Origin of the sequence: Geodermatophilus sp. CPCC 205506 (assembly GCF_051383635.1) — a bacterium.
Taxonomy (GTDB): Bacteria; Actinomycetota; Actinomycetes; order Mycobacteriales; family Geodermatophilaceae; genus Geodermatophilus.
The window spans coordinates 57,672-141,558 of the sequence record NZ_JALPKP010000008.1 but is presented as its reverse complement, the minus strand read 5'-3'; the positions used below and the strand labels follow the sequence as shown (position 1 = coordinate 141,558).

84 protein-coding genes and 1 pseudogene are annotated in these 83,887 nt (G+C 73.8%); 37 read left to right on the top strand and 48 right to left on the bottom strand.

The features are described 5' to 3' along the window. The first annotated feature begins 224 nt into the window (after positions 1-224). Positions 225-725 (top strand): hypothetical protein, encoded by a 501-nt coding sequence (locus MY520_RS06990; protein WP_436691359.1) that lies wholly within the window; start codon positions 225-227, stop codon positions 723-725. A 33-nt stretch (positions 726-758) separates the two neighbouring features. On the opposite strand, the gene MY520_RS06985 is transcribed toward MY520_RS06990, so the two are convergent. After that, positions 759-1,289, bottom strand: a complete 531-nt coding sequence (locus tag MY520_RS06985) for a helix-turn-helix domain-containing protein (RefSeq protein WP_436691358.1) — start codon at positions 1,287-1,289, stop codon at positions 759-761. Between the two features lie 53 nt (positions 1,290-1,342). Here MY520_RS06985 and MY520_RS06980 point away from each other — a divergent pair, with 53 nt between their 5' ends. From MY520_RS06980 to MY520_RS06970, 3 genes are all read left to right on the top strand, one after another. Then, on the top strand, positions 1,343-1,690 hold the full coding sequence (locus MY520_RS06980) for a hypothetical protein (protein WP_436691357.1): 348 nt from the start codon (positions 1,343-1,345) through the stop codon (positions 1,688-1,690). A 17-nt stretch (positions 1,691-1,707) separates the two neighbouring features. Continuing rightward, positions 1,708-2,646: an alpha/beta hydrolase family protein gene (locus MY520_RS06975; RefSeq protein ID WP_436691356.1), complete on the top strand. Its 939-nt coding sequence runs from the start codon at positions 1,708-1,710 to the stop codon at positions 2,644-2,646. 98 nt (positions 2,647-2,744) lie between these two features. Further along, positions 2,745-3,218 carry a cupredoxin domain-containing protein gene (locus MY520_RS06970; protein WP_436691355.1) on the top strand — a complete coding sequence of 158 codons (474 nt, stop codon included), beginning with the start codon at positions 2,745-2,747 and terminating at the stop codon, positions 3,216-3,218. Positions 3,219-3,405: 187 nt separating this feature from the next. On the opposite strand, the gene MY520_RS06965 is transcribed toward MY520_RS06970, so the two are convergent. From MY520_RS06965 to MY520_RS06935, 7 genes are all read right to left on the bottom strand, one after another. Continuing rightward, a complete protein-coding gene (locus MY520_RS06965; protein ID WP_436691354.1) occupies positions 3,406-4,413 on the bottom strand; it encodes a sugar phosphate isomerase/epimerase family protein in 1,008 nt (335 codons plus the stop codon). A 92-nt stretch (positions 4,414-4,505) separates the two neighbouring features. Next, positions 4,506-5,663 carry a xylose isomerase gene (gene xylA, locus MY520_RS06960; RefSeq protein WP_436691353.1) on the bottom strand — a complete coding sequence of 386 codons (1,158 nt, stop codon included), beginning with the start codon at positions 5,661-5,663 and terminating at the stop codon, positions 4,506-4,508. Next, the gene (locus MY520_RS06955; RefSeq protein WP_436691352.1) at positions 5,660-6,829 is read right to left on the bottom strand and encodes a Gfo/Idh/MocA family protein; all 1,170 of its coding nucleotides are present in this window, start codon (positions 6,827-6,829) and stop codon (positions 5,660-5,662) included. The genes xylA and MY520_RS06955 overlap by 4 nt, the downstream gene beginning before the upstream one ends. A gap of 68 nt (positions 6,830-6,897) precedes the next feature. Further along, positions 6,898-7,953: a substrate-binding domain-containing protein gene (locus MY520_RS06950; protein ID WP_436691351.1), complete on the bottom strand. Its 1,056-nt coding sequence runs from the start codon at positions 7,951-7,953 to the stop codon at positions 6,898-6,900. A 130-nt stretch (positions 7,954-8,083) separates the two neighbouring features. Then, positions 8,084-9,250, bottom strand: coding sequence for an ABC transporter permease (locus MY520_RS06945; protein ID WP_436691350.1), 1,167 nt, complete (start codon positions 9,248-9,250; stop codon positions 8,084-8,086). Then, entirely contained in the window at positions 9,247-10,797 is a 1,551-nt protein-coding gene (locus tag MY520_RS06940) for a sugar ABC transporter ATP-binding protein (protein WP_436691349.1), read from the bottom strand. The genes MY520_RS06945 and MY520_RS06940 overlap by 4 nt, the downstream gene beginning before the upstream one ends. A gap of 214 nt (positions 10,798-11,011) precedes the next feature. Next, positions 11,012-12,187 (bottom strand): ROK family protein, encoded by a 1,176-nt coding sequence (locus MY520_RS06935; RefSeq protein WP_436691348.1) that lies wholly within the window; start codon positions 12,185-12,187, stop codon positions 11,012-11,014. A 194-nt stretch (positions 12,188-12,381) separates the two neighbouring features. On the opposite strand from MY520_RS06935, the gene MY520_RS06930 reads away from it, so the two are divergent. Further along, positions 12,382-13,806 (top strand): NAD(P)/FAD-dependent oxidoreductase, encoded by a 1,425-nt coding sequence (locus MY520_RS06930; protein ID WP_436691347.1) that lies wholly within the window; start codon positions 12,382-12,384, stop codon positions 13,804-13,806. Positions 13,807-13,828: 22 nt separating this feature from the next. Here the strand turns inward: MY520_RS06930 and MY520_RS06925 are convergent, their stop codons facing one another. The 4 genes from MY520_RS06925 to MY520_RS06910 all read right to left on the bottom strand — a co-directional run bounded on the left by MY520_RS06925 (position 13,829) and on the right by MY520_RS06910 (position 19,055). After that, positions 13,829-15,115, bottom strand: a complete 1,287-nt coding sequence (locus tag MY520_RS06925; RefSeq protein ID WP_436691346.1) for an erythromycin esterase family protein — start codon at positions 15,113-15,115, stop codon at positions 13,829-13,831. Positions 15,116-15,119: 4 nt separating this feature from the next. Then, a complete protein-coding gene (locus MY520_RS06920) occupies positions 15,120-15,884 on the bottom strand; it encodes an SDR family NAD(P)-dependent oxidoreductase (protein ID WP_436691345.1) in 765 nt (254 codons plus the stop codon). Positions 15,885-15,954: 70 nt separating this feature from the next. Then, entirely contained in the window at positions 15,955-17,085 is a 1,131-nt protein-coding gene (locus tag MY520_RS06915; protein WP_436691344.1) for a carboxylate-amine ligase, read from the bottom strand. Further along, positions 17,082-19,055 (bottom strand): alpha-amylase family protein, encoded by a 1,974-nt coding sequence (locus MY520_RS06910; RefSeq protein WP_436691343.1) that lies wholly within the window; start codon positions 19,053-19,055, stop codon positions 17,082-17,084. Before MY520_RS06910 ends, MY520_RS06915 begins: the two co-directional genes overlap by 4 nt. A 102-nt stretch (positions 19,056-19,157) precedes the next feature. Between MY520_RS06910 and MY520_RS06905 the strand changes: the two genes are divergently transcribed. From MY520_RS06905 to MY520_RS06895, 3 genes are all read left to right on the top strand, one after another. Beyond that, a complete protein-coding gene (locus tag MY520_RS06905) occupies positions 19,158-20,111 on the top strand; it encodes a S1C family serine protease (protein WP_436691342.1) in 954 nt (317 codons plus the stop codon). A gap of 115 nt (positions 20,112-20,226) precedes the next feature. After that, positions 20,227-21,159: a GGDEF domain-containing protein gene (locus MY520_RS06900; protein WP_436691341.1), complete on the top strand. Its 933-nt coding sequence runs from the start codon at positions 20,227-20,229 to the stop codon at positions 21,157-21,159. Between the two features lie 82 nt (positions 21,160-21,241). After that, entirely contained in the window at positions 21,242-22,642 is a 1,401-nt protein-coding gene (locus MY520_RS06895) for an FAD-dependent oxidoreductase (RefSeq protein WP_436691340.1), read from the top strand. Positions 22,643-22,645: 3 nt separating this feature from the next. On the opposite strand, the gene MY520_RS06890 is transcribed toward MY520_RS06895, so the two are convergent. The 7 genes from MY520_RS06890 to MY520_RS06860 all read right to left on the bottom strand — a co-directional run bounded on the left by MY520_RS06890 (position 22,646) and on the right by MY520_RS06860 (position 29,612). Then, on the bottom strand, positions 22,646-23,458 hold the full coding sequence (locus MY520_RS06890) for an SDR family oxidoreductase (RefSeq protein ID WP_436691339.1): 813 nt from the start codon (positions 23,456-23,458) through the stop codon (positions 22,646-22,648). A gap of 73 nt (positions 23,459-23,531) precedes the next feature. Further along, positions 23,532-23,714, bottom strand: coding sequence for a hypothetical protein (locus tag MY520_RS06885; protein WP_436691338.1), 183 nt, complete (start codon positions 23,712-23,714; stop codon positions 23,532-23,534). Between the two features lie 179 nt (positions 23,715-23,893). Beyond that, positions 23,894-24,823, bottom strand: coding sequence for an ABC transporter permease (locus MY520_RS06880; protein ID WP_436691337.1), 930 nt, complete (start codon positions 24,821-24,823; stop codon positions 23,894-23,896). Then, positions 24,820-25,908, bottom strand: a complete 1,089-nt coding sequence (locus MY520_RS06875; protein WP_436691336.1) for an ABC transporter permease — start codon at positions 25,906-25,908, stop codon at positions 24,820-24,822. The genes MY520_RS06880 and MY520_RS06875 overlap by 4 nt, the downstream gene beginning before the upstream one ends. Further along, positions 25,905-27,440, bottom strand: a complete 1,536-nt coding sequence (locus MY520_RS06870) for an ABC transporter ATP-binding protein (protein WP_436691335.1) — start codon at positions 27,438-27,440, stop codon at positions 25,905-25,907. The genes MY520_RS06875 and MY520_RS06870 overlap by 4 nt, the downstream gene beginning before the upstream one ends. Before the next feature lie 74 nt (positions 27,441-27,514). Then, positions 27,515-28,552 (bottom strand): BMP family protein, encoded by a 1,038-nt coding sequence (locus MY520_RS06865; protein WP_436691334.1) that lies wholly within the window; start codon positions 28,550-28,552, stop codon positions 27,515-27,517. Positions 28,553-28,598: 46 nt separating this feature from the next. Next, positions 28,599-29,612 carry a helix-turn-helix transcriptional regulator gene (locus MY520_RS06860; RefSeq protein WP_436691333.1) on the bottom strand — a complete coding sequence of 338 codons (1,014 nt, stop codon included), beginning with the start codon at positions 29,610-29,612 and terminating at the stop codon, positions 28,599-28,601. A 95-nt stretch (positions 29,613-29,707) separates the two neighbouring features. On the opposite strand from MY520_RS06860, the gene MY520_RS06855 reads away from it, so the two are divergent. Then, positions 29,708-30,232 carry a DinB family protein gene (locus tag MY520_RS06855; RefSeq protein WP_436691332.1) on the top strand — a complete coding sequence of 175 codons (525 nt, stop codon included), beginning with the start codon at positions 29,708-29,710 and terminating at the stop codon, positions 30,230-30,232. A 56-nt stretch (positions 30,233-30,288) separates the two neighbouring features. Here the strand turns inward: MY520_RS06855 and MY520_RS06850 are convergent, their stop codons facing one another. From MY520_RS06850 to MY520_RS06825, 6 genes are all read right to left on the bottom strand, one after another. Next, a complete protein-coding gene (locus tag MY520_RS06850; protein ID WP_436691331.1) occupies positions 30,289-31,470 on the bottom strand; it encodes a vWA domain-containing protein in 1,182 nt (393 codons plus the stop codon). Next, the gene (locus MY520_RS06845; RefSeq protein ID WP_436691330.1) at positions 31,463-32,329 is read right to left on the bottom strand and encodes an AAA family ATPase; all 867 of its coding nucleotides are present in this window, start codon (positions 32,327-32,329) and stop codon (positions 31,463-31,465) included. The genes MY520_RS06850 and MY520_RS06845 overlap by 8 nt, the downstream gene beginning before the upstream one ends. Positions 32,330-32,399: 70 nt before the next feature. After that, complete coding sequence (locus MY520_RS06840) at positions 32,400-33,293, bottom strand: XdhC family protein (protein ID WP_436691329.1); 894 nt, start codon at positions 33,291-33,293, stop codon at positions 32,400-32,402. A gap of 77 nt (positions 33,294-33,370) precedes the next feature. Further along, positions 33,371-35,773, bottom strand: a complete 2,403-nt coding sequence (locus tag MY520_RS06835) for an aerobic carbon-monoxide dehydrogenase large subunit (RefSeq protein WP_436691328.1) — start codon at positions 35,771-35,773, stop codon at positions 33,371-33,373. Then, positions 35,770-36,270 (bottom strand): (2Fe-2S)-binding protein, encoded by a 501-nt coding sequence (locus tag MY520_RS06830; RefSeq protein WP_436691327.1) that lies wholly within the window; start codon positions 36,268-36,270, stop codon positions 35,770-35,772. Before MY520_RS06830 ends, MY520_RS06835 begins: the two co-directional genes overlap by 4 nt. Positions 36,271-36,273: 3 nt before the next feature. Beyond that, positions 36,274-37,167 (bottom strand): FAD binding domain-containing protein, encoded by an 894-nt coding sequence (locus MY520_RS06825; RefSeq protein WP_436691326.1) that lies wholly within the window; start codon positions 37,165-37,167, stop codon positions 36,274-36,276. A gap of 117 nt (positions 37,168-37,284) precedes the next feature. Between MY520_RS06825 and MY520_RS06820 the strand changes: the two are divergent. Continuing rightward, positions 37,285-37,455 (top strand): annotated as a pseudogene (locus MY520_RS06820) (LysR family transcriptional regulator); the annotation flags it as partial. Positions 37,456-37,491: 36 nt separating this feature from the next. On the opposite strand, the gene MY520_RS06815 reads toward MY520_RS06820, so the two are convergent. Both MY520_RS06815 and MY520_RS06810 read right to left on the bottom strand, forming a co-directional pair. Further along, positions 37,492-37,824 carry a hypothetical protein gene (locus MY520_RS06815; RefSeq protein ID WP_436691325.1) on the bottom strand — a complete coding sequence of 111 codons (333 nt, stop codon included), beginning with the start codon at positions 37,822-37,824 and terminating at the stop codon, positions 37,492-37,494. Positions 37,825-37,898: 74 nt separating this feature from the next. Continuing rightward, entirely contained in the window at positions 37,899-38,858 is a 960-nt protein-coding gene (locus MY520_RS06810; protein ID WP_436691324.1) for a hypothetical protein, read from the bottom strand. 92 nt (positions 38,859-38,950) lie between these two features. Between MY520_RS06810 and MY520_RS06805 the strand changes: the two genes are divergently transcribed. Both MY520_RS06805 and MY520_RS06800 read left to right on the top strand, forming a co-directional pair. After that, positions 38,951-39,442: an SRPBCC family protein gene (locus MY520_RS06805; protein WP_436691323.1), complete on the top strand. Its 492-nt coding sequence runs from the start codon at positions 38,951-38,953 to the stop codon at positions 39,440-39,442. Between the two features lie 32 nt (positions 39,443-39,474). After that, positions 39,475-40,293: an SRPBCC family protein gene (locus MY520_RS06800; RefSeq protein WP_436691322.1), complete on the top strand. Its 819-nt coding sequence runs from the start codon at positions 39,475-39,477 to the stop codon at positions 40,291-40,293. Positions 40,294-40,297: 4 nt separating this feature from the next. Here the strand turns inward: MY520_RS06800 and MY520_RS06795 are convergent, their stop codons facing one another. Further along, complete coding sequence (locus tag MY520_RS06795) at positions 40,298-40,669, bottom strand: hypothetical protein (RefSeq protein WP_436691321.1); 372 nt, start codon at positions 40,667-40,669, stop codon at positions 40,298-40,300. Positions 40,670-40,719: 50 nt separating this feature from the next. Here MY520_RS06795 and MY520_RS06790 point away from each other — a divergent pair, with 50 nt between their 5' ends. Together MY520_RS06790 and MY520_RS06785 are read left to right on the top strand one after the other, a co-directional pair. Then, the gene (locus MY520_RS06790; protein ID WP_436691320.1) at positions 40,720-40,881 is read left to right on the top strand and encodes a hypothetical protein; all 162 of its coding nucleotides are present in this window, start codon (positions 40,720-40,722) and stop codon (positions 40,879-40,881) included. A gap of 108 nt (positions 40,882-40,989) precedes the next feature. Further along, positions 40,990-41,445: a hypothetical protein gene (locus MY520_RS06785; protein ID WP_436691319.1), complete on the top strand. Its 456-nt coding sequence runs from the start codon at positions 40,990-40,992 to the stop codon at positions 41,443-41,445. Here MY520_RS06785 and MY520_RS06780 read toward each other — a convergent pair. Then, positions 41,381-42,100 (bottom strand): response regulator transcription factor, encoded by a 720-nt coding sequence (locus MY520_RS06780; protein WP_436691318.1) that lies wholly within the window; start codon positions 42,098-42,100, stop codon positions 41,381-41,383. The two genes, MY520_RS06785 and MY520_RS06780, sit on opposite strands and share 65 nt — an antisense overlap. A 138-nt stretch (positions 42,101-42,238) precedes the next feature. Between MY520_RS06780 and MY520_RS06775 the strand changes: the two genes are divergently transcribed. Together MY520_RS06775 and MY520_RS06770 are read left to right on the top strand one after the other, a co-directional pair. Continuing rightward, complete coding sequence (locus MY520_RS06775; protein WP_436691317.1) at positions 42,239-43,591, top strand: histidine kinase dimerization/phospho-acceptor domain-containing protein; 1,353 nt, start codon at positions 42,239-42,241, stop codon at positions 43,589-43,591. 65 nt (positions 43,592-43,656) lie between these two features. Continuing rightward, positions 43,657-44,262, top strand: coding sequence for a class I SAM-dependent methyltransferase (locus MY520_RS06770; RefSeq protein WP_436691316.1), 606 nt, complete (start codon positions 43,657-43,659; stop codon positions 44,260-44,262). 346 nt (positions 44,263-44,608) lie between these two features. Here MY520_RS06770 and MY520_RS06765 read toward each other — a convergent pair whose 3' ends face one another. Then, positions 44,609-45,385, bottom strand: coding sequence for an IclR family transcriptional regulator (locus MY520_RS06765; protein WP_436691315.1), 777 nt, complete (start codon positions 45,383-45,385; stop codon positions 44,609-44,611). On the opposite strand from MY520_RS06765, the gene MY520_RS06760 reads away from it, so the two are divergent. Continuing rightward, positions 45,372-45,761 carry a hypothetical protein gene (locus MY520_RS06760; RefSeq protein ID WP_436691314.1) on the top strand — a complete coding sequence of 130 codons (390 nt, stop codon included), beginning with the start codon at positions 45,372-45,374 and terminating at the stop codon, positions 45,759-45,761. The genes MY520_RS06765 and MY520_RS06760 overlap by 14 nt on opposite strands. A 25-nt stretch (positions 45,762-45,786) precedes the next feature. Beyond that, a complete protein-coding gene (locus MY520_RS06755) occupies positions 45,787-46,779 on the top strand; it encodes a hypothetical protein (RefSeq protein WP_436691313.1) in 993 nt (330 codons plus the stop codon). 615 nt (positions 46,780-47,394) lie between these two features. Here the strand turns inward: MY520_RS06755 and MY520_RS06750 are convergent. Together MY520_RS06750 and MY520_RS06745 are read right to left on the bottom strand one after the other, a co-directional pair. Continuing rightward, positions 47,395-48,318: a hypothetical protein gene (locus tag MY520_RS06750; protein ID WP_436691312.1), complete on the bottom strand. Its 924-nt coding sequence runs from the start codon at positions 48,316-48,318 to the stop codon at positions 47,395-47,397. Positions 48,319-48,617: 299 nt separating this feature from the next. Beyond that, positions 48,618-49,112 (bottom strand): MarR family winged helix-turn-helix transcriptional regulator, encoded by a 495-nt coding sequence (locus MY520_RS06745; RefSeq protein ID WP_436691311.1) that lies wholly within the window; start codon positions 49,110-49,112, stop codon positions 48,618-48,620. Between the two features lie 92 nt (positions 49,113-49,204). On the opposite strand from MY520_RS06745, the gene MY520_RS06740 reads away from it, so the two are divergent. From MY520_RS06740 to MY520_RS06715, 6 genes are all read left to right on the top strand, one after another. After that, the gene (locus MY520_RS06740) at positions 49,205-49,765 is read left to right on the top strand and encodes a YceI family protein (protein WP_436691310.1); all 561 of its coding nucleotides are present in this window, start codon (positions 49,205-49,207) and stop codon (positions 49,763-49,765) included. Positions 49,766-49,849: 84 nt separating this feature from the next. Then, positions 49,850-50,617 (top strand): pirin family protein, encoded by a 768-nt coding sequence (locus tag MY520_RS06735; RefSeq protein ID WP_436691309.1) that lies wholly within the window; start codon positions 49,850-49,852, stop codon positions 50,615-50,617. Between the two features lie 34 nt (positions 50,618-50,651). Continuing rightward, complete coding sequence (locus tag MY520_RS06730; RefSeq protein ID WP_436691308.1) at positions 50,652-50,996, top strand: GNAT family N-acetyltransferase; 345 nt, start codon at positions 50,652-50,654, stop codon at positions 50,994-50,996. An 82-nt stretch (positions 50,997-51,078) separates the two neighbouring features. Then, positions 51,079-51,582: a VOC family protein gene (locus tag MY520_RS06725; protein ID WP_436691307.1), complete on the top strand. Its 504-nt coding sequence runs from the start codon at positions 51,079-51,081 to the stop codon at positions 51,580-51,582. A 16-nt stretch (positions 51,583-51,598) separates the two neighbouring features. Then, on the top strand, positions 51,599-52,636 hold the full coding sequence (locus MY520_RS06720) for a DapH/DapD/GlmU-related protein (RefSeq protein WP_436691306.1): 1,038 nt from the start codon (positions 51,599-51,601) through the stop codon (positions 52,634-52,636). Between the two features lie 23 nt (positions 52,637-52,659). Further along, positions 52,660-53,136, top strand: coding sequence for a carboxymuconolactone decarboxylase family protein (locus MY520_RS06715; RefSeq protein WP_436691305.1), 477 nt, complete (start codon positions 52,660-52,662; stop codon positions 53,134-53,136). A 22-nt stretch (positions 53,137-53,158) separates the two neighbouring features. On the opposite strand, the gene MY520_RS06710 is transcribed toward MY520_RS06715, so the two are convergent. Continuing rightward, entirely contained in the window at positions 53,159-53,740 is a 582-nt protein-coding gene (locus MY520_RS06710) for an NADPH-dependent FMN reductase (protein ID WP_436691304.1), read from the bottom strand. Positions 53,741-53,949: 209 nt separating this feature from the next. Between MY520_RS06710 and MY520_RS06705 the strand changes: the two genes are divergently transcribed. Beyond that, the gene (locus MY520_RS06705) at positions 53,950-54,333 is read left to right on the top strand and encodes a winged helix-turn-helix transcriptional regulator (RefSeq protein ID WP_436691303.1); all 384 of its coding nucleotides are present in this window, start codon (positions 53,950-53,952) and stop codon (positions 54,331-54,333) included. A gap of 16 nt (positions 54,334-54,349) precedes the next feature. Here the strand turns inward: MY520_RS06705 and MY520_RS06700 are convergent, their stop codons facing one another. The 11 genes from MY520_RS06700 to MY520_RS06650 form a co-directional block, all read right to left on the bottom strand. Continuing rightward, positions 54,350-54,949, bottom strand: coding sequence for a nitroreductase family protein (locus MY520_RS06700; RefSeq protein WP_436691302.1), 600 nt, complete (start codon positions 54,947-54,949; stop codon positions 54,350-54,352). A gap of 18 nt (positions 54,950-54,967) precedes the next feature. After that, positions 54,968-56,740, bottom strand: a complete 1,773-nt coding sequence (locus MY520_RS06695; RefSeq protein WP_436691301.1) for a CE1758 family FMN-dependent luciferase-like monooxygenase — start codon at positions 56,738-56,740, stop codon at positions 54,968-54,970. Between the two features lie 95 nt (positions 56,741-56,835). Then, positions 56,836-57,801 carry a pirin family protein gene (locus MY520_RS06690; RefSeq protein ID WP_436691300.1) on the bottom strand — a complete coding sequence of 322 codons (966 nt, stop codon included), beginning with the start codon at positions 57,799-57,801 and terminating at the stop codon, positions 56,836-56,838. A gap of 136 nt (positions 57,802-57,937) precedes the next feature. Further along, complete coding sequence (locus MY520_RS06685; RefSeq protein WP_436691299.1) at positions 57,938-58,402, bottom strand: nuclear transport factor 2 family protein; 465 nt, start codon at positions 58,400-58,402, stop codon at positions 57,938-57,940. A gap of 34 nt (positions 58,403-58,436) precedes the next feature. Beyond that, on the bottom strand, positions 58,437-60,059 hold the full coding sequence (locus tag MY520_RS06680; RefSeq protein WP_436691298.1) for an FAD-dependent oxidoreductase: 1,623 nt from the start codon (positions 60,057-60,059) through the stop codon (positions 58,437-58,439). A 316-nt stretch (positions 60,060-60,375) separates the two neighbouring features. Further along, positions 60,376-61,221 (bottom strand): mycofactocin-coupled SDR family oxidoreductase, encoded by an 846-nt coding sequence (locus MY520_RS06675; RefSeq protein ID WP_436691297.1) that lies wholly within the window; start codon positions 61,219-61,221, stop codon positions 60,376-60,378. Between the two features lie 105 nt (positions 61,222-61,326). Next, the gene (locus tag MY520_RS06670; protein ID WP_436691296.1) at positions 61,327-62,400 is read right to left on the bottom strand and encodes a maleylacetate reductase; all 1,074 of its coding nucleotides are present in this window, start codon (positions 62,398-62,400) and stop codon (positions 61,327-61,329) included. Next, the gene (locus MY520_RS06665; protein ID WP_436691295.1) at positions 62,397-63,335 is read right to left on the bottom strand and encodes an intradiol ring-cleavage dioxygenase; all 939 of its coding nucleotides are present in this window, start codon (positions 63,333-63,335) and stop codon (positions 62,397-62,399) included. The genes MY520_RS06670 and MY520_RS06665 overlap by 4 nt, the downstream gene beginning before the upstream one ends. Continuing rightward, positions 63,332-65,104 carry an FAD-dependent oxidoreductase gene (locus tag MY520_RS06660; RefSeq protein ID WP_436691294.1) on the bottom strand — a complete coding sequence of 591 codons (1,773 nt, stop codon included), beginning with the start codon at positions 65,102-65,104 and terminating at the stop codon, positions 63,332-63,334. Before MY520_RS06660 ends, MY520_RS06665 begins: the two co-directional genes overlap by 4 nt. A gap of 128 nt (positions 65,105-65,232) precedes the next feature. Continuing rightward, entirely contained in the window at positions 65,233-66,111 is an 879-nt protein-coding gene (locus MY520_RS06655; protein WP_436691293.1) for a helix-turn-helix domain-containing protein, read from the bottom strand. A gap of 152 nt (positions 66,112-66,263) precedes the next feature. Further along, positions 66,264-66,587: a hypothetical protein gene (locus MY520_RS06650; protein WP_436691292.1), complete on the bottom strand. Its 324-nt coding sequence runs from the start codon at positions 66,585-66,587 to the stop codon at positions 66,264-66,266. A 190-nt stretch (positions 66,588-66,777) separates the two neighbouring features. On the opposite strand from MY520_RS06650, the gene MY520_RS06645 reads away from it, so the two are divergent. From MY520_RS06645 to MY520_RS06610, 8 genes are all read left to right on the top strand, one after another. After that, positions 66,778-67,143 carry a hypothetical protein gene (locus tag MY520_RS06645; protein ID WP_436691291.1) on the top strand — a complete coding sequence of 122 codons (366 nt, stop codon included), beginning with the start codon at positions 66,778-66,780 and terminating at the stop codon, positions 67,141-67,143. Next, the gene (locus tag MY520_RS06640) at positions 67,143-69,050 is read left to right on the top strand and encodes a ThiF family adenylyltransferase (protein ID WP_436691290.1); all 1,908 of its coding nucleotides are present in this window, start codon (positions 67,143-67,145) and stop codon (positions 69,048-69,050) included. Before MY520_RS06645 ends, MY520_RS06640 begins: the two co-directional genes overlap by 1 nt. Before the next feature lie 111 nt (positions 69,051-69,161). Then, on the top strand, positions 69,162-69,689 hold the full coding sequence (locus MY520_RS06635; RefSeq protein ID WP_436691289.1) for a PD-(D/E)XK nuclease family protein: 528 nt from the start codon (positions 69,162-69,164) through the stop codon (positions 69,687-69,689). Between the two features lie 5 nt (positions 69,690-69,694). Next, on the top strand, positions 69,695-71,173 hold the full coding sequence (locus MY520_RS06630) for a Mu transposase C-terminal domain-containing protein (protein WP_436691288.1): 1,479 nt from the start codon (positions 69,695-69,697) through the stop codon (positions 71,171-71,173). Between the two features lie 484 nt (positions 71,174-71,657). After that, positions 71,658-71,930, top strand: a complete 273-nt coding sequence (locus tag MY520_RS06625) for a hypothetical protein (protein WP_436691287.1) — start codon at positions 71,658-71,660, stop codon at positions 71,928-71,930. Beyond that, entirely contained in the window at positions 71,927-73,099 is a 1,173-nt protein-coding gene (locus MY520_RS06620) for a hypothetical protein (RefSeq protein ID WP_436691286.1), read from the top strand. Before MY520_RS06625 ends, MY520_RS06620 begins: the two co-directional genes overlap by 4 nt. Further along, positions 73,096-73,722, top strand: a complete 627-nt coding sequence (locus MY520_RS06615; protein ID WP_436691285.1) for a helix-turn-helix domain-containing protein — start codon at positions 73,096-73,098, stop codon at positions 73,720-73,722. The genes MY520_RS06620 and MY520_RS06615 overlap by 4 nt, the downstream gene beginning before the upstream one ends. A gap of 119 nt (positions 73,723-73,841) precedes the next feature. After that, positions 73,842-76,052 (top strand): zinc-ribbon domain-containing protein, encoded by a 2,211-nt coding sequence (locus MY520_RS06610; protein ID WP_436691284.1) that lies wholly within the window; start codon positions 73,842-73,844, stop codon positions 76,050-76,052. A 243-nt stretch (positions 76,053-76,295) separates the two neighbouring features. On the opposite strand, the gene MY520_RS06605 is transcribed toward MY520_RS06610, so the two are convergent. Genes MY520_RS06605 through MY520_RS06595 form a run of 3 tightly spaced genes read right to left on the bottom strand, consistent with a single transcriptional unit; the run spans position 76,296 to position 79,149 of the window. Beyond that, positions 76,296-77,108 carry a PhzF family phenazine biosynthesis protein gene (locus MY520_RS06605; protein WP_436691283.1) on the bottom strand — a complete coding sequence of 271 codons (813 nt, stop codon included), beginning with the start codon at positions 77,106-77,108 and terminating at the stop codon, positions 76,296-76,298. Positions 77,109-77,125: 17 nt separating this feature from the next. Continuing rightward, positions 77,126-78,004 carry an MOSC domain-containing protein gene (locus MY520_RS06600; protein WP_436691282.1) on the bottom strand — a complete coding sequence of 293 codons (879 nt, stop codon included), beginning with the start codon at positions 78,002-78,004 and terminating at the stop codon, positions 77,126-77,128. Beyond that, a complete protein-coding gene (locus tag MY520_RS06595) occupies positions 78,001-79,149 on the bottom strand; it encodes a trans-sulfuration enzyme family protein (RefSeq protein WP_436691281.1) in 1,149 nt (382 codons plus the stop codon). Before MY520_RS06595 ends, MY520_RS06600 begins: the two co-directional genes overlap by 4 nt. A gap of 143 nt (positions 79,150-79,292) precedes the next feature. Between MY520_RS06595 and MY520_RS06590 the strand changes: the two genes are divergently transcribed. From MY520_RS06590 to MY520_RS06575, 4 genes are all read left to right on the top strand, one after another. Continuing rightward, positions 79,293-79,886, top strand: coding sequence for a helix-turn-helix domain-containing protein (locus MY520_RS06590; protein ID WP_436691280.1), 594 nt, complete (start codon positions 79,293-79,295; stop codon positions 79,884-79,886). Then, positions 79,883-80,608 (top strand): B3/B4 domain-containing protein, encoded by a 726-nt coding sequence (locus tag MY520_RS06585; protein WP_436691279.1) that lies wholly within the window; start codon positions 79,883-79,885, stop codon positions 80,606-80,608. Before MY520_RS06590 ends, MY520_RS06585 begins: the two co-directional genes overlap by 4 nt. Before the next feature lie 5 nt (positions 80,609-80,613). Beyond that, on the top strand, positions 80,614-81,540 hold the full coding sequence (locus MY520_RS06580; protein WP_436691278.1) for a DMT family transporter: 927 nt from the start codon (positions 80,614-80,616) through the stop codon (positions 81,538-81,540). A 151-nt stretch (positions 81,541-81,691) separates the two neighbouring features. Further along, positions 81,692-82,585, top strand: coding sequence for a hypothetical protein (locus tag MY520_RS06575; protein WP_436691277.1), 894 nt, complete (start codon positions 81,692-81,694; stop codon positions 82,583-82,585). Here the strand turns inward: MY520_RS06575 and MY520_RS06570 are convergent. Further along, entirely contained in the window at positions 82,582-83,817 is a 1,236-nt protein-coding gene (locus tag MY520_RS06570; protein WP_436691276.1) for an AlbA family DNA-binding domain-containing protein, read from the bottom strand. The two genes, MY520_RS06575 and MY520_RS06570, sit on opposite strands and share 4 nt — an antisense overlap. Between the last annotated feature and the right edge of the window lie 70 nt (positions 83,818-83,887).

Genomic DNA, 83,887 nt, shown 5'->3' with positions numbered 1-83,887 from the left:
CCCGCGGCGGCTCCGGGCGCCCGGCCGGCCCGGCGCGCACCCGCGCCGAGCTCGCCGCCCGCGCCGGGACGCACTCCGCCAGCACCTTCAGCGGCCGCTCCCGCCGCGGCGGCCGCTGAGCCCGACCACCCCGGGCGGTTGACGCCCGGGGTGGTGGGCACAGCCGGAGTCGGCCAGAGTTCCGTCGAGCCCTGGACCACCGACTCCGACCAGCGAGGTGCACGATGCGTCTGCCCATCACCCTGTCCGAGATCGGTCCCCGGATCTCGGCCGGCGCTTTCATCCTCAACAGCGGCCTCGGCAAGCGCGGCGCCGACGAGGGCACCGCGGCCGGGCTGCACGGCTTCGCCGCCGGGACCTACCCGTTCCTCAAGAACGTCCCGCCCCAGCAGTTCGCCAAGGGCCTGGCCTACGGCGAGATGGCGATCGGCGGCCTCCTGCTGGCACCGTTCGTGCCCACCGCGGTCGCCGGCGCGGCGCTCACCGCCTTCTCCGGCGGGCTGCTCGGGCTCTACCTGAACACCCCGGGCATGCGGAAGCCGGGCAGCCTGGCCCCCACGCAGGACGGGTTGGCCGTGGCCAAGGACGTGTGGCTGCTCGGCATCGGCGTCGGCCTGCTGACCCGCGGCACGATCGACCGCGAGCCGCGACGGGTCCGCAAGGCCGCCAAGACCCTGGCCAGGGCCAACCGGAAGGCCACCCGCGCCGCGCGCCGGGCCGAGTGACCCCCCGCCGGGGCGCCGTCCCGGCCCGGAGGATCACCCCGGCAGGAACACCTGGCTGACGATCCGCCGCCGGCGGGCGCCGTCGGGTGGCAGCTCGGTGCGCGCGGAGAGGACCGTCCGCAGGTCGGCGACCAGCTCGCCGAACTCCTCGTCGGTGAGCCACAGCGCCACCTGGCGGTAGCCCACGCCGTCGCGGGCGGGGTCGAGCCCCCTGCTGCCAGCCGACGCGGTGTAGCGGTCGAAGTCGGCCAGGAGCGCGGCGACGAAGGTCCCGAACGCCCGGCGGTGCTCCTCGGCGGTCATCGCCGCCGCCTCGTCCTCGCCCACGGACGCCGCCTCGGTCACCAGCCGGTAGCTGCGCTCGGCCGCGCCGCGCACCTTCCGCTCCCCCACCACCGCCAGCACGCCGGCGTCGGCGAGGGTCCCGACGTGCCGGTACAGCGTGGCCGCCGGGACGTCGGACAGCTCGCCGCGCAGGTCGGTGGTGGTCAGCGTCCGGTTCCCGAGGAACGCCTGGACGATGCGCAGCCGCACCGGGTGGAGCAGCAGGTCCGCGGACGCCATGGCTCACCGTTCTCATGATTGACATTGGTATCGCGATTGAGAATGATAGGCGCATGGCGACGATGACCACCACCCCGCAGACCCTCTCCGTCACCCTCACCCGGAGCGAGAAGCTGCTCGGCCTGCTGCGCGACCTGGAGGTGCCCCGCTCCGCCGTGGCGTCGGTCGAGGTCCTCCCCGACGGCCTCGCCGCCACCCGCGGGCTGCGCGCTCCCGGCCTCGGCCTCCCCGGCATCCGGCACATCGGGACGTGGCGCCGGCGAGGCGGGAAGTCGCTGGTGTCGGTCCGCCGCGGGCAGCCGGCCGTGCTGGTGCGGCTCACCGGCCAGCGGTTCGACACCCTGCTCGTCGGTACCGACGACGCCGCCGCGGTCGCCGGCGACCTGACCGGGGCGCGCTGACCGTGCGGGAGCTCCAGGTGCAGATCCCCGGCCGACCGCCCCTGGCGGGCACGCTCACCCTCCCGGCGACGCCCGGCCCGGCACCGGCGGTGGTGCTGGCGAGCGGGTCGGGTCCGCTCGACCGGGACTCCAACCACCGGCGGGCCCGCTTCGACGTCGCCCGACAGCTGGCGCACGCCCTCGCCGCGGGCGGTCTCGCCTCGCTCCGCTACGACAAGCGGGGCGTCGGCGTCAGCCCGGGCGACTGGCGGACCGCCGGCGTCACCGAGAACGTCGACGACCTCGGCCGCGCGCTCGACGCGCTGGCCGCCCGACCAGAGGTCGACCCGGCACGGCTGCTGCTGGCCGGGCACAGCGAGGGCGCCCTGCTCTGCGCCGCGCTGGCCGCTCGCGGCGCCCGGCGGGCGCGGAGCGACATCGCCGGCGTCGTCCTGCTGTCCGCCAGCGCCACCCGGGGCGACGAGCTGCTGCTCTGGCAGGCGCGGCAGATCACCCCGACGCTGCCGGCCCCCGTGCGCGCGCTGCTCCGCCTGCTGCGCACCGACCTGGAGGCCAAGGTGGCGGCCAACCACGCCCGGATCAGGGCGACGACGACCGACACGGCGTGGGTCGGTGGCGCCCGGCTCAACGCCCGCTGGCTGCGGGAGTTCCTCGCGCTCGACCCGCGCACGGACCTCGAGCGGCTGACCGTCCCGGTGCTCGCGCTGACGGGGGCCAAGGACCTCCAGGTGCCCGCCGGCGACCTCGCGGTGATCGCGGCGACCGTGCCGGGCCCGGTGGAGACCCATCTCGTGCCCGACCTGACCCACACGCTGCGGCGCCAGCCCGGCCCGCCGTCGCTGCGCGCCTACCGCGCCGAGCTGCTCCAGCCGGTCGACCGCGAGGTGCTCGAGACGGTGGTCGGCTGGTGCCGCCGGGTGTGCTCCGTCGGCTCCTCGGCTGGAAACCCCCTGTGAAGGGGGCTTCCCCGATCTCCTACAAAGTTGCAGTATCTCCGGCGAAGCGGTTCCCGCCGGCCCGGTGGGTCTGACCGCAGACCTCCCGAGGAGGACCCGTGTCCCATCGCACGCGCTCGACCGCGCCGGTCCGACGGCGCACCGCCGCCCTCGCGCTCGTCGCGGTGGCCGGCCTGCTGGGCGCCTGCGGTGGGGACGACGGCGGGGACACCGGGGCCACGGAGAGCACGACGTCGTCGAGCGCGGCCGAGACCTCGTCGAGCGCGGCGGCGACGTCGGCGCCGGCGGAGTCCGAGGCGGTGACGGTGAACGCGGTCGACTTCTCCTTCGAGCTGTCGGAGGACTCCTACGCCGCCGGCACGTACACCTTCGACGTGACCAACAGCGGCCAGATGCCGCACAACTTCGCCGTGGAGCGGGACGGCGAGACCGTCGCCGCCACCGAGGTCCTCCAGCCCGGCGGCACCGCGACCCTCGAGGCGACCCTCGAGGCGGGCGACTACTTCTTCTACTGCGCCGTCGGCCAGCACCGGGCCAACGGCATGGAGGTCCCCGTCACCGTGACCGCCTGACCGCGGTCCACACCGCCCGGCCCAGCGCCGGCCCCCGACCCCGGGGGGTGGGCGGCGGGACCCCCCGCTCGCCGCCCACCCCCCGGTCGCCCCCCAAGGGTCCTGTCCCGTCACAACCCGTCCCGGGGAGGCCCCGTCCAGAGGCTCGCCGCGAGCCTGCGAGCGGTGAGGAGGACGGGGTCCTTCGTCAGTTCCCGCTGGCGAAGGCGGCGTCGAACGCCGCGGCCGGCGGGTCGAACGCCAGCCGCCGGACGAACTCCAGCGCCTCGGGGGCGCCGAGCAGGCGGTCCATGCCGGCGTCCTCCCACTCCACCGAGATCGGCCCGTCGTAGCCGATGGTGTTGAGCATCCGGAAGCAGGCCTCCCACGGGACGTCGCCGTGGCCGGTGGAGACGAAGTCCCAGCCGCGCCGCGGGTCGGCCCAGGGCAGGTGCGAGCCCATCCGGCCGTTGCGGCCGTTGCCGACCTGCTTCTTCGCGTCCTTGCAGTCGACGTGGTAGATCCGGTCCTTGAAGTCCCAGAGGAAGCCGACCGGGTCGAGGTCCTGCCAGACGAAGTGGCTGGGGTCCCAGTTCAGCCCGAAGGCCTCGCGATGCCCGACCGCCTCGAGGGTGCGGACCGTCGTCCAGTAGTCGTAGGCGATCTCCGAGGGGTGCACCTCGTGCGCGAACCGCACCCCGACCTCGTCGAAGACGTCCAGGATCGGGTTCCAGCGGGCGGCAAAGTCGGCGTAGCCGTCCTCGATCATCGACTCGGGCACCGGCGGGAACATCGCCACGGTCTTCCAGATCTTGCTGCCGGTGAACCCGACGACCGTCTGCACACCCAGCTTCGCCGCGGCGCGGGCGGTCGTCTTCATCTCCTCGGCGGCCCGCTGCCGGACGCCCTCGGGGTCGCCGTCGCCCCACACGCGCGGGTGCACGATGCCGCGGTGCCGCTCGTCGATCGGGTCGTCGCAGACGGCCTGGCCGTTGAGGTGGTTGGAGATGGCGAACACCTGCAGGTCGTGCCGCTTGAGCAGCTCGAGCCGCTCCTGCACGTAGGAGTCGTCGTTCGCGGCCCGCTCGACGTCGAGGTGGTCACCCCAGCAGGCGATCTCCAGGCCGTCGTAGCCCCACTGCGAGGCCAGCCGACACATCTCCTCGAACGGCAGGTCGGCCCACTGGCCGGTGAACAGGGTGACGGGACGGGGCATGCGGGGTCCTCCTCGGTCAGGAGCGGACTCTCCGCGCGGAGAGTCCGGAACGGGTGGGCGGACGTTCGGCGCGGAAGGTCCGGAAACGGGGGTCAGCGGACGCCGAGCAGGTGCTCCATGGCCAGCTGGTCCAGGTGCTCGAAGTGCATGCCACGGCGGGCCATCGCCTCGGGGTCGTGCGCCTCGGCGCGCAGGTCGGCCAGGGACTCCCCCTCCCCGACGGTCGGGACGGCGAGCTGGTCGACCCGGGACGCCGCCAGCGCCTCGGCCACCTCCGGGTCGGCGCGGAAGGCCCGCACCTTGTCCCGCAGGATCAGGTAGTTGCGCATGCAGGCGGCCGCGGTCCCCCAGACGCCGTCGATGTCCTCGGTGCGCGGCGGCTTGTAGTCGAAGTGCAGGTAGCCGTCGTAGGCCCGGCCGGTGCCGGCGCCCTCGAGCACGTCGACGGTCCAGAACGCGCCGCGCAGGTTGCCGGCGCCGAAGCGCAGGTCCTGGTCGAAGCGGGGGCCGTGCTGGCCGTTGAGGTCGACGTGGAACAGCTTGCCGTGCCACAGCGCCTGGCCGATGCCCTGGGCGAAGTTCAGCCCGGCCATCTCCTCGTGCCCGACCTCGGGGTTCAGGCCGACCCGGTCGGGCTCGTCCAGCGCGCCGATGAACGCCAGCGCGTGTCCGACGGTGGGCAGCAGGATGTCCCCGCGCGGCTCGTTCGGCTTGGGCTCGAGGGCGAACCGGATGTCGTAGCCCCGCTCGCGGACGTAGCCGCAGAGGGCGTCCAGCGCCTCCTTGTACCGGTCCAGCGCGGCGGCGACGTCCTTCGACCCACCGGACTCCGCGCCCTCGCGCCCGCCCCACAGCACGTAGGTCTTCGCGCCGAGCTCGGCGGCCAGGTCGAGGTTGCGCAGCACCTTGGCCAGGGCGTACCGGCGGACGTCGCGGTCGTTGGCGGTCAGCCCGCCGTCCTTGAACACCGCGTGGGAGAACAGGTTCGTGGTCGCCATCTCCACGCCCAGCCCGGTCTCGCCCAGCGCGTCGCGGAACCGGGCCAGCTCCTTCTCGCGGGTCGACTCGTCGGGGACCAGGTCGTCGTCGTGGAAGGTGATCGCGGCCGCGCCGAGCTCGGCCAGCCGGTGCACCGCCTCCACCGGGTCCAGCCGCGGCCGGACCGCGCCGCCGAAGACGTCGACGCCCTGCCAGCCGACCGTCCACAGCCCGAAGCTGAAGCGGTCGGCCTTCGTCGGGGTGGGTGTCATGGGGAGATCTCCGTCCAGGTGGAGTTCGCGGCAGCGCTGCGCTCGACGGCGTCGAGCACCCGCTGCACCTGCAGTCCGTCGGCGAAGGACGGCGTGGGGTCCTCGCCCTTGGCGATCGCGGTGACCAGGTCGACCACCTGGTGGGTGAAGCCGTGCTCGTAGCCCAGCCCGTGCCCGGCCGGCCACCAGGCGCCGACGTAGGGGTGCTCGGGCTCGGTCACGATGACCCGGCGGAAACCGGCGGTCTCGGCCGGCTCGTCGCCGTCGAAGAACTCGAGCACGTTCATGTCCTCGAAGTCGAAGGCCAGGCTGCCGGCCGAGCCGTTGACCTCGATCCGGATGGCGTTCTTGCGGCCCAGGGCGAACCGGGTGGCCTCGAAGGTGGCCAGCGCGCCACCGCTGAACCGGCCGAGGAACAGCGCCGCGTCGTCCACGGTCACCGTACCCATCTCCGAGCCGCCCACGCCCGACAGCTTGCCTGTCTCGGCCGGCAGCGGCCGCTCGGTCACGAAGGTCTCCAGCACCGCGCTGACCCCGGTGACCAGCTGCCCGGTGATGTGCTGCGTGAGGTCGACGATGTGCGCGCCGATGTCGCCCAGCGCGCCCGACCCGGCCTTGTCCTTCTCCAGCCGCCAGGACATCGGCGCGGCCGGGTCGGCGATCCAGTCCTGCAGGTACTGCGCGCGGACGTGCCGGATCTGCCCGAGCCGGCCCTCGGCCACCAGCTGCCGGGCCAGCCCGATCGCCGGCACCCGCCGGTAGGTGAAGCCGACCATCGACCGCACGCCGCGCGCGGCGGCCCGCTCGGCGGCCTCGGCCATCGCCTCGGCCTCGGCGACGGTGTTGGCCAGGGGCTTCTCGCACAGCACGTGCTTGCCCGCCTCGAGCGCGGCGATGGCGATCTCGGCGTGCGTGTCGCCGGGGGTGCACACGTCGACCAGGTCGACGTCGTCGCGCTCGAGCACCCGGCGCCAGTCGGTCTCGGTGCCGGCCCAGCCCAGCCGCTCGGCGGCCGCGGCGACGCGGGCGGGGTCACGGCCCGCGAGCACCGCGAGCTCGGGCCGGAGCGGGAGGTCGAAGAAGTGGGGGGCGGTGCGCCAGGCCTGCGAGTGCGCGGCGCCCATGAAGGCGTAGCCGATCAGGCCGACGCCGAGGGTGGGGGTCATCCGGAGGGCTCCTCAGGAAGGCGGAGTCGCCGGGTGACGCGAACCGTCACCCGGCGACTCCACGCCGGTCAGGACTCGAAGGCGCGGTCGATGTACTGGTCGACGTTGTCCGCCGTGACGACGGGGGCGTTCAGCACGATCTCGCGCGGGACCTCCGGGGAGACCAGGTCGGAGAGCGACTTGTCCTGCGCGATCAGGCGGGCGAGGCGGATGCCGTCGGCGGCCTGGGTGTGCGGGTAGATGACGGTCGCCTTCAGGACCGAGTCGCCGGACTCGATCTCGCGCATCGCGTTGGCCGAGCCAGCACCGCCGACCATGATGAACTCGCTGCGGCCGGCGTTGTTGATGGCGGCCAGGACGCCGACGCCCTGGTCGTCGTCGTGGTTCCAGAGGGCGTCGATCTGCGGTGCGGCCTGGAGCAGGTTGGCCGCCGCCTCCTCGCCGCCCTCGACGGTGAAGTCGGCCGCGACGCGGTTGGCGACCGTCAGCCCGCACTCGCTGAGCGCGTCGGCGAAGCCCTGGCTGCGGTCCTGGGTCAGCGGCAGCGAGTCGATGCCGGCGATCTCGGCGACGATCGCGTTGGGGTTGTCGCCCACCTGCTCGCAGACATAGGTGCCGGCCGAGACGCCCATGCCGTAGTTGTCGCCGAGGATGGTGGCGCGCGCGGCGAAGGGGCTGTTGAACTCGCGGTCGACGTTGATGACCGTGATGCCGGCCTCCATCGCCTGCAGCGCGACCGGGGTGAGCGCGGCGCCGTCGAAGGGCAGCAGCACGATGGCGTCGACGCCGTCGTTGATGAACGTCTCGACCTGGCTGATCTGCGTGCCCACGTCGTTGGTGCCCTCGGCGACGGTGAGCTCGACGTCCCCGAACTCCTCGGCCGCGGCGCGCGCGGCCTCGGTGATGCCGGCCATCCAGCCGTGGTCGGCGGCCGGGGCCGAGAAGCCGATGCGGACGGTCTCGCCCTCTTCGTCGTTCGAGCTGGCGACGTTGGTGCCGCCGCCACCGCCGCCCGACTCCTCGGGCGTGTTGCTCGTGCAGCCGGCGATCAGGGCGCCGGCACCCACGAGGGCCACCGCGGTGGACGTCAGACGGCGGTAGGGGCGCTGCCTCGCTGCAGACATGATCTCTCCTCGGGTATCGCCTCCCTGGCGGCTCGGCCAGGTGGTGGTGCGTCGGTGGTGCTCCTCGCGGACCCGCGGCCCGGAGGGGTGGTGCTGATCCGACGGGGACGGCCGGCCGCCCCCGTCCGGGTCAGGTCGGGGGCCGGTCGGTGCTGCCGGGCGGGGTGCCACCGGGCCCACCGGGGATCGAGCCCCCGGAGACGGTGCCGGCGGGCGAGCCCGCGGTGGCCGGCGGTGCGCCGGAGCCACCGCCCCGGCCGAGACGGCCGAGGCTGAAGCTGCCGGTGGCGATCCGCATCTGCAGCAGGACGGCGACGACGATGATGACGCCGCGGGCGACCGCCTGCGCGGAGCTGGACAGGTTGTTCAGCGTGAAGACGTTGCCGAGCGTGGTGAAGATCAGCACGCCCAGGACGGTGCCGACGATCGTGCCGCGGCCGCCGATGAGCAGGGTGCCGCCGATGACCACCGCGGCGATCGCGTCGAGCTCGTAGAGGGTGCCGTGGGTGGAGCTGCCGGTCGTCGTCCGGGCCATGAGCATGACCGCGGCGATGCCGCAGGTGAGGCCGGACAGGACGTAGAGCCACATGGTGTGCCGCTGCACCCGGATGCCGGCCAGCCGGGCGGCCTCGGCGTTGCCGCCGACGGCGAAGGTGCGCCGGCCGAACGTCGTCCGGTTGAGCAGGACCCACCCGGCGATCGCGACCAGCGCGAAGATGATCACCAGCGTCGGGATGCCGAGGACGTCGCTGGAGAAGAACGCGAGGAAGTCGCGGTCCTGGACGATCTGGGTGCGCCGGTTGGCGATGATCTCCGCCAGACCGCGGGCCGCGGCCAGCATGGCCAGCGTCGCGATGAAGGCGACGAGCTTGCCGTAGGCGATGACGATGCCGTTGACCAGGCCCGCACCGGCGCCCACGGCCAGCGCCGTGAAGACCATGACGATCCAGTGGAAGTCCTCAGCCATCGCCTGGGTGGCCAGCGTCGTGGCCCAGACCGAGGAGAGGGCGACCAGCGCGCCGACCGACAGGTCGATGCCCCCACCGATGATCACGAACGTCATCCCGATGCTGACCACGCCGATGACGGATGCCTGCCGCAGGATCGTCAGGACGTTGTCGACGTCGAGGAACTGCTCGGGGGCGGTGATCGCGCCGACGATGCAGAGGATCGCGAGGGCGATGACCAGGCCGAGGTTGCGGCCGACGGGGCCGGAGAGGAAGCTGCCCTTCCCGCTGCCCGACGAGTTCCGCGCAGCGACGGCGCTCCCCTCCGTCTCGGTCGCGCTGGTGCTCATGCCACGTCCCCTTCGTGCTGCGTCGCGATCGGTGCACCCGCGTGCGGAGTGCCTTCCATGATCAGGTCGAGCACCCGGTGCTCGTCGAGGTCGTCGGCTGGGGCCTCGGCGACGACCCGGCCGTCGGCGACCACGAGGACGCGGTCGGCCAGCCCGAGCACCTCCGGGATCTCGCTGGAGACCATCAGCACGGCCACCCCCCGGTCGGCGAGGTCGCGGACCAGCGCGTAGATCTCCGAGCGGGCGCCGACGTCGACGCCGCGGGTCGGCTCGTCGAGGAGGAGGACCCGGCAGTCGCGCAGCAGCCAGCGGGCCAGCACGACTTTCTGCTGGTTCCCGCCGGACAGCGTCCGCACGATCCGCGTGACGTCGGCCGGGCGGACGTCCAGCGACTCGGTCTGCGCCCGGGCGGCGGCCTTCTCGGCGCCGCCCGACAGGAAGCCGCCCCGGGCGAAGCGGCCGAGGGAGGAGACGGTGATGTTGCGGTAGACCGAGTCGTCCAGCAGCAGCGCCTGGCTCTTGCGCTCCTCCGGGGCGAGGCCCACACCGGCGGCGACCGCGGCTCCGACGTCGCCTGGGCGCAGCCGCTTGCCGGCCAGGCGGACGGTGCCGTCGGTGGGACGACGAGCGCCGTAGATCGTCTCCAGGATCTCCGAGCGACCCGAGCCCACGAGCCCCGCCAGCCCGACGATCTCGCCGGGGCGCATCGTGAGGCTGACTCCCTCGAAGTGGCCGCCCAGACCGAGGCCCTCGACCTCGAGCAGCGGCGCCTCGGTGCCGTGCGGTGCGGCACGGCGCTCCGGGAAGACGTACTCGATCGTCCGTCCGGTCATCAGCGTGATGACCTCACGGGTCGAGGTCTCCCGGGCCGGCAGCCCGGTGGCGACGGTGCGCCCGTCCTTCAGGACGGTGATCCGGTCGCCGATCTCGCGGATCTCCTCGAGCCGGTGGGAGATGTAGACGACGGCGACGTCGTGGGCGCTGAGATCGCGGATGACGCCGAAGAGCCGTTCGACCTCCTCGTTGTCGAGCACGGCCGACGGCTCGTCCATGATGATCAGCTGCGCGTCCTGGGACAGCGCCCGCGCCATGCTGACCATCTGCTGCTGCGCCGCCGACAGCGCGCCGACCTCGGCGGTGGGCCGGATCTCCGGATGGCCGAGGCGGGTCAGCAGTTGCGCGGCGGACCGGCTCGCCGCAGCGGGCCGGGTGATGCCGAACCGGGAGCTCTCCCGGCCCAGGAAGATGTTGTCGGCGACGGTCAGCCCGTTCACCAGGTCCAGCTCCTGGTAGATCGTCGCGATGCCCAGCGACATCGCCGCCTGGGGGTCGGTCAGGCGGACCGGCTCGCCGCGCCAGGTGATCTGGCCGACGTCGGGCTGGTGGGCGCCGGCGAGGACCTTGATGAGCGTCGACTTGCCGGCACCGTTCTGGCCGAGCAGGCAGTGCACCTCGCCGGGACGGACGTCGAGGTCCACCCCGTCCAGCGCGCGGACGCCGGGGAAGGTCTTCACGATGCCGTGCATCTCGAGCAGCGGGGTGGTCACCTCGGGCCTCCGACGGCGGTGGGAGCTGCGCCAACGGCTGCGGCCAGCAGCAGACGCCCAACCGGCACGCCGCCACCTCCGGACTTTTGCTCACCGTTGACCATTAGTCGGTTCAGGCGAGAACCTATGAGCCAGGTCACCCCGGGTCAAGGCCGCACGAGGGAGTTACCGAACCGCAACCTCCAGCGGCCGCGGTCGGACGTCGTCGCGCCGGCTACTGGGCCAGCGCCTGGTGCACCGCGTCCTCGTCGAGGAAGCCCTCGATCGCCATGAGCGCCGCACCCAGCCGGCCCGAGAGGTCGGGGGCGTCGCTGACGGTGATCTCCAGCGTCCGGGCGGCCAGCGGCATCGCGCGGCGGTAGACCGCCTCGCGGATGCCGGCGAGCAGCGGCGCGCCGGCCTGGGCCACGCCGCCGGTCATGACGATGCGGTGCGGGTTGAAGAAGTTGACCAGCGCGGCGAGCACCGTGCCGATGGTCCGGCCGGCGTCGCGCACCAGCTCCAGGGCCGGACCCTCGCCCTGCGCCGCCCGCTCGACGACCTCGCGCGTCGTGCTGACCGGCAGCCCGGCGGCGACGGCGTCACGGAGCAGCGCGCCGCCGCCGGCGATCGCCTCGAGGCAGTTCTCGTTGCCGCACCGGCAGACCACCGTCCGCCCGTCGGGCTGGGCGACGTAGATGTGCCCGATGTCCCCGGCGCTGCCCTGCGCCCCCCGGTACACCCGGCCGTCGACGATGACGCCGCAGCCGATCCCGGTGCCGACCTTGACGACGAGCACGTCCTGGACCGACCCGCCGACGCCCATCTCCCCCAGGGCCATGACGTTGACGTCGTTGTCGACGAAGACGGGGCAGTCGTACCGGGCGAAGGCGTCCGGGATCGGGTAGTCGTGCCAGCCCGGCATGATCGGCGGGTGGGACGGCCGGCCACTGGAGAACTCGACCGGCCCGGGCACGCCCACGCCGACGGCGCACACGTCGGCCGGGGCGAGACCGGCCTCGGCGAGCACCTTCTGGGCCAGCCGGTCGACCTCGGCCAGGACCGCCTGCGGCCCCTCCGCGATGTCGATCGGGTGCCCGGCGGTGGCCAGGATCCGCGCCGAGAGATCGGTGACCGCGACGTCGACACTGGTCACGCCCAGGTCGACGGCGAGCACGCAGCCCGCGCGGCTGTTGAAGTGCAGCAGCGTGGGCGGGCGCCCGCCGGTGCTCCACCCCGGACCGCCCTCCTCCAGGAAACCGGCGGCGATCAGCTGGTCCACCCGCGCGCTCACCGTGTTGCGGGACGCGCCGGTGAGCGCCACGAGGTCCGCCCGGCTGCGCGCACGTCCGGTGCGCACGTGGCGCAGCAGCGCGCCGGCCGAGGCAGTTGTGTTCGCCACGTCGCCCATCGTGACACGCTCAGCTGCCCACGCCCCCGAGAACGACGGCGACCTCCTCGAGGAGCGTCCGCACGGTCATGGGCGCACGGTCTCCCCGGCCTCGGCGTGGAGCGCCGTCCGGCGGGTAGTGCGCCAGACTGTGGCCTGCATCGCCCGGGGCCGTGCACGGCCAGGAGACGCCGGAGTGGGAGACTGGAATCATCATGACGACATCACCTGAGACCGCACCCGTCGGCACCACCCGATCCGGCCGGCCTCGTGTCGTCATCGTCGGCTCGGGCTTCGGTGGACTGTTCACCGCCCAGGCGCTGCGGAAGGCCCCCGTCGACGTCACGATCGTGGCCAAGACCAGCCACCACCTGTTCCAGCCGCTGCTCTACCAGGTGGCCACGGGCATCCTGTCCGAGGGCGAGATCGCCCCGGCCACCCGCGAGATCCTGCGCTGGCAGAAGAACGTCCGGGTGGTGCTCGGAGAGGTCACCGACATCGACCTGGCCGCGAGGACGGTCACGTCCTCGATCCTGGGCCGGACCACGGTGCACCCCTACGACGAGCTGATCGTCGCCGCCGGTGCCGGCCAGTCCTACTTCGGCAACGACCGGTTCGCCGAGTTCGCCCCCGGCATGAAGAGCATCGACGACGCCCTGGAGCTGCGCGGGCGCATCTTCGGCGCGTTCGAGCTGGCCGAGCTGGCCACCGACCCGGTCGAGATCGACCGGCTGCTCACCTTCGTCGTCGTCGGCGCCGGCCCCACCGGGGTGGAGATGGCCGGCCAGATCGCCGAGCTGGCCCACCGCACGCTGCGCCGCGACTTCCGCACCATCGACCCCACCCAGGCGCGGGTGATCCTGCTCGACGCCGCGCCGGCCGTGCTGCCCTCCTTCGGGGAGAAGCTCGGCGACGCCGCCCGCCGGCAGCTCAACCGGATCGGCGTGGAGGTCCAGCTGGGCGCGATGGTCACCGAGGTCGACGCCGACGGCCTGGTGGTCAAGGACTCCGACGGGCAGACCCGGCGCATCGCGGCGGCCACCAAGATCTGGGCCGCGGGCGTGCAGGCGTCGCCGCTGGGCCGGATCCTCGGCGAGCAGTCCGGCGCCGAGGTCGACCGCGCCGGCCGGGTCTCCGTGCAGCCCGACCTCACCCTGCCCGGGCACCCCGAGGTGCACGTGGTCGGCGACATGATGAGCCTGGACCGGTTGCCCGGCGTCGCGCAGGTGGCCATCCAGGGCGGCAAGTACGCCGCCGACGCCATCAAGCGCCGGCTGGACGGCCGCCCCCCGGCCGAGCCCTTCAGGTACTTCGACAAGGGCTCGATGGCGACGATCTCCCGGTTCTCCGCGGTCGCCGACATCGGCAAGCTCAAGTTCGAGGGCTTCATCGCCTGGGTGCTGTGGCTGGTCGTGCACCTGATGTACATCGTCGGGTTCAAGAGCCGCATCACCACCGTGCTGCACTGGATGGTCAGCTTCCTCGGCCGCGGCCGCTCCCAGCGGGTCGCCACCCAGCAGCAGGTCTACGGCCGCCTGGCGCTCGAACACCTCGGCCCGGGGTTCTCCGTCTCCAAGAGCGGCGGCCCCAAGGACGACGCGGCGCCGGCGGAGGACGCGACGGAGCGCCGCTCCGCGTGAGCCCGCCCGCCGCGGCCGGGACTCAGACCGGGTGCCCGAGCGGCGGCACGTGCTCGTCGGGCCGCTCGAGGTGCAGGGGCCGCAGCGGGCGGGTCTCCTCGAAGGAGAGGAAGGCGTCGTAGCGCTCGCCGAGCACGGTGGGGACGTAGTTGCCCCACCGCTCGCGCTCGGGCCGGTAGACGACGCCGATCGCCCGGTGGTCGAGTCGCCGGTCGAGGAACGCCGGGCGCTGCCCGCCCGGTGACCAGACGAGCAGGCAGTCGTGGCCCACCTGCTCGTGCAGCAGCGCCTCCAGGCCGCCGGCCCGGGCCGCGGGCACCGGCATCCGCTCCATCTGCGCGCCCCACGCCGCGCCGGCGATCACCCCGCCGCGGTGGCCGCCGAGCCCGACCAGGACGACGTCCGCGGCGCCGTGCCGCTCGCGCAGCAGCTGGCCGACGTTCACCATCCCCGCGCCGGCCATGTCGGTGGCGCGGGCGTCGCCGACGTGGGTGTTGTGCTCCCACACCACGGCGCCGGCGCCGGTGTGCTCCAGGAGCCGGTCGAGGGTGTCGGCCATGTGTACGTCGCGGACGTTCCACGACTGCGCCGAGCCGGCCACCATCGCCCGGTAGTAGCGCTCCGCGTCGGCGACCACCCCGGCGTTGATCTCCGCGGCGAAGTGCGCCTCGGGGTCGTCGGCGGGCGCCCGCCGGCCGCGCTCCGCGCAGAGGTGCTGCAGCAGCTCGACGACGGTCTGCTCGCAGGTGGTGGGCGCCAAGCGGGTGGCGAAGGCGTACTCGGCGCCGTCCTCACCGAAGGGCTCGAAGCACTGCAGCGCCGCGACCGCCTTGTCCACGTGCTCGGGCTCGTGCTCGCGCAGCCAGCCGACCAGCTCGTGCATGGAGTCCCAGAGGCTGTAGACGTCGAGTCCGTAGAACCCCACCCGCCGGTCCTCCGGCCGGTCGGCGTTCCACCCCCGCAGCCAGCGGCAGAAGTCGACGACCTCGTCGTTGGCCCACATCCACGTCGGCCACCGCTCGTAGGCGTCGAGCGCGGCCCGAGGGTCCTCGTCGGCGCCGGCCCGGAGCTTCACGCTGCGGTTGACCCGGTAGCAGTCGGGCCAGTCGCCCTCGACGGCGACGAACCCGAAGCCGCGCTCCTCCACCAGCCGGCGGGTCAGCGCCGCCCGCCAGGCGTAGTACTCGTGCGTGCCGTGGCTGGCCTCGCCGATGGCCACGATGCGCGCGTCCCCGACCCGCTCGAGCAGCGGGTCGAGGTCGGCGGGGTCGCGCAGCGGGCGGGCGAGCTCGCGGGCGCCGTCGTCCATGGCCCTACTCCGCGCTCCCCGGCTCGGCCATCTGCCGGTGCGCCTTCGACTTCAGCCGGTCCGGGAGCACCGCGTTGGCCGCCCCCTGCACCTTGGTCATCAGCGATCCGGCGACCACCTTGTCCTCGCCCGCCATCAGCGCCTCGAAGCCCTGCTCGGCGACCTGCGCGGGGTCGTCCTTCTTCCCGGCCCCCACCCTGGTGTCCTGCATCTCGGCGCGGTCGAAGAACTCGGTCCCGGTGGGCCCGGGCATCAGCGAGGTGACCGTCACCGCGCTGTCCCGGAGCTCCTCGACCAGCGCCTCGGCGAAGGACTGGAGGAAGGACTTGGAGGCGTTGTAGACGGCCTGGAACGAGCCGGGCATGGTCGAGGCGATCGACGAGGTGATGAGCAGCCGGCCCTCGTTGCGGGCCACCATGTCCCGCAGCACCAGCTTGGCCAGCCGCACCGTCGAGGTGACGTTCAGGTCGATGATCTCGAGCTCCCTCTCGAGCTCGTTCTCGACGAACGGGCCGCCCTGGCCCACCCCGGCGTTGAGCGCGGCCGCCGCGAGGGGGCGGCCGGTCGCCTGCACCGCGGCCCACACCGACTCGACGCCCGCGGGCGTGCGCAGGTCGGCCTGGACCGGCTGCACCGTCGTCCCGCCCAGGCGCAGCTGTTCGGCGGCGGCGGCCAGCTCGGCGTCCTCGGCGTTGACGACGAGGTCGAAGCCGGCGCCGGCGAACTGGCGGGCCAGCTCCAGGCCGATCCCGCTGGAGGCTCCGGTCACGAGGGCGAGGGGACGCGGTTCCGTCATGGGGGCCCCACTACCCGGGCGGCGGCGGGCCGACGCGCGCCGGTCAGGACGCCGGCACGCCCTCGCGCAGCAGCTCCGCGGCCACCGCGCGGGGGTCGCCGGTGCGCGCCCACGTGTCCCGCTGGCGGCTGGCGGAGGTGCCCCGGGCCCAGAGCCGGTCGAGCAGCGTGGCGACGGCGTCCTCCTCGCCGGCGGTCCGCAGGTCGTCGGCGAGCTCGGCCACCAGCCGGTCGACGGCGGCCCGCGAGGGCACCGGCTCGCCGGCCACGGGGTCGAAGAGCTCGCCGCCGAGGCCGTCCTTCGCCGCCCGCCAGCGCGCGGCCCGGAGCAGCTCGGGGCGCGGGTCCGGAACGGGCTCGCCCTGCTCGGCCCGAGCGGCGAGCACCCGCACCAGCGAGCGGACGAGCGCGGCGTGCAGGACGGCGGCGTCGAGGTCGGTGCAGACGTCGGCGAGGCGGAACTCCAGCGTCGGCCAGCGCGACGAGGGCCGCACGTCCCAGTACAGGTGCGAGCCGTCGGCGATCACCCCGCAGCGGACCAGCCCGTCGACGACGGCACGGAAGCCCTCGGCACCCCCGAGGAGCTCCGGTGACCCGGCCGTTGGCCAGCGCGACCACCACGGGGTGCGGAAGGAGTCGTAGCCGGTGTCCACGCCGTCGTGGAACGGCGAGCTGCCGGTCATCGCCAGCAGCACCGGCAGGTAGGGCCGGGCGCGGTCCATCACCGCGACCGCCGTCTCCAGGTCGGGGACGCCGACGTGCACGTGGCAGCCGCAGATGTCCTGCTGCTCGGCCAGTGCCGCCCAGCGGTCCACCATCGCCCGGTACCGCGGCGCCGGGGTGAGCCGCTGCTGGCGCCACGACGCGAACGGGTGGGTGGAGGCGGCGAGGACGGCCAGCCCGGCCGCGGACGCCGCCGCCGCGGCCTCGGCCCGGGTGGCGACCAGCTCCGCCCGCAGCTCCCCCAGCGTCGTGCAGACCCCTGTCGACGTCTCCAGCTGGGTCGTGACGATCTCGGCGTGCACGTGCTCCCCGGCGGTGCCCTGCAGGGCGGCGGTGCTGACGACGGCGCTGGGGGTGAGCTCGAGGGTGACAGGGTCGACGAGGTGGAACTCCTCCTCCACACCGACCGTGGCGCCGGCGGGCGGGAGCCGGGGAGCGGCCGGCCCGCTCACGGCTCGGCGAACCAGGCGAAGCCGAGGCCGGGCACCACCAGCCGGCCCTCGACGACCTCCAGCGGACCGTCGCTGCCGTGCACCTGCTCGTAGCTGCCGAAGCCGGTGACGGTGTCCGCGTCCACGGTCCGCGCGTCCGGGGCGAAGTTGGCCAGGCCGACGAAGGTGCCGCTGCGCGGGTGCCGGCGCGACCACGCCAGCACCGCGTCGTCCCCGACGTCCAGCACGACCGGCTCGACGCCGCCGCGCAGCGCCAGCAGCGACCGGCGCGCCGCCCCCAGCTGCCGGATCCGCGCGAAGACGCGGCCCTCCAGCGTGCCCGCGTCGTTGCGGCGGGCGGCGGCGGCCCAGTCCATGGGCGGGCGGTGCATCCAGCGGTTGTCGGGGGCCCGGGCGGGGTCGTCGAGGTAGCCGGTGTCGTTGCGCAGGGCCAGCTCGTCGCCCATGTAGAGCAGCGGGATGCCGCCGTGGGCGTAGGCCACCGAGTAGAGCAGCACCAGCCGCCGGATCCCCCGCTCCAGCGCCTCCTCGTCCCCGTCGGCCAGCGCCGCCTCGATGCCGCACAGCGACGCCGCGGAGCCGGAGACGCGGGCGTCGCCGGTGGCCGGGTTCTCCTGGAACAGCGCGCCGCGGGCGAACGAGCCCGGGAAGCGGCCGGCGTAGAAGTCGTTGAGGAACCGCCGGTGGCCGAACCCGTCGGCGCCGACGGCCGCGGCGTCCTCGTCGGTGATCGCCCAGCCGATGTCGTCGTGCCCGCGCACGTAGGTGACCCAGGTGGCGGTCGGCGGGATGGGCTGCATCCGGCGCAGCGCGGTGCGGGCCAGGCGGGCGTCCTGGGTGGCCAGGCTGCTCCACAGCAGCACCATGAGCTGGTTGTGGTAGGCCAGCTCGCACTCGGGGCGGAACCGGTCGTGCCCGCCGAGGTAGGGCACCAGGTCGTCGGGCGACACGATCGCCTCGGCCTTGAACACCACGCCCGGCGCGGCCAGCCGGGTCAGCGCGTGCAGCAGCTGCAGGAGGCTGTGCCCCTCCGGCTGGTTCTGGCAGCTGGTGCCCAGCCGCTTCCACATGAACGGCACGGCGTCCATGCGGAAGACGTCGACCCCGCGGTTGGCCAGCCAGAGGATCTCGCCGAGCATCGCCAGGGTGACCTCGGGGTTCGAGTAGTCGAGGTCCCACTGGTAGGGCCAGAACGTCGTCCACACCCACCCGCCGGCCCCGCCGCAGGCCTCGGGCACCCAGCTGAACGATCCGGGTGCCCGGTCGGGGAAGACCTCGGGGATCGTCGCGTCGTACGCGTCGGGCATCGTGCGGTCGGGGAAGGCGGTGTAGAAGCCGGCGTACGCGGGGTCGCCGGCCAGCCAGCCGCGGGCCCACTCGTGCTCGCGGGCGGTGTGGTTGAGGACGAGGTCGATGCACAGGCTCATGTCCCGCCCGTGCAGGGCCGCCGCCACCGCCTCGAGGTCGGCCATCGTGCCCAGCCGCGGGTCGACCGCGCGGTAGTCGGCCACCGCATAGCCGCCGTCGTTCTCGCCCTCCCGCGGCTCGAGCAGCGGCATGAGGTGCAGGTACGTGGTGCCGAGCTCGGCGAGGTGGTCCAGGTGCTCGGGCAGCCGGTCGAGCGTGCCGCAGAAGCGGTCGACGTAGCAGACGTAGCCCTGCATCCCGGCCCGCTGGAACCACGCCGGGTCGATCTCGCGGCGCCGGTCCAGCCGGCGCAGCGGCTCCGGCCGCTCCGCCGCGGCGGCGAGGACGAGGCGCAGCGCGCGCTCGAACAGCTCGTCGGCCGCCGCTCCGTACAGGATCGCCAGGGGCTCGTGGACGTCGAACCGCGCCAGGTGGACGCGGGCCAGGAACGCGTCGGCCTCCGCCTCCCCCCGGCTCGCGACCGCCTCCTTCTCGATCCGGGGCCGCAGCCCCGCCCACGCCTGTTCCGCCGCCTCCCGGCGCGCGGCCGCCGAGACCGTCACCGGCCCAGTATCGGGGCGCTGTTCGCCCACGGCATGACCGCCGCCACACCGGCCGCCGGAGGAGTTCACTGGACGTGTAATCGCGTAATCAGGAGGCATGCCATGAGCCTGCTGCCGGACCCGGACACCGAGTCGGTGCTGGACGCCTACTCCCGCATCGTCACCGCCGTCGCCGCCGAGCTCACCCCGCACGTCGCCGCGCTGCAGGTCAGCGCGCCCGGCGGCCGCGGAGGCGCGGGGTCGGCCGTCGTCGTCCGGGACGACGGGCTGCTGCTGACCAACGCCCACGTGGTGGGTCCGGCCCGGTACGGGCGGGCGGTCTTCAGCGACGGCAGCGAGAGCGACGTCGACGTCGTGGGCGCCGACCCGCTGTCGGACCTCGCGGTGGTGCGCGCCCGCACGGAGACCCCGCCGCCGGCGGTGCTCGGCGACGCCGCGGAGCTGCGCGTGGGCCAGCTCGTGGTCGCCGTCGGCAACCCGCTGGGGCTGGCCGGCTCGGTGACCGCCGGGGTGGTCAGCGGGCTGGGCCGGTCGCTGCCGACGCACGACGGCCGGACGGCGCGGGTGGTCGAGGACGTCATCCAGACCGACGCCGCTCTCAACCCCGGCAACTCCGGCGGCGCGCTCGCCGACTCCACCGGCCGGGTGGTCGGGATCAACACCGCCGTCGCCGGCTGGGGCCTGGGGCTGGCCGTTCCGGTCAACGACACGACCCGGCGGATCGTCGCCGCGCTCGTGCGGGACGGGCGGGTGCGGCGGGCCTTCCTCGGACTGGTCAGCACGCCCGCGCCGCTGCCCGCTCCACTCGCCGAGCGCAGCGGCCGCCGGCGGGGGCTGCGGGTGGTCGACGTGGTCGCGGGGTCCCCCGCCGACCGAGCCGGGCTCAAGGCCGGCGACCTCGTGCTCGAGGCCGGCCGGCAGCCGGTGGCCGAGGCGCAGAGCCTGCAGCGGCTGCTGTTCGAGGACGCCATCGGGCGACCGCTGCCGGTGACCGTCTCCCGGCGCGGCGCGATGGTCGACGTCATCACGGTGCCCACCGAGCTCACCGGCGGGTGACCGGCCGGCCGGCGGGTCACCCGGTGGGGATCCCCCGTTGGGGGCAAGGCGTCCGGGCGCGCTGCAGAACGTCACCGTCCCGACCGATGCTGGCCGGGACGAACGGGGGACTCTCATGCACGCGGACCGGCCGGCCGGCACGGCGCTGCTGTCGCTGCTGTACGGCGTCAGCGGCGCGCTGTGCCTCGTCGGTGCCCTGCGACCGCTGACGCCCGAGACGCCGGTCGGGCTGCTGTGGGTGCTCGCCGCCGTCGGCTGCGGGGGCGCGGTCGCGCTCCGGCTGGGCCGGCGCCGCATCACCCCGCGTGCGGTGCACCTCGCGGTGGCGACGATGGCGACGCTCATCGCCGTGCTGGCCTGGCGGTCGGTGACCGCGGTCGGCGTCGTGGGCCTGGGCCCGTCGATGGTGGCGCTGGCGGTCTACGCCGCGCACTACCTGCCGGGCAACGCCGCCCGGGCGCACGGGGTCTACCTGCTGGCGGTCACCACCACGGGCGCGGTCGCCGCCGCGCCGTCCGGGATCGCCCTGCCCTGGCTGACCACCGTGATCACCGTCGCCGCCCTCGTCGAGGCCCAGACCCGGATCTCGGCGACCCTGCACCGGGCCGCGGGCACCGACCCGCTGACCGGGCTGGCCAACCGGCGGGCCTGGGAGGCCGGCGCGGAGCGGAGCCTGGCGCACGCCGCGCGCAGCGAGGAGCCGCTGACCGTGGCGGTCATCGACCTCGACGGCTTCAAGACCATCAACGACGAGGAGGGGCACAGCGCCGGCGACGCGCTGCTGCAGTCGCTGGCCCGGGCGTGGAGCAGCCAGCTGCGCACCGCCGACCTGCTCGGCCGCTACGGCGGCGACGAGTTCGTGCTGTGCCTCCCGTCGGCCGACGCCCGCTCGGCCGCCGAGCTGCTGGTCCGACTGCGGGAGAGCCATCCGGCGTCGTGGTCGGCCGGCACCGCCACGGCCGGCCCTGGGGACACCCTGGCCGACCTCGTCCTGCGCGCGGACACCGACCTCTACCGGCACAAGCGGCGCGCCGGGCGCCTCACCTGAGCCCACCCACCGGGGCCGTCCGACCCTGTCCCCGCCGTTGCGGCGGGAGCACGGTGGCCGGGTCCGTCCGGGGGAGGTCGGGATGGCAGCGATCGTGGTCTGCGGCGGCGGGGTCATCGGCCTGTGCGCGGGGATGATGCTGGCCGAGGACGGGCACGAGGTGACCGTGCTGGAGGCCGATCCGGACGGCGCCCCGCCGACGACGGCCGCCGCCTGGGACTCCTGGAACCGGCACGGCGTGGCGCAGTTCCGCCAGCCGCACAACCTGTTCGCCAGGTTCCGTGCCGTCGCGGACGCCGAGCTGCCGGGCCTGACCGACCGGATGCTCGCCGCCGGCTGCACCTGGGTGGACTACCTGGACCCGCTGCCGCCGTCGATCGAGGACCGCGAACCCCGGCCGGACGACGACCGGATCCGGTTCGTGACCGGCCGGCGCCCGGTCCTCGAGGCGGTCGTCGCGGCGGCCGCCGAGGAGCACCCTCGGCTGACCCTGCGCCGGGGCGTGCGCGTCACCGGCCTCGTCGCCGGGGCCGCGGCTCTGCCCGGCGTCCCCCACGTGGTGGGCGTGCGGACCGCCGGCGGGGAGGAGATCCGCGCCGACCTGGTCGTCGACGCGATGGGACGCCGCACGCCGAACGCCGACTGGCTCGCCGAGCTCGGTGCCCGCCCCGCGCACGTGGAGAGCGAGGACAGCGGTTTCGTCTACTACACCCGGTACTTCACCGGGCCGGAGCTGCCGCGGCGGATCGGCCGGTCGCTGGCCCCCCTCGGCAGCATCTCGCTCCTCACCCTGCCCGGGGACAACGACACCTGGTCGGTGACCGTGTTCGGCCCGACGCGGGACGCCCCGCTCAAGGCGCTGCGCGACCCGGACGTCTTCACCCGCCTGGTGACGGCCTGTCCCCTGCAGGCGCACTGGCTGGACGGGAAGCCGATCACCGACGTGCTGGCGATGGCCGGCATCCTCGACCGCTACCGGCGGATCGTCGTCGACGGCGAGCCGGTCGTCACCGGCTTCGTCCCGATCGGCGACGCGTGGGCGTGCACCAACCCCTCGGCCGGGCGCGGCATCTCGGTCGGGATGGCCCACGCCCAGCAGCTGCGCCTCGCCGCGCGGGACCACCTCCACCGTCCGGGGGAGCTGGTGGGCGCCTTCGACGAGGCCACCGAGCGGGAGGTGACGCCGTTCTTCCGCAACCAGATCGCCGCGGACCGGGCCCGGATCGCCGAGATGGACGCGCTCCGCGCCGGCGAGCCACCACCGCCACCCGACCCCCGGCAGGTCGGCCTGCTGACTGCGGCCATGCACGACGCCGACGTGTTCCGGGGGCTGCTGGAGATCATCACCTGCCTCGCCCAGCCGCAGCAGGTGATGGCCCGCCCCGGCATGGCCGAGCGGGTCGCGCGGTTCGCCGACGCCCCTCCGCCGCCGCCCACGCCCGGCCCGGACCGCGCCGGGCTGCTGGCGCTCCTGGCCGGCTGAGGGTCAGGGGCGGCGCCAGTCGTCGCTGGTCAGGTGCGAGCCGGCCATCGGGCCCATCTGCAGCATCCCGCCGTCCACCGGCCACGAGGCGCCGGTGACGTAGGCGGCCGCCGGCGAGGCGAGGAAGGCGACCACCGCGGCGACCTCCCGGGCGTCGCCGGGGCGGCGCAGCGGGACGCCGGGTCGTTCGTGCCCGGGCGCGGTCGGGTCCTCGTCCTCCTGGCCGGTCATCGGGGTGGCGATCTCGCCGGGCGCGACCGCGTTGACGGTGATCCCGTGCTCGGCGAGCTCGATGGCCGCGACCCGGGTGAGCAGGCCGAGGCCGCCCTTGGCCGCGCAGTACGCCGCGGCGCCGACCCGCGGCTGGTGCTCGTGGACGCTGGTGATGTTGACGATCCGCCCGCCGCGGCCCGCGGCGACCATGCGCCGGGCGGCCCGTTGCAGGCACAGGAACGCGCTGTCGAGGTCGGTGGCGAGCACCTCCCGCCAGGTGGCGTAGTCGGTGGCGAGGACGCTGCTCATGTGCCCGGTGCCGGCGTCGTTGACCAGGACGTCGATCCCGCCGAGGGCCGCGGCGAGGTCGTCGACCACGTCGGCGGCCTCCGGCAGCCGGGTGAGGTCCACGTAGCGGACCTCGGCGCGGCGACCGAGCGCCCGCACCTCCCCGGCCGTCGCCTCGGCGGCCTCCTTCTCCCGGTACCAGGTGATGCCGATGTCGCAGCCGCCCTCGGCCAGCGCGACGGCGGTCGCCCGGCCGATGCCCGACTCGGAGCCGGTGATGATCGCGACCCGGGACCCGCCCTCGCTGTCGGTCATGAGCCGAGGCTAGACAAACGGCCTCCTGCCGCCCACCGCTCGCCCGCTCGCGGCCGGGCCGTGAAGGGCGCCCTCAGGCGGCGGTGTCGAGGCGCTCGTCGAGGAGCGCGTCGACCGACGCCTGGGCCTCCTCGACCAGCCGGGTGTTCTCCCCCGACGGACAGTGCGCCCACGTGCTGCGGGCGACGCCGAGGGCGATGTAGGCGACGGCGATCTCCAGGTCGAGGTCGTCGAGGCTGGTGACGGTGCGGGTCATGATGACCTCCCCGGAACTCGGAACGCCGGTGCGGTGTCACGGTCCCGCGGCGCCGGCCGCCGGAGCAGCCGTGACCTGGGGTGACACCCGCCCCCACCTCTGGGGACACCCCGGACGCTAGGCCGGGGGTACGACAGTTCCGGGCTCCCGGACCGGCGTCCCGAGCCGGTCCGGTGGACTCACGCCGTGCGGCTCTCCCGGTCGTAGTTGCGGCCGAGGAACGCCGGCACCCGCGCCCAGCGGAAGGCGAAGATCATCACCAGCAGGGTGGCGACGTAGGGGACGACGAGCAGCACCTGGCTGGGGATGCCGACGTCCCCGACCTCGGCGCGCAGGGCGATCACGTCCATGGCCGCGAAGAACAGGGCCCCGGCCGCGATGAACTGCGGCCGCCAACCACCGAAGAAGGTCAGCGCGATCGCCAGCCAGCCGCGGCCGCCGACGATCCCCTCGGTGAACGTGCCGGTGTAGACCATCGGCAGGTACGCGCCGGCCACCCCCATCAGGGCACCGCCGGCGGTCGCCGTCCAGATGCGCGTCCGGGCCACCGCGATGCCCAGGCTGTCGGCCGCCTTCGGGTTCTCCCCCACCGCACGCAGGTCCAGGCCCGCGCGGGTGCGGTACAGGAAGACGTACAGCCCCACGGCGACCAGCGCGGCCAGGTACACCAGCACGTTGTGCGAGAACAGCACCGTGCCCAGCACCGGGATCTCGCTGAGCAGCGGGATCTCCACCCGGGGCAGCGTCTCGATCAGCGGCTGCGACCCCGTCTCCCCGACGACCACCCGGAACAGCAGCCCGGCCAGGCCCGTCGCGGCGAAGAACAGCGCCAGGCCGATGACGAACTGGTCCAGCCGCAGGGACGTCGTCGACCAGCCGAGGACCAGCCCGACCAGGGCCCCCACCGCGGCCGCGGTGAGGATGCCGACCGTGTTGCTGCCGACGCCGAAGCTGACGAGGAAGCCGACCGAGGCGCCGAGGACCATGACGCCCTCCTGCGAGACGCTGAAGACGCCGGCGAGGCCGCCCAGCATCGTGCCCAGCGAGGCGAGCAGGTACGGCACCGTCGCGACGACGGTGAGCTGGGCCAGGGTCTCGAACTCCGTCATGCCGCCGCCCTCCGCGCGAGACGCCCGGCGATCACGTCGGACAGGAGCAGGAAGATGAGGATGAGGGCCTCGATGATCAGGACCATCTCGGCCGGCACCCCGACCGTGCGCTGCATCGAGCTCGCCCCGACCTCCAGGATCGAGATGCCGAAGGCCACCACGGGCACCCACAGGGCGTTCCCGCGGGCGATCAGTCCGACGATGATGCCGAGCAGCAGGTAGTTGGACTGCATGCCCTCGATCGCGCGGCCGTGGACCCCGGCCACCTCGATCGCCCCCGCGAGCCCGGCCAGCGCCCCGCCGACGACCAGCGCGACGACGGCGACCCGGCCGACCCGGATGCCGTTGATCGCCGCGGCGCGCGGGTTGGTGCCCGCGGCGCGCAGCTCGAAGCCGGCCGCCGTCCGACGGGTGATGACGATGCTGGCCAGGCTGACCAGGACCGCCAGCAGGATGCCGGCGTGCACGCCCGGCGGGCCGCCGAGGACCGGCAGCTCGGCCGACTCCCCGATGGGCCGGGTGGCCGCTACACCGGCCGCCGGGTCCGACCACACCTCGGTGGCGGCGTAGTCCAGCACCTGGAACGACACGAAGTTCAGCAGCACCGTGCTCAGGATCTCGTTCACCCCGAACCGGCCCATGAGCAGCGCCGCGATGCCCGCCCAGACCGCGCCGGCCAGGACGCCGGCCAGCAGCACGAGGGGCAGGAGCAGGACGGCCGGCAGGTCGGCGTGGACGATCCCGACGCCGGCCGCCGCGGTCCCGCCGACCAGCAACTGGCCCTCACCGCCGATGTTGAACCGGCCCACCGCCAGCGGGACGGTGAAGGCGAGCGCCAGCAGCACGATGGTGACCCACTTGCTGAGGGTCTCGGTGAGCCCGAACGTCGTCTCGAACGACGTGGACAGGATGGTGGTGAAGGCACCGACGGCGTCGTAGCCGAGCACCGCCATGACCACGCCCGAGACGAGGAACGCCAGCACCAGGGCGAGCACGTAGGGCAGGAGGTCCCGGAGCAGCCGCAGGCCGCCGTGCAGCGGCACCTCCGGCGCCTCGGTCTGCGTCGGCGCGGTCGGGGCACTCATGCGTCCTCCCGCACGCCGGCCATCAGCCGTCCCAGGACGTAGGCGTCGAAGTCCCCCTGGGCGCGCTCCCCGACCACCTGGCCGGAGTAGAGCACCACCATCCGGTCGGCCAGCAGGCTGAGCTCGTCGAGGTCCTCGGAGATGAGCACGACGGCGCAGCCGCGGTCCCGGGCCTCCTCGACGCGGTCGTAGACGAAGCGGGTGGAGCGGATGTCCAGCCCCCGGGTGGGGTTCTGCACCACGAGCACCGTCGGCTCCCGCTCGAAGGCCCGGGCCAGCACGAGCCGCTGGATGTTGCCCCCGGAGAGGTTGCCGGCCGGGGCGTCCGGGCCCGGCGTCCGGATGGAGTAGCGCTCGATCGTGCGGCGGCTGTGCTCCCGCACCCGGCGCCAGTCGATCAGCCCGGCCCGGCGGAAGGCGGCGCTGCGCTGAGCCCCCAGCAGCAGGTTGTCCGTCACCGACGCCGCGCCGAGGATGCCGTCGCGGTGCCGGTCCTCCGGCACGTAGGCGATGCCGGCCTCCAGCCAGCGCAGCGTCGGCCGGCCGGCGAGCTCGGTGTCGTCCACCCGCACGCTGCCGCTGCGCACCGGCCGCACCCCCGCCAGCGCCTCGGCGAGCTCCACCTGCCCGTTGCCGGCGACCCCCGCGACCCCGAGGACCTCGCCGGCCCGGACGGTGAGGTCCAGACCGGTCAGCGCCGGCACGCCCTGGTCGTTGTCGACGCCGAGGTCCGCGACGGCCAGCCGGACGGCCGCGCCGGCGGCCGGGTGCTCGGGGGCGGCGGCTGCGGCCGCACCCACCGGCGCCAGGCCGAGCGCGGCGGCGACCTCGGACGACGGCTCGGCGGCCAGCTCGCCGACCATGAGACCGGCGACGCCCGCCGCGTCGGTCTCCGCGCGGCCGACGGTGGTCAGCCGGCGGCCGTCGCGCATGACCGAGATCCGGTCGCAGATGGCCAGCACCTCGCGCACCTTGTGCGAGATGAAGACGACGCTGGTCCCCTCCGCCACGATCTCCCGCAGCGAGGCGAACAGCGCGTCGACCTCCTGCGGGGTCAGGTTGGTCGTCGGCTCGTCGAGGACGAGGATCCGCGCGCCGCGGTAGAGCACCTTGAGGATCTCCACGCGCTGCCGCGCGCCCACCGACAGCCGGTCGGTGCGCGCCCGCGGGTCGACGGCGAGGCCGAAGCGGTCGGAGAGCTCGGCGATCCGCCGGCCGGCCCGCCGCAGCCCCCCGGACCGTCCGCTCGTGCCGACGACGACGTTCTCCACGACCGAGTACGCCGGCACCTGGAGGAGGTGCTGGTGGACCATGCCGATGCCCAGCCCGATGGCGTCCCGCGGCGACCGGATCGTCACCTCCCGCCCGTCGACGACGATCGTCCCGGCGTCGGGCCGGTAGAGCCCGTACAGGACGTTCATCAGCGTGGTCTTGCCCGCGCCGTTGCCGCCGACGAGGCCGTGGACCTCACCGGCCGCCAGCTCGAAGTCGGCGTCGACCAGGGCCTTGACCGGACCGAAGGACTTCGTCACGCCGCTCATCCGCAGCGGCACCCGGTCCGCGGGCGGAGGTGGCGCCTCCCCCGCCGGCGGCTGCCCCGGCGCGGTCACTCGACCGGGGTGACGTCGCGCTCGACCTCGATCTCGCCATTGGTCAGGCCGTCGATCACCTCGTCGACCTGGTCCACGACCGTCTGGTCGACGCCGGTCGGCGGCTGCATCGAGATCCCCTGCTCGAAGCTCATCCCGAGGTAGCCACCGGTCTCGCCGTCCTGCACCTGGCCGATGATCTCCTCGAGCATGACCGCGAAGTCGTACAGGACCGAGGTCAGGTAGTGGTCGGGGGCGAGCTCGGACTTGTCGGTGTACTTCGCGGTGATCCGGACGGCGCCGGCCGGCTCGGCCTTGACCGCCTCGAAGGCGCCCACCATGCCGAGGTTCAGCGAGCCCAGGACGACGTCCGCGCCACCGGCGATGAGCTGGCTGGTGAACTGCTGCCCGCGCGTCGGGTCGTTGAGGTCGCCGGTCCAGACGGGGGTCAGGGTGGCGCTCGAGCCGACGTCCGCCAGCGCCTGCTCGACGGCGTGCACCTCGGAGTAGCTGAACGGCAGCGTGGCCCCGCCCAGGTAGGCGATCTGCTGGCTCTGCGTGGTGGCCGCGGCCAGGATGCCCAGCGGGTAGAAGGCGAGGTGGAAGTTGCGGTCGAGCACCCACACGTTGTCCGGGACGCCCTCGGGCTGGGTGTCCTGCTCGGCGATGAAGACGACGTCCGGCGCCTCCTCGGCGACCGCCACCGTCGCGTCGTAGAACTGGCTGCCGTGCGTCCAGATGACGGTGTACCCGTCCGCGACGTACTCGCGCAGGACGCGCTGGGCGTCGGGCACGGCGACGCTCTCGGAGAAGGTGGTCTCCGCGTCGTACGCCTCCTCGGCCGCCTGGAGCGCCTCCAGGCCGAGGAAGGTGTAGTCCGCGTCGGTGGTCGTGCCCGAGAAGACCGCGGCGATGCGGGGCGCGTCGCCGCCCCCGCCCGCGGTACCGCCGCCTCCTCCACCGCCCCCGCTGTCGTCCCCACCGCAGGCCGTGGCCGTCAGCAGCAGCACGGAGGACAGGGCGACGGAGCGGAGGAACACTCGGGCGGAGCGCATGGAGGGCACCATCCTCGTTCGCGGGGGTCGAGAGGCAGCGAGCCTGTCAGCCCGGGGTTGCGGGGTCCCCCGCCGCGGGAGCAGCCGAGACCGAATCGATATCGATCGTGGGACCCCCGGCCCTGGCGAACCGGCCGGCCCACTCGGCCAGCAGGTCCCGCAGCTCCGGCGGGGCGACGACGGTGAACTCCGCACCGAGCGACCCGAGGGCGAACGCCGGCCAGTCCAGGTCGTCGGTCTCCATGTGGGCGCGGCTGCGGCCGTCCCCGGCGTCCTCGACCCGCGCCCACCGGCCGATCCGCGCCCGCACCCGGTCGGCCGGCGCCTCCACCAGCACCTCCACCACCCACGGGGTCGGCCCGGTCCCGGCCCGTACGAAGGCGACGGCGTCGTCCCCGGGCAGCCGCCGCGGGGCGAAGTGGGCGCCGGTCGGCCGCGGCCGCGCCAGCCGGTCCAGCCGGAAGCTGCGCCAGTCCCCCCGGAGCAGGTCGTAGGCCACCAGGTACCACCGCCGGCCCAGCGCCACGAGCCGCGCGGGCTCCACCTCCCGCTCGGTGGCGGCGCCGTCGGCCGCGGTGTAGGCGAACACCAGGCGCTCGGTGTCCCGGCAGGCCTGGGCCACCGTGGTGAGCACCTCGGGGTCGATGACCGCCGGTCCGTCCCGCCACCCGGCCGGCTCGGTCACCGCGCGCAGGGCGTCGGCGCGGCGGCGCAGCCGGGGCGGCAGCACCTGCACCACCTTCGTCAGCGCCCGCACCGACGACTCCGCCGTCCCGGCGATGGCGCTCTGCGCGGCCGCCTGCAGGCCGACGACGAGGGCGACCGCCTCCTCGTCGTCGAGCACGAGCGGCGGCAGCGCCGCCCCGGGTGCCAGCCGGTACCCGCCGTCCACGCCGGGCTGGGCCTCCACCGGGTAGCCGAGGTCGCGCAGCCGCTCGACGTCGCGCCGGAGGGTGCGGACGGAGACGCCGAGCCGTTCGGCGAGGTCGGCACCGCCCCAGTGCCGCCGGGTCTGCATGAGCGACAGCAGGCGGAGCGTGCGGTTCCCGGTGTCGGCCACGGGGAGAAGACTGCCGCACATCGCGGACAGGATCTGACACCAATGGTCCGTAGCGTCGTCCCCGACGGATCCACCGGAGACGGAAGGCGACCACGATGACCAGCGCGACGACCACCCTGACCGGCGAGCGGGCCGACCTGCTGGAGGCCCTCACGGCCCACCGGGCCTTCCTGCGCTACACCGTCCAGGGGCTCACCGACGAGCAGGCCCGGCAGCGGACGACGGCCAGCGAGCTGACCCTCGGCGGTCTGGTCAAGCACGTCGCCGGCACCGAGCGGTCGTGGGCCGACTTCATCGTGGAGGGCCCGGACGTCATGGCCGGCCCGGACGACCCCGAGCAGATGGCGAAGTGGGCCGAGGAGTTCCGGATGGGCCCGGACGAGACCCTCGCCGACGTGCTCGCGCGGTACGAGGAGGTCGCCCGGCGCACCGACGAGCTGGTGCGCACGCTGCCCGACCTCGACGCCGCCCACCCGCTGCCGCCGGCGCCGTGGTTCCAGCCGGGCGCGGTCCGGTCGGCCCGCCGGGTGTTCCTGCACATCATCGCCGAGACCGCCCAGCACGCCGGCCACGCCGACATCCTGCGGGAGTCCCTCGACGGCCAGAAGACCATGGGCTGACCGCGGTATTGGAAGCTATTCCCACGTACCGGGGCCGCCGACGTGGGAATAGCTTCCTATGCCTCCCGCACGGCGGCGACCACCTGCTCCAGCGCCGCCAGGCTGTGCCCGCTGACGAAGGCGTCGCACAGCGGCAGGGCCGCGGCCATCCCGCCCACCAGCGGCGCGTAGCCCGGCGCGGCCTTGCGCGGGTTCACCCAGACGATCCGGTGGGCCAGCCGGCGCAGCCTCCGCATCGCCTCGGCGACGTCCTCCGGGTCGTCCTGGGCCCACCCGTCCGACAGCACCACGACGACCGCCCCGCGGGCGAGGCCGCGGCGGCCGTGCGTGGCGACGAACCCGCCGATCCCCGCGGCCAGCCGGGTGCCGCCGGCCCAGTCCGAGGACGCGGCCCCGGCCCGGGCGAGCGCCTGGTCGGGGTCCCGGACGGCGAGCTGGCGGGTGAGCCGGGTCAGCCGGGTGGAGAAGACGAACGCCTCGGCCCGCGCCCCGGCCACCGCACCCTGCAGCAGGGAGAGGTAGACGCGGGTGTAGGGCTCCATCGACGCGGAGACGTCGCACAGCAGCACCAGCCGCCGCGGCTGCGTCCGCCGGGTGGCGTGCACCAGCCGGACCGGGTCCCCACCGGACCGCTGCGCGGAGCGCACCGTGCGGCGCAGGTCGATCCGGTCCCGCCCGTGGCGGGTGGGCCGGGTCCGCCGGCTGCGCCGCGACGGGGTGACCAGCACCAGCCGGCGCACCAGCTCCCGCACCCCGGTCAGCTCGTCGGCGGTGAGGTCGGCGAACGAGGTGTGCCGCAGCCGCTCCTCGGCCGACGCCGCAGCCAGGACGACGTCCCGCTCCGCCCCGCCGTCGTCGTCGTCCCCGCCACCGGCGTGCCCCACCCCGCCCTCGGGCGCCCCCGGACCCTGCGCACGGCGGTCCGGCGGAGCGGGCCGGGTGCGGGGCTCGCTGCCCACCGCCGGGGGCGCCGTCGGGTCGCCGCGGCTGTCGGCCGGGTCGAGCCGGCCGTCGAACACCGCGGAGAAGACCGCGTCGAACAGCGGCAGCTGCGCACGGTCGCTGACCAGCGTGACGCGGCAGACCCAGTAGAGCGCCTCGCGGTCCCGCGGCGGCACCAGCTGCAGCGCCCGGGCCAGCCCGGCGGCGCGCTCCGGCGTGGTGGGCAGCCCGGCCCGCCGCAGCGCGGTGGTCAGCCCCACCGCCAGCGGGCCCGGCGCGACGGGCGGGTCAGGCACCGGCCAGCCAGGCCGCGCCGCGGCCGCGGACGAGCACCTGGTCGTCGCGGTTCTTGAGGACCGAGCCCCACGTCGCCTCGACCGCCGCCGGTTCCAGCCGGGGCACGCCCAGCACGGCGAGGGCGGCCACCCAGTCGATGACCTCGGCGATCCCGGGCGGCTTCACCAGGTCCAGCGAGCGCAGCCGGCCCACCGCCGCCGCCGCGTCGACCGCCAGCGGCTCGCTGCTGCCGGGAACCCGGCGGCGGACGATCTCGGCGACCCGCTCCGGAGCCGGGAAGTCGATCCAGTGGTACAGGCACCGGCGGGTGAGCGCGTCGTGCAGGTCGCGCGTCCGGTTGGAGGTGAGGACGACGACCGGCGGGTGGGCCGCCCGGATGGTGCCCAGCTCCGGCACGGTCACCGCGGCCTCGGCGAGCACCTCGAAGGTGAACGCCTCGAACTCCGCGTCGGCCCGGTCGATCTCGTCGAGCAGCAGCACCGCCGGCCGCGGCCCGGCGTGCTCGATCGCCTGCAGCAGCGGCCGGCGCAGCAGATACCCCGGACCGAAGAGGTCGTCCTCGGCCAGCGGCGCGCCGGCCGCCTCGGCCAGCCGGATGCCCAGCAGCTGGCGCGGGTGGTTCCACTCGTAGAGCGCCTCGGCGGCGTCGATCCCCTCGAAGCACTGCAGCCGGTACAGCGGGGTGTCCAGCACCCGGGCCAGCGCCTTCGCCGCCTCGGTCTTGCCGACGCCCGGCTCGCCCTCCAGCAGCAGCGGCTGGGGCAGCCGGACGGCCAGGAACAGCGCGGTGGCCAGCCCGGGGTCGGCCAGGTAGTCGGCGTCGTCGAGCGCGGCGGCCAGCGCGCCGACGTCCGGCACCCGGTCCCGGACGTGCTCGTCCGCCCCGACTCGCGCCGCCGTGGAGAGGCTGGGATGGCCGTCTCGGCCCTCAGGAGGCGGTGGCATACCGGTCCGGGTCGGCGAGGAAGGCGGCGCGGCAGCCCTCGCAGCAGAACCAGGTGCGGACGCCGCCGACCGTCGCGTGCGGGCTGGCGTCGACCGCCGCGACGGTCATCCCGCACACGGGGTCCACGGCCCGGGACGGAGCCGCCGGGGTCAGGGGCGGTACCGCGGCGCGCTCGGCGGCCCGCCGCTCGGCCACCACCTGCGCCCAGATGGAGAGCGCGATCTCCGCGGCGGTACGGCCGCCGATGTCCAGCCCCGCCGGACTGCGCACCCGGGAGCGCTGCTCGTCGGTCACGTCGAGCGCGGCCAGCACCGCCGCGCCGCGGATCCGGCTGGCGACCAGCCCGACGTAGGGGACGCCGAGCCGTAGCGCCGCGGTCAGCGCCGGCTGCTCGCCGCGGCCGTGCGAGGCGACCACCAGCGCGGCGTCGTCCGCCGCCGGGACGGCGTCCTCTCCGGCCACCCGTTCGACGGCGAAGCCCAGCGGGGCGCCGAGGGCCGCGAGCGCCTCGGCGACCGGGCTGTCGCCGACGACGAGCGCCCGCGGCGCCGGCACCCGCGGCTCGAGGAAGATCTCCACCGACCCGCCCGACAGGCACGGGTTGGCCACGGTGACCGCGCCGTCCTCGGCGTCGGCCGGCGGCTGCCCCGGCACGATCCGCAGCAGCAGCGGCTCGTTGGTCGACAGGGTCATCAGCCCGTACTCCCGCACCGAGGACTCCGCGCAGGTGCCGCCCACGAAGCCGTCGATGACGCCGTCGGCGCTGATCAGCGCGGTGTCGCCGGCGTGCGCGCTGGCCGGCCGCTGCGCCCGCACCACGGTGGCGTGCACGAACGGCACCCGGCTGCGGACCAGCTCGGCGGCCCGCTCGGGCACGCTCCCCCGTCGGTTTCCGCGGAAACCGACGGAGGCCCCGGCGTCGGATTCCACGGACACGGTCGGGTCCCCGCTCATCAGATCGGCGGGGTCGGCCGGCCCTGCATCGCCTCCCACACGCGGGCCGGGGTGCACGGCATGTCCATGTGCCGGACGCCGAACGGCGCGAGCGCGTCGACGACGGCGTTGACCACCGCCGGCGGCGAGCCGACCGTGGCCGACTCCCCGATCCCCTTGGCGCCGATCGGGTGGTGCGGCGAGGGGGTGACGGTGTGCCCGGTCTCCCAGTCGGGCACCTCCATGGCGGTGGGGATGAGGTAGTCCATGAACGACCCGCCGAGGCAGTTGCCCTGTTCGTCGAAGCCGATGAACTCCATGAGCGCCATCCCGACGCCGTCGGCCAGCCCGCCGTGCACCTGCCCCTCGATGATCATGGGGTTGATGCGGGTGCCGCAGTCGTCCACGGCGACGAACCGGCGCACGTGCACCTTGCCGGTCCCGCGGTCGACGTCCACGACGCAGATGTAGGCGCCGAACGGGAAGGTGAGGTTGGGCGGGTCGTAGGTGACCTCGGCGTCGAGGTTGCCGTCGATCCCCTCGGGCAGCGCGACGGTGCCGTGCGCGCCGAGCGCGATCTCGGTCATCGTCCGGCCGACCTCGCGGTCGCCCCGCACGTACCAGCGGCCCTTCTCCCACTCGAGGTCCTCGGGCCGGGTCTCCAGCATCGCCGCGGCGATCGCCCGCGCCTTGTCCCGCACCTTGCGGGCGGCCAGCGCCACCGCTCCCCCGCTGACCGGCGTCGAGCGGCTGCCGTAGGTGCCCAGCCCGAACGGCGTCTGGTCGGTGTCGCCGTGGACGACGTCGATGTCCTCGGGCGGGATGCCCAGCTCCTCGGCGACGATCTGGGCGAACGTCGTCTCGTGGCCCTGGCCCTGGCTCTGCACCGACAGCCGGACGACGGCCTTGCCGGTCGGGTGCACCCGAACCTCGGCGCCGTCGGCCATGCCCAGGCCGAGGATGTCCATGTGCTTGCGCGGCCCGGCGCCGACGGTCTCGGTGAAGAAGGAGACGCCGATGCCCATGAGCTCGCCGCGGGCCCGCTTCTCGGCCTGCTCGCGCCGCAGCTCGTCGTAGCCGGCCATCGTCATGGCCTTGCGCATGGTCGGCTCGTAGTCGCCGGAGTCGTACTCCCAGCCGGTCTTGTTCTTGTACGGGAACTGCTCGGGGCGGATGAAGTTGCGCAGCCGCAGCTCGGCCGGGTCCATCTCCAGGTCGGCGGCGAGGACGTCGACCATCCGCTCCACCAGGTACACCGCCTCGGTGACCCGGAAGGAGCAGGCGTAGGCCACCCCGCCCGGCGCCTTGTTGGTGTAGACGCCGGTGACCGTGCAGTGCGCGGCCCGCAGGTCGTAGCTGCCGGTGAAGATGGAGAAGAAGCCGGCCGGGTACTTGGTCGGCTGGGCGGTGGCGTTGAACGCGCCGTGGTCGGCGAGCACGTGCGTCCGGACGGCGAGGATCTTCCCGTCCCGCGTCGCCGCGACCTCCCCGCGCATGATGTAGTCGCGGGCGAACGAGGTGGACATGAGGTTCTCGGAGCGGTCCTCCATCCACTTCACCGGCCGGCCGGTCACGATCGAGCCGACGACGGCCAGGATGTAGCCCGGGTAGATCCCGACCTTGTTGCCGAACCCGCCGCCGATGTCCGGGGACACCACGCGGATCTTGTGCTCCGGGATGCCGGCGACCATCGCGAAGAGGGTCCGGTGGGCGTGGGGGGCCTGGGTGGTCTCGTAGAGGGTGAGCCGGCCGTCGACCGCGTCGTAGTCGGCCACCGCCCCGCAGGTCTCCATCGGCGCCGGGTGCACCCGCGGGTAGACGACCTCCTGGCTGACGACGACCTCCGCACCGGCGAAGACGGCGTCGGTCTCCGCCTCGTCGCCGGCCTCCCAGTCGAAGATGTGGTTGTCGGTCTGCCCCTCCTTGTCGTCGCGGATGACCGCGGCGTCCGGGTCCAGCGCCCGGCGGGCGTCCACGACCGGTGGCAGCTCCTCGTACTCGACGTCGATCAGCTCGAGGGCGTCGCGGGCGGTGTACCGGTCCTCGGCGACGACGAAGGCGACCTCCTGGCCCTGGAAGCGGACCTTGTCCGTGGCGAGCACGGCCTGGACGTCGGCGGAGAGGGTCGGCGCCCAGGCCAGGTTGAGCCCCTCGAGGTCCCGGCCGGTGACGACCGCGTGCACCTTCGGGTGGGCCAGGGCCTCGGTGGTGTCGATGGAGACGATCCGGGCGTGCGCGAGCGGCGAGCGCAGGATCGCGCCGTGCAGCATCCCGGGCAGCACGATGTCGTCGACGTAGCGGCCGCGGCCCCGGATGAAGCGCGGGTCCTCCTTGCGCTGGATCCGGCCGAAGCCGATCGGCCGGTCGGCGTCGTTCGCGGCCGGGTTGGCCGGGTGGACCTGCCGGTCCTCGACGGCGGTCATGCCGACACCTCCGTGGGCGTCTCGGGGGCGGCCTCGCCGGCGGGGTGCGTGGCGGCCCAGCGGACCGAGCGGACGATCGTCGCGTAGCCGGTGCACCGGCAGATCTGCCCGGAGATGGCCTCGCGGATGGTGCCCTCGTCCGGGTCGGGGTCGCGGTCGAGCAGCGCGCGGGCGGTCAGCATCATCCCGGGCGTGCAGAACCCGCACTGCAGGCCGTGCTCCTCCATGAAGCCCTGCTGCACCGGGTCGAGCGTGGCCCCGTCCGCCAGCCCCTCGACCGTGCGCACCTCGTGCCCGGCGGTCATCGCGGCCAGCGTGGTGCACGACTTCACCGGGACGCCGTCGACGAGCACCACGCAGGTGCCGCAGTTGCTGGTGTCGCAGCCCCAGTGCGTACCGGTGAGGCCGAGGGTGTCGCGCAGGAAGTGCACCAGCAGCAACCGCGGTTCGACGTCCCGGGTCACCTCGGCCCCGTTGACGGTCATCGTGACCTGCATCGGTCAGCCTCCCTGGACGGCGGTGGTGGCGCCGGCCCCGGCGCGGGACGCGGCGGTGCGGAGGACCCGGCGGGTCAGCTCCTCGGCGAGGTGGCGCTTGTAGTCGACCGGGCCGCGCTGGTCCTCGACCGGCGCGCTGGCCGCGGCGGCCAGCCGGCCGGCCTCGGCGACGACGTCCTCGCTCGGCGTCGTCCCCAGCAGGACGGCGGCGGCGTCGACCGCGCAGCCCTCCAGCCCCAGCGCGGTCAGCCCGATCGTGGCGTCGGCGACGGTGCCGTCCTCGGCCATCACCAGCGCGGCGCCGGCGGCGGCGACCGCCCAGTCGCCGACCCGGCGCTCGACCTTCTCGTAGGCGCTGCCCGAGCGCGGCCGGATCGGGAAGCGGATCTCGGTGATCAGCTCGGACTGCTCGCAGGCGGTCTCGTAGGGGCCGCGGTGGAACTCGTCCATGCCGACGACCCGCTCCCCGCCCCGGCCGGCGACGACCACCTGGGCGCGGAGCACGTCGCAGACGGTGGTGAGGTCCTCGGCCGGGTCGGCCTGACCCAGCGAGCCGCCGATGGTCCCCCGGTTGCGGACGACGGGGTCGGCGATGACCCGCTCGGCGTCGTGCACGATCGGGAACAGCTCCCCCACCAGCTCGGACGCCAGCAGGGTGGCGTGCCGGGTGAGCGCACCGACGTGCAGCCACTCGCCGTCGCGGGTGAGGTGGTCGAGCTCGGCGACGTCGTTGATGTCGATGAGCCACTCGGGCCGGGCCAGCCGGAGCTTCATCATCGGCAGCAGGCTGTGCCCGCCGGCGATGACGCGGGCCTCGGGGCCGTGGCGCTCGAGCAGCTCGAGCGCCTCGGCGACGCTGGTCGCCCGGGTGTAGTCGAACGGGGCCGGTACCTGCACGGGGGCTCCTTCCCCTGCGGGGCCTGCACGCGGGACCCCTGGTGGCGCAGCAGCTTGTGACCTGCGCCACAGCCCTGTCAAGATCGGGACAACCGATCCCTCACGAGGCTCCCGGCCATGACGTTCACCCAGCTCCGGGCCTTCGCACTGGCGGCGGAACCGGGCTCGCTGCGCGCGAACGCGACCGCACTCGGCGTGAGTGAGCCGGCGGTCTCCGCGGCGGTCGCGGCCCGGCGCGACGATCTCGGCGGCCCGCTGTTCCGGCGAACCGGCACCGGCATCGAGCTCACCCCCGCGGGCGGGCGCCGGCGGAGTGCTGAGCGGTCAGCCGTCGGAGGGCTGCGCGGCAGCCCGGTCCGACGCACGGGCGCCCTGCTGCGACTGGGCGCCGCCCGAGACGCCCTCCGGGGCCGCCGGGCCGGCGCCGGTGCTCCCGCCGGCGGCACCGTCCCCGAGCACGACCTGGCCCTCGGTCATCTCCGGGTCGCCCGCGCTGCGCTCCACCGGCGCCTCCCCCGAGCGCGTCTCCCCGGGGCGGTCGTGCACCTCCTGCACCGAGCTGCCCCGCTCGGCGACCTCGATCGCCTCGGCGATGTCGGCGCCGCTGCGCGACTCGTCGGGCGAGGTGTCCTCGGTCGCGGGTCCCTCGATGTCCACGGCGGCCTCCGCACGTCGTCGAGCAGGTGCGAGGAGTGTGGTGCCGGGGGTCGCGCCGGGCAAGAGGTCGCAGGTCAGGCCTCCTCCAGCGCGGCGAGGGCGGCCACCGCCCGGTCGCGGGCGGCCGCGGCGTCGGTGGCCTGCCGCTCGGCGGTCCGGCGGTGCCGCTCGGCGCGCTTGAGCTCCTCGGCGGTCTCCGCGGCCTCCCGCTCGGCCCGGCCCAGCTCGTCGGCGAGCTCGGCGACCCGCGCCTGCAGGTCCGCCCGCCTGGCGTCGAGGTCGTCGACCCGTCGGCTCTCCTCCTCGGCGGCGGCCCGCGCCTCGTCGGCGACGGTCGTCGCCTCCTCGGCCGCGCGGCGCGCCTCCTCCAGCTCCCGCCGGCGCCGCTCCTCCTCGGCCCGGCGTGCCTCCTCCTCGCGCCGGCGGGCCTCCTCCTCACGCCGGCGCCGAAGCTCGGCGGCGTCCGCGCCGCGCGGGCGGGCCCCTCTCTCCGGCTTCGCGGCCGGGGACGTCCGGTCCGCCCGGGGCGGGGCCACGAGCCGCAACGCCGGCCGGGTGCCGGTCGTGCCCAGTCCGCTGTAGGACATCGACGAGACCAGGCGCCCGGTCAGCAGCGCCTCGCCCGCCTCCGGGTCGGCCATCGCCGCGCGCAGCGTGTCCTCGACCTGCGCCTCCACCGGGCTGCTGACGCGGTGACCCTGCTCTCGGGCGAGGGCGGCCGCCTGACGGCTCAGCGCGGTCAGCAGCTGGGAGCGCTGCCGGTTGAGCGCCTTGAGGGAGTCCCCGGCGAGGTTCTCCTGCGCCTCGCGGAGCAGGCTCCCCAGCTCGACCAGGCCCTCGATCTCCGCGCGGTGCCCCCGCACCAGCAGGTTGCACACCCAGGCCGCGGTCGACGGCTTGGGCAGCGTGCCGATCTCCTTGGCCAGGGCGCGGTCGCCCGCGGCACGGGCGTCGCCCTGGCGCTGGGTGCGCAGCGCGGTGAACTCGTCGGGCGGCACCTCGTAGAGCTCGTCGGCGACCTCGTCGAGATCCATCGGCGCCCCTCGCTGTCGTCGAGTCCTGCGAACCCGGGGTGATCGGCTCCCGATCACCCCGAGTTCGTAGCACTCGGGGGCAGGATGACGCCGTGGCCACGACCCGGATCACCCGCCACCTGCGTGCTCCGCGCGCGAGCGTCTACGCCGCGCTCCTCGACCCGGAGGCGGTCGCCCGGTGGCGGGTGCCCGAGGGGATGACCTCCCGGGTCCACGAGTGGAACGCCGAGGAGGGCGGCACCCTCCGCGTCTCCCTCACGTACGACGCGCCCGACCGGGCCGGCAAGACCACCGCGCACACCGACACCTACCGCGGCCGGTTCGTCAGCCTGGTGGCCGACGAGCGGGTGGTCGAGGTCGACCGGTTCGAGGCCGACGACCCCGCCCTCGGCGGCCCGATGACGATCACCATCACCCTGGCCGACGCCGACGGCGGCACCGACCTGACGGCCGTCCACGAGGGGGTGCCCGACGTCGTCCCGCCCGCGGACAACGAGACCGGCTGGCGGCAGTCGCTGGCCCGGCTGGCCGCCCTGGTGGAGACCGGTCCGAGCCAGGGGCGTCAGCCGTCGCGGACGGGGTAGTGGCCGCCTGGTCCCGAGACGAGGAGGTCCCCATGACGACGAAGGTCGAGCGCGCCATCCAGGTCGACGTCCCACTCCGCACGGCGTACGGCCAGTGGACGCAGTTCGAGGACTTCCCGCACTTCATGGGCGGGGTGCGCGAGGTGCGGCAGCTCGACGACCGACGGCTGCACTGGGTGGCGGAGCTCGCCGGCGTCCGCCGGGAGTGGGAGGCCGCCATCCTCGAGCAGGTGCCCGACACGCGGATCGCGTGGGCGGCCACGAGCGGGGCGACCAACGCCGGCGCCGTGCGGTTCGAGGCGGCCGGGCCGAACTCGACGGTCGTCCACCTCACGCTGGAGTACGAGCCCGAGGGCGTCGTCGAGCGGGTCGGGGACGCCCTGGGCATCGTCGAGCGGCAGGTCCGCTCCGACCTCGAACGGTTCAAGGCACTGGTCGAGGACGAGGGCTACCCCACCGGCGTCTGGCGGGGCTCGATCAACGCGGGCGCCGGCGTCGGCACCCCCGGCGTCGAGGACGCCCGGGCCACGCGCGGGGACAGCGGCAAGGCGGGCGTGTCGGGCACGGCGGTGGCGGCGGGAGCGGCGGCGGTAGTCGCCGGGGCCGCGGCCGTGGGTGCCGCGGTGGCCGCCGGGCGCACCGGCCAGGACGAGGACAAGCCCGGGCCGGTCGCCGTTCCGGCCTCGGAGCGGGCGGAGGCCAGGGCGCCGGAGCCGGCCCCGGTCCCGTCCCCGGAGTCGACGGCGGGGGCGGGTGTGCCCTCCGAGGTGCTGGACGACGGCCCGGAGCCGGTGGCACAGCGGACCCTCGACCCCACGGTCGGCCGCGACGAGGAGAGCACCGCGCGCTGACCGGTCACCCGAGCGCGCGCAGCCGCTCGGCCCGCGCGGCGCGCAGCAGGTCGGCGAGGCGCGGGTCCTCGAGCGTCTCGACGCCGTGGACCCGCAGCTTGCGGAAGGACCGTCCGGTGCCGTCGAGCAGGCCGCCGTGGTCGAGGGCGGCGCCGTGGTTGAAGCCCAGGTTGAGGACCTGCCCGTAGACCGCCAGGTAGGCGTAGTGCTCGGTCGTCTTCCTGGGTCCCACGCCGTACCCGACCGTCTTCTGGTGCGGCCAGACGACGCGGACGACGTCCGGGTCGGTGCGGCGGACCAGCGCGTCGGCGGCGCGGACCAGCTCGGCCACCGACGCGGGAACGGCGGCGACGAGGTCGTCGAGATCGTCCGGCACGGGAGGTACCCCCTAGGGTCGGGACGTCGGTGTCCACTCGCGGTTGGGAGATGACCGTGCTCCGCCTGCTGGGACTGCTGTTGGTCATCTGGTTGGTCGTCACCATCATCGGCGCCGTGGTGGAGGGGCTGTTCTGGCTCGCCGTCGTCGGCGGCCTGTTCTTCCTCGTCACCGTGGTGCTCGGCTGGGGGAAGCGCGGCACGCGGGTCTGAGCGGGATCGGCACGTTTGCCGATTTCTTGCCCTTCCCTGGGCCACCGTTGGCGGCGGGCGGCCTAGCGTCGACCCCGGCTGGTGGTGAGCTCGGGAACGAGGACGACGATGGACCTTCGCCTGGCGGTTGGCGGCCTGCTGACCCGCAACGCCGTGCTCAGCACGCTGCTGCTGAACTACGCCGACCGCATCGTCCAGGCGTCCCCCGGTCCCGGCGCGGCGTCCGCCCCCTGCTTCATCGTGCCGAGCTGGAGCGCCGACCAGTGCGCGCGCCCCGGGTGCCAGCTGCTCACGGTCGAGGCGCACACGTGCCGCACCGATCCCCGGCGTCGCGAGAACCTCGACGCCGTCCTCTGGCTGCTGCAGGAGGTCCTCACCGGGGACGAGGCCGTCGCCTCGATCACGGCTCGGCTCCTCGGCACGTCGGACGACCTCGTCCCCGGCGACCGTGACACCGTCGTCCGGGTAGGCACCTGGGAGATCGCTCCCGCGTCGTCCGCTACGGCGCGAAGCCACTCTCTGGCGCCGGCAGCTCGAGCCGGAAGCCGTGCCCGCGCACGGTGACGATCCGCGGGACGCGGTCGCCGGAGACAGCGCACTCCTGGATCTTGCGGCGCAGCGCGGCGACGTGGACGTCGAGGGTCTTGGTCGAGCCGAACCAGTGCTCGTCCCACACGTCGGACATCAGCTGCTCCCGGCTGTGCGCCACGTCGGGTTGCGCGGCCAGGCGGGCGAGGAGGTCGAACTCCTTCGGCCGCAGCGGGAGCTCCCGGCGTCCGACCATGACCCGGTGGCGGGGCACGTCGACGACGAGGTCCCCCAGGGTGCGGACGGCCGGTGCGGCCGGGATCGCTCCCCCGCGGCGCAGGTGCGCACGGACCCGGGCGAGGAACTCGGCGAGACGGACCGGCTTGACCAGGTAGTCGTCGGCACCGGCCTCCAGCCCGACGACGACGTCCATCTCCGCCGAGCGCGCGGTCAGCATGACCAGCACGCACCCGGGCTGGATCCGCCTGAGCTGCCGGCACACCTCCACGCCGTCGAGGTCGGGCAGTCCCAGGTCGAGGAGCACGAGGTCGACGTCGCCCGTGCCCGCGCGGGCCAGCCCCTCGGTGCCGGTTCGCGCCCAGGCGACCTCGTACGCGTGGCTGCGCAGGCTGGCCGTGAGGACCTCACCGATCGTCGGGTCGTCCTCGACGAGGAGGATCCGGCCGGCCATGGCGCCATGGTGGCAGCCCCGGCCGCGCCGGTGTGCCGCGTCGCGCCGCGGACTCGCACGGCACCCGAACGCGGTGACAGCGCCGCGCCGGCGCGCGACCCTGACGCCGACGGCGGACTGCGGACGGAGGCGACGCTCGTGCGCACTCGGATCATCGGCGTGGCCGTCCTGGCCTCCGCCCTCGCGCTCTGCCTGTTCGGCGTGCCGCTGGCGGTGGCGGTCCTCCAGTACGCCATGCAGCACGAACGGGCCCACCTGGTGCAGGTCGCCAGCGACATCGCCATCGCCGTGTCCGAGGACGTGGACGACCACGACCCCGTCGAGCGCGAGGACCTGGAGGACGGCGAGGGCGACATCGAGGTGGCGGTGTACGACGTCCGAGGTCGGCGGCTGGCCGGCTCCGCGCCCGGCGCGGGCTCGGGCGTCCTGGACCTCGCCCTGGACGGGGAGGTGGAGGCCGGTGCCGACGGCGACGTCCTTGTCGCCGCCGTCCCCGTGACGCACTCCGACGACGTCATCGGCGCGGTCCTGGTCGCCACCCCGCGCAGCGTCGCGCTGGGGCAGGTGGTCCTCGTCTGGACCGGCATGGCCGGGCTGGCGGCCGTGGCCGTGACCATCGCGTGGCTGGTCGGGCGGCGACAGGCCAGCCGGCTGGCGCAGCCGCTGGAGGACCTGGAGGTCAGCGCGCGCCGGCTCGGCGACGGCGACTTCAGCGTCCGCAGCCGCACGGGCGGCATCGCGGAGATCGACTCGGTGGGGACCGCCCTCGACGCCACGGCCGCCCGCCTCGACGACCTGCTCGCCCGCGAGCGTGCGTTCTCCGCCGACGCCTCCCACCAGCTGCGCACCCCGCTGGCGGGCCTGCGGCTGCGCCTCGAGGCGGCGCTGGAACAGCCCGAGCAGGACCCCCGGCCGGCCATCGCCGCCTGCCTCGCCGACGCCGACCGCCTCGAGGCGATCATCGAGGAGCTGCTCACCCTGGCCCGCGCCGGGCAGGCCGGAGCGGTCGGCCCGGTCGACCTCGGCGCGCTGCTCGGTGAGCTCTCGCCGGAGTGGGGTGCGCGCCTCGCCCTGCACGGCCGCGACCTGGAGGTGCGCGTCGACCCCGACGTCCCGGCCCCGTGGGCGTCCACCGCCGCCGTCCGCCAGGTGCTCGCGGTGCTCCTGGACAACGCGGCCACCCATGGGCGCGGGAGCGTCGTCGTCGCCGTCCGCGAAGCCGCCGGTGCGGTGGCGGTCGACGTCTCCGACGAGGGCCCAGGCGTGCCGGGGAGCGGCAGCACCCTGTTCGACCGGCGGGTCGACCGGCGCGACGGTCACGGCATCGGCCTCGCCCTCGCCCGCCGGCTCGCGGAGGCCGAACGCGGCCGGCTGGTGCTGACCCGCCCGTCGCCGCCGGTCTTCACGCTCCTGCTCCCGGTGGGGGCGGTGGACGACCCCCAGCAGGCCAGCGCCGTCCCCGTCTCGACGAGCGAGGGCATCATCGCCTGACCCGGGCCGGGCGGTGGGACAGTGGCCGGGTGGCCGGCTGCTGCGACCCGCGCGGGTGCGACGGGGTGTTCGACGCGCGGTTCGCCCGGCGGCGCGCCGCGCGGTACCGGCGGCGGGGGCCGGACGCGACCGCCCGCCGGATCGTCGAGCTGCTCGCCGCCGGCGGCCTGGACGGCGCGACGGTGCTCGAGATCGGTGGCGGGGTCGGCGAGATCTCCCTCGAGCTGCTGGGCCGGGGCGCGACGTCGGCGACCGTCGTCGAGCTCTCCCCCGCCTACGAGCAGCAGGCGGCCGCGCTGGTCGCCGAGGCCGGACTGAGCGGCCGGGTGCACCGCCGCCTGGTCGACATCGCCGAAGACCCGACCGCGGTGGCCCCCGCTGACGTCGTGGTGCTGCACCGGGTGGTCTGCTGCTACCCCGACCACCCGAAGCTGCTCGGTGCCGCGGCCGGCCGCACGCGGGCCCGGCTGGCCTTCAGCTTCCCGCCGTGCAACGCCGTGTCCCGGGCCGTGGTGGCCACGCAGAACCGGCTGCTGCGGGCCGGCGGACGGGAGTTCCGCACGTTCGCGCACCCACCCGAGGCGATGCTGGACGTGCTGGCCGGGCGCGGCCTGGCGCCGGTCCTCGCCCATCGCGGGGCGGTGTGGCAGGTGGCCACGGCCACCCGCTGACCCCGGTGAACGCCCGCTCGAGCGGCGCCTCGACGACGATCTGCTTCTGGACGGCGGCGGAGGCTGCCTGCGTCACGACCTCTCCTGCCCTCTCGCGTCGACGGCGTCCTGGTAACCGGGCAGCGCCCGGCTCCAGTACATCGCGGCCGCCGGGTGGGTGTGGCCGCCGACCCCACCGGTGGGGGGATGGACGCCCGCCGACTCCCTTGCCACGGTGTGTACGCGCGCCGTCACCGCTCGACACCGGGTGGGCGGCGTCGACCGTCCGATCGGAGGGGGATGACGTGAGCTGGTGGGTGTGGCCTCTGCTGGCCTGGATGCCGCTGACCGCCGGCCTCGCGATCGCCTACCGGCCCCGCGCGGTGCCGCCGTCGACCCGCCGGGCGGCGCCGGTGGCTGCTCGGCCGGGCAGGGTCATGGGGGCCCCGGCCAGCTGCAGGGAGACCCCGCGTGCGGTCGCGACGACCGCCGGCACGTACGCGGGCCCCGACGTCTCCTCCGTCGGCAGGACGACCGCCAGGGCCGCGACCACCTGGCCGCCGCGGCCGACGACGGGGGCGGCGACCGCGAGTGCGGGCAGCGGCATCGTCCTGGCGGCGACCGCGACGCCCGTGCGGCGGATGCCGGCGAGGACCCGGCGCAGCACCTCCGCGAGGTGATCGTCCGGTCGGTGTAGCGCTCCAGCGGACCCGGCCAGGACGGCGTCCTGCTCCTCGCGGGGGGCGAACGCCAGCAGCACCTGGCCCACGCCGCTCGCGTGCAGCGGCAGCCGCCCACCGATCCGGCTCGCCGTCGGCACCGCCACGCGGGTGGCGAAGTGCTCGACGACCAGGGCGGCGCCGCTGTCGAGGACCGCCAGTTGGACGTTCTGCTGCGTCGCCTCGTAGAGGTCCTCGAGGAAGGGGCGCGCGGTGTCGCGCAGCCCGCTCGCCCGGGGTGCCGAGGCCGCCACCTCCCACAGTCGCAGCCCCGCCCGGTACCGGCCGTCGGGCTGACGCTCGAGCCCACCCCGGGCGGCCAGGGTCTGCACCAGCCGGTGCGCGGTGGACAGCGGCATCCCGGTCCGCCGGCTCACCTCGGTGGCCGACAGGCCGGCCGGTGCCGCGCCGATGGCGTCGAGCACCGCGCACACCTTCGAGGCGACGCTGCGGGAGCCCTCCTGCGGCATCGTCAGCGCGCTGCTGCTCCGCGGCGTGGCGGCGCTGGTGTCGGCGTTCGCGTCGAGCACCGGCGTGATCGGCGCGATCGTGCCGCTGGCCATCCCGCTGATGGCGCTGGGCCACCTGTCCCCGACCGGGCTGCTCATCGCCATCGCGCTCTCGGCGACCGTGGTGGACGCCAGCCCGTTCTCCTCGGTCGGCGCCCTGGTCGTGGCCAGTGCCCCCGAGGAGCAGCAGCGCTCGGTCTCCCGCACGCTGCTGGTGTTCGGCTGGACGATGATCGTCGTCGCACCGCTGGCCTCGGTCCTGTTCTTCGTCCTACCCGGCCAGCTGGGCTGACCGCCCGCCAGAACTGGAGCACCCGATGACCGCACCCCTGTTCACGATGGCCTGCCAGGCCTACGACCGCATGCAGCCCCTGCGCGACGGCACCGTCCGCCTCGGCGGCGCGCAGCTGAACTTCCTCGACCTGCCGGTGGAGGAGACCTTCTTCCGCATGCTGAAGTTCGGCGAGTTCGACATCGCCGAGCTGTCCCTGTCCAGCTACGTCATGACCCTGGGCCGCGGGGCGCCGTTCGTCGCCGTCCCGGTCTTCCCCTCGCGAGCGTTCCGGCACAGCGGGATCTACGTCCGCAGCGACTCGGCGATCAAGGACCCCTCCGAGCTGGCCGGGAAGACCGTCGGCGTTCCGGAGTACCAGATCACCGCCTCGGTGTGGATCCGCGGCATCCTCGCCGAGCACCACGGCCTCGACGTCGCCTCGGTGCGCTACCGCACCGGCGGGCTGGACGAGCCCGGCCGGGAGGAGAAGGTCACGCTCGACCTGCCGCCCGGCGTGCAGGTCGAGCCGATCGGGGCGGGCGCGACCCTGTCGCAGCTGCTGCTCGACGGGAAGCTGGACGCCATCTACAGCGCCCGCAACCCCGGCCCGTACAACACCCCGGGCGGCGGCGGCATCCGGCGGGTGTTCACCGATCCGGCCGGCGTCGAGCGGGAGTACCACGCCCGCACCGGCATCTTCCCGATCATGCACACGCTGGTCATCCGCCGGGAGGTCTACGAGCAGCACCGGTGGCTGGCCCAGGAGCTGGTCAAGGCCTGCGCCGCTGCCAAGACCGCCGGGCTGGCGGGCATCGGCGAGACGGCCGCGCTCCGCTACGCGCTGCCGTGGCTGTGGGCCGAGGTCGAGCGCACCCGCGATGCGCTGGGCGAGGACTGGTGGCCCTACGGGCTGGCGGCCAACCGGACGACGCTGGAGACGTTCCTGCGCTACCACCACGAGCAGGGGCTCTCGCCGCGCCGCTACGAGCCCGAGGAGCTGTTCGCGCCGGAGTCGCTGGCCGCCGTCGTCGTCTGACGCGCACGGACGCCGGCCGGCGGCTCCAGCGGCTCGGCCGGCCGTCCCGCTCGGACGCGGTGGCGGGACCCGGTTGGGGCGGCTGAGGTGGATCCAAGGAGGGGGACTGTCCCGGAGCCGGGGCAGTCCCCCGCGGTACCGCCGGGCGACACAGGCGGCTGTGCTTCGCCACCCGACGCAGCGGGCCGGATACCGCGGCCCCGTGAACGCCGGACGCGGCGCGACGGTGAGGGGAGACTGCCACCCGTCTGTTCCTCGGGGCCACGGCACACCGCCCCGGCCGCGCGAGGCGGCCGGGGCGGGTGGAGCGTCGGCACCCGAGGAGCACCACGCCGGGGCGGGCACCAGGTACGCGGTGTCACCGCAAGCAATGGTGACCCGGTGGCCGGCCCGCCGGGACATCAGTCGAGGATCTCGCTGACATCCCGGCGGGCGGCGCCTGTCTGTCAGCTGTCGATGGCCATTCAATGTCCAGTTCAACGGCCACGAAATGTCCGGTGGGCTTGATCTCCCCGGCCGCGGCGTGGTGGCCCCGTTCGCCAACGACAGCAGGCCCGCACCGGAACGGTGCGGGCCTGCTGCTCGCCGCCATCGTGCGCCGTGGTCGCGCTTCGGTCAGTTCCCGGGGGCCCTGACGCCGGAGGCCTCCTCGACCACCGCCCAGTCGACGGCGCACGTCGCGCAGGTGGCCACGGACCCAGCGTGCGACTCCGAGTGCGTGCGCAGGATGACCCGGGAGGCGACGGCGGCGACGTTCACGCGGTACTGCCGCTCCCGGAAGTACCGCTGGCCACGGTCGACGTTCTCGGTGATGACGTCGCACACGGCCTCGACGAGACTCCTCCCGCCCGACATGTACCCGACGTCGGTGAGCACCTCCCTGGCACCGCCGGCCTCGGCCGCCGCCGCTACCGCGGCCTCCAACGCCTCGCGCAGGTCCTGGCCCTCGTCCATGTACCCGTGGTGGAGCAGGACGCCGCGCGCGGCCTCGACCTCGGTGGCGTTCGCGATCGCATCGGAGACCGCCTCGCTCAGGTCCTGCGCTCCCGGCATGAACCCGGCCCCAGCCAGCACCTCGATCGCCGTATCGGCTTCGGCCGCCATCGCCACCGCGTCCTTCACCGCTTCGCCCAGGCCCTGGTCGTCCAGGAGCAGCTCGGCCTTGAGCAGTACGTCGCTAACGGCCTTGCACTCGGCGGCCTCCGCGACCGCGTCCTCCACGGCCTGGCGCAGGTCCTGGTCCCCGTCCATGTACCCGTGGTCCATCAGCGCGTCGGTGGCTGCGTCGATCTGCTGTTCCGCTGCTGCGAGGCGGGCGGCCAGCGACCACAGCAGCTGGACCCGGGAGGACGTCTCCTCGTCGCCCGGCTGGCCGGCGTCCATCAGCCGCCCCACGTCGATCGACAGGCCGTCTTCGACCAGCACGCCGCGGACCAGCTCGGCCGCCGTGGACAGGCAGCCGGCGCAGAGCGTGGTGAGCGCCGGGGCCGACTCCCGGCCGCAGAACGAGCAGCGGAAGGGACGGGTGGTGGTGCGCACGGGAGTCCTCCTGGGACGGATCGGGGGCGGGCTCGTTGCCTGCCGTGACCCGGACCGTCCAGTTGCTCCCGGGGTGCGCAGTCGCCTCCCGCAGGGTCCGTCGGCGACTGTCCCGGCACTCCGCTGCGGCCGCCACCGACTGCTCGACCTCGTCGACGTTGAACAGCAACAACTGCCCGGCGACCTTCGACCTGCTCATGCTCGCCACCGTCCGTGACGCCGCTGGGGCGTCACGCATCTCGCCGCAACAGCTGATGCGTTGTGGTACGCGAAAGGTCCCTGGCCGACGACCCACCTGGTCAGGATCGTCCGTGCACCCGGCCGCCCGCGGGCGCCGCTTCCTCGGTCGGTGCCAGCCGGGACAGCACCCGGCCGACGAACGTCTCGAGCATGGCAACCTGCTCCCCCGACAGCCCGTCGAAGACCAGCCGGCGGACGGTGTCCACGTGGCCTGGCGCCGCCTTCTCGATGGCCTCCCGGCCGGCGTCGGTCAGCACGACGAAGGCGCCGCGCTTGTCTGTGGTGCACTCCTCGCGCGCAACCAGGCCGCGGCGCTGCATGCGGGCGATGTGGTGGGACAGCCGGCTCTGCTCCCACTGCAGGTCGTCGACGAGCTGGAACATCCGCAGCCGCCCGTCGGGCGCCTCGGTGAGCAGAACCAGGACGTCGTAGTCAGCCAACGACAGCCCGGAGGACTGCTGCAGCTCGCGGTTGAGCCGCGCATCCAGGCGCGAGGTCATCTGCACCAGACCACGCCAGGCCCGCTGCTCGTCGTCCGTCAGCCACTGCGACATGTGACGTGTCTCCCTCTTGCATTCGATGACGTGTCATGTAGCTTATCAGTCAGCAGTACATGACACGTCATCTACATCTTACGGAGTTCCCCATGACCACCGCCGCCCCCGCCTTCACCGACCTGACCGGCACCTACACCCTCGACCCGAGCCACACCCGCATCGGCTTCGTCGCCCGGCACGCGATGGTCACGAAGGTCCGCGGCTCGTTCAACGAGTTCGAGGGCACCGCCACGGTCGACGGCGACAACCCGGCCAACTCCAGCGTCCGCTTGGCGATCAAGGCCACGAGCATCGACACCCGCAACGCCCAGCGCGACGAGCACCTGCGCAGCAACGACTTCCTCGCGCTGGCCGAGTACCCCGAGATCACCTTCGTCTCCACCGACATCCACCAGGTCGACGACGCCACCTTCGAGGTCACCGGTGACCTGACGATCAAGGGCGTGACGAACCAGGTCATCGTGCCCTTCGAGTTCGAAGGCGCGGCGACGGACCCGTTCGGCAACCAGCGCATCGGCTTCGACGGCAAGGTGACCATCAACCGCAAGGACTACGGCATCACCTGGAACGCCGCGCTCGAGACCGGCGGCGTCCTCGTCGGCGAGAAGATCGTCCTGGAGTTCGAGGTCTCCGCGGTCAAGAACGCCTGATCGCCCGGCGGGCTGCCGCCGGCCGGTTGCGGCCGGCGGCCCCGCGCCCGATCCTCATCCCGCCCCTCGTCCGGAGGACCCGACATGAGCACTCCCACCCTCACCCCTCGCGTCGACGTCCGCCGCGCCGACGAGCGATTCAGCACCCAGATCGGGTGGTTGGACAGCAAGCACTCCTTCTCGTTCGGTCACCACTACGACCACGACAACCAGCACCACGGACTGCTGCTGGTCAACAACGACGACATCGTCACGCCCGGGTTCGGCTTCGAGACCCACCCGCACCGGGACATGGAGATCGTCACCTGGGTGATGCAGGGCTCCCTGGTGCACCAGGACTCCACCGGGCACAACGGGGTCATCTACCCGGGCCTGGCCCAGCGCATGAGCGCCGGCACCGGGATCCTGCACAGCGAGAAGAACGACTCCTGGCGACTGCAGGGCGGCGATGAGCACCGCGACCCGGTCCACTTCGTCCAGATGTGGGTCGTCCCCGACGAGGGCGGCATCACCCCCGGCTACGAGCAGCTCGAGATCGACGACGCCCTGCTCACCGGCGGCCTCGTCCCCGTCGCCTCCGGCATGGCCAAGCACCACGGCGCCGCCGCGATCAGCATCCACAACCGGTACGCGGCGCTCTACGCCGCCCGGCTGCAGCCCGGCCAGAGCGTCGAGCTGCCCGAGGCCCCGTTCCTGCACCTGTTCGTCCCGCGCGGCACCGTGACCCTGGAGGGCGCCGGCGAGCTGCGCACCGGCGACGCCGTCCGGTTCACCGCCACCGGCGGCCAGCGGATCACCGCCACCGAGGCCGCCGAGGTCCTCGTGTGGGAGATGCACGCGACCGCTGCCTGAGCCGCTCCCCTGCGCACGAGAGGAAGGAACAACCGTGACCGACACCGAACCGAAGGTCGTCGACAACCCCGAGGCGGGCCGCTTCGAGGTGCTCGTGGACGGCGAGGTCGCCGGGTTCGCCGAGTACCGGCGGACGAAGTCCTCGGTGGCCTTCACCCACACCGTCATCGAACCGGCCTACGAGGGTCGGGGGCTCGGCTCCGTGCTCGCCCGGGGCGCCCTGGACACCACCCGCGAGGCGGGCTCCCCGGTGCTGCCGTTCTGCCCGTTCATCCGCGGCTACATCCAGCGCCACCCCGCCTACCTGGACCTCGTGCCGGACGACCGCCGGGCCGAGTTCGAGCTGGCTCCTGCCTCCGACCAGCCCGACCGCCCCTGACCGATCACGACCACCCCACAGCCCGGCCGCCAGGTGCATCTTGGGCAGACCGGTCCCCGTCCGACCTGAGAGGACATCCGAGATGACCACGACCACCCCCGACCCAGCCGCCCTGGAAGCCGAGCGTGCCCGCATTCGCTCCGCGCACCTCAAGCCGGCCGGCGAGCGCCCGTCGTCCACCGCTCGCGGCCTGCACCACACCGCGCTGATCAGCAGCGACGTCGAGACGACCGTGCGCTTCTACCAGGACGTACTCGGCTTCCCGCTGACCGAGCTGATCGAGAACCGCGACTACCCGGGCTCCTCGCACTTCTTCTTCGACATCGGCAACGGCAACCTCGTCGCGTTCTTCGACTTCCCCGGCCTGGACGTCGGCGCCTACGCCGAGGTGCTCGGCGGCCTGCACCACATGGCGATCAGCGTCGACCCCGAGCACTGGAGGGAGCTGGTGCAGCGGCTCACCGACGCCGGGGTGGAGCACGCCGTGCACAGCGGCGTCTCGGTCTACTTCCGCGACCCCGACGGCGCCCGCATCGAGCTGATCGCCGACCCGCTCGGCGAGATGTACGGCCACCACGTCCTCTGATGGGCGAGTTGCTGTCATGAGCCTCAACCGGCTGCTCCCTGACCAGCCACAGCCCGAGATCGCCGGCTCGGCCAGGCTGCTGGGCAACGTCCACGTCGGTGCCGGCGCGATCATCGCCCAGGGCACCGTGGTGCGCTCGCACGACGAGTCGGTGTCGATCGGCAACCATTCCGCGGTCCTGGAGAACGGCGTCGTGGTCGGCACCCGTGAGCACCCCGTGCGGATCGGGCAGCGCACCGTCTTCGGCCACCGGGCACAGATCATCGGCGCGACCGTCGGGGACCTGTGCGAGATCGGCAACGGCGCGATCCTCATGCCCGGCTCGCGGCTCGGGGACGGCTGCATCCTCGGCGAAGGCACGCTCGTCCCGACCGGGACGGTGATCCCACCGTCCACGGTGCTGGTCGGTCGCCCGCCGCACGCCATCCGCACCGCCACCGACGCCGATCGGGAACGCCTGGCGGTGCTCCGGGAGCACCAGACCGACCTCACCGACTACCAGGGCCACCGGCTGGCCGCCGCCCTGCAGGCAGGAGCACACATGGGCACCCTCTACGCCTACCGCGACAAGGAGCCCGTCCTCGGCGCCGGCACGCTGCTGTTCGACAGCGCCGAGATCACCGGAGACGTGGTGGTCGGTGAGGACACCCTCATCGGTGCCGGCGTGAAGATCATCGGCGACTCGCACGGCCCGGTCCGCATCGGCTCGCGCGTCCAGATCCTGGAGAACGCCGTCCTCCATCTGCTGCCCGACAACGAGCTGGTCATCGAGGACGACGTCGTCATCGGCCCCGGCGCCATGATCCACGGCTGCCACATCGGCCGCGGCACCGTCGTCGAGCCCGCCGCGATCGTCTGCGACTTCAGCAGCGTCGGCCCAGAGTCCGTCGTTCGGGCCGGGGCCTGCGTCAAGCAGCGCGACACCCACCCCGCCCGCAGCGTTCTGGATGGGTTCCCCGCACGAGCGGTGGAGACCCTCGCCGAGGCCCCCGGCCGCCCGACGTGGGCGCTCCCCCGCGACGCCGTCGACGTCATCCGACGCATCGACCGCTGACAACCCGATCCCCTGGAGTCCACGTGAGCCTCACGGCCGAGTACGACAGGCTGTTCATCGACAAGCAGAGCCCAGATGCCTACCGGGCCATGTCTGCGGTGGCCTCGGAGGTCTCTGCCACGGCCCAGGCGGCCGGGCTGGACCGGCTGCTCGTCGAGCTGGTCAACATCCGCGTCTCCCAGCTCAACGGCTGCGGCTTCTGCCTCGACCTGCACGTGCGCCGGGCAGTGAAGAACGGCGAGACGCCGCAGCGCCTCGCAGTCCTCCCCGCGTGGCGCGACGTCGACCTGTTCACGCCCATCGAGCGGGCAGCCCTGGCCCTCGCCGAGGCCATCACGATTCTGCCCGAGCACGCCGTGCGAGAACGCGAGCGAACCTGCGCGCGGGACGAGCTGACCGCCGATCAGTTCTCGGCGGTCAGCTGGCTCGCCATCACGATGAACGCCTTCAACCGGATCTCGATCATCAGCGGTCATCCGGTGCGACCGAGAACGGCCTGACCGGCGGACAGCGCCGAGTCGGTCAGGGCCGCGGCAACACCGTCAGGACCCGCACCACGTGGTCGCGGAACTCGGTCACCCAGTCCTTCAGGAAGTTCGCCGTGGACTCGTCGATGACCTCGCCGTCGTCGCGGAAACGCTCCGGCGTGTACTGGATGTACGCCTCGGGCGCGGTCATCTGCCGCGCGTTGCAGAAGCTGAGGACCGCGCGCAGGGACTGCTGGCCGACCGCGGTGCCGATCGCCCCGATGGACGCCCCGATCACGCCGGCCGGGATGTGGTGGAAGGAGTTCTGCCCCCACGGCCGCGAGGCCCAGTCGATGGCGTTCTTCAGGGCACCGGGGATGGAGCGGTTGTACTCCGGCGTCACGAAGAGCACGGCGTCGGAGCCGGCGATCGCCTCCTTGAGCGCCCTGGCCTCGGGTGGGTAGTCGGTGTCGTAGTCCTGGCTGTACAGCGGGAGATCGCCGATGGGGATCTCGGTGAACTCCAGGTCAGGCGGAGCCAGCCGGATCAACGACCGGGACAGGATCCGGTTGATGGACGTGGAGGACAAGCTCCCCACGAAGTAGCCGACCTTGTAGGTCTTCCTGGGCTCACCCATGTCATTGCTCCCGTCGGCGTGGGTCATGCCGTGAAGCCGCGGTCCGCACGCCGCCGGTCTCGGGCACGCGGGGCTCCCCGGCAGCTGTCGAGGCCCCCCGCCGGCGCCGGCCGGGGACTTGGTGCAGTTGCGTGCCAGGGAGGGCGGAGGCGAACGTAGCTGTCGGGACGACGGTCAGTGCAACCTGACCGACCCTTACGGAGGCCCCGATGTCCGAGGACCTGCTGGCCGACTACGGGGTCGGCTCCCCGACGCGCCTCGCGCTCAACGTCCTCGCCCACAAGTGGACGCTGCTGATCGTCCTCGCACTGAAGGGCGGCCCGCTGAGGTTCACCCGCCTGCGATCGCTGGTCCCCGGGGTGACCTCACAGGTCCTCACCGCCTCGCTGCGCGAGCTCGAGCGTGACGGCATCGTCGTCCGGCAGGAGTACTCCGCCGTACCCCCGCACGTCGAGTACAGCCTCACCGAACTCGGAGCGAGCCTGTGCGAGCCGGCTCGCGCCATCCGAGCCTGGGCGGAGAAGAACGGGCGGGCCGTCATCGCGGCCCGGCAGCGCTACGACGGCGCCATCCGGGACGCGGGCCCAGGGTGACGCCGCCCATCACAGGTCACGCCGCGCGGCTGGCGGCCCCGGGCGCCGCAAGCAGCAATGCCTCCAGCGGCTCGCGGCTGCGGGATGCGCGCTCGCGGGCTGCGAGCGGGTCCGGCAGCTTCGCATGGGGGTCGTGCCGGCCGACCGCGAGGACCACCAGCGGCGTGAGCTCGGCGTCGAGGCCGAACTCGTGGCGGGCGGCGTCGGTGTCGAATCCGTCCATCTGGTGCACGCTCAGCCCGTCGGCCTCGGCCTGGACGCTCAGCACGGCGACGGCCTGGCCGGCGTCGAACAGCGCCCAGGGGCGCGGCCGGCCGGCGTCGTCGACCGTCTGCGCGGCGACGAGGACCAGAGCGCTGGCGGCGTGGGCCCAGCTGCGGTTGCCGGGCGCGAGCACGCCGAGCAGCCGCGTGAAGGTGTCGTCGCCGCGGCGGCCCACGAGGAAGCGCCACGGCTGGCTGTTGTTCGCCGACGGCGCCCACCGGGCGGCCTCCAGCAGGGCCTGCACCGCGCGCTCGTCGAGCGCGTGGGTGGCGTCCAGTCCGCGGGGGCTCCACCGCTGTGCCAGAAGCGGGTGGACCGGCACGGAGGTCTCGGCGGTCTTCGGCGGGGTCATGATCAACCTGTTCTTCCGTCAGACGCTGCGGAGCAGCTGCTCGAACGGCGGGGTGCCGCCGAACGGCTCCTCGAGGGGATCGATCGGGGTGGCCGCCGGGCGGCCGGCGATCAGGTCGGCCAGCTCGCTGGCGGCCCGCTCGATCCGCTCGTTGAGTGCGCGGCTGACGCCGTCGCCGCCGGCCCAGTCCTCGGAGGCCGCGAAAACGGCGGTGGGGGCGACGGTCGTCCGCAGGTAGGCGAACAGCGGGCGCAGCGCGAACTCCAGGGCCAGCGAGTGTCGCGCCGTGCCCGCCGTGGCGCCGAGCAGGACGGGCTTGCCGGTGAGCGCGTCCCTGTCGACGACGTCGAAGAAGGTCTTGAACAGGCCGCTGTAGGAGGCCGAGAAGATCGGCGTGACGGCGATCAGGCCGTCGGCGCCGGTCACCGTCTCGGTCGCGGCGCGCAGCGCGGCGTTGGGGAAGCCGGTGACCAGGTTGTCGGCAAGGTCGCGGGCGTGCTCACGCAGCTCAACCACCTCCACGGTGACATCGACACCCCGCTCGCGCAGGGCGGCGACGGAGGCCGCGGTCAGCCGGTCGGCCAGCAGCCGGGTCGACGACGGGACCGACAGCCCCGCGCTGACCACGGCAAGGGTGCGGGTGCTCATCGGGTCGGCACCTCCTGCACCCTGACCGGTGACGTCATCGGCCGGGGCGTACACCGTCGCGTCCTTCGCCCCGCCGGCGGCGGCGACCAGGCTCGCGTGGGTCGGGGCGTCGGGTACGTGCGCGGGCTTGAGCGCGGCGAACTCCCGGCGCAGCACCGGCACGACCTCCTCACCGAGTATGTCCAGCTGCTCCAGCACGGTCTTCAGCGGCAGGCCGGCGTGGTCGATGAGGAACAGCTGGCGCTGGTAGTCCCCGACGTAGTCGCGGAAGCCGAGCGTCCGCTCGATGACCTGCTGGGGGCTGCCCACGGTCAGCGGGGTCTCGGTGCTGAACTCCTCCAGCGACGGGCCGTGGCCGTAGACCGGGGCGTTGTCGAAGTAGGGGCGGAACTCGCGCACCGCGTCCTGGCTGTTCTTGCGCATGAACACCTGCCCGCCCAACCCGACGATGGCCTGGTCGGCCGCGCCGTGGCCGTAGTGCTCGAACCGGCGGCGGTAGAACTCGACCATCCGCTGGGTGTGCTCCGGCGGCCAGAAGATGTGGTTGTGTAAGAACCCGTCGCCGTAGAAGGCGGCCTGCTCGGCGATCTGCGGGGAGCGGATCGAGCCGTGCCACACGAACGGCGGGACGCCGTCCAGCGGCCGCGGGGTCGAGGTGAAGCCCTGCAGCGGCGTGCGGTACTTGCCCGACCAGTCGACGACGTCCTCGCGCCACAGCCGGCGCAGCAGGGCGTAGTTCTCGACGGCCAGATCGATGCCGTCGCGGATGTCCTTGCCGAACCACGGGTAGACCGGGCCGGTGTTGCCGCGCCCCATCATCAGGTCGACCCGGCCGTCGGCCAGATGCTGCAGCATCGCGTAGTCCTCCGCGATCTTCACCGGGTCGTTGGTGGTGATCAGCGTCGTCGCCGTCGACAGCTGCAGCGTCGACGTCTGCGCGGCGATCGAGGCCAGGGTCGTCGTCGGCGAGGAGGAGAAGAACGGCGGGTTGTGGTGCTCCCCCAGGGCGAAGACGTCCAGGCCGACCTCCTCGGCCTTCTTCGCGATCGTGACGACCGCCTTGATCCGCTCCGCCTCGCTGGGCGTGCGACCGGTCGTCGGGTCAGTGGTGACGTCGCTGACCGAGAAGATCCCGAACTGCATCTCATCCTCCAAGTGGATGACGGGTCATGTTCCTCGTACGAGGTGCATGACACGTCATCTATTTCCCCGGAGGGTGGTCTCCCGCGATGTGACGGTCAGCCGAGGGTGCGCCCGTGGCGATCGCGGGCCTTGAGCCGAACCGTGGGCAGCGCCGGCGCCGTTAGCGGGTCGGCGCTGCAGCTGGTGACCTGGCCGAACCGCCGTCCGGCCATCCAGTCCTCCCGGGCCTGGACGATCTCCTCGTGGGAGCGGCCGACGAAGTTCCACCACATCACCAGGTCCTCCTCGAACGGCTCACCGCCGAGCAGGATCACCCGCGCCTCGCCCGGGGCCTCGACGGTCAGCTCCAACCGGCCCGGGGCCAGGTACAGCAGCGATCCCGGCGTCACGGTGGCGTCGCCGACGTCCACGGCGCCGGACATCGTCAGGACGCCGTACTCGAACGCCGGCTCCAGGGTCAGCCGGTGCGAGCCCGGCCCCCGGACCACCATCTCCACCGCGACGAGCGGCGTGTGGACGCTGGCCGGTGACTCGACGGAGCGAAACCGCCCGGCGAGGACGGTGAGCGTCGCGTTCCCGTCCTGCAGCACCGGGAGCTTGGCGTGGTGCTCGAACCGCGGTTCGCCGTGGCGCTCCTCTTCCGGCAGCGCCACCCACAGTTGCAGTCCGTGCATGCCCGGCGGGTGCTCCGCCGGGGACATCTCGGAGTGCGCGATGCCGTGCCCCGAGCTCATCAGGTTGAGCTGCCCGGGCCGGATCGGCTGGTCGCTGCCGACGCTGTCGCGGTGCACGATCTCGCCGTCCACCAGCCAGGTCACCGTCTGCAGACCCGTGTGCGGGTGCGGCGCCACCTGCATGCCGGGGCGGCCGCTGACGTCCTCGGGGCCGAAGTGGTCGACGAAGCACCAGGCACCGACCATCCGCAGCTGCCTCTGCGGCAGCAGCCGGCGGACGGTCGTGTAGCGCCCCAGCGGCACGTCGTGCCCGGGCAGCAGCACGCTCTCCGGCTCGGGCGCGGTCGCGACCGTTCCGCCGTACAGCTGGTCCTCCACCGAGACCACGCCCTTTCCGGTCTGCTCGTCTCGCGTCCTGCAGGGTGTTCACCAGAGTGATGGGCGGCACCGCGTGCCACCCTCGGGCTGTACCGGCTCTGCGGCCTCCGGCCGGCGCGGTTGGCCGGAGGTCGCAGCCGGCCTGTCAGTCCTGGGACAGCCAGGGGTAGCGGGCGGTGTCCCGGCCGGCGTAGTCCGGGTCGAGGTAGATGAAGCAGCGCTGGATGAGGAAGTCGCGGATCTCGAAGACGTCGCACCAGCGGCCCGCACCCCATTCGGGCACACCGGCCCGCCAGGGGCCGTCCCGGTGCTCCCCGTGGCTGGTGCCCTCGGCGACGACCAGGTCGGAGCCGGAGAAGATCCAGGTGAACTCGCTGTAGTGGTGCTGGATGGACGTGAGGGTGCCGCCGATGTCGGTGAACAGCTGGCCGATCTCCTTCTTGCCGGTGGCCAGGCCCCACTTGGGGAACATGACCTGGGCGTCCTCGGCGAACAGGTCGAGGATGCTGCCGCCGGTGGAGGTGGTGCCGGCGTTGTCGAAGGCCTTGAGGTACTCGAGGGCGACCGACTTGCGCTGCTCGTCGGTCATCGTCTGGGTGGCGACGGCCACGGGGAACTCCTTGTCTCGAAGAGGAACGAGCTGGTCAGGACGAGGTGGCGGCGAGCGGGCGGGGCTCGCGGATCGTCTCGCGGTCGGCGGCCTGCGCGGCCCGGTAGGCGAAGGCGATGATCGGGCCGAGGGTGGCGCCGCCGGCCCAGTAGGCCTGGCCGGACGGGGAGGCGACGCAGTTGCCGACGCCGTAGAGGCCGGGGATCGGCGTCCCGGTGTCGTCGAGGACCTGCGCCTCGGTGTTGGTGCGCGGGCCGCCCTTCGTGTCGAGGGTGCCCCCGGTGACGAGACTGGCGTAGTAGGGGCCGCTGTCGCTGATCGGCCACATGGTCGGGTTGACGCGGCCCGGCTCGTCCTTGACCGGCCCGTTGAACAGCAGCTGCACCGGCTTCTCGCCGCGATGGAAGTCCTCGTCGACGCCACGCTCGGCGAAGCCGTTGAACCGTTCGATCGTCTGCCGGAGGTTGGCGACGAAGGCCGGATCGAGGGTGAGCCCGCCGGTGGCGTGCGCGTACCGGGAGAGCCGGTCGGCGACGGCGTCGGCGAGCTCCTCGAGGGTCTCGCCGCGGATGACGTGGGAGTCGTCGGTGCCGGGCGGCACGATCTGGCGGCCGTACTCGTCGCTGGCCGAGTGGTCCTGGCTGCGCTGATCCCAGAGCTGCACGAGGACGAGGTAGGGGTACTCGCTGTTCTCCCCGTCGTAGGTGAAGAACTTCTGCGCCAGCTCGTTGTACTGCAGCTTCTCGTTGACCACCCGACGCCCGGTCTTGTCGACGAAGATCGTGGAGTCGCCGGCGACGGAGAACATGCCGATCATGCCGGGGTCGCGTGCGACGGCGCGCTCGAGGGGGACGGGGCACATCCAGGCGTAGTTCATGTTGCGCAGCTGGGCGCCGACCGGGCCGGCGATGGCCAGGAAGTCGCCCTCGTTGGTCAGCGCGGCGCAGCCGCCGTAGACCGGGGCGTGCAGGAAGTTGCGCCGCAGGTCCAGGTCGTGGGTGAAGCCGCCGGTCGCGAAGATCACCGCCTTGCGCGCGGCGAACCGGTGGGTGCGCCCGTCCGGCGTGGTGGCCTCGACCCCGACGACGGCGCCGTCGGAGACGACGAGGCGTTGCACCCGGTGGCTGACCCGGATGTCGACACCGTCCCGCGCGGCGGCCGCGGCCATCGCGGCGGTGCCCACGGCGCCGCCGTCCGACATGGTGTCGCGGGCCTCCCGCGGCACGAGGACGCGCCCGGTGGGCGCCTTGTCCTCGGGGATCTCCGACCAGTAGTCGTTGACGTCGGGGCAGTGGCGGTACTCCAGCGCACCCTTCTCGGCCAGCAGTTCGGCCGCCGGGGAGGCGCTGGCGTAGATGGCCCGGCACATGTCGTACTCCCACTGGGACAGCCCCAGGGTCGGCGACGTCGGGTCGTAGGCGGTGGGACGGGCGAGCCGGGCCACGTAGCGGAGGAAGTCCTGCTCCTCGTCGGCGATCCCGAGGGCGCGCATCGGCTCGTTGTTGGGCACCCAGTACCAGAAGGCGGCCTTCTTCGCGGTGCCGCCGAGCTCGGGTGCCTTCTCCAGCAGCACCACCTCGTTGCCGAGCCAGCGGCTGAACAGTGCCGTCGGGAGTCCGCCGCCGCCCCCGCCGACGACGATCACGTCGGTGACCACGTCAGCGGGTCGATCGCCGGTGACCGGGGCGGCCGATTCGCGGGCGGAGAGAGTCGGGGCGGCACCAGCCGCCGAAGCCGGGGTCTGATTCGAAGCGACCACGAGAACCTCGCTGTGAGTTGGGAGGATGTCCGCTCGGGGGCCCAGTGTGGCCCGCGTCATGTCGGTGCTGGGTGTTCCGCTGCGGGACACCCAGCCGGTCGCAAACCCTCGAGGGGCTGCGCTCGCATCTGGTCGAGACCGTGGCCGCGCAGGAACTCGTCGCGGGCTCGCCATAGCTGGTAGAGCCCCTTCCCTGGGCAGGCCGCCGGAACGCTCAGGCGCCGGAGTACTTCTGGCTCATCCCCAGGTCGACCGGGAGTGCGACCCCGGTGATGTATCGGGACTCCTCCGAGAGCAGGAAGAGGACGGCGTTGGCGACGTCCTCGACCTCGACCCAGGGCACGTCCCACATGTTGATCTTCGCCAGGGCCGGGATCGCGTCGTCGAACGTCGGGTCCTCCAGGTCCGGCCGGTAGATCCGGGCGCTCGACTCGTTCTCGATCATCGTCGTCCGCACGTTGGTCGGGTGGATGGAGTTGACCCGGACGCGGTGCTCGGCCAGCTCGTTGGCCAGCGTGCGCTGCAGCCCCAGCACGCCGTGCTTGGCCGCGTTGTAGTGCGCGATGCCCGGGATGCCCCGCAACCCGGCGGTCGAGCTGATCAGCACGATCGAGCCCCCCTGGCCCTGCTCGAGCAGGTGCGGGATCGCCACCTTCGTGGTGTGCCAGACGCCGGAGAGGTTGATGTCGAGCATCGTCTGCCAGTCGTCCTCGGCCAGCTCCCACGACGGCTTGACCGCGTTGAGGATGCCGGCATTGGCGACGACGCCGTCCAGCCGGCCCAGCTCGCCGATCCCGTCGCGCACCGCGGCGGCCAGGGCCTCCGTGTCCCGGACGTCGGCCTGCCGGGCCACGACTCGCCGGTCGAGCTCCTCCACGGCCTTGACCGTCTCGGCGAGGTCAGCGGGTGAAGCGGCCGGATAGGTCACCGTCTCCACCGGGCCCGCCAGGTCCACGGCGATGATGTCCGCGCCCTCCGCAGCCAACCTCCGCGCATGTGCTCGGCCCTGTCCCCGGGCAGCGCCGGTGATCAGCACGACCTTGCCGTCCATCCGTCCCATTGCGACTCCTGGTTGTGTCAGGGCAACGATGAAGAGAACCCAGCGCTGGGGTGTTCGGAGCCGGTGCTCCGACCTGGAACCCGCGTTCCGGGTGCCTGGGGGCTCCTACTGCAGAGCCGTGGGTGGCTGGCCGGCCCAGGCGGCGTGCAGGAGGGCCTCGACGCCGTCGCGGGTGACCGGACGGGGGTTGGCGTAGGGGTTGGCGACGGCGAGGTCGGCGATCCGCGGGATCTCCTCCTCCGGCATGCCGAGCTCGCGCAGCGAGCGTGGGGCGCCGAGCCGGCCGGCGAGCTCCCACAGCTCCCGGGCGGGGTCGGGCACGCCGCCGAGCGCCCGGGAGAGCGCGGCGACCGCGTCGGGTGCGGCGGGCTGGTTGTAGGCCAGCGCGTGCGGCAGCACCACGGTGTGCGTCTGCGCGTGCGGCAGGTCCAGCGTGCCGCCCAGGGTGTGGCAGAGCTTGTGGTGCAGCGACATGGTCGTCGCGGCGAGCACCGCGCCGCACAGCCAGGCGCCGTACTGGGCCTCCCCGCGGGCGTCGAGGTCGGCGCCGTCGGCGACCACCGCCGGCAGCGCGGTGGCCAGCGCCCGGGTGCCCTCCTCGGCCATCAGCGAGACGATCGGCGTCGCATCCGGGGCGTACAGCCCCTCGACGGCGTGGGCGATCGCGTTGATGCCGCTGGTGGCCGACATCTGGGACGGGAGGGTCAGCGTTATCTCCGGGTCGTAGACGACGCTCTTGGGCAGCACCCGGTCGTCCCGGCCGGTGCGCTTGGCCCCGCCCTCGGTGAGCCCCCACACCGGGGTCATCTCCGACCCGGCGTAGGTGGTCGGCACCGCGATCACGGGCAGCCCGTGCTCCAGCGCGATGGCCTTGCCCAGCCCGACCGCCGAGCCGCCGCCGACCGCGACGCAGCCGTCGGCGCCGAGCTCACCGGCGAGGTCCCGGGCGCGGGTGGCGACCTCGATCGGCACGTGCATCCGGGCCTCGGCCAGCACCCCGGCGGCACGCCCACCCAGCGCGGCCGCCACCATGCGTCCGGTGTCCTCCTGCTCGGGAGAGCAGAGGACCAGCACGCGGGTCAACCCCAGGGCCTCGACCTCGTCGGGCAGCTTGGCCAGGGACCCGGGGCCGAACACCACCCGCATGGGCAAGGCCTGGTAGGTGAACGGGCGGATCACGACGGCACCCCCTTGACGACGGTCGGCTGCACGTCCGCCGGCTGGGCCGCCGGGGGCGCGTGGTCCGCGCGCAGCAGGGCGAGGTCGAACGTCAGGGTGCGGAACGGGTTGGGCAGGCCGACTTCGCCCGCCCGGGCCGGGTCGTCGACCTCCGGCACATCCCTGACCAGGCTGTCCTTGACGCCGAAGACCGCGTCGGAGTCCAGGTAGGGCGAGTCGGCGACGAACACGTGCGTGGTCACCGGCCGATAGCCCGGGGCCGAGGCGATGAAGTGCAGGTGCGCCGGCCGGTTCGGGTGCCGGCCGGTCGCCGCGAGCAGCTGTCCGACCGGGCCGTCGTCGGGGATTGGGTAGTAGCGCGGTACCACCGAGCGGAACCAGTAGCGGCCGTCGGCGTCGGTGGTGAACAGCCCGCGCAGGTTGCCCGCCGGCTGGATGCCCGGCTGCTGGACGTCGTAGAAGCCGTCCTCGTTGGTCTGCCACACGTCCACGGTCGCGCCGGCCAGCGGCTCGCCATCCGGGCCGGTCACCCGGCCGGACACCAGGCACGGGGTTCCCTTGCCGTCGAGGTTGATGTCGTCACCGAGCTCCCGCTTCGGGGACTCGACCATGTGGAACGGGCCCAGCACGGTGGACTCCGTGGAGGTGCCGCCGGTGCGGTGGTTGATCGTCTCCACCAGCATCGAGACGCCCAGGACGTCGGACAGCAGGATGAACTCCTGCCGCACCTCGTTGCTCATGTGCCCGGTGCGGGTGAGGAAGTCGATCGCGGTCCCCCACTCGGCCTCGGTCAGCTCGACGTCCTTGACGAAGGCGTGCAGATGGTGGACCAGCGAGGTCAGCACCTGCTTCAGCCGCGGGTCCTGGGTGTTCGCGAAGCTGACGGCGACGACCTCGGCCGAGCGCTCCTCGCTGAACAGCGCACGGTTGCTCATGCCTGCACCGCCTGAGCGCGATCGAGCACGGTGCGCAGTGCGCTCTCCAGCGCCGCCTCGGCCTCGGCGTCGGACGCGGCGCCGGCCTGGCGGAAGGCGACGTAGTTGTCCGGGCGGGCGAGCAGCGCCCCGCCGTCGTCGATGCCGCGGACCCGGGCCCAGTCGCCGTACAGGTCGTCGTACTCCTGGCCGGGGCCGATGACGACGGCGGCCACGTCGATGCCCAGCCGCTCCCCCACGACCGCCGCGGCGCGCACCCAGCTGTCCCCGCCGATCCCGGTGAACACCGTGAACCGGCCACGCCCGCCGAGATCGAGGGTGGACACCTGGCGCCGGTGGTCGGTGGTCAGCCAGGTGTGCGGCAGCTTCGCACCGGGACGCGAGGTGGTGTGCGAGTACAACTGCGGGTCGCGGACCGGCTGCTCCGGCGCGGTACCGTCGGGCACCACCGCAGAGGACTCGTAGCGCTGGTCCAGCTCCACGCCGTGGCAGTTGAACTCGTAGTCCTTGAACGCGATCGCCTCGCGCAGCGCCGCCCGCTGCTTCTCCGCCTCCGGCGTCGCCTGCTTGCGGGCGGCCATGTGCTCGACCATCACCTCCGGGTCCGCGGTGTTGAGCAGGCCGAGGGCGTCGTAGATGCGGGCGGTGTCGGCGATGCTCTGGTTGGCGCGGTCGACGATCTGCCTGCCGACCGGGGCGCGTTCGGCCGAGTAGGTCTCAAGCAGACCCGGTTCGGCCTGGCCCTTGAGCACCGCGGCCAGCTTCCACGCCAGGTTGTAGGAGTCCTGGATGGAGGTGTTGGAGCCCAGGCCGTTCGACGGCGGATGCCGGTGCACGGCGTCGCCGGCGCAGAACACCCGCCCGGCCGAGTAGCGCTCGGCAGCGAGGTGGTTGACCGTCCACGCCGAGCTCGAGGTGATCGACACCTTGACCGAGTCGTCACCGACGAGCTTGCGCACGATGGACAGTGCGAACTCCTCGGTGAGGTCGGGCGCCGGGCCGTTGATGTCGTAGCCCCAGACGATCAGCCACTTGTGCCAGGGCCGCACCATGCGCACCAGGCCGGCGCCGATGCCGCCGACGTCGGCGCCCGGCTGCAGCACCCAGTACAGGACGGACGGCCGGTCGGCGACCAGGTGGGACAGGTCGGCCTCGAAGACGATGTTGATGCTGCCGCCGACGCCCATCTGCCCCCGCAGCGGCAGCCCGATGTCCTCGGCGACCTGGCTGCGGCCGCCATCGGCGCCGATCACGTACTTCACGCGGAGGTCGTACTCGTCGCCGCGCAGCCGGTCCCGTACGTGCACCGTGACGCCGTCGTCGTCCTGCTGCAGGGAGAGGTACTCGGTGTCGAAGCGCACCTTCGCGCCGCGGGACTGGGCGTTGTGCAGCAGCACCGGTTCCATCAGGTCCTGCGGCATGTCGCAGATCCGCGACGGGCTGGCCGCGGTGTAGTCGGCCAGCCGGTCCGGACGGGTGCCCCAGGCATGCAGCCGGCCGAGCTCCTCACCGGCGATCGAGGTGCAGTAGACGAGATTGCCCATCAGCTCCTGCGGAGCGGCCTCGGCCATCACCTCCTCCTCGACGCCGAGGTCGCGGAGGGCCTCCATCGTGCGCTGGTTGGTGATGTGCGCGCGCGGCGTGTCGGCCAGCCGCCCGTACTTGGTGATCACGGTCGTCCGCACGCCGTAGGTGGCCAGCGCGAGTGCGGCCGCGGAACCGGCCGGCCCGCTGCCGACGACGAGGACGTCGGTGTCGAGGTCTGGCATCGGATGCCCTCTCCCTTGTTGCTCGGGTCACATCTCGTCTCTGAGTGTGGGGCCGACCACAGGGGGCTTCCTGCACGATCCGGCCGACTTCGCTGCACGAAATGCGCGTCGTCGACGCGACGGGAGGCTCAGGAACCGCGGCGCACGGCACCGGGGGTGGTGTCGAGGTGTGCGCGCATTACCCGGGTGAGGTGCTCCTGGTGCGAGAAGCCGCACCGGACGGCGATGTCGGCGATGGGCGCGGAGTCGGTGCGCAGCAGCCGGCACGCCTGGTCGACGCGCAGGCCCAGCAGGAACCGGTGCGGCGCGAGGCCGGTCCGTCCCTTGAACTGCCGGCTGAACTGGCTGACGCTCAGCCCGGCGATCGAGGCCAGTTCGGCCAGGGACACCGGGTCGGCCAGCCGCTCCTCCATCACCGCCCGCACCGCCGCGAACTGGCAATCGCCCAACCCGCCCGGGGGACGGTCATCGACCGCACCCGCCCCGGCCCCGTGCCGGCGCACCAGCTGCGCGGCGACCATGCTGCCGAGCTGGTCGAGGTAGGTGCGGGCGGCCGGCTCCCAGCGGCGCAGTGTCTCGTCCATCGAGAGCATGAGCTGCTCCAGCAGCCGGTCGCCGATCCCGAGTTCCTCCGCCAGCTCGACCGGCCGATCGCCGCCGGCAGCGTCCTGGACCAGGTCGTCGGTGATGTAGAGGTGCACGGTGCTCAGGGCGCCCCCGAGTTCGACGGTCAGGTCCCGCCCCGCCGGGTGGATGAACAGCCCTCCCGCGGGCACCTGCCGAGAACGGCTGAGCTTCCCCTGGCCCCGGCGGACGGTCACCGGCCCGTCCCGATGCAGGATCACCAGGTGGGTGCCGGCGGCCCCGAAGGACTCGCGGTAGGGACGCTCGCGCTGCACCGACAGGTACTGCTTGTCCCACCCCAGCCCCGCGCTGGTCCGTTCGGGCTTGATCCACGGCTGCTGAAGGATCCCGTTGGTGTCCAGGAGCCCTAGTTCGCTGGTCACTCAGGCCGTCCCTCATGCCGATCCGGTGCACGCTCACCCTGGGGTCGTTCGTCGAGCGTAGTCACGCTGGAGCCGTCGAGGTGCTACTCACCGCCGACGGCGACGTGCAAATCACCCACTGCAAGTCTCGCGTCGAACCCGCCCCCATGCGTTCACCGGTGGCTGAGGGCGTGGAGGACCGCAGCCATGACCGTCTCCCCCATCCACCGTTCCCCGAGCACGCTCGAGCTCCACGTCGACGAGGAGATCCGGAACACCCGGGCGTCCCGGCTCCCCATGCGGCGCGGTCGGGCGGCGCGCCAGTCCAGCACCAGCTGGTGCTGGACCCGCGCCACGGCTGCGGAGACGGCGTCCCCGCCGGGCGGCACGCGGAAGATGACGTCGGCTTGGCGGCCGAAGGCGTGGGGATCGCTGAGGTAGTCGCGCGGCCTGAGCCGCCGGCGGCGGTCGATGTGGTTGGCGCCGGGACGGATCACGGCCCTGGAGGTGCCGGCTGAGTCGATCCACCGCATTCGTCGCCGTCACCCGGTCGGGTGGCGGGATTCGTCATCAGTTTCGAGCTAGTGCTCGGAAGGATCCATGACGATTGGTGCAGCCCTCGGCAGGTCCCGGCTGCGATTCGGCCGCTGCCGCTGATCCCCAGCGGCCGGACCGAGAGGACGTCCCATGCCGGACGACATCAACGAGCCCACCGGAGCGGACGCCCCGCTCCCTGACTCGCAGGGGGCCGCGGTGAGCCCAGACGCCGAGCTCGGCGGCGGGAACGGTGAGGGCACCGCAGAGCCCCAGGCGCCGCCCGCTAGCCCGGACACCGAGCCGCCCTCGCCGCTGCCGCCCACGGCGCCCGCCCCGCCGGAGTCCCCGACCGTCCCGCGCAGTGCTGGCCAGCGGCGGCTCACTCGGCACACCACCACGACGACGACGCAGAGCGAGAGCCGGACGACGACCGACGAGACGGTCGTCGAGGACATCGCGCTGGCGCCGCCGGTGTGGGCCGCTCCTGCGGGCGAGCACCCCCGGCCGGTGGGCTGATGAGCGCGCCGACGGCGGCCGGTGGACCTGCGCCCTGGTGGCTGGCGTACCCGGACGTCTGGGAGGCCGAGGCCGCTGCGCTGGCCGCCGTCGGCGCCACCTGGTCCCGGCGCTCCACCCTCGGCCAAGCCGAGCAGCTCGCGCCCGGCGCGGACCTCGGACCTCGGCTGGCACTGCGGATCAGCTGGCGGCACCCGGCGCCGCAGCCGGGCGACCCGGACCGGCTCGAGCTGTTGGTCCGCTACCCAACGAACTACCCGTGGTTCCCGCCTCGGGTGTACCTGCCCGAGCCGCTGCCGGGGCTGGTGCGCCACCGCAACGCCACCAACCACGGCGCCCTGTGCCTGCTCGCCGTGGACGACGACTGGCAGCCGGGCGCGACGGTGGCCGAGTTGCTCTCTGTCCAGCTCCCGCGGTTGCTCGCGGCCGGCCGTGACCCGGGCACCGACCCCGCGACGCTGGGCCTGGAGGCCGGAGCCGAGCCGGCCTGGACCCGGCTGTGCCTGGTCACCGGCGCGCTGCTGGTCGACTCCGCGTGCACGCCGTCCGCCGAGGTCCCGGGGGGCCTGGCCGACCTGGTGTCCGTCGGTCACGCCGGCAACCCGGTGCACGCGCTGGTCACCCTGCTGGACGGCGACCAGCACGTGCTGTGGGCCGCTCGGACCTTTCCGCTGCGGGTGGCCGCCCGGGTCCCGTGGGTCCGTCTCCCCACCCTGCCCTCGGGGCCACTCCAGCCCTCGGAGCTGTGGCATCGGGGATGGGCACAGCTGGGCGCGACCGTGCCCGCGGTCACGCACGGCGCTCGCCGGGAGACGCTGGTGCTCCTGGTGCCCTCGGAGCGGGAACGACGACGTCCGCACGAGGACTTCCTCCTCCTCGACCGGGAGGCGCCGGGGCACCGGTACGAGGGCCGCGCCGGGGAGGCGATCGCCGACAACCAGCTCTCGCTGTTCGACCTCAGCGCCCTGTGGCCGGCTCCTCCGGCCGGCTCGGCACCGGCCCAGGCAGGGGCCCGCGAGGGCGTGTGGGTGACGGCGCGTCGCGGCTACGCGATGGGCCCCGGCGACCTCACCGCCCGACTGCCCGACGACGTCAACAGGCCGATGGCCGACGCGACGGTGACGGTGGTCGGCGTCGGGGCGCTGGGCGGCCCGATCGCCCTGGAGCTGGCCCGCGCCGGCGTCGGAGCACTCCGGCTGGTCGACGGGGACACCCACGACCCCGCAACCAACGCCCGACAGCTCCCCGGCATCCGCGACGCCGGCGACCTCAAGGTGCTCGCCGTCGCGACCCGCATCCTTGAGGCCAACCCGCACGTCCGGCTCACCTGCGGCATCCGCGACCTCGGGGCCGACGACGGCCGCGAACTCCCCGGGCTGCTCGGCAGCACACTCGTCGTCGACGCCTCCGCCAGCCCGACCGTGACGCGGTTCCTCGCCGCGCACCTGCGGCCGGCCGGCACACCGCTGCTGACCGCCTCCGCCACCGCCGGCGGCTGGGGCGGCACGATCGTGACCCTCCCGGCCGCCGGCGGCGGCTGCTGGGAGTGCCTGCAGCTGCACCGCGCCGACCGCGCCGTGCCGTGGCCGCCGGCCCACCCGGACGGCGACATCACCCCCGTGGGCTGCTCGCACCCCACCTACGTCGGCTCCTACCCCGACCTGGGACACGTCGCCCTGCAGGCGGCCCGCACCGCGCTCGCCCTGCTGTCCGCCGACCCGTCACCGCGGCAGCGGACCGGGCATGCTCCGTTCGGGGACCTACAGGTGCTGTCCCTGCACGGGCGAGGTGGACCGCGCCATCCCCGATGGGAGGCACGCCTGCTCACGGCGCACCCCGGGTGCCCGCTGCACGGTCCGCGCTCGGGTGACGTCCTTCCCGGATCCCCGCCCCGCCGGGCACCGTGACACGGCCACGGCCACCCGGCTCATCGGTCGGCCCACAGCACCGCGGCCTGCTGGGCCGCTGGCTGCGCTACCCGACTGACGACCACGGCGGGCACCGGACGGTGCCCGCACGTGTTCCACGACGACGAAGAGCTCGCCCGGTCCGGACAGGTCGGCGTGCTCGTGCACGCCACGATCGGCACGCTGGCCGCCCGCACCCGCTGCCCCTCCCCGACCGACCTCCGCGCGGCCGCCGACCGCGCCCTCGGCGCGTTCGCGCCCATCGAGGCCCGCGCGCACCGGCAGAACGTCGCCGCGCTGTCCGGCAGCTACTTCTGGCACCTGCTGCCCCCGGCGACCTGGATCTTCGCCGGCACGGAGCTCGACGTCGGCGTCGGCCGGGTCGACCTCGTCTGGCGCGACAGCGGCGACCGGGTGCTGATCGACGAGATCAAGACCGGCAGTCCCCGCGAGCTCGGCCTCGCCCGCACCACGGCGCAGGTCCGCCGCTACCTCGACTGCGCAACGCAGCTGTGGCCGGACCGGTTCATCGGCATCCGGCTGCTGAGCCTGACCGAACCGCACCGCTCGGTGCTGGTCCGGCCCGACGGCAGCCGGGTGCCCCTGCACCGATCCCCCTACCTCACCGCGAAGAAGTGACCCCGATGCCCAACAAGCCCAAGTACATGCGCAGCGCGCTGCAGCGCGCGGTCGACGAGCTGCTCGAGCTCGAGCAGACCCGGCCGTTGACGCCGGCGGACCTGCGCGCGCAGGCCAAGATCAGCGGCTACAGCAGCAAGCACATCCGCCGCACCCTGCAGAAGGTCAAGGCCGCCCCGGCCGAGGACGGCGGCGGCCAGTTCACCGTCACCGAGGCGGTCATCACCGCCGTCTTCCTGTGCTGCGGCGTGCTGGCCCAGGCGTACCAGCTGCTCGCCAAGACGATGCCGCTTCCCAGCCAGCGGACCTTCCGGCGCCGGGTACGCGAGGTGATGGGCAATCAGATCGAGTACGCGCGCGGCGGGTCGGCCGGCTACCGGGAGCACCAGCTGTACCTGCGCAACGACTACCCGCACCGGATGCACAGCTTGTTGCTGGACCACACCGAGCTGCCGATCTTCGTCGTGCCCCGCGGGTTCAAGCACGCCGTCAAGCCGTGGATCACCGCGGTCATGGACGGCTCCACCCGCTACGTCCTCTCCTGGGTGGTCACCTTCGGCCGGCCCACGGCCGAGGAGGTGCGGGCGGCCCTGGTGCAGGCGATGACCCTCCGCCTGGCCCCTGACGGCGACACCGTCGTCGGCGGCCGCCCGCTGAAGGCGGTGTGGGACCGCGGCCTGGAGTTCCTCGCCACCCTGATCACCGAGTCCTGCCTGCGGCTCAACGTCATGCCCATCGCGCTGCCGGCCTACAGCCCGCACCTGAAGGGCCGGCTGGAGCGGTTCTGGCGGACGCTGAAGACCAGCCTGTTGCCTCCCCTGCCCGGCTACAGCGAGGGGCCGCAGGACCTCCGCGGCAACAGCGCCATCTCCGACGCCGCGCTCGGCGAGGACGAGTTCCTCGTGCTGCTGGCCGATTGGATGGACGACTACGCCGTCAACCACGTCATCCGCACCACCGGAATGACCCCGCTGCAGGCGTGGCGTGCCGACGGCACGCCGCTCGACGAGATCGCCCCCGAGCAGCTCTGGAACGACTTCCTCGTGTCGAGGGACCGGTGCAAGGTCAACCGGACCGGTATCCGCTGGGACACCATCGACTGGTTCGCCCCCGAGCTGGTCGACAAGATCGGCCGGCACGTCGAGATCCGCCACCTGCCGCACGACCGGTCGTTCATCGAGGTCTTCCTCGACGGCGTGCACCTGTGCACCGCCGTGCCGGTGCAGGCGGCCACCGACGAGACCAAGCAGGAGACCATCGAGCGCCGTCAGGCGGCCCGCGCGAAGGCCCAGCAGCGCTTCACCGCGGTGAACCGGATCCGCCGCAAGGGCCACGACACCGTGCACAAGCTGGCGAAGGACAAGGACGGCAAGCGCGTCGTCGTCACCCCCGAAGACGACCTGCTCAGCGGCGGCGTGCAGGCCCTCGAGGAGCTGTTCGCCAAGCCCGCGGCCGAGGGCGGCGAGCAGGGACGGCTGTTCTGATGGCCCTGGCCGGCCTGGACGAGGCCCGGGTGGTGCGCATCCCGGCCTTCCAGAAGATCGAGGACGCCGCCGCGCTGGTGGTGCCCCGGCACGAGATCGCCGTCATCCACGGCCCGCACTCCACCGGCAAGCGCACCGCCCTGCGCGCCTACCTCGCCGGCCAGCCGCTGCCGGTAGCCCGGCTGCGGCTGGCCGGCACGGAGAGCGGCCGCAAGCTGCTGCAGCTGCTGCACGACCAGATCATCTCCCCCGACAGCGACCTGCCCGAGCGCGACCTGCAGGACGACCTCGTGGAGGCGCTGTCCGCGCAGCCGCGGATCGTCGTCGTCGAGCACACCGAGCGGCTGACGGCGGAGGCCGCCGGCCAGCTGGAGTGGCTGCACGGCCGTGACGGCCAGCGGCCAGCTACTTCCTCGTCGGCGGTCCGCAGGCGGCGAAGGCGATCGGCAAGGACCCGCTGCTGTGGGACGCGGTCTGCTCGACCGTGGAGATCACCCCGCTCAAGGACGGCGACCTGCTCCGCGCGCTGCAGTCGATGCACGACCTGTTCCTCGGAGCCGACGCCGACCTGCTCGCCGAGATCGACGCCCGGGTCTGCCACGGCATCGTCGGCTACTGGTCCCGCTTCCTGCAGCACGCGATCCACCTGCGCGACCGCCTGGCCGCCCAGGGCCTCGACCGCCCGGTGCTCGACCGCACCTTCGTGAAGGCGGTGCTGCAGTCCATGCCCGCCACCACGCTGAAGAGGAAGAAGTGACCCTCTCCCCCGCCCTCGTCGCCGTCGATGTCACCGGCGCCCCGGTGACCATCCCGGCACATCCGCCGCTGGTCACCGGAGCGCTGTGGGTGGAGGCCCGGCCGGACCTGGACCGCCTGCACGTCCTCGCCGGCGACCTGCTCGGCGCGCTCGGCAAGCGCCGCGACATCGCCGGCAAGGGCCGCAACCAGCAGGACGACGTCCGGCACGCCATCGCCTGGGCCACCGCCCACGACATCGACCACCTCGTCGTCACCGAGGCCCAGCGGCTGCACCCGCTGATCCTCACCGGGCTGGTGCGGCTCGCCGGAGAGGTCGGCGCCCGGCTGTGGCTGCTGCACCGGCCGCCGCGCAGCGACGCGTTCATCCGGGCCCTCAGCCGCCGCCGCGCGACCACCGCCGAGCTCGCCGACGTCCCGCACCCCGTCGCCGTCCCCATCGCCCACCCGGCGCCCGCGGTCGACCTCCCCGCCGTCCCCGCCGACGAGTTCCTGACCTTCCGGGCCGCCTGCACGCAGACGCTGCCCGCCGACGACGCCGCCCGGGTCGACGCCCACCTCCGCGCCGCGGCGCGCACCTGCGACGAGGCGCTGCGCGACCACGGCGCCTCCCGGCACACCGTCGCCGACCTACTCCACCGGATCCTGAACGCCGCCCCCGCCGACGCGCAGCTCACGATCGAGGTCCGCGCGCTGCAAACCGCGGCCTGGCACCACGACCTCTACGTCAAGGCCGACATGGCCCGGCTGCTGCACAGCGAGGAGCGCCCCCGCATCCCGGCCGTCGACGCCGACGCCGGGCTGGCCGCCTACCGCCAGCCGCACCGCGCCATCACCGTCGCGCTCACCCGCACCGGCTGGGGCCTGGAGGATGTGCTCGCCGTCCGCGTCGGCGACGCCGGCACCACGCTCACGACCACGGACGGCGCCGTGCAGATCGGCCCGCACACCGCGCGGGCCATCCGCACGCAGCGACACCTCCGCCTGGCCGAGGGCGCCGGCCCCGATCAGCAGCTCCTGCCGCATACCCCGAAGGCGCTGACGAAGGCCCTCACCGAAGCAGCCTCCGACCTCGGCATCCACGTCGCCGGGCGCCGGGCCGAGCGCACCCGGGACCACACCGAGGGCGCGCTGCGTGCCCTCGGCGTCACCGTCACGAGGCTGCCGTGATCGACCCGCACGCCGTGCGCCGCCTGCGCACCGACCGCGGCCTCTCCCAGCGCCGCCTGGCCGCCGCCATCGGCGTCGACCCGCTCACCGTCAAGCGGCTCGAGGACGGCGCCGACGCCGGCGACCTGCCCCTGCGCGTCGTCGAACGCCTCGCCCGCGCCCTGGCCGCGCCGGTGGGACAGCTGCTGCGGCACGACGAGGCGACCGACGACGGGGCGGACCTCACCGCGGCAGTCGGCGCCGCGCTGGTCACCCACGGCCGCACGACCCTCACCACTCTCGCCACCGCGCTGGACGCGACGCTGGACGACGTCTCGGCCGCGGTCACCGCGCTGAACGTCCAGCTGTCGGCGGCCGGCATGTCCGTCGCGCGGCATCACGACGACGTGTGGCTCGTTCCCCTCGTTCGGACGCCCGACGCCGTGGCCGCCGCCCGCCCGCTCAACCTCGCGGAAGCCCGGCTGTTGCGCCGCATCCACCGCGGCGAGGACGTCCGCCGGAAGCTCTCCGGTGCCGACCGCCGGTTCATCCTGCCCGCGCTCCTGCGCCGCGGGCTCGTCGTCGACCACGGCGACGGTCCCGTCCTCGCACCCCACGCCACCGCATCCCTGCACCTCGGATGAGCACCGACAGCTGACTGAGCGTAGGAGCGGGTGGTGCACACCGGGTCGGCCGCCAGCGCCGTCCCCACACCGGCCACGTTGAGGCGTTCTGTCCGGCGGGGGGCCTAGCCTGCTGCTTCGTGCCGCGAGCCCCGAAGCAGGTCCTCCCCATCCCGCCCGGGGCGACCGTCGCCGACTACCCCGCGCTCGCTGCCCAGCTCGATCCGGCGGAGGGGATGGCTGACCGCATCCCCGCCGGTGGCGGCAAGAACGTCGGCTGGATCTGCGACAAGGGTCCCGACCACCAGTGGAAGGCTCCACCGCGCCGCCGGATCGCCAACGGCGCCGGATGTCCGTGCTGCAACGGCAAGAAGCCCTCGGTCACCCACAGCCTCGCCGCGCGCTTCCCAGTGATCGCCGCCGAGCTCGACCCCGCCGCGCCGTCGACCGGCGGGCTGACCGCCGACCAGATCATCGCCGGCTCCCACCGCCGCGTCGGCTGGCGCTGCAGCACCTGCGACCACCGCTGGGAGGCGCAGGTCGGCCCCCGGACCGAGCGCGGTGTCGGCTGCCCGGCCTGTGCCGGGTCCGTCGTGACCGACACGGACAACCTCGCGGCAGCCCGGCCGGATGTCGCGGTCCAGTGGCATCCCACCCGCAACGGTCAGCTGCGGCCGCAGGACGTGCGACCCGGCAGCTCGGTCCGGGTGTGGTGGCTGTGCCCTGTCCATCCCGACCACGAGTGGCGCGCCGCCCCCTCCTCGCGCACAAAGGCGGTGAAGCCGACCGGCTGCCCGGCATGCGCGGGCCACCAGCTATCGGCGTCGAACAACCTCGCCGCGCTCCACCCGGCGTACGCCGCCCAGTTCGACCCCGCGCTCAACGACGGCCGCCGCGCCGACCAGGTGCTCGCCGGTACCAGCGAGGTGATCACCTGGCGCTGTGACCGCGGCCCCGACCACGTCTGGCGGGTGTCCGTCGTCTCCCGGACATCCCAGGACAACGGGTGCCCGTACTGCGCCGGCAAGCGGGTCTCGGTGACCAACATGCTTGCCCGGTATCCCGAGCTGGTCGCCGAGTTCGATCACGAGGCGAACGCGCCGGACACCCCCGCGGCGCTGTCGGAGAGCTCCCGCAGGTTGGTCTGGTGGCGCTGCCCGAAGGGCCCCGACCACCGGTGGCGTACTCGCGTCTCCTCTCGGGCGCTGCACGGGCACGGCTGCGTGTGCTGCGCCGGGCACCAGATGTCGGTCACCAACAGCCTCGCGACCCGCTGCCCGCAGGCCGCCCGCGACCTCGACCCGGCGCTCAACGATGGCCTGACCGCCGAACAGGTCACCGCCGGCACCACCCGAGTGGTCACCTGGTCGTGCCCCAACGGACTGGGGCACACCTGGCGGACCACCGTCGCCAGCCGGGTGAACGCGCTGGCCGCCGGGCACGGGGACTGCCCGCTGTGCAAGCCCCGCCAGATCTCCCAGCGGCAGCTGGCCGTCGCATCCGCGCTCGCACACGCCCTGCCCGGCCTCCGCGTCGATCCACGGCCGGAGGCGATCGTCACCGCGGGCGGCCGCTGGCGACCTGACATCACCGTCACCGAGCTGCGCCTGGTGCTGGAGTACGACGGCGTCTTCTACCACCGCGACCGCGGCCAGCACGACGCCCGCAAGTCCGCCGAGCTGCGGTTCGCGGGATGGACGGTGGTGCGGATGCGGGAGCACCCGCTGCCGCCGCTCGGCCCAGATGACCTGCCGGTTCCGGTGCGGCCCGCGGCCGCCGCGGATGAACTGGTCGCGCTGCTGCTGGCCCACCTGCGTGCGGTGCTGCCGCCCGCTGCCCGGAACCTTCTGGACGCGGCGCTGGACCGAGCCGCCGCAGCGCCGGCTCAGCCCTGGCAGTGGCAGGCACCGCCGGGGCGCTTCCACACCGGGCTGGACCTGCTCGCCGCATTCGCTGCACGTGAGGGGCACGCCTGCCCGACCAGTGAGTACGAGGAGGACGGCTTTCCCCTCGGCCGGTGGCTGATGGCGCAGCGGCGCCTTTGCCGAGCCGGCAAGCTGCCCCAGGCCCAGGCCGATCTGCTCGCGGGCGTGCCCGGCTGGATCTGGGACTACCAGGCCGACCGGTGGGGGCAGTTCGAGGAGGCGCTGCTCAGCTACATCGCCCGCGAAGGAACAGCTCGCCTGCCCGGGGTCCACGTCGAGAACGGCTATCCGCTGGGACGAAAGATCGCGACCCTGCGCGTTCAGCACCGGCGCGGAGATCTGAGCCGCGAGCGGGCCGAACAGCTCGAGTCGTTGCCCGGCTGGACGTGGGTGATCCGGCGAAGCCGGCGGACCGTGGCCGGGTGAGTGCCCGGTGCACCGAACGCTTCCGACGACGCACGGCAGATAACGCGTAGAAGTATGAGGGCTAGCCGGGCGGGCTACGCAGCAGCCCGCTGCACAACCCGCGGCGCAGGACCTTGAACTGGCCGTTATCTGCCATCCCGCGGGTACGCGTCGTCCGGTGCCAGACACCGTCCGGCGAGGAGCTCCGCCGGCGTGGCTTCGGCGGCGGAGGACGAGGGCCGCACCAGCGGGATGGCGGTCGGGTCAGAGCACGAACCCGGTGGCCGCCGTCCGTGCCTGCCCCGCGAGGAGCACCCGTCCTGCGTCGGTGGTGACGACGGTCAGCTCTCCTCCGCGCGGGGACGCCTGCTCGGCGGACAGCGTGGTCCCCAGTTCGGCACACCAGTAGGGGCCGATCGTGCAGTGGGCTGACCCGGTCACCGGGTCTTCCGGGATCCCGTAGGCGGGGGCGAAGTAGCGCGACACGACTCCGCCGACCCGACGCCGAGCGGTGACGATCAGGCCGCCGACCGGCAGACGCACCACGGCCTGGAGATCGGGCGAGAGGTCGCGCACAGCGCCTTCCGACGCGAGGACGGCCAGCATGTTGCGCTCACCGGCATCGGGATGGTCGGTGACTCCCGCCCAGACGGGTACCGCGCCGGCGAGGGCGGTCCGGAGGTCCGAGGACGGCGTCACCTGCGTGGCGGGGACCGCGGGGAAGTCGAGCACGATCCGGTCGTGCTCACGTACGGCGGTGAGCCGTCCGCTCCGGGTCATGAACGCGACCGCCTCCTGCTGCAGGACGCCGGACTCCCAGAGCCAGTGGGCGCTGGCCAGCGTGGCGTGCCCGCACAACGCGACCTCGGTCACCGGGGTGAACCAGCGCAGCAGGAGCGCGCCGGCCTCGCCGGGGGCGAGGAACGCCGTCTCCGCTTGTGCCAGCTCGTTCGCGACCCCCTGCATCCAGCTCGGATCGGGGAACTCGTCGAGCAGCAGAACTCCGGCCGGGTTGCCGGAGAACGGGTGCTCGGTGGTGAAAGCGTCGACGATGGCAAACGCAGTCTTGTCGGGCACGGGCGGCTCCAGTCTGCTCAGGCGGGCCGGATCGGTGCTCCGAGGCGGATCTCGCCGTCGGTGAGGACGTCCACCCGCAATCCGCCCTTGTGGATGAGCGGCCGGAGCAGACCGGGCCCGCTGAGCCGGTCCAGGTGCACGCAGGGCTCGCACAGCCGGCGGCCGGCGCAGAGAACGTCGCCGATGCGGAAGGTGGCGCCGACGAGGGCGTTGACGTCGATGCCGCGGGTGAGGACGTTGCGGCGGGTGGCGGCGAAGTCGATCGCATGCCCGGCGGTGGCGAGCTCGTCGAGGACCTCGGCGGCCATCAGGGTCAGGTCGTAGCCGGGCCGGTGACCGGCGCGGGGGCTGAAGGTGCCGGCGCCGGTGGCGTACCGGTCACCCTCGAGGCCGCGACCGGCGCGGGCGGAGGCGACCTCGAGCAGTCGCATCGTGGCCTCGGCCGCGGGGGCGACCGCCAGGCCCTCGACGGTGCCATGCAGATCGAGCGTCGCCGTCGCCGTCGCTGCACGGAGCACGGGGTCGAGAGAGGCGACGGCGTAGGCGGCGGTGATCGGCAGCTCCGTGGTCGCCCGGCCGAGGAGTGCGGGGTCTTGGGGGCTGAGCACGATGCCCGGCGGGGTGCCGAAGGCCAGCGTGGCGACCTCGGTGTCACCGGTCTGCACGACGGCGATCCACCAGCCGGCCCATTGGAAGCTGGTGGGGTCGGCGATGGACACCAAGCCGGAGCCCCGCGCGGCCAGCCAGGAACGCCACGCGCCCAGCGCCTGGGGCAGGTCACCGGCGGGCAGGGGAAGGTCGGCCACCGGCACCTCGGTGACCGAGGCGAGGCAGGCGGCGAACCCGCAGGCCAGCGGACTGGTCGAGGGGGCGGTGGGCAGGTCGGCGTCGATCACGGGTGACTCCCGGCGGGAACGGTCGGACGGACGGTGGACTCGGCGGGCGCTTCCGTGGCGGGGTCTCCGAGGGCGGTGCGCAGGTCGGCCCACAGGTCCTCGACGTGCTCGCAGCCCACGCTCAGCCGCAGCAGGCCGGCCGGGATGTGTTCCTGGCCGGGGAGCTTCGCGCGCCGCTCGATGGTGGACTCGACCCCGCCGAGGCTGGTGGCGTGCGAGATGACCGCCAGGGCGGCGCAGACGGCGTCGGCGGTGGCGGCGTCGGGCAGCTCGAAGCTGAGCACGGTGCCGAATCCGCGCATCTGCTCGGCGGCACGGGCGTGGTTGGGGTCGTCGGGCAGGCCGGGGTAGCGCACCCGGCCGACCGCGGGGTGCACCGCCAGCCGGCGGGCGAGCTCGCCGGCCGTCTCCTGCTCCTGCCGCAGCCGGACAGCCAGGGTGCGCGCGCCGCGCAGCGCGAGGAACGCCTCCAGCGCGCCGGGGGTGGCGCCGGCGACCTCGCGGCGGCGGCTCAGCCGCGCCCGGTCCTCGGGGCGGCGGCACACCACCAGACCGAGCAGCAGGTCGGAGTGCCCACCGATCGACTTGGTCGCGCTGTGCACGACGAAGTCCGCGCCCAGGCCCAGCGGGTTCTGCAACAGCGGGGTGGCGAAGGTGTTGTCCACCGCCACCAGCGCGCCGGCCGCCGCGGCCGCCCGAGCGACCTCGGCGATGCCGACGACGTCCAGCAGCGGGTTGCTCGGGGTCTCCAGCCACACCAGGTCCGCGTCGGCGACCGCGGCCAGCAGGTCACCGGCGTCGGTCATGTCCACGATCCGCGACCGCCAGCGGCCACCGGCAGCCTCGCCGTCCGCCAGCAGGCCGCGCAGGCCGGTGTAGCTGTCCCGAGGGGCGACGACGCGGGCGCCGACCGGCAGCAGCTCCAGGACAGCGGCGATCGCTGCCATCCCAGAGGAGAACGACACCGCGGGACCGCCCTCCAGCTCGCCGATCAGCCCCTCCAGCGCCTCCCAGCCCGGAGTGCCGTCATCGCGGGAGTACTCCCGGCCCGCCGCCCCGGACGGCGCGGCGCGGAAGTTCGACGCCGGGACGATCGGCACGTTGAGCGGCTGCCCCGGCCCGGACGGGCGGCCCGCCGTCGCCAAGCGCGTCTCCACCTACCCGTAGCCCGGCATCGACCGTTCGGTCTTCTGGCACGGCCATCCCCTCACGTCGTTATGCAGTATACTGCACTATGGAGGGCAGCGTAGCCGCAGTCGGTGGGGCTGGCGCAAGGGAGGCGGAGCAGATGACGAACGCAGCGGTCGCGGTCAACGAGGTGATCGGGCAGCGGGTTCGGCAGCACCGGACCGCCCGCGGCTGGACGCTGGACGAGCTGGCCGACCGCTCCGGGGTCAGCCGCCGCATGGTCATCACCATCGAGCACGGCGAGGGCAACCCGAGCATCGCCACCCTGCTGCGGATCAGCGACGCCCTCGGCGTCGGGCTGCCGGTGTTGGTCGACGTCGAGCGTCCGCACGCCCTCACCGTGACCGCGGCCGGGCGGGCCCCGGCGCTGTGGCACGGCGACCACGGCGGCCAGGCGTTGCTGGTCGCCGGCACCCAGCCGCCCGACGTCGTCGAGCTGTGGGACTGGACGCTGCAGCCCGGCGATGCGAACACCAGCGAGGCCCACAGCGCCGGCACCCGGGAGCTGCTGCTCGTCCTGGAGGGCGCTGTCGACCTGCGCGTCGGTGACCGCACCGAGCGGCTGACAGTGGGCGACTCCGCGGCCTTCGCCGGCGACGTCGCCCACGGCTACGCCACCCCCGCCGACGCCGCCGGCCCCGCCCGCTTCGCCCTCACCGTCTTCCAGCCCCACGTCACCGGGAGCCGTCCGTGACCGACCCCCAGCAGTGGCTCGCCGCCGCCACCGTCGACGACGCGGTCTTCGCGCTGCGGCCGGACTACCGGGTAGTGCTGCTGACCGCCGACGGCCTGCAGGGCGGCCCCAGCGACGCGGTCAGCGAGCAGGTTCTCACCGCCGCCGAGACCACGGCGCGGGAGCGGCTCGACGGTCGCAAGCCCGAGGAACTGCCACACCTGGCCGCGTGGCGGGAGGCCTACCGGTCCTTCGGCGCCAAGCCGCAGCGCACCCGGCCCAGCGTGGAGGCGCTGATGCGCCGGCTCGATCCCGGCGGCCTGCCGCGCATCGATCGGATCACCGACGTCTACAACGCTGTCTCGATTGCCTCCACGCTGCCCTTCGGTGGGGAGGACCGCGCCGCCTACGCCAGCCCGCCGCGACTCGTCCGCGCCGACGGCACCGAGTCGTTCGACACCGTCGCCGGCGGCGAGGCGGTCGTCGAGCACCCCGAGGTCGGCGAGGTCGTCTGGCGCGACGACGTCGGCGTCACCTGCCGCCGGTGGAACTGGCGACAGTGCACCCGCACTGGCATCACCACCGCCACCACCAGCGCTGTCTTCCTCCTCGACGTGCTCGACCCGCTGACCGATGACGACGCGCACGCCGCGGCCGACGCGCTCACCGAGGGCCTGCTCGCCCTCAGCCCGGACGCCACCTTCCACCGCCGGCTGCTCACCCGCGCCGACGCCGACGGGTGAGCGCGATGCTGCACACCAGGCGTCGTCCCCGCTGGGGTGTCCGGTTCAGCCCGCAGGAGCTGGCACTGGTCGCCGTCACCGCGGTCTGGGGCACGACGTTCCTCATCGTCCACCTCGCGGTCCAGCACGGCGGGCCGCTGCTCTTCGTGGGCCTGCGTTTCCTCGCCGCCGGCGCGATCAGCGCGCTCATCTTCCGGCGCACGCTCACCGGGCTCACGCGGCGCGAGCTGGGTGCCGGCGCGGCGATCGGCGTGACGATCTTCGGCGGCTACGCGCTGCAGACCGTCGGACTGCAGACGATCCCCAGCAGCACCTCCGCGTTCCTCACCGCGCTCTACGTCCCGCTCGTACCGCTGCTTCAGTGGGCGGCCTTCCGCCGCGCCCCCAAGCCCGCCGCCTGGGCCGGGGTGGCGCTCGCCTTCGCCGGGCTCGTCCTCCTGGCCGACCCCGGCTCGGCGGGGCTGACGCTGAGCACCGGCGAGGTCCTGACGCTGATCAGCACCGTCGCCATCGCCGCGGAGATCGTCCTCATCGGCCTGTTCGCCGGCACCGTCGACCTCGGCCGGGTCACGGTAGTGCAGCTGCTCGTCGGCGGCGGCCTGTCGGTGGCGATGATGCCCGTCGTCGGCGAGGCCGTCCCGTCCTTCTCCTGGCTCTGGCTGGCCGCCGCGATCGGTCTCGGGGCCGCCAGCTGCCTCATCCAGATCACCATGAACTGGGCGCAGCAGTCTGTGTCACCGACCAGGGCGACGGTCATCTACGCCGGCGAGCCGGTGTGGGGCGGCATCGTCGGGCGCCTCGCCGGCGACCGACTGCCCGGCCTCGCCGTCGTCGGCGCCGCGCTCATCGTCGCCGGCGTGGTCGTCAGCGAGCTCAAGCCCCGGACCCAGGGCACTCGCCGCCGAGATGACGTCGAACCGGCTCACCGCTGACGACTCGAGTGCCAGTACAGGGCCTAGCAAGGGCAGGTGGGCTCTCCCGGATGCTCGGGGGTCACCCCGGCTTTCCCTTTCGGGGTCCTGTTCCCGGCGTCCCCGGCGCCCGTGACGATGAGCAGATGACCGCCGTGCACGAGGCCGCCCGATGACCCATGTCCAGCTCTCGGACGAGGTCAGCCGGCGCCTGCGGCGGGTCTTCGACGACGCCCTGCCGGCCTGGGACCAGCGCACCCGCCGGCAGCCCGACGTGCAGCCCGGCAGCGGCCTCGACGGTGACCTCAAGGCCTACCCTCGGCTGGCCGCCATCGCCTGGCAGGCAACCACCTCGGCCGTAGATCACCTCAAGGCCGTGCGCGACCTGTGGCTCACCGCCGGCACGGTGCACACCTTCGCCGCCGCGACCCTCCTGCGCGCCGCGCTGCTAGCCGCCGCCATCGCCGTCTACCTGCTCGACGACAGCCCCGGTGTCGCGCGCGGCGAGCGCGTCAAGCGGGCGGCGCTGGCCGCGCTCACCGACCACCGCGACCACCTGTGGCACCAGAAGGCGATGGCCGAGATGACCGCCTCCCTCGGGGAGGACGCCGTCGCACCCCACGAGTCCCTCATCGAGCGCCTCCAGCAGCAGGTCGACGAGGCGCACCGGGTCGCCCGGGAGCACGGTGCCACTCAGGACGAGCGCCGCCGGGGCCTGGTCGACACCACCTGCATCGTGCAGGCCGGCCGGGTGCTCTCCCGTCACCAGCCTCCGGCCGAGCAGGTGCGCCTGCAGGCCGGTCTGCGCGCCGCGTGGCAGAAGGGCAGTGCCGACGCCCACGCCCGGACCTGGCAGACCACGACCCGCCGCACGCCCGACGGCGGCCCGCTGCTACGCGCCGACATGGACGAGCTCATGACCGGTCTCAACGCCGCGACGCTGGTCCTCAACGAGGCGTGGCGGCTGTGGGAGCTCCGGGCGGTCAACCACCTCGATGTCGCTCGGCTCGTCCCCGACGGCGCCACACAGGACGACGTCCGCGGCAGCCGGCCCGGCAGCATCTAGCTGCGCAGCGCGATGTCGCTGGGGTCCTCGTAAGGCAGGAACCGGCGGTCGACGCCCAGCCCGCGCAGCAGGCCCTTCACCAGCTGCTCGACGACGGCGGGGGTCTGCTCGACCAGCTGCCGCGTCGTGGCCTGACCGATCTTGTGATAGTCCTCGGCGGGATACGGCACGAAGCGCTGGAACCCCGCTTCGCTGTGCGCCTGGTTGGGCACGAGCCCGCGCAGCCCCGTGACCAGCAGGCCGACGCGCCACAGCCCCTGATAGCCGGTGTGCTCCTCGGCCAGCCGCCCGGCGGCGGACACCACACTATGCAAGAGCTCCAGCACCAGTGCGGGGAAGACGACGTCAGGAGCCCCCGGACGCTGCCCGAAGGTCCGCACCGCCGGTGCGGACAATTGCACCGTGCCGTCGTCGGCGAGCAGCACCAGCAGGAACCCGTCCGGTTCCCGGCCGGCGAACTCGAGCGCCGTCGAGGCCGCCGCCAGCCCGTGCGGATGAGGAACCCCCACGCCGACCGAGGTCAGCGAGGGACTCAACCGCGGGCGGAATCCCACCGCAGGCACGAGCACGTGCAGCAGATGCCGGTCCTCCAGCAGCTCGCTCATCGGCTCCGCGGCGACCGCAGCCGGCTCGAGCAGCACGTACATGCGCCCCAGCCCACCCAGGTCCGGCGGGTCCAGCCGCGCGGGCGCCTCGCGCAGCCGGTCGATGAACCCGGCCGCCCGCGCCTGCCGGTCACCCAGCAGGCGGCGCACCTCCTCGTCGGACAGCACCCGCTTGCCGTGGGCACTGCGCCCCCAGTAGGACCCGTCCACCATGTGCGGCGCGCCCTCGCTGGCCGGCACCGTCACCACGGCCACCCCGACCTCCGGCTCACCCGGCTTGCCGAACACGTCGAAGGCCACCGGAAGCGGCGGGCTGATCCTCCCGGCGGCAACCTGCGCGATCCGCGACTCCAGACCCGACAGGTCCACACCCACCACGTCCCCGGCCGCGCCGCCGGCATCGGCGATGCCGATGACCAGCACGCCGCCGTCCACGCTCAACGACGCCAGGTCCCGCGCCAGCTCCAGGTTGGCCGGCTTGCTCGCCGCCGGCACCGCCTGCTTCAGCTCCACCCACTGCGTCTCGTCCAGCACGCCCGCGGCAGCCGCAGCGACAACGTCGTTCCACGATCCGGCCTGCAGCCGAGACCTGCGGGGACCGAGGTAGAACGAGCCGCTCGACGTCACCGCAACACCGTCCCAGACCCTCGGGGCAACGCCGGGACCACCCGGACAAGGCGCCGACGGGCTCCTCCCC

Bases quoted from the DNA above. Each gene is read 5' to 3' on its own strand.
- MY520_RS06990 (WP_436691359.1), top strand. From the start codon at position 225: ATGCGTCTGCCCATCACCCTGTCCGAGATCGGTCCCCGGATCTCGGCC.
- MY520_RS06985 (WP_436691358.1), bottom strand. From the start codon at position 1,289: ATGGCGTCCGCGGACCTGCTGCTCCACCCGGTGCGGCTGCGCATCGTC.
- MY520_RS06980 (WP_436691357.1), top strand. From the start codon at position 1,343: ATGGCGACGATGACCACCACCCCGCAGACCCTCTCCGTCACCCTCACC.
- MY520_RS06965 (WP_436691354.1), bottom strand. From the start codon at position 4,413: ATGCCCCGTCCCGTCACCCTGTTCACCGGCCAGTGGGCCGACCTGCCG.
- xylA (WP_436691353.1), bottom strand. From the start codon at position 5,663: ATGACACCCACCCCGACGAAGGCCGACCGCTTCAGCTTCGGGCTGTGG.
- MY520_RS06955 (WP_436691352.1), bottom strand. From the start codon at position 6,829: ATGACCCCCACCCTCGGCGTCGGCCTGATCGGCTACGCCTTCATGGGC.
- MY520_RS06950 (WP_436691351.1), bottom strand. From the start codon at position 7,953: ATGTCTGCAGCGAGGCAGCGCCCCTACCGCCGTCTGACGTCCACCGCG.
- MY520_RS06945 (WP_436691350.1), bottom strand. From the start codon at position 9,250: ATGAGCACCAGCGCGACCGAGACGGAGGGGAGCGCCGTCGCTGCGCGG.
- MY520_RS06935 (WP_436691348.1), bottom strand. From the start codon at position 12,187: ATGGGCGACGTGGCGAACACAACTGCCTCGGCCGGCGCGCTGCTGCGC.
- MY520_RS06930 (WP_436691347.1), top strand. From the start codon at position 12,382: ATGACGACATCACCTGAGACCGCACCCGTCGGCACCACCCGATCCGGC.
- MY520_RS06925 (WP_436691346.1), bottom strand. From the start codon at position 15,115: ATGGACGACGGCGCCCGCGAGCTCGCCCGCCCGCTGCGCGACCCCGCC.
- MY520_RS06905 (WP_436691342.1), top strand. From the start codon at position 19,158: ATGAGCCTGCTGCCGGACCCGGACACCGAGTCGGTGCTGGACGCCTAC.
- MY520_RS06900 (WP_436691341.1), top strand. From the start codon at position 20,227: ATGCACGCGGACCGGCCGGCCGGCACGGCGCTGCTGTCGCTGCTGTAC.
- MY520_RS06895 (WP_436691340.1), top strand. From the start codon at position 21,242: ATGGCAGCGATCGTGGTCTGCGGCGGCGGGGTCATCGGCCTGTGCGCG.
- MY520_RS06890 (WP_436691339.1), bottom strand. From the start codon at position 23,458: ATGACCGACAGCGAGGGCGGGTCCCGGGTCGCGATCATCACCGGCTCC.
- MY520_RS06885 (WP_436691338.1), bottom strand. From the start codon at position 23,714: ATGACCCGCACCGTCACCAGCCTCGACGACCTCGACCTGGAGATCGCC.
- MY520_RS06880 (WP_436691337.1), bottom strand. From the start codon at position 24,823: ATGACGGAGTTCGAGACCCTGGCCCAGCTCACCGTCGTCGCGACGGTG.
- MY520_RS06875 (WP_436691336.1), bottom strand. From the start codon at position 25,908: ATGAGTGCCCCGACCGCGCCGACGCAGACCGAGGCGCCGGAGGTGCCG.
- MY520_RS06865 (WP_436691334.1), bottom strand. From the start codon at position 28,552: ATGCGCTCCGCCCGAGTGTTCCTCCGCTCCGTCGCCCTGTCCTCCGTG.
- MY520_RS06855 (WP_436691332.1), top strand. From the start codon at position 29,708: ATGACCAGCGCGACGACCACCCTGACCGGCGAGCGGGCCGACCTGCTG.
- MY520_RS06835 (WP_436691328.1), bottom strand. From the start codon at position 35,773: ATGACCGCCGTCGAGGACCGGCAGGTCCACCCGGCCAACCCGGCCGCG.
- MY520_RS06830 (WP_436691327.1), bottom strand. From the start codon at position 36,270: ATGCAGGTCACGATGACCGTCAACGGGGCCGAGGTGACCCGGGACGTC.
- MY520_RS06810 (WP_436691324.1), bottom strand. From the start codon at position 38,858: ATGGATCTCGACGAGGTCGCCGACGAGCTCTACGAGGTGCCGCCCGAC.
- MY520_RS06800 (WP_436691322.1), top strand. From the start codon at position 39,475: ATGACGACGAAGGTCGAGCGCGCCATCCAGGTCGACGTCCCACTCCGC.
- MY520_RS06790 (WP_436691320.1), top strand. From the start codon at position 40,720: ATGACCGTGCTCCGCCTGCTGGGACTGCTGTTGGTCATCTGGTTGGTC.
- MY520_RS06785 (WP_436691319.1), top strand. From the start codon at position 40,990: ATGGACCTTCGCCTGGCGGTTGGCGGCCTGCTGACCCGCAACGCCGTG.
- MY520_RS06780 (WP_436691318.1), bottom strand. From the start codon at position 42,100: ATGGCCGGCCGGATCCTCCTCGTCGAGGACGACCCGACGATCGGTGAG.
- MY520_RS06760 (WP_436691314.1), top strand. From the start codon at position 45,372: ATGGCGTCGAGCACCGCGCACACCTTCGAGGCGACGCTGCGGGAGCCC.
- MY520_RS06755 (WP_436691313.1), top strand. From the start codon at position 45,787: ATGACCGCACCCCTGTTCACGATGGCCTGCCAGGCCTACGACCGCATG.
- MY520_RS06745 (WP_436691311.1), bottom strand. From the start codon at position 49,112: ATGTCGCAGTGGCTGACGGACGACGAGCAGCGGGCCTGGCGTGGTCTG.
- MY520_RS06740 (WP_436691310.1), top strand. From the start codon at position 49,205: ATGACCACCGCCGCCCCCGCCTTCACCGACCTGACCGGCACCTACACC.
- MY520_RS06735 (WP_436691309.1), top strand. From the start codon at position 49,850: ATGAGCACTCCCACCCTCACCCCTCGCGTCGACGTCCGCCGCGCCGAC.
- MY520_RS06725 (WP_436691307.1), top strand. From the start codon at position 51,079: ATGACCACGACCACCCCCGACCCAGCCGCCCTGGAAGCCGAGCGTGCC.
- MY520_RS06720 (WP_436691306.1), top strand. From the start codon at position 51,599: ATGAGCCTCAACCGGCTGCTCCCTGACCAGCCACAGCCCGAGATCGCC.
- MY520_RS06710 (WP_436691304.1), bottom strand. From the start codon at position 53,740: ATGGGTGAGCCCAGGAAGACCTACAAGGTCGGCTACTTCGTGGGGAGC.
- MY520_RS06705 (WP_436691303.1), top strand. From the start codon at position 53,950: ATGTCCGAGGACCTGCTGGCCGACTACGGGGTCGGCTCCCCGACGCGC.
- MY520_RS06700 (WP_436691302.1), bottom strand. From the start codon at position 54,949: ATGACCCCGCCGAAGACCGCCGAGACCTCCGTGCCGGTCCACCCGCTT.
- MY520_RS06695 (WP_436691301.1), bottom strand. From the start codon at position 56,740: ATGCAGTTCGGGATCTTCTCGGTCAGCGACGTCACCACTGACCCGACG.
- MY520_RS06675 (WP_436691297.1), bottom strand. From the start codon at position 61,221: ATGGGACGGATGGACGGCAAGGTCGTGCTGATCACCGGCGCTGCCCGG.
- MY520_RS06665 (WP_436691295.1), bottom strand. From the start codon at position 63,335: ATGAGCAACCGTGCGCTGTTCAGCGAGGAGCGCTCGGCCGAGGTCGTC.
- MY520_RS06660 (WP_436691294.1), bottom strand. From the start codon at position 65,104: ATGCCAGACCTCGACACCGACGTCCTCGTCGTCGGCAGCGGGCCGGCC.
- MY520_RS06645 (WP_436691291.1), top strand. From the start codon at position 66,778: ATGCCGGACGACATCAACGAGCCCACCGGAGCGGACGCCCCGCTCCCT.
- MY520_RS06640 (WP_436691290.1), top strand. From the start codon at position 67,143: ATGAGCGCGCCGACGGCGGCCGGTGGACCTGCGCCCTGGTGGCTGGCG.
- MY520_RS06630 (WP_436691288.1), top strand. From the start codon at position 69,695: ATGCCCAACAAGCCCAAGTACATGCGCAGCGCGCTGCAGCGCGCGGTC.
- MY520_RS06590 (WP_436691280.1), top strand. From the start codon at position 79,293: ATGACGAACGCAGCGGTCGCGGTCAACGAGGTGATCGGGCAGCGGGTT.
- MY520_RS06580 (WP_436691278.1), top strand. From the start codon at position 80,614: ATGCTGCACACCAGGCGTCGTCCCCGCTGGGGTGTCCGGTTCAGCCCG.
- MY520_RS06575 (WP_436691277.1), top strand. From the start codon at position 81,692: ATGACCCATGTCCAGCTCTCGGACGAGGTCAGCCGGCGCCTGCGGCGG.